The organism is Mannheimia haemolytica (assembly GCF_004342115.1).
GTDB lineage: Bacteria > Pseudomonadota > Gammaproteobacteria > Enterobacterales > Pasteurellaceae > Mannheimia > Mannheimia haemolytica.
The window spans coordinates 1-115,343 of the sequence record NZ_SMAC01000002.1 but is presented as its reverse complement, the minus strand read 5'-3'; the positions used below and the strand labels follow the sequence as shown (position 1 = coordinate 115,343).

Genomic DNA, 115,343 nt, shown 5'->3' with positions numbered 1-115,343 from the left:
TTCGTTTAATAATTCAACTAATGTATGTGAACCGATGTAGCCTGCACCACCTGTAACTAAAATTGCCATTTTATGTTCCTCTATAAAATTAATACGAACCAAGGTTATTGTTGCTATTTTACCCGATTTAATCAGGCTTGCTAATATTTATTCAGTTTATAATGCCACTCCGGCTTCCGGCAGTAATTCCGGAATGCCGTTTTTAATCGGGTAAGCAATATTGAGCTTAGGGTTAATTAATCGGTTGTTCTCTTTGTCCCATTCTAATTTTTCATTAGAGACAGGGCAGACGAGGTTATTGAGTAGTGTTTCGTTCATCTTCTTTTCCTAGTTTTTGTAGAATCGGGGCTAACAAACAAGCGGTCGATTTTTCTGAAAATGTTGCAGAAACCGGTACATACCACCAATTTGGCTGTGCAAAATCGTGGCATTTTACCGCATCTTTCTCGGTCATTAATAACGGCGTTTGGCTATCAGCAAATTGAGCCAGCTGAGCCTTATCAAAGGCTTGATGATCGGCAAAGCCTTGAGTTTTGGCAAGCGGAATGCCTAATTTTTCTAACATCGTAAAAAAGCGTGGTGGGTGACCGATACCGGCAATCGCCACACAGGGTTGGGTAAATTCGCTTAATGGCTTGCGTTGATTGGTGACTAAATTAATTGCATCAGACGGTTCAAGCGTCATTAAATGCTCGTTAGCTTGCGGTGTGCCGCCGTTGCAAATAACCGCTTGCACGGAGTTTAAACGGCTCGGTAATTCACGCAATCCGCCCGCCGGCAGCACAAAACCGTTACCGAAACGCCTTACGCCATCAACCACCACCCATTCCATATCTCGCTGTAGGGCATAGTGTTGCAAGCCATCATCGGTGATGATGATGTCCGGCTCAAACTGACTTAATAGTAATTCAATGCTTTGTTGGCGGTTTGGAGAAATAGCCAAAGGCACATTGGTTCGCTGAACAATCAGAACCGGTTCATCACCCACCATTTCAGCAGAACTTTCTCGGGTAACTAATTGCGGAAACGTTTTCGCTTTACCGCCATAGCCTCGGGAAATCACACCTACTTTCACGCCACGCTGTTGCAATTGCTCTACCAGCCAAACCACCACTGGCGTTTTGCCGTTGCCTCCAACCGAGATATTACCGACTACCAGCACAGGCAAAGGCGAACGGTACGATTGCAAAATATTCAGAGAATATAACCGCTTGCGAGCTTGACTAATCAGCCAAAACAGCAACGAAAGCGGCGAAAGCAGCCAAGTGATAAGGGATTTTGTTTGCCAGATTTTCATATTATTTATTTTTAAGTGTTTCAACTAAATCTCGTAATAAGGCTAATTCACGTTTTTGGTTTTCGATAATTTCTTCTTTATGGGCTAATAATTCATCTTTGTGGGAGATAATAAGTTGTAAACGTTGAATTTCTTCTACTCCATTTCCTAATGAGATAAATGAATTAGTGAGATTATTATCTGTATTATTTATGTAAATTTTTCCTTCTTCCCCATAGGATAATAATTCGCAAATATCCATATTAAATATTTCTGCGATTTGTTCTATTTTCGGTAAATTAGAGATAGTTTCACCACGTTCTATTTTTGCATAACCTTTGGTTGTCATACTTAATTTTTGAGCCATTTCATCTTGTGTCCAATGATTATTTTCTCGCAGTAATTTGATTTTTTCGTGTACTTTCATATAACACCTATAGATTGTGGGAGTTGGGATATAACTTGATGTGGTAAAGGATAAATTTTGTGGATTGTAGCAGTTTATTGAGCAATTTAGAATAGAGTAAATTTTATCTTAAGCTCACAGGAGAAGAAACATTCATGAATAATCAATATAATCCATTATATGGAATGCTAGGTATTTTAGCGTCAGCTGCATCAGTAATTTTGCCTCTTTATGCAGCATATAAAGACTATCAATTTGGGGAGAATATGTTATCTCTTATGGATATAATTATTTTCCCGTTAGGTATTGTTCGTGGACTTATGTATTTATTTGGATAGATTATGAAAAAATATTTATTTTTTGCTTTTATGACATTAAGTAATGTTGCTTATTCTAATTTAGATGAGTGGTACTCAGCTTCAGATAAAGAGCGAAGAGAATTTATCGCAAAACATTTTGCAGAAGAAATAGTAAGAAGTGATAGAAATACACCGTATGATTATGCTATGTGCACTGGTAGAATGTTTGCTAAACAACTGACTCGAGATGAAGTCAAAGACTACCCTTTGGCAAACACTAAGCCGCAATATTTAACCCGTGATAGACGGATTGAGATTATGTCTAATTTACCTCGTGAAATATTACAAAATTGTGCTAAATACATACAGTAATTTTATGAGTAACACCACTTTGGAATTAAGTGGTGTTATTTTAATTTTAATAATGTCTCTAAAATCATCTCCAACATAAACTCAATAAAGCCGGTAGAATCATTTTGGCTGTCTGCGAGAGAAAGCATTTGATAATAACGTTGTTGATTTTCGTAAACCATTGTTTCAATCGGCAACCAAGCGAAAAGTGGGTTCCATTGTGCTAAAAGGACATTTTGCCATAATCGACCCATTCTGCCGTTTCCATCACTAAAGGGGTGAATCATTTCTATTTCATAGTGCATAACCGAGCTTTTAATGAGTGCAGGTGTATCATCTTGTTTAGCCCAAGAGAACAACTCATTAATCAAATTCTCTACGAATTGAGGACGAGCCCCCATATGCACAAGTTGCCCACTGAAATTATAAATGCCGACATCTTTTGAACGAAAAGCCCCTGCGTCATTTACTAAGTCAGCAGTAAGAAACTTATGTGCTTTGAGAAAATCTTTAATCGAGTAAGGATTATAGTGCATCATTTCATCGTAAGCGTCATAGGCATTTTTGACTTCACGAATATCTTTGGGGTGTCCGAGAACCTTTTTGCCCTTAATGATTGCGGTAACTTGCTCAATCGTTAATGAATTTGCCTCAATAGCTAAAGAGGCTTGAATTGATCTCAAGCGGTTATTTTTTCTAAGATGTAAATTACGCTCAAAATCCAATTGTAGCGTTCCCAATTTATGAGAAATTTCTACAACCAGATTCAGCATTTTAGTGGTAACTGTAAAAGGTGGTTTATAAGCCATTTTGCAATAATCCTAAAAAATTAAACCGCTTGTCATTGTTACTCCACCTTCGGCTTATCGCCGTTTTCAACACAGCCTTTGCCGATGGTGACTTTTTTCGCATTGAGGGTTGGGAGATCGTACATTGTGTCAAGTAATAAGTTCTCGACAATAGAACGTAACCCACGAGCCCCGGTTTTGCGGCTAATCGCTTTTTGGGCAATTGAAATTAATGCATCTTTGGTGAAGTGCAATTCAACGCCTTCCATTTCGAATAAGGCTTGATATTGCTTGATGATCGCATTTTTCGGCTCGGTTAAGATTTGAATCAGAGCTTCTTCGTCCAATTCTTGCAGCGGAGTCACCACCGGTAAACGCCCGATTAATTCAGGAATTAAGCCGAATTTGACTAAATCTTCCGGTTCAACTTGTTTGAATAGCTCGGTTAAATCTTGGCGATCTTTATCTTTTTTCAATGCCGCTGCAAAACCGATACCACCTTGAGTGTTGGTACGGGCTTCCACGATTTTATCTAAACCGGCAAAAGCACCGCCGCAAATAAAGAGAATTTTGGAGGTGTCCACCGGAATGGTTTCGCCTTTCGGGTGTTTGCGACCGCCTTGTGGGTTAATGTTCGCCACCGTGCCTTCAAGTAGTTTTAATAAGGCTTGTTGAACACCTTCGCCCGATACATCACGGGTAATGGATGCACTTTCCGATTTACGGGTGATTTTGTCGATTTCATCAATAAAAACAATGCCTCGTTCCGCTTGTTCGGCTTCAAAATCGCATTTCATTAATAATTTTTGAATCACGTTTTCGACATCTTCTCCCACATAGCCTGCTTGGGTAAGGGTAGTAGCATCAGCTACCGCAAAAGGTACGTTTAAACGGCGGGCAAGGGTTTCTGCCAACAAGGTTTTACCGCTACCGGTCGGCCCGATTAATAAAATATTACTTTTACCTAACTCTACGCCATTAGTGGTTTGATGGTTTGACAATGCACTTCTTAAGCGTTTGTAGTGGTTATAAACGGCCACCGAAAGCACTTTTTTCGCGTGTTCTTGACCGATGACATAATCATCTAAATGAGCGTGTAATTCGTGAGGTGTCGGCACATTGGTGAAAAAACTGCCTTCATCGTCTTGGTTTTCATCAATTAACGGCTCTTCTTCACCGTGTAATAAGGCGTAGGATTCCTCGATACATTCATTACAAATATAGCCTTCTGTGCCTTCGACTAATTGATCGACTTCGGTACGTTTTTTACCGCAAAAACTACAGTGGGGTTCTTTTTCAAATGCCATTACGCCACCTCACTGCGAGAAGTTAATACTTTGTCGATTAAGCCATACTCAGCGGCTTCTTCCGCAGACATAAAATTATCACGCTCGGTATCGGCTAACACTTTTTCATAGCTCTGACCGCTGTGTTCTGCCATACGGTGGGTAAGGGTAGCTTTCAAGCGTAAAATTTCTTCCGCTTGAATTTGAATATCGGTTGCTTGACCTCTCGCTCCACCTAAAGGTTGGTGAATCATAATACGAGCGTGCGGCAGAGCAAAGCGTTTACCTTTTGCCCCGGCTGAAAGCAAAAATGCCCCCATTGAAGCCGCTTGCCCTGTGCAAAGGGTTGCTACATCGGGTTTGATGAAGTTCATTGTATCGTAAATTGCCAAGCCTGCTGTTACCACGCCACCCGGTGAGTTAATGTATAAATAGATGTCTTTTTCCGGATCTTCGGCTTCTAAAAACAGAAGTTGTGCCACAATCAGGTTTGCCATATTGTCTTCCACCTGACCGTTTAAAAAAATAATACGTTCTTTTAATAAACGTGAATAAATGTCGTAAGAACGTTCGCCTTTTGAGGTCTGTTCCACCACCATTGGGACTAATGCCATTTTGTTTTCCTCTGTCGTAATACAAAATCTCGCTATTCTAGCAAATTTTCAGAAAATCATTAACAACAAGCGGTCAGATTGTTAAAATCTTTTGCAAATGATGAGGAAATTATGACATTAACAGAAATTTACCAAAAATTTGAACGTTGTAAATCGTGGGAAGAAAGATACCGCTTGTTAATTCAGCTAAGTCGCTTGTTACCAAAACCAAGTGAGCAAGAGTTGGCACAAATAGCGGAAATTGAGGGCTGTGAAAGCCGTTTATGGTTTGAATTTCAAGCTGAGCCACGAAAAGTAGTGGCATATAGCGATGCCCGTTTAATGCAGGGGATTTTATTTATTGTGAGTGTAGCTTTAACTGAAAAAACGGCAGAAGAGCTGAAAGGCTTTGACTTAAAAACGATGTTTGATGAGCTAAAAATTTCACAAAATTTAACCAGCACAAGGTTAAATGGGTTGGGTCAGTTACAGAAACATATAATGATGAATTTGTAATTTACCCTCTCCCACAAGGGGCGAGGGTAAATAAAATCCGCAGGATTTTATTCGGGAGAGGGGAATATAAAAAACCTCTGATTTCTCAGAGGCTTAAATTTGTTGGCGGAACGGACGGGACTCGAACCCGCGACCCCCTGCGTGACAGGCAGGTATTCTAACCAGCTGAACTACCGCTCCGTACTGGTGCTAAAATAATAGTGGTTTCCTCAACATTGAGCAAATAGTTTTTGCAAAATAGTGTTTAATTGGTTGTAAAATAACCACTTTATTTCTGCTTGATCGCCTTGATAAACAGCAACGGCGGACGGTGCTGTAAATCTTTAAATTCATTGTGCCACCGAGGTTGGTCTGCCAGCATTGGTTCTTCCATTTGCACAATCTCAAACCCGCCTTGAATAAGGTTATTCACAATGGTTGCCATTGTGCGGTGGTAGGTTTTAAAGGGTTGTTGAAACCAACTTCTGTCCCGTTCGCCCTCTTCCCGATAATAGTTCAAGCGGTAAGCAACTTGTTGTTTTTCTTGGTTTTTCTCCCAACGATAGCCTTCTCGGTAACAGGTGACAATCGGGTGTTCTTGCGAGAAAATCAGCGTGCCACAAGCAGTCATTTTTTGCGAAATTTTTGCAAGTAGTTCGGAAAAATCAGCAATATAATGAAACGCAAAAGAGCTGGTTACTACATCGAAATCGCCCTCGCTGATCTCATTTAATCGCTCCATCGGCAGGCAGTAAAGGGAAAAATCGTTGCCTTTTTGCCAATGAGCAGAAAGATCGCTTTCTGCCTGTTGTAGCATTAATTCAGATAAATCCAACCCCACCACTTTTTCTGCACCGAGCGTTAAATAATGGGCTAAATGAACTCCTGTGCCACAACCTAAATCCAGCACTTTTTTGCCGGTTAAGTCTGGCAGTAGAGAGAACATTGTTGGCTTTTCCACCACTTCATTCATACTTATTGGATTTTGTCGAAGTTGTTGGTAACGCTCAAAGAAAATCGGAGTGTCGTAAATGCTTTTTTTCACTTAATAGCCTTTAAACAAATATAAAATAAGGCGGGTTAAAACCCGCCACTACGATATGATTAGTAAGTCGATAATTTTCGCAAAGTTTCTAACGCTTTTCCACTCTCAAGCGTTTCTTTTACTTTTTGCACATTGGCTTTTAAATCATCTTCTCCAAAGGTTTTCATTAATAATGCGACATTTGCTGCCACCGCATCAATATGAGCCAGTTTACCTTTTCCTTGTAAAATAGCGGTTGCTTTTTCGGCATTTTCTGCAGGTTCACCGCCTTTGAGATCTTCTAACGAATGGCGTTCAATGCCGAAATCTTCCGGCGTTAAGGTGTAATAGTCGATCTGTCCGTTTTGAATTTCCGCAACCTGCGTTTCGCCGTGAACGGCAACTTCATCTAAACCTGCACCGTGTACCACAATAGTGTGTTCGTAACCTAAGGCTTTTACGGTTTCAGCATAGACTTTCACTAACTCAGGGGAGTACACACCGAGTAATTGGCGTTTAGCGTGAGCCGGGTTTACCAACGGCCCTAAAATATTGAAAATCGTGCGGGTTTTTAAGGCTTGGCGAACAGGAGCGGCATATTTGAATCCGCTGTGGTAGGTTGGGGCAAACAAAAAGCAGATGTTGGTTTCATCTAAAGCAAGGCGTGCCGTTTCAGGTGAAACGTCAACATTAATACCTAAATGGCTTAATACATCGCTTGAGCCGGTTTTACTTGATACGCTACGGTTGCCGTGTTTGGCAATTTTATAGCCCATTGTGGCGGCAACAATCGCACTTGTGGTAGAAATGTTGATGGTATTATGCCCATCGCCACCTGTGCCGACAATATCCGCAAAAGGGTAATCAGGCGTTGAGAACGGATTGGCATTTTCAAGTGCGGCTTTTGCAGCACCTGCAATTTCATCAACGGTTTCGCCACGCAGTTTTAGAGCGATTAAGGCAGCAGCAAGTTGTTCATTTGATACATTGCCTTTAATAACTTCACTAAAAAAACGGTGAGATTCCGCTTGGGCTAAGGCTTGGTTGGCGAATAATTTATCTAAAAGTGCTTGCATAGTCTCTTCCTTTTTAATTAGCGATGTACCTGATATTCCAAATCGGTTGCCTCGTTGCCGGTCATTCCACGAAAGCCCCAGCAATGCTCTGGCTGTTCTTTAATGGTGATTTCAACGTCCATCGGCACAATGCCGACTTTGGTGTGTAAGGCACTAAATAGTCCTTTAATTAAGCGTTTTTTGAGCTGTTCGCTCCGCCCTTGCATCAGGTTTATTTCAATCACAATAAAATCTTGGCTACGGTTAATTGGGGGATAGAAATTTTCCGCATCCAATAAGTCAAAACGCAAAGCGTGGCGTTGTTTTGGTACGCCAAGGCTCATTTGCATACAGTCAAAAATCACGTCTGCAATCAGGGCTCTGCGGTCTGCTAAGGTTTGTTTTAATCCATATACACTAATCATTTTTTTCTCCTAATAACCATTCCACCGACTGCTTAAGTAATTTTGTGCCTTGCACGGTTAAAATGGATTCCGGGTGGAACTGGAAACCGCAAATCGGTAAGGTTTTGTGGCGAATTGCCATCACAATATGTTCAAATTTCGCATTAACGATAAATTCTGCCGGTAATTCATCGCCCATTAATGAGTGATAACGAGCGACAGGCATTGGATTGTTAATGCCTGAAAACATCGCTTGGTTATCGTGTTCAATACGAGAAACTTTGCCGTGCAATACTGTGCCGGTATGCACTACTTTGCCGCCAAAGGCCTCAATTAGAGCTTGATGTCCTAAACAAATGCCAATCATCGGTACTTTGTCTTTCAGACGGCGAATAATTTCCAATAAATTGCCTGCCTCAGCCGGATTACCCGGGCCGGGGGAAAGGGCAACCAAACAATTTTCGGTGGTTTCAGCTTTGGCTAAAAAATCCTCAAGCGGATAATCATTGCGGAAAATCGTTACCTGATGCCCTAATTCACGAAATTGATCGACCAAGTTATAGGTAAAAGAGTCGAAATTATCAATAAAAAGAATATTTGCCATAGTTTGTCCTTATGCTTTTGCATTCACCTGCCCAATCGCTTTTAACACCGCGCGTGCTTTATGGCGTGTTTCATCTGCCTCTAATTGTGGATCGGAATCCAGCACCTCACCACAACCAGCTTGCACATAGGCAATGCCATTTTGAACAAAGGCGGAACGGATCACGATACAGGTATCTAAATTGCCGTCTGAGGTTAAATAGCCCACCGCACCGCCGTAGCTATGGCGTTTTTGTTGCTCGACTTGGTAGATCAGTTGCATTGCCTTAATTTTCGGAGCACCAGTTAGCGTTCCCATATTCATACAAGCTTGATAAGCGTGCAGAGCGTCAAGATCTTTTCTAAGTGTGCCGATCACACGAGAAACTAAGTGCATAATTTGCGAATAGCGGTCAATTTGCATTAAATCAACCACACGGCGAGTGCCGGATTCGCTCACACGAGCCACATCATTGCGGGCAAGATCGACTAACATTAAATGTTCGGCAAGCTCTTTTTGGTCTAAACGCAGTTCTAATTCCAAACGGGAATCTAATTCAGGATCGATATTACCTTGTTCATCAAAACCGCGTGGGCGAGAGCCGGCAATCGGGTAAATTTCCAACTGGCGGTTGGCTTGCGAATATTTCAACGCACTTTCAGGCGACGCCCCAAACAGAGTGAAATTTTCGCCCTGCATATAGAACATATACGGGCTTGGATTGTTGATTTTGAGCTGTTTATAGCTGGCAAGAGTATTCGGGCAAGGCAAGCTGAAACGGCGAGAGGGCACAATTTGGAACACATCACCGATATTAATATGGTGTTTGAGTTTGCGGATAATCGCTTTGAAATCTTCATCTTCAATATTGGCGGTTGCCTCACTCGTTGCGGTTTGGTTCGCTAGAGGCAGTTCAATATGTGACAGATTTGCAAGTTTTTGCGTAAATTCGACCGCTTGTTGGTTCAAATTGGTTTGTTCATTCGGTTCAAAACAGAAGGTGTTTAGCACCGCAGTTTCGGTTTGGTGGTCGATTGTAACCAGTTGCTCTGCTAAATAGAAAGTGTAATCTGGGCAACTTAAGCCATCATCTTGCAGGCTGATATTTTCCATCGGAATAAAATTTGTTACCAAATCGTAGCTAAATAATCCGCCCAAATAGATAGGCGATGTGGAATCAGCAAACAGTTGGCTCACCGTTCTTAGCCCGTCAAACACGGTGGTGGTTTTGAGCTTGCTGTCTTCATCTAACTGGTTGCTGATGGTTGGGAAAATCGCTTGCAAGCGGTCGTTTTTGTCTAAAAATTTGCAAGTCGGAGCAGGGTTTAACAGGCTCAATGCGTTTGCAATCAAAGGTAAAACCGCTTCTCCGTTTGGGGTTAAAGCGTGGAAAGTCACGGTTTGATCTTCACAGAAAATATGCACTGCCGATTTCGCAAACAGCAAACTTTTTACACTGTTTTTACTTTGAATTTCCGCTGAATCTAATAATAGCGTATGTGGGCGTTCGCCGCATAATGCGTAATAAACACGGGTCGTATCGGCAAAATAGGGTAATTCTGTTTGAGTAATCGTTAATTGAGGCATAGCAAATTCCTATTCAATTTTTCGTACTATTAAACTAGTACATTAAAAAGAAGTCAAGCAATTATTCCAGATAATTATGCGAGCTTGGGCGAACTTGGTGTATAATTAGCCCAATTTTTAGAAAGTCGAAGGCTTGAGACTATGACACAATTTTTTTATATCCACCCCGACAACCCACAGCAACGCTTAATTAACCAAGCGGTAGAGATTATTCGAAACGGTGGCGTAATTGTTTACCCTACCGATTCAGGCTATGCTCTCGGTTGTGCAATGGGCGATAAGCACGCAATGGATAGAATTGTAGCAATTCGTAAATTGCCGGAAAATCACAATTTTACCTTAGTTTGTAGTGATTTATCCGAGCTTTCTATCTACGCGTTGGTCAATAATCAAGCCTATCGCTTAATTAAGAATAATACCCCGAATCCTTATACTTTTATTCTGCCGGCAACTAAGGAACTTCCTCGCAGGCTGATGACAAAGCGTAAAACAGTGGGGATTCGTGTGCCGGATAATGCGATCGCATTGGCGTTAATTTCCGCCTTAGGTGAGCCGATTCTTTCTTGCTCGTTAATGTTGCCGGAGACGGAAATGACCGAGTCAGACCCTGATGAAATTCGGGATCATTTGCAAAATCGGGTGGATTTAATTATCCACGGTGGTTATTTAGGGCAGCAGCCTACAACGGTAGTTGACTTAACCGATGACGTGCCGGTTATTATTCGAGAAGGATCGGGCGATCCAACACCGTTTAATTAAATTGATGTTGTATGATTAATATATAGAATTATGCGTAGGGGGGCTGTGCCAGTCCGTATTAATATCGTTATTTGGACAGACACAGGACCTGTCCCTACAATGAAAATCAAATTCAGACGCTTGTGAAAGCGACAAAAGGAACCTTATGACAACTTTTCAAAAAAAATCAACTGCGACTTTCCGTGCAGACAAACGTGGTGAAAGCCGTCCCTCATTTAAAAAAGAAGAGCAAAAATCTGAACGCAAATTTGGTAAAACGTCAGAAAAACCACCACGTCCAACTTCTAAGCCATTAACGCAAAGAATTGCAAAAAAAGTGGAAAAAACGACCGCTAGTGAAGTGGCATCTCAAGAGAAAAAAGCCAAAGTAGTAGGTGAAAAGCTACAAAAAATCTTAGCGCGAGCAGGGCAAGGTTCTCGCCGTGAATTAGAAGAGATTATCGCTGCTGGACGAGTGAGCGTGGACGGTAAAATGGCTACTCTTGGTGATCGTGTGCAGGTTAGCTCATCGACTAAAATCCGCATTGACGGACATTTAGTTAATTTAATGCCGGCACAAAAAGAGATCTGCCGTGTATTAATGTATTACAAACCGGAAGGGGAACTTTGCACCCGTTCCGATCCGGAAGGACGAGCCACCGTATTTGACCGCTTGCCTCGTTTAAGTGGCGCTCGTTGGATTGCGGTCGGGCGGTTAGATATTAACACCTCAGGCTTATTATTGTTCACTACCGATGGCGAATTAGCCAACCGTTTAATGCACCCAAGCCGTGAAGTCGAACGTGAATATTCGGTGCGTGTGTTCGGCAACATTGACGATGCGATGTTACAACGCTTACGCAAAGGCGTTCAGTTGGAAGACGGACCGGCAAACTTTAAACAAATTAAGGTTGTGGGTGGCACAGGCTTGAACCAATGGTTTGATGTGACTTTAACCGAAGGGCGTAACCGTGAGGTTCGCCGCCTGTGGGAATCGCAAGGGGTAGAAGTCAGCCGTTTGATTCGTATCCGTTACGGCAATATCAAATTAGATAAAGGCTTACCTCGTGGCGGCTGGGAAGAAATGGGCTTAGAACAAGTCAATTACTTGCGTGAGCTGGTAGGGTTACCGCCGGAGACTGAAACTAAAGTGGAAGTGGGGGTAAACCGCCGCCGAACCAATATCCGTCAAATTCGTAAAGCGGTAAAACAACATCAAAAATATCGTGGCTAAACACCATCTTTGGGGCTGCATTAGTTCTGCTAATGCAGCTATTTTCTTTCAAAAAGGAGCATTTATGTCTTGGGATATTGTTGCAACATTGGCGGTCACTGGGATTGCCGTATTTTTATTTGCAACTGAAAAAATGCGAATGGACGCAGTTGCGATTTTAGTGCTGTGTTCATTAGTATTATTAGGGCAGGTTGATACCAAATCTGCTCTGAGTGGATTTTCAAACTCAGCTACTGTAACCGTAACTGCAATGTTTGTATTAGCTGCTGGTTTACAAAATAGTGGTGCTTTAGATAGTGTAGGCAGTTTACTTGCTAAGGTAAAATCCCCTTGGTTATTCTTGCTTGTACTCTGTGGCGTAAATGCTGCTGTTTCTCCTTTTGTGAATAATACGGCAGTGGTCGCAGTATTAATTCCGATTGTGATTGTCGCAGCACAGAATATAAAAATGGCTCCTTCCAAAGCCCTTATTCCGTTATCATTTTCTTCTCAAATGGCAGGTGTTTGTACACTGATCGGCACTTCCACTAATCTATTAGTTAATGCAATCGCTCAAAAGCAAGGGCATTCCGGTTTCGGTATGTTTGAATTTGCCCCTTTGGGGATTATTTTTTTAGTGGTTGGGGTTGCCTATTTATTAGTGACCAGCCGTTTCTTATTACCCGAATCACATTTGCAACTTGAAGATGGTGAGGGGTTTGGAAAATATGTTTCTGAACTTAAAGTAAATAAAGACTCTGTATTAATTGGCAAAAGTACATTTGAATCAGGATTAAATGAAGAATTTAATCTATTTACTATTGGTGTTTTGCGTGATGGGGAAAGATTATCGACACCGAGTCATCAAGTATTGCAAAAACATGATATTTTATTGTTGCGGGGTGAATCGGAAAATTTAGCAAAAGTACGAGAAAAATATGGATTGCACCACGTTGTGTATGGACGCCGTGAGAATGATGAAGATAATCTGGATGAAGACTTGATGGTGGCTGAAGTGATGATTTCTCCTATTTCTCGTTGGATAGGAGGGACTATTCCTATTTTACAACAGCGTTGGAATAAAAATGCAACGGTGTTAGGCATTCAACGCCAAAGTAAAGTAATTCGTGAGCGTTTACGCACCACTGCTTTTAAAATGGGGGATATTTTATTACTCACATTACCAAAAGAGGATATGGAGACGTTACGCCAAGATAAAGACTTTATTGTGTTATCTTCTGATTTAGTCAAAACGGAGGAATCGTGGAAAAGTAAATTTGCTTTAGGGGTAATGGTTTTGGTGGTGGCAACAGCAGCCTTAGGCTGGGTTCCTATTTCAGTGAGTGCCTTAATTGGTGCAGTTGCGATGTGTGTTGCTGGTTGTTTAACGGCTGAAGAAGCCTATCAATCTATTGACTGGAAAATCATTTTAGTCTTAGCTGGATTACTGCCATTAGGTGAAGCGATGGCAAATAGTGGGGCGGCGCAATTTATTGTTGATAACACGCTTGGTAAAGTAGGGGAGTTCGGGCCTTTAGTGGTGTTAGCTGTATTATATTTACTGACAATGGTGTTAACCGAATTTATGAGTAATGCAGGGACTGCCGTGTTGCTTACGCCTATTGCGGTTTCTACCGCTAAAATGTTAGGGGTAGATGCTTCCCCATTCATTATTGCCGTAATGTTTGCGGCTGCGACCAGCTTTATGACCCCTGTTGGCTATCAAACCAACACGATGGTATACGGTGCAGGTGGCTATAAATTCACAGATTTTATTAAAATTGGTTTACCGCTAAATGTAATCTATTGGATTTTAGGGATAGTATTAATTCCGATTTTCTTCCCTTTTAATCCATAATTGATAGATAATTATAGAAAAAAGGTTTACAGATCAGAAACTCTGTAAACCTTTTTTATTCAGCAATAAATCAATTTTCTATTGGAAAATTACCATTGATAACCCATGCTAATACTACCACCAAAGTCGCCTCTGGTATTGCTGTTCCCAGTTAATTTATAGATAACCTTCCCGTTATCTGAAATCCGAGAATAACCTACTGCGATTGCAGCTTCATTACGGTATGTATCTCCAGCCGTTGCTAACATACTTTTACCTGGTAGATATGCTTGCGGTAAACCTGCGGTTGCAGTTGCACCAGCAATACCAGCGCGTAAACGTTTATCAACTTTGTTTACTTTTGAATCAATATTATTGATCTTATTATTGATATTTTTTTCTGTTGCTTTTAATTGGCTAAAGTTAACTGCATCAGTATCTTCAGTTCCTGCTTTTACGTTAGTCACTTTTGTTCCTGCTGCATTAATACCTGTTTTAGTTATACTCGGTCCCCCTACAATAGTTAATCCATTAGTATCAATGGTTGTATCACCAGTCTTAACAGTATCGGCTACAGCAATGTTAGCTGTTACTGTTTGAGCTGTGACAGAATTAACTTTAATATCTTTAGCTAATTTAACCGTTAATGAACCATTACCATTTGAAATAACCCCGATATTATTATCAGTTAGTTGTGATTCGTTAGATACCCCACCTTTTACTGTAACAGTAGAACCTAATTTACGTTGAGATGGCGTGCCGGTATCACCTGCAAATGTTAGTGGGCTGGTTACTGCATCATTTAACGCAGTAATTGCAGAGCCTACATTATTGACCGTTTTACTAACTTCATTTGTAGGAGCGCCATCAACCACAGTATAGCTTGGGGCTGAAACAGCACCATTTGCATTTACACTTGAATTACCACCTAAAGCGGTAGCAATAGTATTTGCCGTATCGTAAAGTTGGCTACCATTAACTGCATCTGCTGAGATAGGTGAAATATCACCATCAGCTACATTAGTTATTTTTAATTTGCCAGCATCGACACCTGTCATTGTGACACTTGGGCCATTATTAATGGTTAAGCCGTTGTTATTTAGTTTTGAATTACCAACAGCTACGGAGCCGGCAGGAGTTAAATCAATGTCTTTCGCTAATTTAACTGTTAATGTGTTAGCATCTGTTGCCACTACACCGATATTATTATCAGTCAATATGGTTGCATCGGCCCCACCTTTAACATTCAGAGAAGTACCTAATTTACGAACAATTTCAGTACCAGCATCATCTACAAAAGTAAGTGCTCCATTACTTAACTCATTCACTTTCGTGTTTAAACCATCAATTTCGGTATAAGCAGCATAAAGTTGTGAACCGTTGATAGCATCCGTTGATGAGTCCGAAATACGACCTGCTGCAACATTCGTTAAAGTACGTTCATTGCCTACAGAACCAATACTTACAGTTGAGCTTGGCGTAGTACCTGCAAATGTGTATGTATTGCCATTTAGCGTTGCACTTTTTGTTGCAACTGTGGCTACTGTTGCAGAGTTAGTACCTAATGCAACAGAACCTTGGTGTGTTGCTTTTGCATTTTGGCCAAGAGCCACTGCAGCAGTTGTTGTTGCTTGTGATGAAACACCTAATGCAATAGAAGCTACACCGGCTGCATTTGCACTGTTACCTAAAGCAATCGCAGAGCTACCTGCAGCATTGGCATTTCTACCCACAGAAGTTGACCATATTCCACCTGCATTAGCAGAGTTACCTAAAGCGGTTGACTGTGTACCCGAAGCATTTGCGTTATAGCCTGCAGCAAGAGAATCTGCACCGATTGAACTTGCTTCATAACCTACAGCGGTTGAATTTTCACCGGTAGCTTCAGATTTAGAGCCTAATGCAGTTGCACGGGTAGCTGTCGCTGTTGAAGCTGTACCAATAGCTGTTGAGGTATCAGCATTTGCATTGGCTGCAGAACCAACCGCGAGGGCATTTGTTGCATTTGCATTCGCATTGTAGCCTATAGAAGTTGCATTCATACCATCAGCTGTTGCGCGAGGACCAACTGCAGTTGTACGTTCACCGTTTGCTTCTGCTTCAGAGCCTAATGCGGTTGCCAGCTCACCATTAGCTCTTGTTGCAACGCCGATAGCCATTGAATTAACACCGCTAGAGCCTGAATTATCATAGTTAGCACGTTGAATGCCATCATCTGAAATACTAACATAATGAGTTGCAAATTTGCTGATAGCTTGTTTGAGTTGACTGACATTGACCGCATCAGTATCTACATCGCCTGCGGCAACATTGGCGATTTTATTACCGCCATTATCTAAGCCAGATTTAGTAAGACTTACCGGTTTGTCTGCAACGCCGTTAGCGATGGTGATACCTGTATTGTTAACAACGGTATCACCTGTTGTTAATGAACCATTAGCGCCTAAGTTAACTTTTTCTGCTAATTTTATGGTTAAAGTACTATTGCCATCAGCTACAACACCAATATTATTCTCGGTTAATATGCCTGTAGATCCGCCTTTGATCTTGACTGTTGAACCTAGATGGCGCTCAAAATTAGTTCCTGTATCACCGGCAAAGGTTAACGGACTGATCACCGCTGTGTTTAATGCGCTTAGTGCTGCAGAAACAGTAGTGTATCTCCCTTGTTTGCCTTCTTTATCTGCATCTGGTGTGCCATTCACTAAAGCGTAGGTTGGGAAAGTGATATTTCCATTTTCAGTAACAGCTGCCCCACCACCTAAGATATTTGCGGTTGTTGCAGCAACATTACCTATAGCTTGTTGTGTTAAATATAATTGTGAACCGTTTATGGCATCTGTAGAGCTTAAAGATATACGTCCTGCAGCAACATTGGTGATAGTTCTCTCTTTGCCTTCCGCCCCAATACTTACTGTAGCAATTGGATTTGTTCCAGCAAAGTCACTATATGTAATACCATTTACAGTTGCATTTGTAGTTGGTATGGCTATAGCTGTAACTGAGTTGCTACCTAGCGTTATCGAATCGGTATGTTCAGCAGTGGCATTTCGACCTATAGCGGTTGCATTAAAGGCGGAAGCATTTGATGATTCTCCGATTGCAATTGTGCGTTGATTTGTTGCTTTAGCGCTTACCCCTAGTGCAACAGAAGCCGCGCCTGATGCAGTAGCACGATTGCCTAAAGCGGTTGCAGAACCTCCACTTGCATTGGCTTCACGACCAAATGCAGAAGCATAATCGCTGGTTGCACCCGCATGAGTACCAACAGCAGTAGTTAAATTTGCTGTTGCATTTGCATAATAACCTAATGAGGTTGCACCGTGGCCTGAAGTCTTCGCTTCATAACCAATTGCTGTTGAGTTATCGCCATTTGCTTGAGATTTTGCACCAATTGCTGTGGAGTGAATAGCTGTTGCGTTAGCTTCAGCACCATAGGCGGAGCTAACAATACCAGTTGCATTGGCATGACTACCTACAGCAGTTGCTTTTCCTATTACCGTTTCTCCTGTTGCTGCTGTAGTTTTGTAATTATTAACACCATTTGCAAGAGCGGAATTACCGATGGCGATATTATCATCACTGGTTACATTTGTAGTAGGTCCTGCTAGTTTTGCATTAGCATAAGTACCAATTGCAATATTGTGGCTACCACTAGTACCGTCTCCAGCAGTATTACCAATAGAAATCGTATTGTTTCCTGTTACATTAGAGCTAGCCGAATAACCAATACCAATATTGTATTCTGTGCTGTTAGAGTGATTTAATCCGGCATGATCGCCAATAAAAACTTCACGTAAGCCCATTGCGGTTGCATTGTACCCTACTGCTACGGAACGTTTATCGGCAGTGGCTTGCCCACCAACAGCTGTTGAAGCAAAACTAGCGTTAGCAAAGCCTCCTAATGCAGTTGAAAAATCGGCTGTCGCGGTTGTGTTATACCCTAATGCTGTAGAAACTTTACCGCTATTTCCTTCTAAGCCTGTTATTGTGCTTACTAGTGTTGAGTTAACTTTAGATCCATCACCAATTGCGATAGATGTTTGTGGGTTATTATCTGGTATGGTCCCATAGGTTGGTGAATAGGTTGCAGCACTTGCAAAACCTGCAGAAAGCGCAAGACTTAGTGTGCTGAGTTTAATAATATTAGTGGTTAGTGATGTATTTGTTGCATTAGATTTATTAGCACTTCTTGATAATTTAGAAGCAACAATCCAAGTTCGTTTTGCATGGTTCCAAACAATGCGATAAATTTTATTCATAGAACTACTCCTGTTCTTATTTTTTAATAATTTTAATAATTTTAATGATTTGAGTATTGCCTAGCCAAATATATACAATAGGCTGAAAAATTATATAGGTGAGGTTTTATGGTGTAAATAGTGGCTTTTTAGGAATAAATATAGCAATTTTTTGATATAAATGTATTATTTTAAATTTTATGTTTTGTACTAATATTGAGGTGGAGTGCAGAGTTTTATTTGGTTTTTGGTATGTTTTTTAGTTTTAAAAAACACTGATTTAGTTAAATGCCAATTAAATATAGGTTTATTAATATAATAAATGTTTCGTATATTTATCAAAAGGTACTCTGTATTTTGATTTCTTAATTTAAATAACTTAGAATTTGAAAAGAATACTTCACTTTATATGGAGGAAATATGGGCTGTTCATCTTTTTCAACTAAGTTAAAACAAGAGTTTTTTAGTGGTTGGACCACTTTTGAGGCAAGTTGGTTGATTGTTTTTTTAGCGATTCAAATCGGTATTTTTATTTATCAACCCGATACTTGGATTGCAACTATTGCGGCAATAACAGGTATTTTATGCGTGGTATTTGTCGGTAAAGGAAAAATCAGTAACTATCTATTCGGCTTAATTTCCGTTTCGCTTTATGCTTATATCTCTTATACCTTTCAGTTATATGGTGAAATGATGCTGAATTTACTTGTATATGTGCCGGTGCAGTTTATCGGTTTCTATTTCTGGCGTAAAAATATGACCAGCGAAAACACGGTAAATAATGCTGGTGTGGAAGAGGTAATTGCTAAAGCTTTAACCGCAAAACAGTGGGTGATTGTCGCCATTACCACCATTATCGGCACATTTCTTTATATTGAATTGCTTAAATATTTAGGCAGTGCGTTAGCTATATTAGATGGTGCAACAGTGGTTATTTCGATTGTGGCACAAATTTTGATGGTACTTCGCTACCGTGAGCAATGGGCATTATGGATAATTGTGAATATGATGACCATTGCATTATGGACGGCAATGTACTTCCAAAACGGCGAAACCAGCTTGCCGCTGTTGGTGATGTATGTGATGTATTTATGTAACTCTATTTACGGTTATTACAACTGGATTAAACTTCACAGAAAACATCAGCAATAGAGCGAATAAATACAAATTACAAGCGGTCATTTTTTGTAAAAATTTACCTAAAAATGACCGCTTGTTATTATCCTTTACGAATTTCGTTTATATCTTTTAGCAGTTGTTGAATATCTTTATTTGCAAAAATCTGCTCGGTGGTTGCGGATAATTTTCTTCTCCAGTTAGGGTATTCGGTGCTGGTTCCCGGAATGTTCACCGGCTCTAACATATTGAGCCAATCTTCGGGCTGTGTACCGAATAATGCACTGTGAGTGTGAGCCACATAGCGTTGTAGCTGATGGGTAAATTTCATTGTGACCCCCACTTCATTTGGCTCGAGTTCCATCACTTTTTCCACCGCATTACGGATATTCAAGCGGTCATACGAACGCTCTTCTTTCAGCTTTCTCAATACGGCTTTGCTTGGGTAAGTGTTAAATTTTTCGCCTAGCTCAAAATCATAGCCTTTCCAATAGCCTTGAATGGTTGGTAAGTCGTGGGTGCTTAGGGTTGTCATTGCTTGGTAAGGATAATCTTCCAGCGGTTTAAACGCGTTTTCTGCCTTTTCAAAATAAAAAACATTGTAGGCAAAAATGCCTTTTTGCTCGAGAGAATCCAAAATACCTTCAGGCACAATGCCAAGAGCCTCTGCAATCACTAAACATTGGTGACGTTGGCTTTCTAATGCCAAAATAGAGAGCAAATCTTCGAGCGGATAACGGACATAAATCCCTTCTTTTGCCGATTCACCGTTCGCCACCCACCACATACGAGCAAAGCCGAGAATATGGTCGATTCGCAATGCCCCACAATGTTTCATATTAGCACGCACTAAATCAATAAACGGCTGATAACCTCGGCTTTGTAAAATATGCGGGTGCATTGGAGAAAGCCCCCAGCTTTGCCCGTTCGGGGCGAGCATATCAGGTGGTGCACCGATTGACGCCTCTTGCACAAATAAGGCTTTATCCGCCCACGTTTCTGCTCCGCTTTGGGTAACACCAACGGCTAAATCGCGGTAAAAACCAATCGGCATTGAAAGTGATTGAGCAAATTGGTTGCATTCTGCTAATTGCTGGTTTGCCACAAATTGCAACCACATATAAAAACGTATCTGCGTTGCCTGTGAGGTTTGAAATTCTGCTACTTTAGGAGAATGGTAACTTTGGTATTCCTCCGCCCAGTTTGTCCAGCCGCCTTTTTCGCCAAATTCAGATGAAATCCATTGGTGCAAGGCATCAAACGTCGCTTGGATTTTTAATGGCTCGCCCGCTTGCTCAATAAAGGCATTGAACTCGGTTTGCGATTGTTGTTGAGATGGCTGTGAAAAATGCTCAAAAGCAAACTGCAGAGCCTTTAATTTCAGTTGCGCTACTTGGCTGTAATCGACATAATCTTTCGCTCGCAATTCAGCAAGCTGCCGTTGAGTTTCTTCACTGTTAAACCATTGTTGAGCCTGTTCAGATTGTTGAAAGGCTTCTACTGCACAAACATCAATATAAATAATATTTTGCCAAAGTCGAGAGGACGGGCTGTAAGGGCTTGCCGCATCAGGATCTGCCGGAAAAAGGGCGTGAATAGGGTTTAAGCCCACAAAATCTGCACCATAATCAGAAATGTTGGCAAGGAATTGTTTGAGATCGCCAAAATCGCCAATTCCCCAGTTGTTATCGGAACGCAAAGTATAAAGCTGTAAAAATGCACCCCAGAGCTTTTTCCTTTCTTCCAATGGCTTAGGCTGGAAAGCTTTCGGCGGTGTTACAATCAGCGAGCAAGATTCTTCATCATTTTCAGTTGAAATAGAAAGCTGATGATAGCCTAAAGGCAAATCGGCAGGCAGGGTTAGAACTGATTGCTCTGCCTTAATTTCACCGTTCCGAACCTCACCATTTTCAAGCACAATTTGCCACTTTGCTACATTTGTAAAATTCAGCGAAATTTCGACCGCTTGTTGCTCGGCATTTGGCTGAGTAATCACTTTAACAAGCGGTAGAATTTGATTATTTTTTTGCAAATCGTTATCGGTATTTAAAAGCCGCTCTATTTTCTCAAAAGCAGAGGGGCTGGCATACTCTTTAATATTTGGGGAGTAAAAATAGTGAGCTGTATTTTGTTTGTTTGACATTATGACTTTTTTCCTTTACTGTATTTGTTAAAATAACGATCTTGTGAAGATTAATATGAGTAAGAAGAGTAGGCAACAGGTTTGTCTTTGTGATATGATTTTAAAAAAATTTAATTTAACTCTAAAGGGTTATGTTTTATTATTAAATATACCATTTTTGTTTTTATTAATATCCTGTGCTGTGCTTTTTTCTGATTTGCGTAGCTTTGAGGCCTGGAATTCAAATACATTTTTCATTTATTTTATAACTCTATTATATTTGCTGGTTAATTTATTTTTATATCCTTTTGTAGCTCAGGCTCTTAGGATTAAACTTAAAAAAAAGTATGAGTTAATTATGTACTCTGGACCTATCTCAATAATTTTATTTTTATTTGCAATATTTTTTTTTGTTTTTTTGGTTAATAGAGCTGATGTATGATAGTTCAATAGCCTATAGGTAGTATAGTAGGCTATTGAGTATAACAAAGACTATCTAACGGGAAGCTAGTGAAATAATATATCCCCCTATAGAAATAAATGCAGCACTAATAATAATACTCCCAATTGTCGTTGGGCCTGTTATCATTGAGGCTACTAACATACTCATTAAAGCTGAAGCACCTATCTGAGCAGATGTCTTTAAAAAAGGTTCCCAATCATTAGACTTTATGCCATTTCTAAACCCTTCTGCTAGATCGTAATAATCCTTAATACTGCTAATAATACCAGTAAATTTTGCTGCTTTTTTTAAATTCTCATTAATTTTTTTTAAGTTGGATATGTTATCGAGATCTTTTAGTGCCTGAGGATTCTTTTGGTTGACTTTTTCGACATATTTTTGCACCCTCTGCTGTGCTTTTTTAGCATCATATCTTAGACTTTTATTATAATTCTTTTTAAATTCTTTTTCTGCATTTTTAATACCTTCTTCAATGTTTTCAGAGTACTTATTAGCAAAATAGTTACTGAATTCAATACTGGCTGATATAATCCTCTCTGATTCATCTTTCAATGATGTTTTATCCCAGTAGTTATATATTTCTTTATAAATAAGATCATTTAATGGTACTTTCTCCATACCTAAATGAAAGTTAATTGCTGCACTTGTCCAATTATCTGATTTGATGTCATTAATAAAGTTATCATATTTGCCATGATATTCTTTAGTCCATTCGGCAAGTACTAAAGCACTTTTTAAACTATCAGGATAATTCTTTAATAATGCTTTATCATTAAAATGATTTTTATCTTGCTCTAAACTTAAATGACTAGCTAAATTTGTATAAGAATGAAATAATTCTTTAGCTAGTTTTAGATCATATATACTTTCTTGAGAGTGGATTTTGTCCTTTAAATCCTCTTCAAATTTTCTGTATTCTTTATAAGCGTTAATTAAATTTTTCTCAATAGAAATTGGAGATGGATTCTTCACAAGAACTTTATCTCCCTTACCTTGATTTTCTTTTCTATTTAAAGATCTTTTTAGTCTTTGCCAATATTGACAGTTTTTTCCACATATAGGGCACGCAGAGTCATTTAGAAAAGAGTTTACTGCATCGTTTAATGATAGTGATTTAATTTCGGGGCCTGCATCGAGTTCAGTGATATTAATTTCATTAAGTGTTGTACTCATAATAAATTTTTCCTTGTTTTAAGAGTTTATAAATTATTTCGCTTGTTTTCTTGCCACTGCTCGGTAGCCAATATCTCGGCGATAGAATTTGCCTTGCCATTGAATTTGTTCGGCAAGTTGTAAGGCTTGTTGTTGAGCTTCAAATACACTGTTGCCAAGTGCGGTGGCACAAAGTACACGTCCACCGTTGGTGAGCAGTTTTCCTTCTTTTTGCTCAACCCCTGCTAAGAAAACTTTTTGATTGGAGGTAGAGGTCGGAATGCCTATGATTTCATCGCCTTTACGGTAATCGCCCGGGTAGCCTGCGGCAGCTAAAACAATGCCTAATGCGGCTTGTTCACACCATTTTGATTGCACGCTATCCAATTTGCCTTCGCACGCTTTTAAGCACAATTCAACGAGGTCTGATTCCAAACGCATCATAATCGGCTGAGTTTCAGGGTCTCCAAAACGGCAGTTAAATTCAATCACTTTCGGCTGACCGTTTGGCATAATCATTAAGCCGGCATAGAGAAAACCGGTGTAAGGGGTATTTTCGCTTGCCATTCCTTGCACGGTCGGGTAAATAATTTCGTCCATTACACGTTGGTGGATTGCCTTTGTTACCACCGGAGCAGGGGAGTAAGCCCCCATTCCGCCGGTATTTAAGCCGCTATCGCCCTCGCCAACACGTTTGTGGTCTTGTGAGGTTGCCATTGGTTCGACATTTTTGCCGTCCACCATCACAATAAAACTGGCCTCTTCTCCGTCTAAAAATTCCTCGATCACCACACGGCTGCCGGCTTCACCAAAGGCGTTGCCTGACAGCATATCACGCACTGCATCTTCCGCCTCTTGTAAAGTCATTGCAACAATTACGCCTTTGCCTGCGGCTAAACCGTCTGCTTTGATTACAATCGGTGCACCTTTTTGTTTTAAGTAGGCAAGTGCCGGTTCAATTTCGGTGAAGTTTTGGTATTCTGCGGTTGGAATCTGATGGCGAGCCAAGAAATCTTTGGTAAATGCTTTAGAACCTTCTAATTGAGCAGCGGCTTGGGTCGGGCCGAAAATGGTTAAACCGTGGGCTCGAAAAGCATCAACCACGCCAACTACTAACGGTGCTTCAGGGCCGACAATCGTCAAACCTACGCTATTTTGTTTAGCGAATGTAACTAAGGCAGGCACGTCAGTGGCGGAAATAGCTACATTTTCAATGCCGTTTTCCATCGCTGTGCCGGCATTGCCGGGGGCGACAAAGACTTTGTCTGCGAGCGGCGATTGACGAACTTTCCAAGCAAGAGCGTGTTCACGCCCACCGTTGCCGATAATTAAAATATTCATTGGGATTCCTTGCAAAAATGATAAAGCAAACGTTTGCGTATTGTACTTGATTTGTTTATCTGCTGACAAGCGGTCGTTTTTCTCGGATTTTTTGCAAAATACGAAATTGTTGCTTGCAAAATAGGCTTTTTTCAGTATAATCCTGCCGTTCAGTCACATTCGTTTTTTAATCCTTGCTTCCACAAGTTGGTGACTGGCTAAAGTTGGAGGCTGCTAACCCGTAAGGATAGTCAATGCGTCACTACGAAATCGTTTTTATGGTTCACCCGGACCAAAGCGAACAAGTACCAGCAATGATTGAGCGCTACACAGCGTCTGTAAAAGAAGCTGGCGGTCAAGTTCATCGCTTAGAAGATTGGGGTCGTCGTCAATTAGCATACCCAATCAACAAACTTCACAAAGCACACTATGTGTTAATGAATGTAGAAGCACCTCAAAGTGTAATCGACGAGTTAGAAACTAACTTCCGTTATAACGATGCAGTTCTTCGTAACTTAATCGTTCACACTAAAGCGGCAGTAACTGAAGCGTCACCAATGGTGAAAGCGAAAGAAAGCAAAGTTGCTGAAGCGGTAGCTGAAGTTGAATCAGAGGAAGCAGGCGAGTAATTTGCCGATTGATAATTGTTTAATCTTAAGCGGAACGGTTTCCAGCTTGGTTAAACAAAGCCTAAACCCCCTTGGTGTGCCTCATTACAGTTTTTGGTTAGAACATCGTTCAATCCAAACCGAAGTGAATTTAGAACGCCAAGCGTGGTGCAAAATCCAAGTGGTTTTGGCAGGCAATCAATTTAGTTATTTAACCCAACAAATTAAGCTCGGTGAGAGCGTGAGAATTAAAGGTTTTATCCATACTCACAAAGACTTTAACGGTTTAAATCAGTTAGTCTTACACACCGAACAAATTGAATTTATAGATCAGGAGAAGCCAAATGGCACGTTATTTCCGTCGTCGTAAGTTCTGCCGTTTCACAGCGGAAAATGTTGTTGAAATCGATTACAAAGATATCGCTACATTAAAGAACTACATTTCTGAAAGCGGCAAGATTGTTCCTAGCCGTATTACTGGTACTCGTGCGAAGTATCAACGTCAATTAGCTCGTGCAATTAAACGCGCTCGCTACCTTGCGTTACTTCCATATACTGATAACCACCAATAATCAGGAGAGAGTACAATGCAAGTTATTTTATTAGACAAAGTTGCTCACTTAGGTTCTGTGGGCGACCAAGTAACCGTTAAATCTGGTTTTGCTCGTAACTTCTTAATCCCACAAGGTAAAGCGGTTATGGCAACTGCGGCAAACATTGCTCACTTTGAAGCACGTCGTGCAGAATTAGAAGCAAAAGCTGCAGCAGCATTAGCAACTGCACAAGAACGTGCAGCGAAAATTGCAGCATTAGCAGCAGTATCAGTATCTGCAACTGCAGGTGATGATGGTCGTTTATTCGGTTCTGTATCAGCTAAAGACATCGCTGAAGCATTAACTGCAGCAGGTGTTGGAGTTGCTAAATCTGAAGTTCGTTTAGGTGAAGGTCCACTTCGTACAACCGGCGAACACCAAGTTAAAATTCACTTACACCCTGAAGTGAATGCAACTGTAGCAGTAAACGTTGTTGCTGAATAATCAGTAGAAATAGAAAACCCAGCGAAAGCTGGGTTTTTTGTTTGCTTTATTTATTGGTTAGAATCAGTGAGATATTTCTGCTGTGTCGGTTAATGCTTTTGTCCATAGGCAATTTCCTTTGGATTTTTTCTCAATCAGTTTCAGAAGTGCTAAATGCGACTCTTCCTCTTCATCGTTTGCTTTAAGAATAATTGCCTCATCGGCATTTAACACAATTGCAGAAAATTCTTCTTCAATATCAATAACTTCACTTACCACTTCAGTTTCTTCTTCGCCTAATAATGAAATCTGACCGCCGGTCATCATTAGGAATACATCAGCTAAGATCTCCGCATCCAGTAACGCCCCGTGTAGTACACGCTTGCTATTATCAATGCCGAGCCTGTCGCAAAGTGCATCTAAATTATTCCGTTTGCCGGGGTACATTCTTCGTGCCATTTGCAGGCTATCGGTTACGGTACACATTTCTGCGGTTTTTGCCGGTGGATTAGGCAGATAAGAAAATTCTTGATCCATAAACGCCACATCGAAGGGGGCATTATGAATAATTAATTCCGCACCTTTGATGAAATCCAAAAACTCCTCGGCAATTTCAGCAAAAACAGGTTTATCTTGCAAAAATTCATTGGTGATGCCGTGAACTGCAATCGCCTCTTCATCTACCTCACGCGGTGGCTTGATATAAACGTGATAAGTTCTGCCGGTTAAACGGCGGTTAATGACTTCAACCGCACCGATCTCAATAATATTATGCCCAATCTGTGGCGGGCCACCTGCCATATTCATTCCTGTGGTTTCAGTATCCAGCACTACTTGGCGGATAATTTTTTCTTCTGTCATATTCAATTTAAAATTGTAGGGGTGAAATATTTTTATCCCTTAATTCTGCATTTGATTAGGGGCGAAACATATTTCGCCCCTACATTGTTACTTCGCAATCCGTTTATATTTCACTCGGTGCGGTTGGGTGGCGGCTTCACCGAAGGTTTTCTTCTTCCACTCTTCATAGTCGGAGAAGTTACCCTCGTAGAACGTCACTTTGCCTTCATCGCCGTAGTCTAAAATATGGGTGGCGATACGGTCTAAGAACCAACGGTCGTGCGAAATTACCATTGCACAGCCCGGGAACTCTAAGAGCGCATTTTCCAACGCACGCAGGGTTTCTACGTCTAAGTCGTTGGTCGGCTCGTCCAGTAACAACACGTTACCGCCACGTTGTAGTAGCTTCGCCAAGTGTAAACGACCACGTTCACCGCCTGAAAGCTCGCCCACACGTTTTTGCTGATCTACGCCTTTGAAGTTGAAACGCCCCACATAAGCACGGCTTGGGATTTCAAAGTTACCAATCGTGAGAATATCCTGCCCGTTCGACACCTCTTCCCACACGGTTTTCTTATCGTCCATCGCATCACGGAACTGATCGACCGATGCCATTACCACCGTTTCACCAAGCACGATTGAACCAGAATCCGGCTGTTCTTTACCAGAAAGCATACGGAACAAGGTTGATTTACCCGCACCATTTGCCCCGATAATCCCGACAATCGCCCCCTTCGGAATAGCGAACGACAAGTCGTCAATCAAAGTGCGATCGCCGTAAGATTTAGTCAGGTTTTGTACCTCGATCACTTTATCACCTAAGCGTGGACCCGGTGGAATAAAGAGTTCGTTAGTCTCGTTACGTTTTTGATATTCGCCTGAGTTAAGCTCTTCAAAGCGTGCCATACGAGCCTTACTTTTCGCTTGGCGACCTTTTGGATTTTGGCGTACCCATTCCAACTCTTTCTCAATCGATTTTTGACGAGCCGATTCCGCCGCTTGCTCTTGTGCCAAGCGTTTTTCTTTCTGCTCCAACCAAGAAGAGTAGTTACCTTCCCAAGGAATGCCTTCACCACGGTCAAGCTCTAAGATCCAGCCCGCAACGTTGTCTAAGAAGTAACGGTCGTGGGTAATTGCCACTACGGTGCCTTCGTAGTCGTGGAGGAAACGCTCCAACCACGCCACCGATTCCGCATCTAAGTGGTTGGTCGGCTCATCTAACAATAACATATCCGGTTTTTCCAGCAACAGACGGCAAAGTGCCACACGGCGGCGTTCACCCCCTGATAAATGCTCGATTTTTGCGTCCCAATCCGGCAGACGTAACGCATCGGCAGCACGCTCTAACTGGTTTTGAAGGTTATGGCCATCGTGGGCTTGAATAATCGCCTCTAATTCCGCCTGTTTTGCCGCTAATTTGTCGAAATCGGCATTCTCATCAGCATACATCGCATAGACTTCATCAAGCTGGGTTAAGGCGTTTTTTACTTCCGCAACCGCTTCTTCCACCGCTTCACGCACGGTTTGCTGTGGGGCAAGTTTCGGTTCTTGTGGAAGATAGCCGATTTTAATTCCCGGTTGTGGACGAGCCTCGCCCTCGAACTCTTTATCTACGCCCGCCATAATGCGTAAAAGCGTTGATTTACCCGCCCCGTTTAAGCCGAGCACCCCGATTTTCGCCCCCGGGAAAAAGCTCAGGGAAATATCTTTAAGAATGTGACGCTTCGGCGGCACGACTTTGCCGACACGGTGCATCGTATATACAAATTGAGTTGACATTGGTTGTATTCCTCACAAAAAAATTCGCCTTATTTTACTTGAATTTACAGCCAAAATATAGGGTGGTTTTGGCTTTTGGTAAAGTAACCTTTTCCAATAGAGATGTTATTTGAGGCTGCATAGTACTATGCATTTCTCTTACCTTGACAGGTAAGAGAAACAAATCCTGAAGGAAAAAAATTTTAAGGAAGTTATTCTATGCAATATGTATGTCCAAAAACACTCAAATTATTCAACAGCATTGTTGGTTGTTATAAGGGAGAAGATTAATTCTCTACCTCATCAAGGCTTGATTTTAGATTTAATATCCATTTCTAAAGATGATTTAGATGATATTTTGGAGGGTAATACTGATATGAATATTCATCAATTATTAAGCCTGATTTATAAGGCTGGATTTTTTGATGTATTAAACATCACAAATAATCTATGTATAAAACTCAGTCAATTTGGTTTTTATTTCCAAAATGGCAATTTGAGCCAAAAAGATGATGAGCTTTTGAGTTTATATAGAGAATTCTATAAACATAACGAGTTTATCACTCATCTCAAGTCCCATAGTCTTTATGGATGTATTGAGCAACCTACTTCGGCATTTTTTCATTATTGTACTAATGAAAACTTTAGAAATGCGTTTAATGAAGAGAGCCTCTATGATTTTCAAATGTGGAATGTGTTTAGATAGGAGTTTTTTATGTCATCTCAAAATAGTTTCTTAACAAAATATTCAAAAAGTAATTCTCATAGTCAGGATTCTCAAAAAATAAATGAGTCATTAGAATGGCTGAATGAAAAAAATTATGGTGAATTATATAGTTCCTTTCTGATTGCAGTGGGAGTGAAAGAGTTTTTAGATAAAGGATTTATACCTAATGATAATTATAGAGATATTATTGCTCTACTCCCAGTAGCGTTATATGTCTTTCACTTAAGATCTTTGAAACATATCAAAAATCTAGAATCTAACAGTTATTTAGATGAAGAAGGAAGAGATACGGTAAATAAATACAAGGCATTTTTCTCTATTTTTGAAGCAGAGATTCGAGATGCAACATGTATTTGTGACAATAAAATTGTAACAATTAATGGTGAGGTGTGCTGTGATATTAAGGAGGTAGCAAGGAAAATTGTTATAGAATTTCTAAATGAAGTGGATATTGGTAATAAAGTTAAGTTTTATTACCCAGATGAAAGACATGAGCTTTTTGTAGAGCTGCTCATTGTTCTAGCAACATTAAGAATATATCGTAATAGAAATATATTCTTCTTTGAAAAGGGGTTTTTTAACTTTTTTCCCGAATTTATCACTATTCTCGGGACTGGTGCGTTTAATGGATTTTTAGACTTCCCTAGTTTGGTAGGAAAGGTTTTTCCAGAAATTATTGATACGATAAATGAGGGTTTAGATTTAGATATTGCGATTGAGAACTTTGAAGTGTTGAGTCAGGAAGAAATGACTGAATGTATGGGTTTATATGAGCAGGCTCTCATTAAGAAAGCTGAAGAAGGCGAAATTGGTTTATTAAATGTTGATGAAATAAATAGCTTTTATGAAGATAATAGTGAGCTAATCTTACTTGCTAAACAACCTATGGTTGAAGAGATAATCCCTAAACCAGATAGCAAAGCCTCCTCTGCAATTCTAAAATTCTTTGATTCAAACTCAAATACCTTAATTGCTAAATTAAAAGAAAGTGGTTTGCAATTAAGTGCTGTGGCATTACAAAACGACCAAAATATCGCACGAGTAGCAAATGTCGTTTATAACTTATTGCCGGGCATGGTAAGAATTTTCGTAAGTTACGATACCGTAGAAAATTTCTTATTAAATAACCGCCAATGGTTGATTAATAAATTAGTTTAATTTGGAGGGGAAGAACTATGGATAAACAATATAATTTCACTATTCACTATTCACTATTCACTATTCACTATACAGATACCAGATATAATAAGAATGGGCAAGGTGCTGTTTCTGAAAGAAATATTATAGATGCTAAAAATCGTTTTAAAGCGAGCCATCCATACGCAAAAATTATTTCTTGTGTTAGAGGGTCTGAGACATATGTAGCACGTCCAGCAAAAGCTAATGCTACAACAAAATCTGTCAAGGAAAAGCAATCTCAACCACAAGAAAGTTCATCGCTCAGTTCAATGTTACTTGGTGCGGCTGTAACTGCTGGGGTTGGTTTTGTAGCCAATAAATGGTTTAGCAAAAAAGATAACACTTAATTTATCTCTAACCAATGTGGAGTAAAAATGGCTGGATTATTACCACCTTATTTCAAAAAGAAAAATAGTGATCACTATAAAGATGCTGTAAAACAATTTGGGAAAGAACAAGTTGATGAGGTTATAGCACAGTGTGATGAACTTGAATCTTGGGTAAAAGAAATGCCAACAAAACAACTTATTATGTATGTTGGTTGTTTCCATACTTTTAACAAATTATCTCAATCTAAAGCTTATGTTCAAGAGAACTTTCCAAACGTACTGGAAAACCCGTTTCTTTTCCAAACACTTTCGGCAGCGTCTCATAATGAACTTAAAATAAATCGAGGATATAAATTCAAAGAAAAAATGCTTGATGAATTCTATAATCTTATAGAGTTGTCTGAAAAGGATGATGAAGAATATTCTGAAGAAGAGGTAAAACTCCCTTTATGGAAAAAGATTTATTATGTTTTCATTATATTTGGGATTATTATGTTTATTTATCGAGTAATTAATTGGTTGTTATTCTAATATCCTCTATATCAAAGGAGTGAGACTTTTTAGGATTAACTTAGAAAATCAAGCTCCTTTCACCTTTCATGCTGTATAGCTTAGTCCCCACATTCTCCATTCTACCAGAGATAGAAACAAAGGTAACAAGATCATATTTGATATGGTATGTTTACTAGAAGTACCTCTGATTTCTTATTGTGAATGAGCCGAAAACAAGAGATAATATAACGTTTATTTTTAATGAGATGCTTTAACAAACGGTCAGATTTTCTCTGTTTTTTGCAAAATAAAATGCGTTTTTGACCGCTTGTATATTTAATTTTGTGGAATTTATGGTCGATTATATTCTGTTGGTCATCAGCACCGCCCTTATTAATAACTTTGTCTTAGTTAAATTTCTAGGGCTTTGTCCGTTTATGGGAGTGTCGAAAAAGGTGGAAACTGCTATTGGTATGGGGTTGGCGACAACCTTTGTGCTGACGGTTGCCTCGCTCTCTGCTTATTTGATGGAAACCTATTTGCTTGAGCCGTTAAACGCTCAATTTTTGCGTACCTTGGTGTTTATTTTAGTGATTGCGGTGATCGTGCAATTAACGGAAATGATTGTGCATAAAACCAGCCCGACACTTTATCGCTTGCTTGGGATCTATTTACCGCTGATTACCACCAACTGTGCCGTATTAGGGGTGGCATTATTAAACGTGAATTTAGCCAATAACTTGGTGGAATCTGTTCTTTATGGTTTTGGAGCCGCTGCCGGTTTCTCGCTGGTGTTAGTTTTATTTGCGGCTCTGCGTGAGCGTTTGGCTGCCGCTGATGTGCCTCGTCCGTTCCAAGGAGCATCAATTGCTCTGATTACCGCAGGCTTGATGTCGCTTGCCTTTATGGGCTTTACAGGATTGGTGAAACTCTAATGCTTGATTTGCCAATTATCGCTTATATTCTTATCGCTATTGCTGTGATCGCACTGATTTTCGGGGCGGTTTTAGGCTATTCCTCGATTAAACTGAAAGTTGAATCCGACCCGATTGTCGATCAAATTGATGCCCTTTTACCACAAAGCCAATGCGGTCAATGTGGCTACCCGGGCTGTAAGCCTTATGCTGAGGCGATTGCTAATGGTGATGTAATCACTAAATGTGTGCCGGGTGGACAACCTTTAGTGGTGAATCTTGCCGAATTGCTTGGGGTAGAAGTGCCGCCAATGGAAGGTATGGTAGAGCCTGAGATGAAAGTGGCTTTTGTGATTGAAGATCTCTGCATTGGCTGTACTAAGTGCATTCAGGCTTGCCCGGTTGATGCGATTATCGGCACGAATAAAGCAATGCACACCATTATTCCGGATCTTTGCACCGGCTGTGAACTTTGTGTCGCCCCTTGCCCGACCAACTGTATTGAAATGCGACCAATTAAACCGACAACCCAATCTTGGAACTGGAAATTTGACCAAGATTTAATTATTCCGATTGTGAATACCACTGAATTGCAGAGAAAATTAGTTACCGGCGGAGGCAAAAATGAGCAATCCTAATTTAGTGATTGAGCGAATCCGCCAAAATAAAGAAACGGGTAAACTGTGGGATTTCCCGGGCGGTATTCACCCGATGGAAAATAAATCCCAATCAAACAGCAAGCCAATTCGCACCTTAAATTTACCGAAGTTTTTCTATGTGCCACTGGTTCAACATTCTGGCTGGGCAGGGGAATTATTAGTCAAAGTCGGCGATGTGGTATTGAAAGGGCAGCCGCTCACGAAAGGCGATCACTTCCGTCAACTGCCCGTACACAGCCCAACCTCCGGGCGGGTGATTGGGATTGAGCCTTATGTTTCCGCTCACGCCTCAGGTTTGCCCGAAATAACGGTGATTATTGAAACCGATGGTAAAGATAAATGGGTGGAACGCCAGCCGATTGAGGATTTTTTAAGCCTAACAAGCGATCAAATTATCCAAAAAGTTTACCAATATGGCATTGCCGGTTTAGGCGGTGCGGTATTCCCAACCGCAACAAAATTAAGTTTGGCGGATAAACGCTGTAAATTACTGGTGATTAACGGGGCAGAATGTGAGCCTTACATCACCTGTGACGATCGCTTAATGCAAGATTTCACTGCGGATCTTATCGAAGGTATTCGCATTCTGCGTTATGTGCTTCGCCCGGAAGAAGTGGTGATTGCGATTGAAGACAACAAACCGCACGCTATTCAAGCTTTAGAAACCGCTTTAAAAGGCTCGAACGATATGTTTGTGCGGGCGATCCCGACTAAATATCCCTCCGGAGCTTCTGATCAGCTGATTCAAGTGTTGACCGGACTTGAGATTCCGGCTGGCAAACGCACTATTGAAATGGGCATTGTGATGCACAATGTCGGCACGGCGTTTGCGGTTAAACGGGCAATTATTGATGATGAACCTTTGATTGAACGGGTAGTGACGCTGACAGGCGATAAAATTCGCAACAAGGGGAACGTGTGGGCAAGATTAGGCACGCCAATTCAGCACTTGTTGGAGCAGGTAGATTATCAAGCCGATAAACGCTTTCCGGTGTTTTTAGGCGGACCGATGATGGGCTTTATTTTGCCTGCATTGCAAGCCCCGATTACCAAAACTGCGAACTGCTTGATTGCCCCTGATCATTTTGAATATGCACCACCTGAACCGGAGCGTAGTTGTATCCGCTGTTCAAGCTGTTCCGATGCTTGCCCGGTGGGGTTATTGCCACAGCAACTTTATTGGTTTGCCCGTGCAGAAGATCACGATAAATCGAAAGAATACCATTTAGATGCCTGCATTGAGTGTGGCGTTTGTGCTTACGTTTGCCCAAGCTACATTCCGTTAATCCAATATTTCCGCCAAGAAAAAGCAAAAATCGAGGAAATTGAGGAAAAAGCCCGCAAAGCGGAAGAGGCTAAAATCCGCTTTGAGGCGAGAGAAGCTCGCTTACAAAAAGAACGAGATGCCAGAACTGCTCGCATTAGCCAAGCGGCGGAAAAACGCCGTGAAGAAGTGGCAAATGCAGGTGGTGTTGATCCTGTAAAAGCGGCTCTTGAACGCCTGAAAGCGAAAAAAGCGGTTGAAACAGTCCAAGAAATACCGGCAGAAGTACAGGTAAAACCTAACGGCGAGCCTGATAACAGCGATTTAATGGCACAACGCAGAGCCAGACGTTTAGCCAAACAGGCAGAACAAGCGGTCGAAAAATCGGAAAATGTTACAAATGCCTTGATTGGGGCAAATAATGATTTGCCCCTACAATCAATGAACGAAACTGCATCGGATAAATCTGTAGGGGCGAATAACTATTCGCCCGAAGCAGAAAGCGAAGACCCACGCAAAGCCGCCGTTGCAGCAGCTATCGCTAGAGCTAAAGCGAAAAAACAAGCTCAACAAGCGGTCGAAAAACCGGAAGATATTGCCAATGCTGTGATTGGGGTAAATAATGATTTGCCCCTACAATCAATGAACGAAACTACATCGGATAAATCTGTAGGGGCGAATAACCATTCGCCCAAAACGGAAAGCGAAGACCCACGCAAAGCCGCCGTTGCGGCCGCCATCGCCAGAGCTAAAGCGAAAAAAGCCGCTCAGCAGGAGAAAAGCAACAATGTTTAGCGAGCTAATTCCGGCATTGCCGTGGTCGTTCCTGTTTATTCAGGACTTAATCGGCACTATCGTGTTTGCGATTTCGGGGGCAATTGCTGCCCGCCAGCACAAAATGGACATTTTCGGTATGTTTATTTTAGCGTTTGTGACCGGGGTCGGGGGCGGTACGCTAAGGGATATGATGATTGGCTCCACGCCGGTGTTTTGGATGAAACAACCGATCTATGTGCTGATGATTACCCTTGCAGTGGTGATTACCGCTATTTTCCGCAACCAAATTTCCCGCAAAAGTTGGCAAACCGGCTTGCTGGTGTTTGATGCCATCGGGCTTGGCGTATTTACCGTGATTGGCGTGCAAAAAGGCTTGGATTTCGGCTTGCACCCACTGATCTGTGTGGCTCTGGGCGGTGTGACAGGCTGTTTTGGTGGCTTAATCCGTGATATTTTACGCAACGAAGTGCCGATCATTTTGCAAAAAGAAGTGTATGTGACCGCCAGCCTTATCGGTGGTGTGATTTTTGTGGCTGCAAACTCAGTTGGGCTCGAAAGCGATTGGGTTTACCTTGCCACCGTGTTCACCGTAATTATTATCCGCCTGCTGGCAATACGCTTTAATTTGAATTTGCCGAGACTTTAATAAGCGGTCATTTTTTTGCAATTTTTTACTAAAAAGGTTTTATAGATGTTTAAAATGGTCAGTTCCCCCCACACTCATTCGAGCAATCTCACTGCGAATTTTATGCTGTGGGTGATTGCGATGATCTTACCTGCTTTTGGGGTTCAGCTTTATTATTTCGGCTATGGTGTGCTGATTCAAACGTTGCTTGCCGTTAGCCTTGCGATTGTGATTGAAATCGGGATTGCAAAATTACGCAAAAAAACAACCGCTTTCTATTTGGCTGACTTATCAGGTATTTTAACCGCCTTGATTTTGGCGATGTCGATTCCGCCTTATGCTCCTTATTGGCTTGTGTTGATTGGCGTGATTGTGGCGTTATTATTGGCAAAACACAGTTATGGTGGCTTGGGGCAGAATCTATTTAACCCGGCAATGGTTGGCTATGCGTTGTTGTTGGTTTCTTTCCCGGTGCAAATGACGGCGTGGATAGTGCCGATTGAGTTATTAAGTGAACCACCGACATTTCGTGATGCGATTTCGTTGATTTTTTACGGGGTAACTAGCGATGGTTTTAGTATTCATCAGCTAGTTAATAGTGTTGATGGCATTGCACAAGCTACCCCGCTTGATAGTATGAAAAGCAGCCTTGCAAAATCAGGTTTTGACGCGGTAATGAATACGCCGATTTTCAACGGGCTGTTTGCGACCGGTTGGCTACAACTGAACCTTGCGTTCTTATTCGGCGGTTTGGTGTTGATTTATAAACGGATTATCCATTGGCAAATTCCGGTAGCAATGTTGGCAACTTTTGCCTTTTTTAGTGGATTCACCGAGCTGTTTAGCCAACAATCGCACTTGCATTTTGTGAGCCATTTCTTTAGCGGTGCGATGATGTTCGGGGCATTTTTTATTGCGACCGACCCGGTAACAGCCTCCATTACCCCAAGAGGAAAACTGATTTTCGGTGGCTTGGTGGGATTATTGGTTTATCTAATCCGCTACTACGGAAATTACCCTGATGCGATTGCATTTTCAGTGTTATTGGCAAACATTTGCGTACCGTTAATCGACCATTATACGCAGCCGAGATTATACGGCACAAAATTGGATAACAGATAATGAACACCTCAAAAATTACCTTAAATTACGCCTTAATTTTAGGCTTTATTGCCTTGCTTTGCACCGCTGTTTCAACCGGTGTGTACCTGCTTACCAAAGGCAAGATTGATGATGTAACCGCAATGCAACAACGCAAATTATTGGAAGAGGTTGTGCCGAAAAGCCATTTTGATAATGATGTGTTGGCGACTTGCAAACTGGTTCAGCTCGAAAATGCCCCTTATTTGAACCGTATTTATGTTGCAAAAAAATCGGAAAATCTGACCGCTTACCTAGTTCAAGGAACGGCTCCGGACGGCTATTCCGGCGATATTGTGCTATTGATGGGGATTGAGCCGAACGGCAACATTTTAGGCGTTCGCACCCTTGAGCATAAAGAAACTCCGGGGCTGGGAGATAAAATTGAGACCCGAGTGTCGGATTGGATCTTATCTTTTACCAATCAACTTTTTAGTTTAGAAAACGAAGCGGATTGGAATGTAAAAAAAGATGGCGGCAAGTTCGACCAATTTACCGGTGCAACTATTACACCTCGTGCGGTGGTCAATCATATCCGCCAAAGTGCGAAATGGGTGGTGACAGAGCTGGCTCAAAACCCGACAATGTTTAATCAATTTAAAGCGTGCAAATAGGGGGAGAAATGGAAAGAGAACAACAAATCCCTGTGACGAATATTGACGTTGCCCCGAAACAATCCAGCGTTTGGAAAACGATTTTCGCTGATGGTGTGTGGAAAAATAATGGTGCTTTGGTGCAATTATTAGGGCTTTGCCCACTACTGGCGGTTTCAAACAGCGTAACCAATGCACTTGGACTAGGCTTGGCAACAATGTTTGTGCTAATTTGCACCAATATCACGGTTTCCCTGTTTCGGAAAATCACTCCACACGATATTCGGATTCCGATTTATGTGATGGTAATTGCAACGGTGGTAACGGCAGTACAGCTTTTAATGAATGCTTTTGCTTTCCCTGTTTACCAATCGCTCGGGATTTTTATTCCGCTGATTGTAACCAACTGTATCGTGATTGGACGAGCAGAAGCCTATGCCTCAAAAAATGAGGTCAAATTCTCGGCTTTTGACGGCTTTTCAATGGGGCTGGGAATGACTTTTAGCCTTGTGGTGCTAGGCGCGTTGCGTGAAATTATTGGCAACGGCACGCTGTTTTCAGGCTTAGATCTACTCCTTGGCGATTGGGCAAAAGCCCTACGCATTGATGTATTGCATATTGATTCAGGTTTACTACTGGCAATTTTACCCCCGGGGGCTTTTATTGGGCTTGGGGTGATATTGGCGGTGAAGAATATTATTGATAAGAGATGATGTGTTATGTCACTTTTCTTTGCTTGTGCAAAGAAAAGTAACCAAAAGAAAGCACACCCTGCTTTGTTGCTATCCTCACTTGGTTGAAATTTTCTTAACGAAAAATAACCCTGATGTTCGCTTCGCTCTCGCTCGAGTTATTTTCCTAAAAATTTCAAGTCGTTCGGGCAACTCAGAAAGGAACCCGATCCGACCATACAAGCGGTGATTTTTTTGAAAAATTTTGCAAAATGATGCTCTGCCGGGTTCCCTTCTGAACCGCCTGAGCGACTTTGAATTTGTAGGAAAAATTCCTTGTTTGAGCAGCGAAGCGGCGAGTTTGGAATTTTTTCGTTAAGCAAATTCAAATCAAGCGAAGATAGCGGTGAAGTAGGGTTGCCTTTCTTTGGTTACTTTCTTTGGCGAAGCAAAGAAAGTGACAAATAATGAGGAATTATAGAATGACACGAATTACCGCCCAAGACGGCTATACGCACAAATTCCTATGGTCTTTTCTACACCCGAAATATTGGGGCGTATGGTTAGGTGTATTAGGATTAGTGATTTTAGCCTATGTGCCGGTGCGAATTAGGGATAAATTATCCGCTTTTGTGGGTAAGATGGCGTATCGCTATCTCAAGCAGAAAAATAAAAAAGGCTACCACCGTGCTAAAGTGAATTTGCGTTACTGTTTTCCCGATTGGAGTGAGAAAAAGCGTGAAGAAGTGGTCGAGAAAATGTTTATCACGGTAGCACAAACCATGTTGGCGATTGGCGAAACTGCAATCCGCCCGGCCTCTTATTTACAAAAACGGTGTGAATTTACCGGATTTGAAAATGTGGTGAAAGCCAAAGAGAGCGGTAAAAACGTGATTATGTTAGTGCCACATACTTGGTCGATTGATATGGCGGGGGTGGCGATGTTCTCGCTCGGTTATCCGATGACATCAATGTACAATCCACACCGTAATGCGTTGGTGGACTGGCTGTGGAATATTACCCGTGAGCGTTTAGGTGGGCGAATGCACACTCGTCAAAATGGGATTAAAGCGTTTTTAGCCGATGTGCGTAAAGGTGATGTCGGTTATTTTCTGCCCGATGAAGATTTCGGCGAAGAGCTAAGTGTGTATGCCGACTTTTTTGCCACCGAAAAAGCCACTTTGCCGGGCTTAAATAAAATGGCAAGAGTGGCAAATGCGGAAGTGATCCCAATGTTCTCGATTTATAATGCGGAAAAAGCAAAATATGAAATGGAAATTTTGCCACCGCTTGAATTTTCAGGAGACCCAATTCAATCCGCCCGAGAAATGAACCGAGTAATTGAATATTTTGTGGAGAAAAACCCCGAGCAGTATGTTTGGATTTTACGTTTGCTTAAAACCAGACGAAACAGGGAAGATATTTATCTATAATATAGGGAAAAGGAAACTGAAAAGTAAGCTGTACTATCAAACGTAAGGTTATCAATTTCTCCTTGAAATTTCTGCTGTTTTTCTATAGAGTTTTCCAGTTATTTTTTTATTACACGTAGGTCAAACAATGAACCAATTAGATTTAATTAAATCTTCTATCAAATCCATTCCAGATTATCCGAAAGCAGGGATTATCTTCCGTGATATCACTTCACTTTTAGAAGTGCCAACTGCATTCCAAGCCACCATTGATGCCATCGTTGCAGAATTTAAAGACAAAGGTATTACTAAAATTGTCGGCACAGAATCTCGCGGGTTTATTTTTGGTGCCCCTGTTGCATTAGCGTTAGGCGTGCCTTTTGTGTTGGTTCGTAAACCGAAAAAATTACCACGTGAAGTGATTTCGCAATCTTACACGCTTGAATATGGTGAAGACACGCTAGAAATTCATAAAGACGCAGTGAGTGCTAATGATAATGTATTGGTCATCGACGATTTACTCGCAACCGGTGGTACTATTGATGCAACTGCAAAACTAATTCGTCGCTTAGGTGGTAACGTAGAACACGCTGCCTTTGTGATTTGGCTGCCTGAGTTAGGTGGTAAAGAGCGTTTGGAAAAAGAAGGGATTAAATCCTTTAGCCTAGTCAGCTTTGAAGGTCATTAATGGGGAACAAGCGGTGGCTTTTTGCTAAAATTTTGCAAAATTTTTCGGAAAGATGACCGCTTGTGATTTCCAAATTGAATAGAAAAATCAATGAGTTATCAAGTTTTAGCCCGTAAATGGAGACCGCAACGCTTCTCGGAAGTAGTTGGTCAGCAACACGTTTTATCTGCTCTTGAAAACAGCTTAAGAGAAGATAGACTGCACCACGCTTACCTGTTTTCAGGCACTCGTGGTGTGGGTAAAACCTCTATTGCCCGTTTATTCGCCAAAGGCTTAAACTGTGTAAACGGGATCACCGCCGAGCCTTGCGGTGAATGTGCGAATTGTAAAGCGATTGAAGAAGGGCATTTTATCGATCTCATTGAAATTGATGCTGCTTCTCGTACTAAAGTGGAAGACACCCGTGAGCTACTTGATAACGTTCAATACAAACCCACCGTTGGGCGTTTTAAGGTTTATTTAATTGACGAAGTGCATATGCTCTCTCGTCATAGTTTCAACGCCTTACTAAAAACCCTTGAAGAGCCGCCTGAATATGTCAAATTCTTGCTGGCTACCACTGATCCGCAAAAACTGCCGATTACGATCCTCTCTCGCTGTATGCAATTTCATCTGCGGGCATTAGAGCAATCGCAAATTGCCCGTCATCTTGAATTTATTCTAAATGCAGAGAACATTCCGTTTGAGCCTTTGGCACTAGAAAAGTTGGCAAAAGCAGCACAAGGTAGTATCCGAGACTCTCTCAGCCTCACCGATCAAGCCATTGCAATGAGTAATGCCAATATTACGCTTGCGATAGTCAGCCAAATGCTAGGGTTGATTGACGATAATCAACCACTAGAATTAGTGCAAGCAACCGCCCAAGCCGACGGTGAAAAAGCAATGGCGATCATCGAGCAAATTGCAGCGAAAGGCGTTGATTGGCAACAATTATTAAGCGATGTGGCAGAAGTGTTACACAAAATTGCAATGTTGCAATTAGTGAAAACACCTACAACCGAAGAAACATTAGTGCATTTTCTGGCAAAACAAATTCCGCCCGAAGACGTGCAATTTTTCTATCAATTAATCCTCAACAGTAAAAAAGAGTTGCCTTTTGCACCGGAGCAACGTGCCGGTGTTGAAATGGCGATTTTGCGTGCGTTGGCTTTCCACCCTAAACAGGCAGAAAAAATAGCAACAGTTGCAGTGGAAAAGGTTACACAACCAAACCATTCGGTTTCAGCGGTTACGACAGCAAAACCACAAAATCAAATTAGCCAGCTAAGAGAAAATTTTGAGCAAAATCAGCAAAAAACGGTTACTGTTGCCAATACTACCACAGCGGTTGAAAGCATTGCTCAACCGCCACAGGCAGTAGATACCGCTATTTCGCCGTCTGCTCCTGCGACTCTTTCACCGGCAATGGCAGCCCTCGAAGCCCGCAAAAAGCTACAAGCACAGCAGGCAAATTTAGCTCAAACCGAAAAAAAAAAGCCTGAGCTAAAAGCCCCTCAAGTTATTGCAAAAAAATCGGCAAATCAGACCGCTTCATTGCAAGAGCGGTTTATCAGCTTGGCGGAAAATCAGCACAAAGCCGTACTGCAAGTTTCAAAGAAAACCGAATCCGCCCCTAAAAGTGTGGAAGATGAAGATTATCGCTGGACGTGGCTCAATCCTGAATTAGAAAATCAAGCAGACAGTGCCAAACCTTCTGATATTAAACAAGCGATTTTGCAAGAACGCACCCCTGAATTAGTGGCAAAAACCATTCATTTATCTTGTCAGCAGGATAAATGGTGTGACATCGCCAACTCACTCAATTTAGGCGGATTTTCCCGTCAGATCGCCTTAAATAGCTATTTAGCGGAACAAAATGAACAGCACCTCGCATTGGTGTTAAAGCCGAATATGGCTCACTTAGATAATCCGGAATCACGTAAAAATTTAGAAGCTGCCCTTGCCAAAAAAGGCTATTCATACGAATTGACCATTGGTGACAATAGCGAACAGCAAACTCCGCTTGAAATTCGGCGAGCCATTTTCAAACAATTAACTGAGGCAGCAAAATCAGCTCTGCTTAACGATGAAAAATTAATGTTACTTCGCAACGCTTTTGATGCACAAATTGATGAATCGACCATTCGAGCGGTGGCGGAAACTGAGTAAAACAAATGAAAGCATTAGAATTAATTGATTTGGTAAAAACCTACCCAACAGGTGTAAAAGCCGTTAAAGGCATTAATCTTGTGGTCGAGCAAGGTGATTTCTATGCCCTACTTGGGCATAACGGGGCAGGTAAATCTACTACTATTGGCATTATCAGCTCACTGGTAAATAAAACCAGCGGCAGCGTGAAAGTGTTTGGCTATGATTTAGACACCCAAAAAGTCGAATTAAAGCATCAAATCGGCTTAGTGCCACAAGAGTTTAATTTCAATCAGTTTGAAAAAGTGATTGATGTGCTAGTGCAACAAGCCGGGTTTTACGGCATTCCTCGCAGTGAAGCCTTAGTACGTGCCGAAAAGTGGCTGAAATTGCTCGACCTATGGGAAAAACGCACCCACCTCACCCGTGAGCTTTCTGGTGGAATGAAACGTCGGGTGATGATTGCCCGAGCCTTAATGCACAATCCAAAACTACTGATTTTAGATGAACCTACCGCAGGGGTGGATATTGAACTCCGCCGCTCATTGTGGGATTTCTTGCGGGATCTAAACAATCAAGGCACAACTATTATTCTCACTACCCACTATTTAGAAGAGGCGGAAACCCTATGCCGTCACATCGGCATTATTCAACACGGCGAATTAATTGAAAACACCTCAATGAAAGCCTTGCTTGCCAAATTGGAAAGTGAGGTATTTGTGTTAGATTTGCAAAATTCTGAGCAAAATCAACCGCTTGTGATTCAAAATTACCCGCATAAATGGCTTGATGAAAACACCCTTGAAGTGAATGTAAAACGCCAGCAAGGGCTAACCAATCTGTTTTCGCAAATTTCCGCCCAAGGGGCTGAGGTGCTAAGTATGCGAAACAAATCAAACCGCTTGGAAGAACTATTTATCAATATGGCTCAGTAAAATGAATTTAATCGGATTTTATACCTTAGCTTACAAAGAGTGCCGCCGCATTTTGCGGATTTGGCGACAAACTTTAGTGCCACCGGTGATTACTACCACGCTCTATTTTTTAATCTTCGGCACGCTGATTGGTGGGCGAATCGGGGAAATGAATGGCGTGGGTTACACCCAATTTATTGCACCCGGCTTAATTATGATGACCGCCATCACCGCCTCTTATGTGAATACCGCCTCTTCATTTTTCTTGAGTAAATTTACCCGAGATTTTGAAGAGATGCTGATTTCGCCACTCTCTACCCATAATATTATTTGGGGTTATGTCACCGGCAGTATTTTGCGTGCAGGTTTAGCCGCAACCTTAGTAATGTGCGTGGCAATGGTGTTTGTCTCGTTTGAAATCTACTCGGTTGCGATTATCGTCTTAACCCTGTTGCTGACAATCATTGCCTTTGCGTTAGGTGGCGTAATTAATGCGGTGTTCGCCCGCTCCTTTGATGATGTGGGGCTGATTCCAACCTTTGTGCTTACTCCCTTAACTTACTTAGGCGGCGTATTTTACTCTATTTCATTACTGCCTGAATTTTGGCAAACGGTGTCTAAATTCAACCCGATCGTTTATATGATTAACGGCTTAAGATATGGCTTTCTCGGTATCAGCGATGTGCCGTTAGGTTATACTTTTGCAGTGCTTACTTCACTTTGCATCGGCTTGTATATTATTGCCTATTCCTTAATTCAACGAGGGGTTGGGCTGCGTTCTTAACTAATTGTGAGGTTATGAAAATGAAAGCATTAAAAAAACTAGCAATTACAATGGCATTAACGTTATCAGGCACAGCCTTTTCACAAGAGATTACCGTGTTTGCTGCCGCTTCAATGACAAATGTGTTACAAGATATTCAGCAGGATTTTGAAAAAGCCTATCCACAGGATAAAATCACGTTCTCCTTCGCTTCATCATCGGTATTAGCAAAGCAGATTGAGCAAGATGCACCGGCAGATATTTTTATTTCCGCCGACCAAAAGTGGATGGATTATGTTGCCGAAAAACAACCTGAGAAGGTTAAATATCGCCGCAATTTAGTCAGAAACGAGTTAGTATTAATTGCACCAACCGAGAGCAACATCGAGCCAAAAGCGATACAAGCGGTCGATTTTGCCAAAGAATTAGCAAACAGCTATTTATCGGTGGGAGACCCAAACCACGTTCCTGCCGGCAAATATGCCAAAAAAGCTCTTAGCCATTACCAATTATGGGGAAGTGTTGAACCTCGTTTAGCGAGGGCAAAAAATGTACGAGATGCCCTTTCTTTTGTCGAGCGAGGCGAATCCCCGCTTGGGATTGTCTATTCCACCGACGCCAAAGTGTCGAATAAAGTCAAAGTGGTTTCCGTTTTCCCACCGGAAAGCTACGGCGAAATTGTTTACCCTGCTGCGGCAGTAAGTGAAAAAGCCTCTGCCGCCACATTTTTAGATTTCCTCAAAACTCCGAAAGCAAAAGCGAAATTTGAAGCAGCAGGGTTTTATCCTGTAAATTAAATTTACTCTCTCCCCTTGTGGGACAAACGCTTGCGTTTGAACGTTGGCTTTTCCAACGGCTCTGTAGGAGCGAGCGAAGCGAGTATCGAGACAGAAAAATATGTCGTTCAGACATATTTTTCAGAGAGAGGGCAAATAGCGTTTAAGATATTCCCCCTCTCCCTGATTTTTCTTCTGAACGAAGAAAAATCTATCCCTCTCCCACAAGGGGCGAGGGTAAGCTTATAACCGAATAGTTTTAGATTATGCTTAATTTCACCCCACAAGAACTCAATGCGATTGTTTTAAGCCTAAAAGTTGCCTCCATTGCCGTAGTGCTTGCATTACCGCTTGCGGTGTGGGTGGCGTGGCTGCTTGCCCGCAAACAGTTTTGGGGCAAAAATCTACTCAATGGTATTGTGCATCTCCCTCTGGTTTTACCGCCGGTTGTCATTGGCTATTTGTTACTGATCTCGATGGCAAAACGAGGGGTAATCGGGCAATATTTGTGGGAATGGTTTCATTTCAGCTTGAGTTTTTCGTGGAAAGGGGCTGTGCTTGCCTCAATGGTGATGGCGTTTCCGCTGATGGTGCGTTCTATCCGTTTAGCTTTTGAAGCCGTCGATCCTAAATTGGAGCAAGCCGCCAGAACGCTTGGGGCGACACCGTTAAAAGTATTTTTCACGCTCACCTTACCGCTCTCTTTTTCAGGCATTATTGCCGGTGGCGTGCTGGGTTTTGCCCGCTCTTTGGGGGAGTTTGGGGCAACCATCACCTTTGTCTCCAACATTCCCAACCAAACCCAAACCATTCCTGCCGCCCTTTTCACCTTTATTGAAACCCCCGATGGCGAAATGGCTGCCGCCCGTTTGTGCTTGGTGGCGATTCTGATTTCACTCATTGCCCTATTCTGTTCGGAATGGCTGGCAGAAAGGCAAAAACGCTATGCTCAAACTTAAACTTCTTCAGCAACTCGGCAATCTGACGCTCAATGTCAATCTCGATTTGCCGAATAAAGGAATCACCGCTATTTTCGGGCGTTCCGGTGCCGGTAAATCCAGCCTGATTAATTTAATTGCGGGGCTTTCAACCGCTCAAGCCGGCTTTATCGAATTAAACGGTCAGGTGCTGTTTGACAGCCAAAACGGCATCAATTTACCACCTGAAAAACGCAACATTGGCTATGTGTTTCAAGAGCATCGCCTTTTCCCTCATTATTCGGTGGAAAAAAACTTAAAATATGGCTACAAGCGGTCGGATTCTGCGGATTTTTTGCAAATTGTGGAACTGTTAGGCATTGCCCCTTTGCTTAATCGCTATCCGGCAAGCCTTTCCGGTGGCGAAAAACAACGTGTGGCGATTGGGCGGGCGTTATTAAGCTCACCGAATATTTTGCTGATGGACGAACCATTATCTGCCCTCGATCTCCCTCGTAAGCAAGAGCTACTGGACTATTTAGATAAATTATCCGCTCGGCTTGAAATACCGATTCTGTATGTCAGCCACAGTTTAGAGGAAGTAGTTCGATTGGCAGATCATCTTGTGCTGTTGGAAAACGGCAAAGTAACCGCATTTGATACCCTTTCAGCGGTTTGGCACAGCTCGGCATTTTCCGCTTGGCAGCCAAATCATCAGCGAATTAGCCTGCTTGAATTACCGGTGGAAGAAACACTTCCCCACTATAATATGCTTGGCTTGAGCTTGAACGCACAGCGATTATGGGTGAAGCAATTCCCTCGCCATCAAATAGGCGAGAAGCTAAGGGTGACTATTGCCAGCAAAGAGGTTTCGATCAGCTTACAAAAACCGACTCAAAGCTCAATTCGTAATGTGTTAAAAGGCAATGTTTGGAAAATTGAAACGCATTTGGAGCGGGTTGATTTAGCAATTCAAGTCGAAAATCAGCAAATTTGGAGTACGATCAGCCTTTGGTCTTTTAATGAATTAGCAATCCAACCGGGGCAAGAGGTCTATCTTCAAATCAAAAGTGTTTCTTTATAGGCTTGCAAATTTACGCTAAAATATGACCGCTTGTTAATTTCCAAAAGAGACATTATGCCAATCGTTAATCAATCTGCCCTCGTGCCTTATAGTGCCGAGCAAATGTATCAACTTGTTAATCAGTATGAAAAATACCCCGAATTTTTATCCGGCTGCGTGAGTACCAAAACCCTTAGCACCGGCGAAAATGAATTAAAGGCAGAGTTACATATTCAGAAATTAGGCATTAGCCAAACCTTCAGTACCCACAATAAAATGACGCCGCCCTATAAAATCGAGATGGCATTAATTGAAGGGCCTTTCCGCCATTTACACGGAGCTTGGACATTCACCCCCTTTGATGAGCAAAGTTGCAAAATTGCCCTGCAATTAAATTTTGAATTTTCCAGCCCAATTGTAGCAATGGTGTTCGGCAAGGTGTTCAACGAATTAACTTTAAAAATGGTAAATGCTTTCAAACAACGTGCAAAAGAGGTGTATGGTGTCTGAACAACGTCAAAATCCAGAAGAACAAAAAAGTGAAGAACAGAAAATTAATGTTGAGGTGCTTTATGCTTACCCTGATAAATATTTTCTGAAAAAACTGCAAGTACCGCAAAACGCGACCATTCAAACTATTATTTTGCTCTCCGGCGTGTTGGAAAAATATACCGAAATTGACTTGCGTGAAAACAAAGTCGGTATTTTTAGCCGCCCGGCAAAACTGAATGAAACGGTGGAAGAAGGCGACAGAATTGAGATCTATCGCCCGTTAATTGCTGATCCGAAAGAAATCAGACGCAAAAGAGCGGCTGAGCAAGCGGAGAAGAAATAGCTTTCTCCTATTCAATCTAGGGGTGAATAATTATTCGCCCTATCTATTTTCTCCCTCGCCATTCCTGCTATAAATTCCCTCCTTTGATTAAATATGAAAATCTTTCATAAATTTTATGTAAATTTTGAGTTTGATTATATTTAATCAACTTTCTATAGTTCACTCTAAATAAAATTTTATCAATTTTGATGCAGAGGGAGCTTATGGATATTCGTCAAAAAATTGCTCATAACAAAATGACTTCATTCCAATGGTTAGTGGTTGGGCTTACGGTGTTACTTAATATGCTGGACGGCTTTGATTTAATGGCACTCGCCTTTACCGCCAAAAGCATCCGAGAAGAATTGCAGTTAGACGGTGCAGCCATCGGCAGCTTAATGAGTGCCGGTTTATTCGGTATGGCGATAGGCTCACTCTTTCTTTCACCACTTGCTGATAAATTTGGTCGCCGCCCGTTGCTTTTAATCGGCACAGGCTTAGCCACGTTAGGAATGCTCCTAACTTATTTCGCTACTTCTGCGTTTGAAATTGGTGTATGGCGTGTTTTAACCGGTTTAGGCGTAGCCGCCATTTTAACCGGCACTAATGTGCTAGTGAGTGAATACTCCAGCCAAAAATGGCGTGGCTTAGCGATTGCAATTTATGCCTCAGGCTTTGGGATTGGTGCAATGCTGGGCGGAATGTCTGCGGTGTTATTGCAAGGAGAATATGGCTGGCGTGCGGTTTTCCTCGTTGGGTCGATTTTAACCGGTGCGGTATTCGTTTTATTATTCTTTGTATTGCCCGAATCGGTGGAATTTTTAATTTCAAAACACCCGGTGAATGCTAAAGCTCGTTTAAATCAAATTGCCGTTAAATTAGGCTTAGGAAACGGCTGGGAACTTCCTGAAATTGAGGCAAAAAGTAAAAGCAAAGTGGCAATTACCCGTTTATTCGAGCCTGAATATCGCCGCAATACGTTGCTAATTTGGCTTGCCTTTATTGCAATTTCAGCCTCATTTTACTTTATCAGCTCTTGGACTCCGGCACTATTAGAAGAAGCCGGAATGCCTAAAACCCAAAGCCAAACTGTGGGAATGGCAATTTCAGTTGGTGGTACAATCGGCTCGTTAATTTTCGGCTTTTTAGTCAGTCGCTGGGCGGCAAAACATATTTTGCAGGCATTCAGTATTCTGGCTGCATCTGCTGTGGTTGCCTTTGTGTTTGCCGGCAATTTAGGGCTTGCGATAACACTAGCCATTTTGGTTGGCGGATTAATTAACGGCTGCATTACCGGGCTTTATACCATTAACCCAACCCTATACGCACCGGATTTCCGCAGCACGGGCGTAGGCACCGCCATCGGTGTAGGGCGTTTAGTCTCAATTGTTTCCCCAACTCTTGCAGGTATTTTATTAGACGCCGGCTGGAAAAAGAACGAGCTTTATTTAGGTGCAGCAGTTGTCTTATTAATTGCTGCTTTCACGGTACATTTTTTAAAACAGAGAAAATAAGAGCTACCCCGTAATTAATTAAGGTTTTATTCAATTAATTACGGGGCAAGATTATATAATTTTTTTGATTAAATTTATTTCTCAGGTGCTTGTTCAAGTAGTTTGGTTAGGAGTTTCCAATAAATCTCCACTGCCGGAATATGCACTTTTTCGTCCGGAGAATGGGCGTTGAGAATAGTTGGTCCAATCGAGACAAAATCCATATTCGGGTAGATTTTGTTGATTAAGCCACATTCTAGCCCTGCGTGAATCACTTTAATTTGAGATTCATAACCTAAAATTTCATCATAAATCGCTTTGGTTAATGGCGTGATTTTGGAATTTGGGTTTGGCTCCCAGCCCGGGTAGTTGCCCGAAAATTCCACTTCTGCTCCCACTAATGCGGTTAATGAGCGGATTTTACTGCGAATTTCCTCTTTTCCGCCCTCAATTAATGAGCGGGCAAGAATGGTCGCTTTCACCTCACTCGCTTCGGTGTTAAGCACACCAATACTGAGTGAGGTTTCCACCACATTTTCCACCACATCGCTATTACGCACCACACCATTTGGCATCACATTTAAGAAATGGATTACTCGAGCAGTGCTGGCAAGGTCAAAGGCTTGCTCAGGCAGTTGAGCTTCTTCAATTAAAAATTGGAAGTTTGGCTCGGCAATTTTGAGTTCTGCTTTTACTTGTTCGGCGGTTTGGCTTAAACAAGCGGTTAATTTTTGCTGATTTTTTGCAGAGAAAACCAAGGTTGCGTGGGCTTCTCGTGGAATGGCATTCCGCACCGAACCGCCTTGAATTTCTGCAATTTGGAATTCCACTTCGTTGTGGGCTTGTTCCAAAATGCGGGCGAACACTTTAATCGCATTCGCTCGGGTGGTGTGAATATCACAGCCCGAATGCCCGCCGTTTAGGCCTTTAAGCGTAACGGTTACTGCACTATCTTGCTGATGAGGCACCAAGAAAATTGGCAGTGTCACATTCACATTTTCCCCACCTGCACAGCCGATGTAAATTTCCCCGTTTTCTTCGGTGTCGGTGTTAATCATAATATCGGCGGTTAGCCAGTTCGGGCGTAAACCAATCGCCCCTTCCATACCGGCTTCTTCGGTCATTGTGAGCAACACTTCAATGGTTGGGTGGGCTAAATCATCGCTATCCAACACCGCCAAGCACGAAGCCAATCCAATGCCGTTATCTGCCCCCAATGTTGTGCCTTTGGCTTTTACCCATTCGCCGTCAATATAAGGCTGAATCGGATCTTTAGTGAAATCGTGAACCGTGCCGGTATTGGCTTGTGGCACCATATCAAGATGGGCTTGCAGAGCGACAGTTTGGCGGTTTTCCATACCTTTAGTTGCCGGTTTACGGATTAACACATTACCCACTTCATCACGTTCAACAAAGAAATTTTTCGATTTTGCCCAATTCACAATAAATTCAGCCAGTTCATTTTCGTGGTAAGACGGGTGCGGAATAGCACAGGCTTTATCAAACCACTGCCAAAGTAGCTGCGGTGCGAGCGTTGAGATTTCAGACATAATAAGCCCCTTTTGTAAAATTTTAAGAAAAAATAACCGCTTGTATTCAAGCTGATATAGACCTCTGACATTGTAGAATATTTAGGAGAAATTTAACAAAAAAATCTTAAAAAGTACTTGATGACGAGTTGTTTTTTTTTTGTACAATATGCGTGTGTTTTATACACATCTATTTTTGTTTATCTTACAAAAGGAACATTTTATGTCTATCAAAAAAGTAACTTTAGCCAGTTTGATTTTATTGGGTTTAACGGCGTGTAGTAGTGGTGGTTCGGGCAGTAGCTCAAACAATGTGGCAAAACCGAATACTAAACCGCAAACTACTCAGCAACAAACCGATAAAGCGGCAGCAGAAAAAGCAGCAAAAGACAAGGCAGCGAAAGAGAAAGCAGAAGCAGAACGTTTAGCGGCGGAAAAAGCGGCGAAAGAGAAAGCGGAAGCGGAGCGTTTAGCAGCAGAAAAAGAAGTAGATCCTATAGCTATTATTAAAGCAAAAGGTATTGATGATACAAATTACGGCTTAAAACTTGGTAATAGTAAAGAAACTATTGAGGGTAAAGTCACAGTCAGAACACAGAGTTATTTATATAATCAGCCATATTCTGTAGTAACAGCACAAGCAGTTCAAAGAAATGGCTGGGAAAACGGTAATTATATTGATAAAGTTGATGGAACAGTTACAGTTAAAGGATTGAAAACAGAGAAATTACCAACAGAGGGTACTGCAACATATTCAGGAAAAGCATTTAACCACGATGGAGCTAAAGGTTTTAATGGTGGTGATCTAACCTATAATGTTAATTTCTCTAAGCGTACCGGTTCAGGTAGAGTTGAGGGAGAATTTGGAAACTTAATCGTATTAGAAGAGGGGACGATTAATAATACTCAGATTTCTTCAACAGTACATGGCAATAATCCTTTAAACCTTTCTGGAAAATATACAGTCGAATTTTTCGGTAAAAATGCAGAGGAAATTGCCGGTGAAATTCAGACAAAAGCAAATCTTACTGGGGAAGTGAGTAATTTTGGACTTGCCGGCACTCGTGGCGATATCCAAAAATAACCTTTTCTAACGTTCAATGCCGTTTAACGAAAAATTAAACGGCATTTGTCTTGATATTGCTTGTAGATACCATAAGACACAATAGTTTAGATTTCAATTTACAGCTTCTAATAACCCTCTCCCACAAGGGGAGAGAGTGATAAATCCCGTAGAGGCGAACATATAGGTCCGCCCCTACCAATTTTCTTTGTCTTTATGAAAAAATATCCCCTTTTATTTTCGCTGTTCAGCCCCGTTGTATGGGCAGAAAAGGTGATTGAACACAACACTGACCCGATTTCCTTTGAGCGTCAGCCGCAAGCGGTTAAATTTGAGCAAAATGTTGTAAAAAATTTACAAAAACCGACCGCTTATCAGCCTGCGTATTCAGTCAATCAGAATGTTGAACAGCAAATTAACCAAGCGATTCTCAGCCAAGATTGGGCAACGCTTGAACCGCTTTTAAGCCGTTATCCGCAAACTGAAAATTTTGACCCGTTGTTGTGGCACTATGCGCAAGCCGCACTTGCCTATGCGAAAAAAGATCATCAAACCGCAGTTTTTCACTATCGCCAACTGTTAGCTAAGCCCCCGAGTTTGGTTTACCCTCGTTTTGATTTGGCGTTGATTTTGGCAGAAGATCAGCAATTTCGTGCGGCAGAGCAGGAATTTAAGGCTATTCAAGCCCATTTACCGCCGGAACTTGCTAAAATTGCCCGCAATACTCAAGTCCAAATTGCTGAAAATGAGGCGTGGCAGCCCGATTTTTATCTGCAATATACCCAAACAGATAACGTGAATAATGCCTCATCTTCGCCGATTGTGAATGTAAATGGGCGGATTTTCCGCAAAAATGCAGACAGTTTGCCACAATCAGCAAAAGGCGTGCGTTATGGCTTAGGGTTGAGTAAATTGCACAACGTGAAAGGCAATCATTTTGTCGGTTTAACGCTCAATTATAGCGGGATTTACTATTGGGATAACCGAGATTACCGTGAGCAATCCATATCCGTTTCGCCGAATTATAGCTACCGCACCGTCGCTTATCGGCTGACTTTTTCGCCTTTTATTGAGCAAAATTGGCTGGGGAGTAGCCGTTATAATGTTCAATTTGGGGCAACACTCAACGGTTTGCGTTACCTTAATTCGCAATGGTTGGTGTCGGGGAGTTTTACCCATTTGCAAAAACGGTATTTTGAGGAGCTAACCGCAAGCCGTTATAACAGCTATCAGCACCAACTCAGTGGCGGTGTGCAGTGGCAAGCGGTCAAAAATGGGCGGTTTTTTGCAAATTTAGACGGCGTGCGTGAAATTGCACGGGAAAAAGCACAAAGCTCGAATAAGTGGCTGGCTCGAGTGGGGGCGGTTTTTCAAGGCGAACGCTGGGCAACGCAGGCAAGTATCGGCTTTGGCAAGCGATATTTTGCCGACAAGCACTATTTGTTTGGCTATAAGCGGTTAGACACGGAATATCAAGCCAATTTAGCGGTTTGGAACCGCACTTGGCATTGGCAGGGCATTGTGCCGAAGCTGAATTTCCGTTATCAAAAAATTGACAGCAATATTGCTGATTTTTACCCTCGCCAAAACAAGGAAGTCTTTTTCACTTTAGAAAAGCTATTTTAGTGTTGGTTTTTTGTGCTAAGCATACGATTGCGTAGCTGCCGGCACAAAAAATAAATGAAATGATGGCGAAAAAAGCATTTTCGGGTTATCCTAGTGCGATTTTTTATATCGGGGTAGCCCCCAATTTTATATTAGGTTGTTTCTATGAGTGAAAAATACACAAATGAAAAATATGTCGTGACGTGGGATATGTTCCATATGCACGCTCGCAAGTTGGCAGAAAATTTATTACCTGCCACACAGTGGAAAGGGATTATTGCGGTGAGCCGTGGCGGCTTGTTTCCGGCAGCCGTTTTAGCACGTGAGTTGGGTATTCGCCACGTAGAAACAGTGTGCATTGCCAGCTACGATCACGATAGCCAAGGTGAGTTAAATGTGTTACACGCAGCCGATACCGATGGCGAAGGCTTTATTGTGGTAGATGATTTAGTGGATACTGGCAACACGGCAAAAGAAATTCGCAGAATGTACCCGAAAGCTCGTTTTGTAACCGTGTTTGCGAAACCGCACGGTGCACCGTTGGTTGATGATTATGTGATTGATATTCCACAAGAAACGTGGATTGAGCAGCCTTGGGATTTAGGCATTACCTTCGTTCAGCCTTTGGCACGTAGATAATTTTGTGTAATGGACAATGAAAGTTGTCCATTATTTTTTATTTATTCCTATGAAATGTAGGGGCGAATCATCATTCGCCCTATTCCCAAAATCAAATAGGTATATACAAATAATGAGTTTAGGCAATCTTTATATTATTTCTGCCCCAAGTGGAGCAGGAAAATCTTCCTTAATTAACGCCTTGTTGGCGGATTTACCCCGTTCGGAAGTACAGCTTTCGATTTCACACACTACCCGTCAGCCTCGTCCGGCAGAACAGGACGGCGTGCATTATTATTTCACTTCGCACGATGAGTTTAAGCAGCTGATTGAGCAAGGGCATTTTTTAGAATGGGCGGAGGTGTTTGGCAATTATTACGGCACATCATTGCCGATGATTGAACGTAGCCTAGAGCAGGGCATTGATGTCTTTTTGGATATTGACTGGCAAGGGGCTAGACAAATTCGGGAAAAAGTGCCGAATGTGAAAACCGTTTTTATTTTGCCACCGTCAAAAACAGAATTGGAAAAACGTTTAATCGGGCGTGGGCAAGATTCCGCTGAAACCATTGCCAAACGTATGGCAGAGGCGGTGTCGGAAATGAACCATTACAATGAGTTCGATTATGTGATTATTAATGATGATTTCCAACAGGCATTGGCAGAGCTAAAAGCGATTTTAATTGCCGAGCGTTTGAGCTTAGGTTCGCAACAAATTCGTCATCAGCATTTGATTACTGATTTGTTAAATAATTAAATGAACAGTTGTTCATTTAACTGGAAAGGCAATCTGTTTTTGGGTAGAATACGCCCATTTTCCCCTCTTTATTTTCAAAAGGAAATGTAATGAAACTTTCAAAATTAGCATTTTATGTGGCGTTGGCTCTAACCGTAACGGCTTGTACCACAGGGAATATGAGCAATGACGGGACTTTGCAACAAGCACAGCAAACCTATCAAAGCTATGATGAAATTACCAAACAATATCAAATTAACGAGCAATGGTGGCAAGGCTATACGGATGCGGAATTAAACCGTGTGGTTGATTTAGCCATCAAAAATAACCTTGATTTAGCCAAAAGCGGAATTGCAGTCAATAAAGCCTTGTATAACGCTAATTTAGTAGGGGCAAATTTAGTGCCAACCTTTAGTGGTTCAGGTTCTGTTTCTGCGGCTAAAGGTTTAGGTTCGGCTTCTTCAAATAATGTTTCGACCGGTGTTTCAACAACCGCAGCTCAAGCTGCATTTAATTTAAGTTATACTGTGGATTTATGGCGACGTTTAGCCGATACCGCCAGTGCGGCAGAATGGACGCATAAAGCCACCATTGAAGACTTAAAAGCTACCCGTTTATCTATTATTAATGCGGTTGTGACTACTTACTACCAGTTAGCTTACTATCGTGATGCGATTCGTATTACCGAAGAGAGCATTCGCCATTATGAGCAAATCAGCCGTATTTTAACTAACAAAATGAATGCCGGTGCGATTGATAGTTTAGCGGTTGATCAGGCTCAACAAGCGGTCTTAAACGCCAGAAATAGTGTAATTGATCTGAAAACCAACCAAAAAATTGCCGAGCAAACATTACGCAATTTGTTAAATGTTCAGCCAAATACTCCGCTTAACATTCGTTACCCGAATATTATGAGCGTGAAATTGCAAGGGGTAGATTTAAATGTGCCAGTGTCAGCCATTGCTAATCGCCCTGATGTAGTAGGCTCGTTACAACGCTTACAAAGTGCATTTAAAACCTTAACCGCAACCGAGAAAAGCTGGTTCCCAACCTTAACCATCGGTGGTTCTATTACCGGTAGTGCAACCAATATCGGCAATGTGGCAGATAACCCTGTGGGTAACGGCTTAATTAAATTGGATTTACCGTTCTTAGATTGGAATCGGGTTAAAAATAACGTAAAAATTTCTGAAACGGATTATGTGACTGCCCGTTTAAACTATGAGCAAAAAATTACCTCAGCCTTAAATGAAATTGACCGTTATTATTACAGTTATACGCAGTCGAGAAGCTCGTTAAAAATCCTTCAAGATACCAATGCGAAAAATAAACGTATCAGTTCATACTATAAAAACCGTTATGAACAAGGGGTGTCGGAGTTCCGTGAGTGGATTACCGCACTGAATACCGAGCTTAATTCTCAGTTGGCGATTTTAAATGCAAAATATGCGATTTTGACCAACGAGAATGCGGTTTACCAAGCAATGGCAGGTAAATACAGAAGATAATTATATCTAAAACTATATACTATGGTTGGTAAAAGTGGGTTAAGGCTTGATGGCTTAACCCGCTTCGCTATTTATTGCTACTTAAACCATTTTGGTAATGTTAGTTTAGCTACTAGAACTTAATCACATCACCGTTTTTCGGCACAGTTACACGATTTAATCCCTCTTTTTGTACATAATCACGCATCTGATCACTGCTGATTGAGGTTTGTGGCAGGGCGTCCATATGCACAGTTAAGATTTTCGCTTGTGGAGCGATTTTGTGTGCTTTGGAAACATCTTCGGTACACATAATCGGGCTGCCTTCAAAGTTTGGTAGTTTGGCACAGCCGGCATTCAGCACCACAAAGTCTGGTTTGTAAGTGTTGAACGAATGTTCGATTTCGTGGTTCCAAATGGTATCTCCCACCAAATAGACGGTCGGTTTGCCTTCCGCTTTCATCACTACGTCCATCGCATCGCCGACCATTTCGGCAATTTTCGGGTTCGCATACATCGCATCGGTGCCGTGCTGGCCACGAGTTCGGGTTAAGGTTACGCCTTCAAACGGGGTATCTTTGCCGACCACACGCACATCGGTAAAGCCTTGTGAACGGATTAAACGGGCATCACCGGCATTCTGCACAAAAATCGGCAGATTTTTCGGCACACGTTGTTGTGCTACATCGTCCCAGTGAGCGTGGTGAGTGTGAGTTACGATCACCGCATCCACGCCATTTAACACTTCATCAATGCTCACAGTCATATCCAAGGTCGGATTACGTTTTTTCGCATTCGGCGGTAAGTAGCGATCTTTCTCCGCTAAATACGGATCAACCAAAAACGTCTTGCCGGCATATTCAATTTTCGCCGTTGCATTACGAATATGTTGGTATTGGCTCTGCTCAGCGGCAAAACTTGATGTAGCGAAAAGTGCCGTTGCAATCAGGCTCAGTGCTGTTTTTTTGACAAAAGTCATAGGTTCTCCAAAATAAATTAAAATGCAGAGTATGATTTTTTACGCTCTGCAATGCTGGTTTGCATAAGGAACAGTGTCCCTTACATCAATAAAAGCGGTCGATTTTGCACATTTTTCTGCAAAACCAACCGCTTGTTCGGCTAGGCTAATTTCTCTACCTTCGCCGGAATGCCATTTCTCACCGCTGAGCCACAGACCCAATCTACCCACGGGGATTTGACCGCTTTGGTGTGGTCGATAATGCCGAGGTCGTTGAGGTTAATCCCTTTGGCGATCATCGGGTTGGCTGGAATTTCCACGCCGTCAATGGTGTAGGAACTTGCCCCAATCTGTTTATGACCGTAGCCGTGTTCGATGCCGATTGTGCCTCGGGCGATACCGTCCAACACCACAATCTGCACCGTCAAGCCGGCGGTTGGGGTGCTGAGTTTCACCACATCGCCGTGTTTAATGCCTTTTTCTTCCGCATCTAAACGGTTCATCGCCACTAAGCCCTCAGGCTTGATCGAGAGCAGACGCAACAGTGGGGCGGTAATACTGCTCATAATGTTCGATTTAAACGAAATCAGTTTAAAGCCCCATTCCGACTGCGGATAGTGCTGCTCCAGCGTGGAGCCGTCCGCAAAACGTGGCGACATATAACGAGGGCAGCCCCAATAGTGTTCACCGTTGCTGTGGTGCTGGGCTTTATACACGTTTTCGTTCCAAATTTGCAGGCAGTTTTTCCACTGGAACTCCATATTCTCCTCTTTCCACGCACTTTCGTGTGGGGCAAAACGTCCGCCTTTGCAATACACATTCGCCACTTTTAATCGCTCTTCGGCTTTTAGCGTTTGTTCAATTTTCGGCATAATCCGTTGCACGCCGGTGAGCAGCAGATCTTGCTCGCTGGCGTCCGGTGCAGGTTTCTCACCGGCAAAGGCAATGTTCGCTGCCGCCCGTAGGAAGTAATCTTCGGTACGGTGGAGCGGATAGCGGTTGCCTTCTAAATCGGCAATCGCATTTTCGCCAAAGCCCGGCAAGCCCATTTTTTTCGCCACCGCAATCACGAAATTCTCCATACAGATGGTGTCGCCTTCGGCAGTTTTGGCGTTTTTGGACGGCACAATCGGGTGGCGTGCGGTGCTGGTGCGTTGAGGCACACCGCCCCACGCCGTTGAAAAGCCCCAGCTCTCAAAGTTGTGGGTGTCCGGCACGATGTAGTCCGCCAGTGCAGTGGTTTCGTTCATAAAAGCATCAATAGAGACAAAGAGCGGTAGAATTTTCGGATCTTTTAATTTCTCCAACGCAATCGGGTTCATAGCGGTTAAGCCGTAAACGGGGTTCGCCATATGGTTGATCCACGCTTTCGCAAAGTATGGATAGCCCTGCACCATTGAGGTAAACATCTCGGTAGTTTGCCCGCCGGTGAACGGATACCACGCCCCTTGTGCCGGATACGGATTTTCGCCCTTCGTCACTTTCTGCTTAAATTCGCTTGAATTTTGGTACGCCTTTTTACTGCGGGCAAGGTTCGTGCCTTTTGGCTTCACTTCATTCGGGAAGTTCGCTAAATTGTAGCGAGGCCCGTCCCCGAAATCTTTGAATTTGCCTGCGGCTACTGCCATTCCGCCTTTTTTGTTGAGGTTACCGACCATTGCATTCAGCAACAAAATCGCCCAACTGGTATAAAAACCGGTGCTGTGCATCGTGCCGCCGTGAGTGATGGCATTGGCTTTATGACCGTGCGAAGTGAATTTTTTCGCTAAGTTTTCAATGGTTTGCACCGGCACGCCACAAATGTCGCTATATTCGGCAAGGGTTTTCTCTTGTGTCGCCTCTTTCAGCAACTGCATTGAGGATTTCACCAACACTTCCGAGCCATCAAGCAGTTTTGCAATTTGTTCGACAAAAATGACCGCTTGTAAGCAATCTTTTGCTGAAATGAGTTCGCCGCTTGCCTGATCTTTTACCACAATCAGGTTTTCTTCCACTTTCTCTTCGGGGTCGAGTTGCACATCTTGCAGATCGCTAATCCGCAACGCCTGCCCGAATTTCGGGTGGTTCGGTTCGCAAATAATCAGATGTGACGCATTGGCATAGCTGACGTGGCCGGCATTTTCCATCGCTGCCAGACTTGGGCGGGAGAGGTAGTCAGCATTGAAACGCTCGTTTTCGATAATCCAACGCAACATTCCCATTACCAACGCCAAATCGCCCTCGGGCTTAATCGGCACCCAATGGTTGTTTTGGGTGGCGAGGGAGGAGGTCATCTCCAAACGAGGGGAAACCACCACATAGCTGAAATTGTCATCAGGGCGGCGTTTGGCAAGCTGGCGAGCCTGACGCTTAAACGGATTGCCCGACTGTGCCGGAGACGTGCCGATAAACAGAATAAATTCAGCGTGATCCCAGTCCGGCTTGGCGTGTTGTTGGTTGTCAAAATCTTTCATAAAGGCACCCGAACCGGCACGGTACGAAGCGCCACAATAAGCCCCGTGGTTGGAAAAGTTGATCGTGCCGAAGCTCTTTTGGGCAAAGCGTTGCAAAATCGGCTGACGACCTTCGGGGCCGGCAAAAGTAACTAAAAGCTGGTTTGCTTTCATTCCCAAATCAGGCTGTTTCGGGTTAATCGGATCGACCAGATTGCGGATCGTCTTCAAGCCCTCCACTTCGCCTTCACCAAATAGGTTGCCACCATTGACGATTTCCTCCACCAACTGCTCAAAGCTGATGGTCTGCCACTTGCCTTCGCCCCGTTTTCCGACCCGTTTCAACGGTTGGGTAATCCGATACGGGCTGTTCACCCCCTCCAAGAACGCCGCCCCTCTAGCACAGGCGGTGGAGCGATTTTCAATGCCACTTTCGCCCGCCAGCAACAGTTCCGCCTTGGCAATCGGCATACCGAACGGCAGGGTTTTGTCGGAGGAAAGCGGGTGATACGGATTGCCCGAAATGCGAATCACTTGGTTGGTGTTCAAATCTACCCTCGCCCGAATGCCACACTGCGTCCAACAGCCCATACACTGTGTATTGCACACAATTTGCTCAGGATTGCTGAGCAGTTTGCCGTCTTTTACCTGATACTCCGGCGTGAGCGAATTACCGTGAATTGCATCACGGGTTTTCTCGCCCGATGTGCCGTGCATCACCCCTTTGGCAATCTCCGACACCTTCGGCGAATACCCGGCCCCAAACGCCGCCGCCCCACCAAGTGCCAGCCCGCCTTTCAACAGATTTCTGCGTTTATTGTTCACCTTTTCTTCCCCCACAAATTATTAAAATCAGTTGCCATACCACGATACTTACTAGCACCGTTAGCCCAAAAATCGAGACAATCCCCAAACCACCATCAACGGCTGTCCAATCGAAATGATATGGATTTTGCAAGGCATTGGTTTTGGCAATGGTTTGGACTTGGATCACCAGTACCCAGCGGAGTAGCCAGCCGAAAGCGATGAGGGCAAGCACGCCGAGCCATTGCAAGCGGTGGTTTTTGGCAGAAAAATTGCAAATGAGGGCAATTAGCCAGAAAATGCCGACAAGGTAAGCGGTGATTGAGCCATTGAAGAGCTGGGCAAAATCTTGTGTGGCTTGTGGACTACTGAATGCTAGTCCGACAAGCGAAAGTGCGGTTAAAATCAGGCAGAGTTTTGTCCATAGCCCCGTGTTGGTTTGGGTGTGGAACAGCATTTTGCAGACCGCTTGGGTAAGCCCCAATGCCACCGCCCACGCAGAAAAGAGCATAATCGGCAGCAGCCACGCACTATGCCATAAGGTTCTTGTGCCGGTTTGGTAGGTTTCAAGCACGGTGTAGCCGATAATGCCGATAGCGGTGAGTGTGGCAAACAGGCGGAATGCCCAAAGCAAGCCTTGATTTTGCAGTATCGGCAACTGTAGCCACGCTAACCATTTCGGCAGGTTCGGCCGGGTATGATGAGCCAATGCCAGCACAAAATAACCTGCTACCGCCACGCTGAACAGGGGCAGGATAATCGCTCCCCACGCCATTGGAGACCACCACGCAAAATCGGTGTAGAAATGCAGAATACGGCTCGGTTGGTGCAGGTCGGCAGTCAATGCCACAGGGGCGACAATCGAGCCAATCAAGGCTACCGTCACCGCCGCCAGCTCGCAAGCGGTCGGTTTCAGTGATTTTTTTGCAAACAGCACGGCGGTAAACACTGCCGTTGCCGCCACGCCTACGAAGAAGAAATAATGCACAATCCACGGCAACCAGACGATATGTTGCGGTTCCACTAATACTTCACGAATCATTTTACGCCTCCCCCGTCCAGAGCATTGGTTGCCCGTCAATTTTGCTCACAAAGGCATCATCGTCTAGCCCCACATAGAAAACGTGTGGCACGGTGCCGGCCTCCGGTTTCAGGACTTTCAAATCATCTTTGTGGGCTTGATAAAGTTGGGAAATTTGACTTTTCGGGTCGTTCAAATCGCCAATCACCCTTGCCCCGCCCACGCAACTTTCCACGCACGCCGGCAGCAGACCTACCTCCAAACGGTGAGTGCAGAAGGTGCATTTATCGGCGGTTTTGGTCTCTTCATTGATAAAACGGGCATCATACGGGCAGGCTTGCACGCAGTAACCACAGCCGATGCACTGCTCATTGTTAATCACCACCACACCGTCTTTACGTTGAAAGGTTGCCTGCACCGGGCAGACCGGCACACACGGCGGTTGATCGCAATGGTTACACAAACGAGGCAACACCACATTGTTCACCACCTGCGTGCCGTTGGTGATTTCATATTGACGCACCGTGGTGCGGAAACTGTGCAACGGCGTGGCGTTCTCCACCGAACAGCTCACGGTACACGCTTGACAGCCGATACATTTACGCAAATCAATCAGCATCGCATAGCGTTTGTTCTCATCGCCCTCACGCCAAGCCGGCATAAACGCCTGGGCCGATTGCAACGGCACAAAACTCGCCCCCACCGTCAAGGCGGAAAGCTCTTTCAAAAAGGAACGTTTGCTTAAATCCATATTTTCCCCACAAATTTAAAAATAACAAAGGTATTCTAAGGCGGAGAGGGAACGGCAAGGTATTGTGGTTTTCCACATATCAAGGGGAAAGTTGATTTGGGTCAAGGATGAAGGGAAATGCCCTATACAAGTAGATAATAGGGCATTGATACTAATTAAAAAGCAATAAGATGGTTTAGTTTAGATCTAAAGTTTTTATACGCATTAATATCACTCGGGGTACTAGGTATCGCTAATCTCCTAGAATTTGGGGCAATTAATATATTATGTTTCTTTCCTTTTCTAATTTTCCATCCTGCTTTTAATTTAGATATAACAATACTATTTATAAGAGAATCATTACTGTATTTCTTCATATATCCCCCTACAAATCGTAGCATAATCTAAATCCTATTTTGGTATATTTATATTTTCCTGAACAATCCAATGGTGGAACGGCCCTTATAACAGACTTGTCGCCATAAAAGCTGGTTAATGTTTTAGAGCGAACACAAGCCTTTTCAAGAATCCATTCCGCAAATCTGTCAGATTCTATGAAGTTTATGTGGTTGTGCATCATTATTTTTATATCTTTTGAAAACCTCATTATTATTTTTTGAAATTTTTCTTCCTCCATATAAGGAGGTGGTTCTGTAGATATTTTCTCATCATATATAAATTCTATATCTTCATGCTTCCATTCATTTCTATCTGTTTGTTCAAACGGAGAAATAAACTTATATTCATCAAAATTTAATAGCCTTACATTTGCATTATGTTTTTGATTAAACCAATTTATATATTTTAATACATCATAAAAAGTCAATGAAACAGGCATGTTATCATTATCTGTATTAATGGATTTTAAATCATCCATACCCTTTCTGTTTTTAATATAATCTTGATTTTCCTTACAAAATATACTCCAATCATTAATGGTGATTAGATTTGATACCATAATGCTTTTACAATTACTAATTTTAATTTTATTAAACCCACTTAATTCTTCATTGTTCTTCTTTTGAGGGGATGTGTACATCCCTTTATTAGTTAAATATTTCTTAATTAAATCAAACTCTCTCGTAGGATAGTTTTGGACATCTCCTCCATTTTTATAAAAGTGAATTTCTGATAAGTGTGATAGCTCTCTTCTAAATCCTTGATATTCAAAATAAAACCATCTTTTAAAATGATATTCATCATCAAAGTATGGTATGTCAGAGCGTTTTAAAAATGGGGAATATATTTGGTGTTCAAAAAGTTCACTTCTCTGATTTTTATATACAAAATCATATTCACCATTTTCTCCTTTAAGAAAGACCAAATTATCATTATAGGGTATTACATCTACCCATCCTTTATCTAAAAATTAAATTCTTGATACAAAAAAATCTAAAAATTTCTTATGTAGAGCTAAGTCATTGTTAATATCCCCTTGATAACCTTGAGGGTAATAACATTGTATTTCATATTTATCCAATCTAGGCTGGACTAACTGATCACCTATCAAGTTAAAATAATAAAACAATACTTTATCAAGATATCTACCTATGACTACATCTGCCATACTTCTGATTGTGCCATCACGGCAATCAATTTTTATTGATGGATTTTTTAATGCTTCATTTATGTCTTCACATATACCTATGTCAGAATATGGGGTTTTTAAGGAATTTCCGATACGAAAACCATTAGCTAAATGCATATCATATCGGAAATTAAATCCAGTAAATATTCTCTTAGGGATTTCCTTTCCGCTAAAGAAAATTCTTTCAGATATATCTTGCTTTTTCAGAGCTAAGCTCCTTGTCATGCACATATCATTTACTGGATATTTTTGTTTTGTTAAATCTACAAGATATAAGAGCCCATGTTTTTCCATGAATTGCGTCAAATTAGATAAATAATCTTCTTGAAACCCTGCAAAGTCTCCAGAAAATCCTAAAGCTTTTGAGCAAGCATTTAACAAAGTACAGTGAGAAATTTTTTCTCTATCTCTAGAACAATCTTTAACAGATTTTTTAATTAATTCTGGGGAAATACCATAAATTGGTAGAATATGGTATTTTTGTAAAGGTAAATAGCTATGGGTGTTTTTTGACATATATTAAATCCTCTTTGTTAATTAAGTTAGAAAAATGCCTCTGTGAAAATCACAGCCATACTAGGAAATAAAAGGATTTAATTTATAAATGAATTGACTATAAGCAATATAATCTATCGAATTATCTCTTTTGTTCAAGGCAAGTATGGATACCTGACCGCAGGCCTGGAGATAGAACCTACATATAATATGCCCTACTACATTAAGCCATAAAAAATAGAAAATCAAGTGTTTGTTCAAGTTTTTATGTTATTGAATTTACAATAACTACAAAAATTTATCTTAATTGGCTCGATTGATTTTTACACAAAACATAGCTAACATATCCAAAATCACTCACATTAGGAGCTTAAAAATGACAGCGATTACTATCCCTCAATTTGAAGAGGTGACTTCTAAGCAATTTCAATCTGAGTTCGGCAGAATTGTTGATATCGTAAAAGGCAAAACCCCTGTGGCGATTACCCAATATGGCAGACCGACAATGGTGCTTTTTCCTTACGATCAAGCGGTTGAAGCTCGGCGATTATTAGCAAAACAGCGTTTGCTTGAAATGCTTGCAGAGCGAGATAAGAATCCGCCGGCAGCTCTTGCAGAAATCACGCTTGAAGAGTTGGATAAAATGATTGATGAGGAACGTAATGCACTCTGATTATTTAGTGATTGATACGAATATTTTGATTAGTGGTTTATTGTTCCCAAAATCAAATCCCAATTTAGCAGTGAAAAAAGCCTTATTAGGCTATACCATTTGTGTCTCGCAAGCGACTTTTGACGAATTTTTAGAAGTCTCCGCTAGACCGAAATTTGCTAAATATTTCAGTATTCAGGAAAGGGAAGAATTTATTGCCAATTTGTTGGATGCAGTAAAGTTTGTGGAAATTAAAGAAACGATTACAGATTGCCAAGATCCCAAAGATAATAAATTTTTAGAAGTGGCGATCAGTGCAAAAGCGAAGTATTTAGTGACGGGCGATAAAAAAGAGCTCCTCAGTATGAACCCTTATCGGAATGTTGAAATTATTTCTGTCAGCGAATTTTTAGCGGAAACTCGCTAATGAAACGGTTTCTCACTCTTTTTCTTCTCCTTTTTTCATCTTTTTCATTAGCCGAAACCCACCAAATCGGCATTCTCGCTCAGCGTGGGGAAGCCTACACCCGCACCCATTGGCAGCCTTGGGTGGATTGGTTAAATTCGCAGTTTCCCAACGAGCGGTTTGAGCTGGTTCCATTGGGGATTAACGAGGCGAGCCGCCGGGCGGAGTTGGATTTTCTGCTGACCAATCAAGCTCAGTTTTTCTATTTGAGTAACCAAAATGTGCGATGGCTTGCCACGCTCAACAGTCCGTTTTCGGCAAATGGTGAGCAAGGGGCGGTGGGCAGTAGCATTTGGGTGCGTGCCGACAGCCATTATCAGCAGTTAAGCGATCTGAAAAATCAGACTATCAGTGCGGTGGATAACGATGCTTTCGGCGGTTTTTTGCTTGGGTTGTATCAGTTTCATCAAGCAGGAATGCGGCAAAATCGGGATTTTTCGGTGCAGTTTAGCGGTTTTCCGGTGGAAAATGCGTTGGCTTTGCTGGCGGAAAAACAGGTGGAAGCGGCGATTGTACCGGTCTGTTTGCTGGAAGAGTTGGAGAAAGAGGGCAAGTTCAAGCGGTCGGATTTTCGCTTAATTTTGCAAAACCCACAGGCGCAGGGTTGCCTTGCCAGCACGCCGTTGTTGCCGAACTGGTCGCTGGCGGCAATGGAAAATGTGCCAAACGAGCTGGCGGTACAGCTTGCCACACGCTTGCTAAACAGCCACAATCCCGACCTACCCCGCTGGACGTTGCCGTTTTCTTCCGCCCAAGCCGATCACATTCTGCGTGAACTGTATCGCCACCCGCAACAAAAAAGCCTGTGGGCAACGGTGCTGGATTGGGTTCGTCTCAATAAATTCGGCTTGTTGGCGGTGGTGTTGTTCATTTTGCTCAACCTTGTCGCCCTGCGTTATCAGGTCTATCGCAAAAGCAAGGCGTTACAGCAGGCACACCGCAAAATGCAGCAGTATCAGCAGGAACTGACCCGAGCCGACCGCCTTGCTTTGTTGGGCGAGATGACAACCGGTTTTGCTCACGAACTGAAACAACCGTTGTCGGCGGTGCGAATGTACGCCGAGGGGCTGAAAAGCCAAAACAGCGATCCTTATCAACAGCGGATTTTGGATAAGCTGATTGCGCAGGTAGATCGGGCAGTGAAAACGATGCAGAGCATTCGGGACTGGGCGCAAAACCGCCCGAGTGGTGAACCGCAAGCGGTCATTTTGAACCAATTGATTACTAATGTGATCGAGTTTGTGGCGGTGGAAAATCGCCAGAATGCACAAATCTCGCTGATTGCCGACCGCACTTTTCGGCTTAATTTACACGCCACGGTACTGGAACAAGTACTGACGAACTGCCTGCTCAACGCCCTGCAAGCCGGTGCAAGCGAGATATCGGTGCGGTTACAAGCGGTCGAAAACGGGCTGGAAATTGCAATCGAAGACAACGGCGGCGGTTTTTCCCCTGCCCAGCTTGAATTTCCGTTTGTGCCATTTCGCACCGACAAACCACACGGCTTAGGGCTAGGCTTGGTGCTATGCCAACGGCTGATGCAATCGCTCAACGGACGGATTGTATTGGCGAACGGGGAGAACGGGGCGAAGGTAGTGCTTTTACTCCCTCAAATATAAATGTAGGGGCAGGTCCTGTGCCTGCCCGTAAATCCTATCAAATTCAGGGCGGGCACAGGACCCGCCCCTACGGAAAAAAGAAAAAATGATTATTCACATTCTTGATGACGAAGAAAGCATTTTAGACGCTATGTCGTTCCTGCTTGCCCCGCTTGGGGTGGAAATCCAAACGTGGCAATCCAGCCTAGATTTTTTGGCACAGGCGGATTTACACCGGCAAGGCGTGCTGTTACTAGATATTCGAATGCCGCTGCCAGACGGGCAACAGGTTCATCAACAACTGCGAGAGGCACAATCGACCCTGGCGGTGGTGATTATGACCGCCCACGGTGATGTGCCGATGGCAGTCGCTGAATTGAAAAAAGGCGCAGTGGATTTTCTGCAAAAGCCGGCAAGTTTTGAACAGCTAAAACAGGCGATTGCACAGGCGGAAAAAGTAAGTGAAAAAGCGGTGAAAATTCGTGAAATTTCGCAAAATTACGCCAAATTGACGGAAAAAGAGCGTAACCTTGTGCCACTGATTATGCAAGGTTTCACCAATAAACAGATCGCAGATAAATTAGCGATTTCAGTGCGTACGGTGGAAGTACATCGAGCCAATGTGATGGAAAAAATGCAGGCGGAGAGTTTGGCGGGGCTGGTGCAGATGATCGGGGAGTTACAATATTAAAGGTAGCGGAAATTGCTCTGCTACCTTTAGTTTCGACTTTTGCCGTATTAATTTACTTCTTTAAACTGAATCATTCCCGCTTCGGCAAAATTGTTATCGTCATCTTCGTCTAAGAAGGTTTTGGCTTCAATTTTGACATCATCAAAAGCGGTGTCGCCTTCTATGCCTTCAATGGTTTGACCGTGTTTAATCCCTTTAAAATCAAACAATTTCGGATCGCATAAGTGGGATGGCACGATATCTTGCAAAGCACTGAACATTGTTTCTAAACGCCCCGGGTATTGGCGATCCCAAGTATTCAGCATTTCTTTCACCACTTGGCGTTGTAAATTAGGCTGAGAACCACACAGATTACACGGAATAATCGGGAACTGCTTGGCTTCGGCATATTTGATAATGTCTTTTTCTTTACAATAGGCGAGTGGGCGGATCACAATTTGCTTGCCGTCATCAGAGATCAGTTTAGGTGGCATACTTTTCATTTTGCCGCCGTAGAACATATTTAAGAATAAAGTCGCCAGCATATCGTCACGGTGATGCCCTAATGCAATTTTGGTTGCACCCAATTCGGTGGCGGTGCGGTATAAAATCCCACGGCGAAGTCGTGAGCAAAGTGAACAGGTGGTTTTGCCCTCCGGAATTTTCTCTTTTACGATGCCGTAGGTGTTTTCTTCCACAATTTTGTATTCCACGCCAATGCTTTCTAAATAGCGAGGCAATACCTCTTCCGGAAATCCCGGTTGCTTTTGGTCTAAATTGACCGCTACCACACTAAAATTCACCGGTGCACTTTGCTGTAAATTGAGCAAAATATCTAACAGCGTATAGCTGTCTTTACCGCCGGAAAGGCAGACCATTACACGGTCGCCCTCTTCAATCATACCAAAATCGGCAATGGCATTACCGACATTACGGCGTAAACGTTTTTGTAACTTGTTGAAATTATAAGTAATTTTTTTATCAGATTTTTGAATATCGTCTGTCATAATAGTTGTACTAGGCTTAGAAATTAGCGGTGTATAGTAAAGATTTCGCACTATTTTGCAAGTTAATTATTCGGCTTCAGCGTAGCGATATAGTTACAACTCACATCATTATTGAGCCAAAATTTTTCGGTTAATGGGTTGAAATGGTAGCCTCTCATCTCTTGGCAACGTAAATCAGCCTGATCGCACCAAGCTAACAATTCGGCAGGCTTGATGAATTTTTCAAATTCGTGCGTGCCTTTTGGCAACATTTTCAGCACATATTCCGCCCCGATAATTACTAACATATAGGCTTTAAAAGTACGGTTGATGGTAGAGAAAAACAGCACGCCGTCAGGTTTGAGCAGGGCTTTACAGCTTTGAATGATAGAAAGCGGATCGGGAACGTGTTCCAGCATTTCCATACAAGTAATCACATCGAATTTTTCTTGATTACAAGCGGTCATTTTTGCTAAAAAATTTTCAATCGTGGTTTGTTGGTAATCAATCTCTAACCCACTTTCTTTGGCGTGCTGCTTTGCCACTTCAAGCGGTTGAGAGGTCATATCGATGCCGGTAACAATCGCTCCCTGTTTTGCCATTGCCTCACTTAAAATACCGCCACCACAGCCGACATCTAACACCTTTTTGCCAAATAAACCGTTCGATTTTTCTAAAATATAGGCTAAACGCAGTGGATTAAGCAGATGAATCGGCTTGAAACTGCCGTTTGGATCCCACCAGGTTTTAGCCATATTTTCAAATTTTGTGATTTCTTGCTGATCGACGTTTTGCATAAACTGTTCCTATGGTAAATTTAGGGCATTACTATAACGCATTTAGCCTAAAAGGAAAATCAGAATGACCCGAATTAACCTTGTTCCGCCAACGGAATTATGCGATCAACATCTGCTTGCCGAACATCGTGAACTTACTCGGATTCCGAATGCGGTAGCGAAAGGCAAATTTAGCCTAAAAGGACAGCCAGAAGATTACAAACTGGGCGAGGGACACGTTCGGTTTTTCTTCAATAAACTCACGTTTTTGAAAAAGCGTTACGATGCGTTACACGAGGAATGTTTAGCAAGAGGTTTTAAGGTGCAATATTTCTGGGCGGAACATTTACCACAAGATCCCTCTCTCTGGCTAGATTATCAGCCGACTGAAACCGCTCTGACTGTAAATCGGGAGCGAATTGCATTAAGAATGCCGGCAAATCCACGTTTTAGCGAAAGAAAATGACCGCTTGTACGCCTTTTTGTTGCTTTTTATGCTATAATCTCGCCAATTTTTTCGCCTTATTTAAGGCTCTTTTACTAATAAAATTAGGAAATTTCAATGAGCGAATTAGCCAAAGATATTATTCCCGTAAGTATTGAGGACGAATTAAAAACCTCTTACCTTGACTATGCGATGTCGGTGATTGTTGGGCGTGCCTTGCCTGATGTACGAGACGGTTTAAAGCCGGTACACCGCCGAGTGCTTTTTTCAATGGATCAAAACAGCAACACCTATAATAAGCCGCACGTTAAATCTGCCCGTGTGGTCGGTGATGTGATCGGTAAATATCACCCACACGGTGACTCTGCGGTGTATGACACTATTGTGCGTATGGCTCAACCGTTCTCACTACGTTATATGTTGGTGGACGGGCAAGGTAACTTTGGTTCTATTGATGGCGATGCACCGGCAGCAATGCGTTATACCGAAGTGCGTATGCAGAAAATTACGCAGGAATTATTAACCGATCTCGATAAAGAAACGGTGGATTTCTCACCGAACTATGACGGCAAAGAGATGATTCCTGATGTATTGCCAACCAAAATTCCGGCTCTGTTAGTCAATGGTTCTTCAGGGATTGCGGTCGGTATGGCAACCAATATTCCACCTCATAATTTAGGCGAAGTATTAGATGGTTGCTTGGCGTATATTGAAAATGAACAGATTAGTGTTGAAGAGCTAATGCGTTATATCCCGGGGCCGGATTTCCCGACCGGGGCGATTATCAACGGTCGTAAAGGGATTGAAGAGGCTTACCGCACCGGTCGTGGCAAGGTGTATGTGCGCGCGAAAGCCAGCGTGGAAACAACTGATAAAGGGCGTGAGCAAATTGTTGTAACCGAACTGCCATACCAAGTGAATAAGGCAAAATTAATTGAAAAAATTGCCGAGCTGGTTAAAGAGAAGAAAATCGAAGGCATCAGCAAAATTGATGACTATTCCGATAAAAAAGGGATTTCGATTGTTATTGAAGTCAAGCGTGATGCAGTGGGTGAAGTGGTGTTAAACCACCTTTATTCTTTAACCCAAATGCAGGTCACGTTTGGTATCAATATGGTGGCGTTAGATAATGGGCAGCCAAAAGTGCTGAACTTACGCCAGATCATCGAAGCCTTTGTTAAACACCGTCGTGAAGTGGTCACACGCCGTACGATTTTTGAATTGCGTAAAGCCCGTGAACGTGCCCATATTTTAGAAGGTTTGGCGATTGCGTTAGCGAATATCGACCCGGTAATTGAATTAATTCGAGCCTCAAAAACCGCAGAAGAAGCCCGTGAAGGCTTATTGGCTCGCCCTTGGGCATTAGGCAATGTTGCACCAATGTTAGAGGCTGCTGGTGTTGGTGCTTCCCGACCGGAAGATTTACCTGAACACTTAGGAGTGCGTGATGGTGAATACTATTTATCTGAAGCTCAAGCCAGAGCGATTTTAGAGCTACGCTTACACCGCTTAACCGGTTTAGAACACGAGAAAATCGTTGAAGAATACAAAGAACTCTTAACTGAAATTGGCGAATTAATCCACATTTTAACCAGCCCAGAACGCTTAATGGAAGTGATCCGTGAAGAGTTAGAACGTGTAAAAACCGATTTTAATGATGAACGCCGTACTGAAATTACCGCAGCCTCTGGCGACATCAACATTGAAGACTTAATCGCACAAGAAGATGTGGTGGTTACGCTTTCTCACGCCGGCTATGTGAAATATCAGCCGTTATCCGACTACGAAGCACAACGCCGTGGCGGTAAAGGTAAGTCGGCAACCAAGATGAAAGAAGATGATTTCATCGAAAAACTCTTGGTGGCAAACACCCACGACACCATTCTTTGCTTCTCAAGCCGTGGGCGTTTATATCAATTAAAAGTGTATCAATTACCGCAAGCAAGCCGTGGGGCAAGAGGCACGCCGATTGTGAATATTCTGCCGTTAGTGAAAGAAGAAAACGAACGTATTACCGCGATTCTACCGATTCCAAACGGTGAATTTAGTGCCGATAAGTTTATCTTTATGGCAACAGCTAGCGGTGTAGTGAAAAAAGTTTCCCTTGATGCCTTTAGCAACGTGCGTGCAAGCGGTCTGATTGCGTTAAAACTTCGTGAAGGCGATGAGCTGATCGGGGTAGATATTACTGATGGTAACAGCGAAATTATGTTGTTCTCGGCACAAGGGCGAGTAGTTCGCTTTGCCGAAACAGCAGTTCGTGCGATGGGACGTACCGCCACCGGCGTACGAGGTATTAAACTTTCTACCACCGAAATTTCAAGCGAAGAAATTGAAGAAGCTGAAATTATTGAAACTGACAATGAAGAGGCAGAAGATTCCTCCAGCGTCAGCCTTGATAAAGACCGTGTGGTTTCTTTAGTGATTCCTCGCACCGAAGGTGATATTTTAACCGTCACCCAAAACGGCTACGGTAAACGTACGGTGATTAGCGAATATCCGGTGAAATCCCGAGCAACCAAAGGGGTCGTTTCGATTAAAGTGAATGAACGAAACGGCAAAGTGGTTGCGGCAGTTCAAGTAGAGGAAACCGACCAAATTATGTTGATTACCGATGCCGGCACGCTGGTTCGCACCCGAGTGGCAGAAGTCAGCCTCGTTGGACGAAACACCCAAGGCGTACGTATTATTCGCACCGCAGAAGACGAACAAGTTGTTAGCCTTGAACGAGTCTGCGAGCCTGAAGACGATGAAAATGAAAGCCTAGACGCATTAGAAAATGCCGAAACAGTAGAAACATCAACTGAAGAATAATCTTAACTAAACAAGCGGTCGAATTTTCACAATTTTTTGCAAAAATAGAAGGAAATTCGACCGCTTTAATATATGAGCAATATTAGGAATACAAAATGGCAGCTATTCAACAAAGAGCAGAACTCCATCGTCAAATTTGGCAAATTGCAAACGAAGTGCGTGGTGCGGTGGACGGCTGGGATTTTAAACAATATGTATTAGGTTCGCTGTTTTATCGTTTTATTAGCGAAAATTTTTCCGCCTATATCGAACAAGGCGATGAAAGTATTGATTACGCAGCATATTCCGACGAAGAGATTGATGCATTCGGTATTAAAGAAGATGCGATTAAGAGCAAAGGCTACTTTATTTACCCAAGCCAGTTGTTTAAAAATGTCGTGAAAAATGCCAATACCAATAACAATTTGAATATTGAACTCGCCGATATTTTTGCCGACATTGAAGCTTCTGCGGTAGGGTTTGATTCGGAAAAGGATATTAAAGGCTTGTTTGCCGATTTTGATACCAAAAGTAACCGCTTGGGTAATACCGTTGAAGATAAAAACAAGCGATTAGCGGCGGTATTGAAAGGGGTAGAGTCGCTTAATTTTGGTGATTTTGCCGAGAACCAGATCGACCTGTTCGGCGATGCCTATGAATATCTAATTTCTAATTATGCGTCTAACGCAGGTAAATCGGGCGGTGAATTTTTCACGCCACAAAATGTGTCTAAACTCATTGCACAACTTGCTTTATACGGGCAAAGTGCGGTCAATAAAATCTATGATCCGGCTTGTGGTTCCGGCTCACTGTTATTGCAAGCGAAAAAGCAGTTTGACGATCATTTGATTGAAGAAGGCTTTTTCGGGCAGGAAATCAACCACACGACTTACAACCTCGCCCGAATGAATATGTTCTTGCATAATATTAACTATGACAAATTCCATATTGAGCTGGGCGACACACTGATTAATCCAAAACTCAAAGATGACAAACCTTTTGATGCGATTGTCTCTAACCCACCTTATTCAATTAAATGGATTGGCTCGGACGACCCTACACTCATCAACGATGAGCGTTTTGCTCCTGCCGGCATTCTTGCTCCGAAATCCAAAGCCGATTTTGCCTTTATTCTGCACGCCCTGAACTACCTTTCAGCAAAAGGACGGGCGGCGATTGTTACTTTCCCCGGCATTTTCTACCGTAGTGGTGCGGAGCAAAAAATCCGTCAGTATTTAATTGAACAGAATGTGGTAGAAAGTGTGATCGCCTTGTCAGCAAATCTCTTTTACGGCACCAGCATTGCGACTAATATTTTAGTGCTATCTAAACACAAAACTGACACCAAAACCCAATTTATTGATGCAAGCGATCTGTTTAAGAAAGAAACTAACAATAATGTGCTGACCGATGAACATATCGCTCAAATTCTCAAATTATTTGCCGATAAAGCCGATGTGGAGCATTTCGCCAAATCGGTAGATAACCGCCAAATTGCGGAGAATGAGTACAATCTTGCGGTTAGCTCTTATGTGGAAGCAAAAGATACCCGAGAAGTGATCAATATCACCGAACTCAATAAAGAAATTCGCAAAACAGTCGCAAAAATTGACCGCTTGCGGGCAGATATTGATGCGATTGTGGCGGAGATTGAACAACAGTGATCGTGGATAATAAAAAGGGCGGATCACATTCGCCCAAATAAAACAAGCGGTATAAAATCAAGGAAAATTTGCAAAATGAGTAATAGTATTATTGAGAAATTATTAAATGGGGCTGAGGTCGAGTGGAAGCCGTTAGGAGAGGTCGCAGAGTTAAAACGCGGAAAAACAATTACAGCGAAAGATAAAACAGAAGGGAACATTCCTGTAATTAGTGGTGGTCAGAAGCCAGCATACTATACTGGCGAATATAATAGAGAGGGTGAAACAATTACTATTGCAGGAAGTGGGGCATATGCTGGTTTCTTAATGTATTGGAATGAACCAATTTTTCTTGGAGATGCTTTTTCCGTAAAACCAGATTTAGATATTCTTATCACAAAATATGTATATCATTTTTTGTTATCTAAACAGCAGTGGATTTTTAATTTAAAAAAAGGGTCAGGTGTTCCACATGTTTATCCAAAAGATTTAGCTATATTGGAAATCCCCATTCCTCCACTCGAAATTCAACAAAAAATTGTAAAAACACTTGACAAATTCACGGAGCTGGAAGCTACGCTGGAAGCTACGCTGGAAGCTACGCTGGAAGCTGAATTAGCTCTGCGGAAAAAACAATATCAATATTACCGAGAAACCCTATTGACATTCCCACAAGATTTAGATAGGGGGGGGGTATAACGACATCACCAAAGCCATCGGGCAAGTGGTGGGCAAGAATGCCCACCCTACGGTGGTTTGGAAGAGTTTGGGGGAGATCGGTGAAGCTAGAATGTGTAAAAGAATTTTGAAAGAGCAAACTAGCAATGTTGGAGATATTCCGTTTTACAAAATTGGAACGTTTGGAAAAAAACCGAATGCTTATATTTCAAGAGAATTATTTGAAGATTACAAACAGAAATATAGTTACCCTAGAAAAGGGAATATCTTAATTTCTGCATCTGGAACAATAGGGAGAACAGTAATTTTTGATGGCGAAGATTCTTATTTTCAAGATAGTAATATTGTTTGGATTGAAAATGATGAAAGTCAGGTCTTAGATAAGTTTTTATTTTATCTTTATCAAATTGCTGATTGGAATATAGCAGAAGGCGGAACAATTCAGAGGTTGTATAATGATAATTTAAAAAAATTAAAAATTCCTGTTCCTCCTCTTTCCGAACAACAAAAAATCGTCAATATTTTAGATAAATTCGACAGCTTAACCAATTCAATCACCGAGGGTTTACCAAAGGAAATTAAATTAAGGCGAGAACAGTATGGGTATTATCGTGAGCAGTTATTAAATTTTCCTAAGCCATAAGGATAACATATGAGTAAAATTTTAGATGATATTGCTCTAGAACTAAGAAATAATAAGAAAAAAGTACAGCTCATTTATGCTTTTAATGGGACTGGGAAAACAAGGATATCTCGAAAGTTTAAAGAGCTTATTTCTCCTAAATTAGAGGATGATACTGAGTATAGTGGAGAATTAAAGCATAAGAAAATTCTATACTATTCCTCTTTTACGGAAGATTTATTTTATTGGGATAATGATTTAGAGTATGATTCTAAAATTAAATTAAAAATACATAAAAACTCCTTCACTGATTGGGTTTTTATAGAGCAGGGGCTAGAAGATACAGTAACTAGGATTTTTCAGCATTATACTAATGAAAAACTAACCCCTAATTTTAACGAAGAATATACTTTCCAAAATGAGTATGGAGATAATATTACTATCCCAGCCTATTCAGAAATAGTTTTCTCCTACGCTAGAGGCGATGATGCTTTTCAGGAAAATATTAAAATTTCTAAAGGGGAGGAAAGTAATTTTGTTTGGAGTGTTTTTTATTCGCTGTTTGAGCAAGTTATATCAGAGTTAAATATTGCTGAAATAAAAAATCGTTCAACAGATAAATTTAATAATTTAGAATATGTTTTTATTGATGATCCAGTTAGCTCACTAGATGAAAATCATTTTATTGAATTGGCAATTGATATTGCCCAATTAATACAATCAAGCGAATCAAATCTTAAATTTATTATTACAACACACAATCCACTTTTTTATAATGTGTTACATAATGAATTCAGAAGGGAAAATAGTATTTCTTATAGGTTAGAAAAGATAAATTATGATGACTTTATTCTTTCTAAACAAGAAAGTGATTCTCCATTTGCATATCAGGTATATCTCAAAAACCAATTGGAAGATCTATTTAAAGAAGAAGTTTTAGCAGAAAAATTAAAAGAATTGATTAAGAAGGTCATCTCAAAAGATAAAGAAGAAAAAATAGAAAGATTATTTACTAATGGATTAACACAAGAAGAATTAGAAGAGTTTCATAAAGAATTTCCAGAGTTTAATGATTTATATGTAATTAAAACATATTTTAAGAAAGAAAATAAAAAAGTTTTTTATAAGGTGAAATTTTTTAAGGACAAAGAGATAGATGATTGTAAAGTGGAAAAATATCACTTTAATTTTATTAGGAATATTTTGGAAAAGGTATCTACATTCTTAGGGTATTATGAATTTAAAGAATTGCTACCTAAAAGTAATGAAAATAATCCAGAGTTATATAATAAGAGGATTGAATCATATACAAATAGAAGAGTTAATTTTGGAAGTCATTCAAAGCATTCTGGAGAAGAAATGCCATTTGTAAATTCTAATGACAAAAGAGTTTTAAAATTTCTTGTTACTTATTTAAGTGAAAGTAAAGATGTAAATAAAATTTTCAAATTTAAACCGAGATATATTAAGTTTGCATTTTTAAATATAAATGAGGGCTAATGATTATGATAAATACTCTCCCTATCACCGAAACTAACAATTTTATCGTATTAGATAAATATGAAAAAATCATTCAGCCAACCGCTTATCAAACTGAAACGGATTTAGAGCGTGAATTAATTACTGATTTACAATTTCAGGGCTATGAATATCGTCCTGATTTAAATAACCAAGAAAAATTATTGGCAAATTTGCGTGAACAGTTGGAAAAATTAAATAATGTGCGGTTTTTAGATTCAGAGTGGAAACGATTATTAGAAGAATATATTGATAAACCGTCTGAAAATATTATTGAGAAAACCAGAAAGATCCATCACGACCATATTTATGATTTTGTGTTTGATAATGGGCGGATTCAAAATATCTATTTGTTGGATAAAAAAGAAATTGCTCGTAATAAAGTACAGGTTATCAATCAATTTGAGCAAAAAGGTTCTCATCTTAATCGCTATGATGTAACGATTTTGGTCAATGGCTTGCCATTAATACAAATTGAATTGAAAAAGCGAGGCGTGGCAATTCGGGAAGCTTTTAATCAAATTCATCGTTATAGTAAAGAGAGTTTTAATAAAGAAAATTCTCTGTTTAAGTTTTTGCAGATTTTTGTCATTTCTAACGGCACAGATACCCGTTATTTTGCCAATACGACCAAGCGGGATAAAAACAGCTTTGATTTTACAATGAGTTGGGCAAAATCGGATAATGGCTTAATTAAAGATCTAAAAGATTTTACCGCTACCTTTTTACAGAAAAATACCTTATTAAATGTGCTAGTGAATTATTCGGTATTTGATGTAAATGACACGTTATTATTGATGCGACCTTATCAAATTGCGGCAACCGAGCGTATTTTATGGAAAATAAAACATACGCATTTTACCAATACTTGGAATAAACCGGAGAGTGGTGGTTATATTTGGCATACTACCGGTTCGGGTAAAACGCTGACCAGTTTTAAAGCGGCTCGATTGGCAACCGAATTAGATTGTATTGAGAAAGTCTTTTTTGTGGTGGACAGAAAAGATCTCGATTATCAAACAATGAAAGAGTATCAACGTTTTTCACCGGATAGCGTAAACGGTTCGGAAAGTACAGCCGGTTTGAAGCGTAATCTTGAAAAGCAAGATAATAAAATTATTGTTACCACTATTCAAAAATTAAATAATTTAATGAAGAGTGAAGATAATTTACCAATATATCAACAGCCGGTAGTGTTTATTTTTGATGAGTGTCATCGTAGCCAATTTGGTGAAGCTCAACGTAATTTAAAACGAAAATTTAAAAAATTTTGTCAATTCGGTTTTACCGGCACCCCTATTTTCCCTGAAAATGCATTAGGGGCAGAAACAACCGCATTGGTATTTGGTACACAGCTACACTCTTATGTGATTACCGATGCGATTCGTGATGAAAAAGTGCTGAAATTTAAGGTCGATTATAATGATGTTCGCCCACAATTTAGGACAATGGAAATTGAAAAAAGTCCTGAAAAACTCACCGCACTTGAGAATAAAAAAGCCTTATTGCACCCTGAGCGGATTAAAGAAATTACCCAATATATTTTGGCACATTTTAAACAAAAAACGCACCGTTTGAATGCCACAGGCAAAGGCTTTAATGCAATGTTTGCCGTCAGTTCTGTGGAAGCGGCAAAACTCTATTATGAGCAGTTTAAAATTCAGCAGCAAGCGGTGCAAAATCCGTTAAAAGTTGCAACGATTTTTTCTTTTGCTGCCAATGAAGAGCAAAATGCGATTGGTGAAATTGCCGATGAAACCTTTGAACCTACCGCAATGAATAGTTCGGCAAAAGAATTTTTGAGTTTGGCGATTGATGATTATAACGAGCAATTTAAAACAAATTATGGTGTAGAAAGTAAAGAATTTCAAAATTATTACCGTGATTTAGCAATGCGGGTGAAAAATCAGGAAATTGATTTATTGATTGTAGTAGGAATGTTTTTAACAGGCTTTGATGCTCCAACGTTAAATACCTTATTTGTGGATAAAAATCTGCGTTATCACGGGTTGATGCAAGCCTTTTCCCGCACTAACCGCATTTATGACTCTACTAAAACTTTCGGCAATATCGTGACTTTCCGAGATTTGGAACAGGATACGATTGATGCGATTACGCTATTTGGCGATAAAAATACCCGTAATGTGGTGTTAGAACGTAGTTTCGATGAATATATGCAGGGCTATGAAAAGAGCAGTGGTGAATATCAACGTGGTTATTTGGTGGTAGTTAAAGAATTACAAACTAAATTTCCTGATCCAACGAATCTTGAAAAAGAGGAGGATAAGAAAGCTTTTACTGCATTATTTGGTGAATATTTACGTTTGGAAAATGTATTACAGAATTATGATGAGTTTCACGAACTGAAAAATCCTGAAAATATAGAGAATATAGTTTGTGAGCCGACTGCAAATTATCTTAATCACACTCAGATTATTTTGCCTGAACGAAAATTGCAAGATTATCGTTCAACCTATAACGATATTCGGGAATGGCAACGCCAACAACGACAAGGGAATAATACTCAAACTTCAACAATTGATTGGAGTGATGTGGTGTTTGAAGTGGATTTACTAAAATCCCAAGAGATCAATTTAGATTATATTTTAGAGCTTATTTTTGAACACAATAAGAAAATCAAAAATAAGCCTGCGTTAATTGAAGAAATTCGCCGTACTATTCGTTCAAGCATTGATAATCGAGCGAAAGAAAGTTTGGTAGTGGATTTTATTCACCAAACCGATTTGGATACTATTCCTGATAAAGCCGGTGTCATTGAGGCATTCTTCCAATTCGCCCAGCAAGAACAGAAAAAAGAGGCAGAAACCTTAATTGAAACCGAAAATTTAAATGTAGAGGCTGCAAAACGTTATATCACCACTTCACTAAAAAGGGAATATGCCAGCGAAAACGGCACGGATTTAAATGACATTCTGCCGAAAATGAGCCCACTTAATCCGCAATATAAAACTAAAAAACAGACGGTTTTCCAAAAAATCGTGGCGTTTGTGGAGAAGTTTAAGGGAGTTGGTGGGTATTTATCTTAACAAGAATAAAAACGAGTAGAACAGAACGCTTTCATACAAGCGGTTAGAGAATTGCTAAAATTTACAATTTTAACGAGAATACTATGGCACTTATCAATCTTTCCAACGCCTATTTAGGCTTTGGCGATCATCCTTTATTGGATCATACTGAATTACATATCGAACCCGGCGAGCGGGTTTGTTTGGTGGGGCGTAACGGGGCGGGTAAATCGACCCTGATGAAAATTCTGGCGGGCGAAGTTCAGCTTGATGACGGCAAGTTGGTATTTGAAAAAGACATTGTCGTTACACGCCTTGAACAAGATCCGCCCCGCCATATTGAAGAAACGGTGTTCGATTATGTGGCAGAAGGCATTGCCCATCTTGCCGACTTATTGAAGCAATATCACCACATTTCCCTGCAAATGCAGACCGATTACAGCGATGAACTGCTCGCCAAACTTTCAGCGGTGCAGTCGCAATTAGAACACGCTAACGGTTGGCAGTTTGAAAACCGCATTCAAGACACCTTGAAACTGTTGGAACTCGACCCCGACAAACGCCTGTGCGAACTCTCGGGTGGTTGGGTACGCCGTGCGGCATTGGCTCGGGCGTTGGTTGCCGATCCTGATGTATTGCTGTTGGACGAGCCGACCAACCACCTCGACATCGAGGCGATTGCGTGGCTGGAAAATCTGTTGTTGGATTTCAAAGGCAGCATTATTTTTATCTCGCACGACCGTGCCTTTATCCGCAAAATGGCGACTCGGATTGTGGACTTGGATCGAGGCAAACTGGTTTCCTACCCAAGCAATTACGATAAATACTTGGAAGAAAAAGCCGAAGATCTGCGAGTGGAAGCGTTGCAAAATGAGCTGTTCGACAAAAAACTCGCCCAAGAAGAGGTCTGGATCCGTCAAGGGATTAAGGCAAGACGCACCCGAAACGAAGGGCGTGTGCGGGCGTTGAAAGCGTTGCGTGAAGAGCGTAGAAACCGCCGAGAGGTGCAAGGCACGGCGAAAATTCAGATCGACAATACTGCACGCAGCGGCAAAATTGTGTTTGAAGTGGAAAATGCCAGCCATGAAATCGGCGGCAGAACCCTGCTGAAAAATTTCAGCACCACCATTTTGCGTGGCGATAAAATTGCCTTGATTGGGGCGAATGGGATCGGCAAAACCACGCTGATTAAGCTGTTACTTGGCGAAATTCAGCCGACATCAGGTTCGGTGCGTTGTGGCACAAAATTGGAAGTGGCGTACTTTGACCAATACCGAGCCGATCTTGACACTGAAAAAACCGTGATGGACAACGTGGCAGATGGCAAGCAAGATGTAGAAGTAAACGGGGTGAAACGCCACGTTCTTGGCTATCTGCAAGACTTCTTGTTCCCGCCCAAACGGGCAATGACACCGGTGAAAGCCCTTTCGGGTGGTGAACGCAACCGCTTGTTGCTGGCAAAACTGTTACTCAAACCGAACAACTTGCTGATTTTGGACGAACCGACCAACGATTTGGACGTGGAAACCCTCGAACTGCTGGAAGAGATGCTCACCGACTATCAAGGCACCTTGATTATTGTCAGCCACGACCGTCAATTTGTGGATAATACCGTAACCGAATGCTACTTCTTCGAGGGCGAAGGCGTGGTGAATAAATATGTCGGCGGCTATTTCGATGCCAAACAACAGCAGGAAAATTACTTTGCCTCCCAAAAGCAGAGCGTAGAGACGCCACGCTTGGCGTCCGAAAAATCGCCTGTAAAGACTACTGAATCGGACACGAAGCATCGTGTCCCTACGGAAGATGCGAAGAAAAAAGTTAAACTTTCCTACAAAGAACAGCGTGAACTGGACGAGTTACCGGCTAAAATGGAACAGCTCGAAGCCGATATTGAAGCCTTGCAAGCCGAAGTAAACAGTGCCGAATTCTTCGCCAAAGATCCAAGCTACACCAATGCCCAGCTACAAAAACTTGCCGACACCGAAGCCGCGTTAGAACAAGCCTTTGAACGGTGGGAAGCGTTGGAAAATATTAAAAATGGGAATGTGTAAGCGGTCATTTTTACGGAAAATTTTACAAAATGGAACGAATTGATAACTACGAACAGCGTTTTGGTGGCATTGGTCGCCTTTATACGCCGGAAGGATTGGAGAAACTACGCCGTTCGCATATTTGCGTGATTGGGATTGGCGGGGTTGGCTCGTGGGCAGTGGAGGCATTGGCTCGCTCAGGTATCGGTAAGATCACGATGATCGATATGGACGATATTTGCGTGACCAATATCAACCGCCAAATTCACGCAATGAGTGGCACGGTGGCTCAACTGAAAACCGAAGCGATGAAAGAGCGGATTGAGCGGATCAACCCTGAATGTGTGGTGGAAATTATTGATGATTTCTTAACGCAGGATAATCTCGCAGACTACCTCAATCGAGGATATGACTATGTGATCGATGCGATTGACAGTTTGCGGGTAAAAGCGGCGATGATTGCGTTTTGTAAACGCAATAAGATCAAAATTATCACCACCGGCGGGGCGGGCGGGCAGACCGATCCGACCAAAATTCAAATTACCGATTTAAGCAAAACGGTGCAAGATCCGTTGGCGGCAAGGGTTCGTAGCCTGTTGCGTAAAGAGTACGGTTTCAGCAATAAAAACAAATTCGGCGTGGAGTGCGTTTCTTCGACTCAGCAACTGATTTTCCCACAAATGGGTGAGGCCTGTGAGGTGTCGGCAACAATGAACTGTGCCAACGGCTTTGGAGCGGTGACAATGGTGACGGCAACGTTCGGCTTTTTTGCGGTGAGTCGGGTGATTGATAAACTATTAAAATAACAAGCGGTCATATTAAATGAATTTTTTGCAAATCAAGGAGTAAATAATGGCAATACATCGAGTCAACCCGAAAGGGAGTATGGAACAGCTTTCCCATTTGGAAATGGAGTTGTTGGCAAAGAATACGCAGGGTAATTTGCATCAACTTTATCGTAATTGCTCTTTGGCGGTGCTAAATTCCGGTGTGCATACCGATGACAGCCGAGCGTTGTTAAGCCAATACCCTGATTTTGAAATCCGCTTATTAACCCGTGAAAAAGGCGTGTCGCTTGAATTGCATAATCCACCCGAAACTGCGTTTGTTGACGGCAAGATGATTTTGAATATTCAATATCACCTTTTTGCGGTGCTGCGGGATATTGTGTTTGTGAATGCGTTAAAAAATGCGATTAGACCGCTTGAAGAGACTTCTTTAGAAGCCTTAACCACGAATACCGTATTTTCGATTTTGCGGAATGCGAAAGCGATTGAAATGAATACCGACCCAAATTTGGTGGTGTGCTGGGGAGGGCATTCGATTAATGAAACCGAATACCAATATTGCCGTGCCGTCGGGCAAGAGTTTGGCTTGCGTGAGCTGAATATTGTGACCGGTTGCGGAGCCGGTGTGATGGAAGCCCCGATGAAAGGAGCGGCTATCGGACACGCCAATCAACGTTATAAAAACGGGCGTTTTATCGGCATTACCGAGCCGTCTATTATTGCCTCCGAGCCGCCAAACCCGATTGTGAATGAATTGGTAATTATGCCGGATATTGAAAAACGGTTGGAAGCCTTTGTGCGTTTAGGGCACGCCATTGTGGTTTTCCCGGGCGGGCCGGGAACGCTGGAAGAGTTGCTGTATATTATCGGTATTAAGTTAAACCCGGCTAACCATGCTCAGCAATTACCACTGATTTTAACCGCCCCGAAAGAATCGGCAGACTATTTCTATGCCATCGATCAATTTATTGGCGAAACTTTAGGCGAAGAAGCTCGCAGTTTGTATGAAATTATTATTGATGACCCGGTGTTGGTGGCTCGTAAAGTCAAGCAAGCGATGATTGAGGTAAAAAGCAGCCGTTATGAAAGTGGTGATGCTTATAATTTCAACTGGTCGTTAAAAATTGAGGAAGATTTTATTACGCCATTTATTCCAACCCACGAAAATATGGCAAACCTGAATTTAAGTTTAGCACAGCCAAAAGAGCAGCTGGCTGCGAATTTAAGACGGGCATTTTCAGGGATTGTTGCAGGTAATATTAAGCCGGAGACCTCCGATTTAATTGAGAAATATGGGGTGTTTAAATTACACGGCGATCGTAAATTAATGGAGCATATAGATAAACTGTTGGAGCGTTTTGTGGTTCAACACCGTATGAAAATTCCAACGGGTGAGGCGTACCAACCTTGCTATGAAATTGTAAAAGGGTAATGCTAACAAGGGGTAAGGTATGTATTTAAAGCATATTGAAATCAGTGGCTTTCGTGGTATTAACCATTTATCGCTCCAGCTACGACCAAATATGGTATTGATTGGCGAAAATGCGTGGGGGAAATCCAGTCTGATTGATGCATTAAGCCTGATTTTTAACCTTGAGCAGGCGTTGTATCAATTTCAGTTCAAAGATTTCCATATTCAATACACCGATACCCCCAACCAAGTGCGGGACATTCAACTGGTGTTTACCTTTTGTGAAGAGCATCAGCACGATTTAGCGGTGCAATTTCCCGCTTATTTGGCACAAGCCGCGTTTTATATTGATAATCACCGCTGTGTTTCGCTTGCCGTAACCGGAAAATTACACGGAGAGCAGATTAGCACCGACTATCAATTTGTGGATCAAAGCCTAAAACCGATCCAGATAGAACAAGCGGAAAACGCCATTCGGCAGTTTATTTACCATCACCCTGTTTATCGCCTGCGTGATGCAAGGCTCAATAACAGGGTGCATAATGAATTATTACTTAAAGGATCGTCTCAACTTGAAGACGATTTTCAACGTGAATTAAACGCCCTCTCTTCGCTACTGAAATACTATTTTCTAACCAGCCAAAGTCGCTATTTGATCAAAACCAGTATGCAAGACACCGCATTGTGGTGGGAAAAAGTAAAATCCCTCTGTTTACGCCTAAAACAGCAGCCGGAATTGGTCGAATCTGCTCAGCAGCATATTTCTACTCTATTTTTGTTTAATCCTAGATCTACAGTAATAGAAAAGCCGATTATTTTATTTGAAGATCTGAATGCTCAACTACACCCTCGAATGATTGCGATTTTTTGGGAACTGCTCGGTTTTTTACCCAGCCAACGGATCACCACTACTAATTCTATTGAATTGTTATCGCAAGTGCCTCTGCGTGAAATCTGCCGTTTGGTGCGTCATCACGATCATACCCAAGCCTATTGGCTTGAACGCCACAGTTTAGGCAAGGAAGATTTGCGAAAATTAACCTTTCATATTCACCATAATCGTGGCTTGGCACTGTTTGCTAAAGCGTGGATTTTGGTTGAGGGGGAAACGGAGGTTTGGATTTTGCAAGAGCTGGCGAGATTATTAGATATTCATTTGGAAATGGAAGGGATCAAAATCGTTGAATTTGCTCAGTGTGGCTTACGTCCGTTAATTAAATACGCCAGAGCAATGGGGATCGAATGGTATGTGCTGACTGACGGTGACGATTCCGGCAAACGTTATGCAGATACGGTAAAAAGTATGGAAGAGGATTTTGCTCACCGGCTCACGATGTTGCCACAAAAAGATATCGAACATTTTTTCTACAAAGCAGGCTTGCGGAATGTGTTTATACAGCTTGCAAATTGGCGTTCACAAGAAAAATATCCGGTGTCCTACATCATTAAACGAGCGATTCAACGAAGCTCAAAGCCTGATTTAGCCATTGCATTAGCCAATGAGATGGAGCAACGGGGAGAGCATTCAATTCCAACTTTATTTAAACAATTATTTGCAGATGTGCTGGCATTGATAAACAAAGTATAGAATACAAGCGGTTAAATTTGACAAAAAATTGCCAATTTTGACCGCTTGTTTGCTTGTGATGAAAACCAATCATACAAAACTCTAATTTATTTCAAGTGCAAGCTATTATTTTATGCGTTATGCTTATTTGGAATAAAAAAATCGGGTTAGTTGATTGACATAGCATTCTAGACGTCTAAAATAACCAAAAATAATAGTTAATTGAATGTGGATAAATAGAAAATGATTCAGCTGAAAAATATCAGCAAACAATTTGAGGTAAAGGGCAAAAAAATTACCGCTCTGGATAATGTAAACCTAGAAGTACCAAGAGGCACTATTTATGGTGTCATTGGGGCATCAGGGGCAGGAAAAAGTACCTTAATTCGCTGTGTAAATTTATTAGAACGCCCAACAATCGGGCAAGTGATTGTCGATGGGCAAGATTTAACGGCAATGTCGGATAAAGAGTTGATTCACGCTCGCCGTAATATTGCAATGATTTTCCAACATTTTAATTTGCTTTCATCACAAACTGTATTTGAAAACGTGGCGTTATCGTTGCGTTTAAGCAATACGCCAAAAGAGCAAGTTGAGAAGAAAGTCAATGAGCTGTTGGATTTAGTGGGGTTAACAGATCGTAAAGATGTTTACCCTGCAAATCTTTCCGGTGGGCAGAAACAGCGTGTAGCGATTGCTCGTGCGTTAGCCAGCGATCCACACGTTTTGTTGTGTGATGAAGCGACCAGTGCGTTAGATCCGGCGACTACGCAATCCATTTTGCAGCTATTAAAAGATATTAATAAACGTCTTGGTTTGACGATTTTATTAATCACTCACGAAATGGAAGTGGTAAAACGCATTTGTGACCGAGTAGCAGTGATTGATAAAGGGCAGTTGATTGAATCTGGCTCGGTAAGTGAAATTTTCTCGAATCCGAAAACCGAATTAGCTCAGAAATTTATTCAATCGACTTTCCATTTTGAATTACCGCAAGAATATACCGAGCAGCTTTCAAGTTCGCCGACTGAACATAGTAAGCCGATTATTAAATTTGAGTTTACCGGACGTTCGGTGGATGCACCTTTGCTTTCAATGGCATCGAAGAAATTCGGCATTGATTTTAGTATTTTGATGTCGCAAATTGATTATGCAGGCGGGGTCAAATTTGGATTTGTAATTGCAGAAGTGAGTGGTAATCCGGATTCCATTGCAGAAGCAAAATTTTATTTAATTGATAACAATGTAAAAGTAGAGGTGTTAGGCTATGTGGGCTGATTTTATGCAGGAGATGACGCCACAGATGTGGAGCTTAGTATGGGAATCTACTTTTGAAACCGTTTATATGGGCTTTGTGGCAACGGCATTGGCGGTAGTCATCGGTTTACCGATTGGTTTCTTGGCGTTTTTAACCGGTAAAGGCGAAATTTTAGAAAATCCGAGATTACACCAAGTGTTAGATGTCGTTATTAACATCGGGCGTTCGATTCCGTTCATTATTTTATTGATTATTTTGTTGCCATTTACTCGCTTAATTGTGGGCACAACATTAGGCACAACGGCAGCGATTGTTCCTTTAAGTGTTTCGGCCATTCCGTTTTTTGCCCGTTTAACTTCAAATGCGTTGCTTGAAATTCCGTCCGGTTTAACAGAAGCGGCAAAATCAATGGGAGCAACAAATTGGCAGGTAGTGACAAAATTTTATTTACCGGAGTCATTACCGATTTTGATTAATGGCATTACGCTAACGCTGGTTGCTTTAATTGGCTACTCAGCAATGGCGGGGGCTGTTGGTGGCGGCGGTTTAGGCAATTTAGCGATTAGCTATGGCGAACACCGTAATATGGTGTATGTGAAATGGATTGCTACCATTATTATTGTTGCGATTGTGATGATTAGCCAAAAATTGGGTGATCATTTAGCAAAACGTTACGATCATCGTTAATTTTATTTAAAAAGAGGTTTCTATGAGTTTCAAGAAAATTTTAGGCGTTGCATTGGTTTCTGCATTAGCATTAACCGCTTGTAAAGAAGAGAAAAAGGCAGAATCTACCGCTGCTCCGGCAGCTCAAGCTCCGGCTAAAATCAAAGTAGGGGTAATGTCAGGCCCTGAGCATACCGTTGCAGAACGTGCAGCACAGATTGCAAAAGAAAAATATGGTTTAGAAGTTGAGTTCGTTTTATTTAACGACTACGCTTTACCGAATACTGCAGTAAGTAAAGGTGATTTAGATGCAAACGCATTCCAACACAAACCATATTTAGATAAAGACAGCCAATCAAAAGGTTTAAACAACTTAGTGATTGTGGGTAACACCTTTGTTTATCCGTTAGCGGGCTACTCTAAAAAAGTGAAAAATGTGTCTGAGTTAGCAGAAGGTGCGGTAATTGCAGTACCAAATGATCCTTCAAACTTAGCTCGTGCTTTGATTTTATTAGAAAAACAGGGGTTAATTAAATTAAAAGATAATACCAATTTATTCTCAACTTCAGTGGATATTATCGAAAATCCGAAAAACTTAAAAATTAAAGAAGTGGATACTTCAATTGCCGCAAAAGCGTTAGATGACGTAGATTTAGCGGTGGTAAATAACACTTATGCCGGGCAGGTAGGCTTAAATACCCAAGATCACGGTGTATTTGTTGAGTCTAAAGATTCACCGTATGTGAATATTATTGTGGCTCGCCAAGACAATAAAGATGCAGCTAATGTACAAAACTTTATTAAATCTTACCAAACCGAAGAAGTGTACCAAGAAGCACAAAAACACTTTAAAGATGGTGTAGTAAAAGGTTGGTAATTTAGCTGATTTTTACTTAAATGGCGATTAAGCGCTAGGTTAATCGCCATTTTCATCTTTAAAATATAGGAAGGAGCAAACAATGAACTTTAAAAAATTATTAGGTGTGGCGTTAGTATCTGCCTTAGCACTTACTGCGTGTAAAGATGAAAAAGCACAAGCACCTGCTACAACAGCTAAAACTGAAAACAAAGCCCCATTAAAAGTGGGTGTGATGACCGGCCCTGAAGCCCAAATGACCGAAGTGGTAGTGAAAATTGCAAAAGAGAAATATGGCTTAGATGTAGAGTTAGTGCAGTTTACTGAATACACTCAACCAAATGCCGCACTTCATTCTAAAGATTTAGATGCTAACGCGTTCCAAACGGTGCCTTATTTAGAGCAAGAAGTGAAAGATCGTGGTTATAAATTAGCGATTATCGGCAATACGCTAGTATGGCCAATCGCGGCTTATTCTAAAAAAATTAAAAACATTTCCGAGTTAAAAGACGGAGCGACTGTTGCGATTCCAAACAATGCAAGTAATACTGCTCGTGCGTTATTATTGCTTCAAGCTCACGGTTTATTGAAATTAAAAGATCCGAAAAATGTGTTTGCTACCGAAAACGATATTATCGAAAACCCGAAAAATATCAAAATCGTACAGGCGGATACCTCACTTTTAACCCGTATGTTAGATGATGTAGAACTTGCGGTAATCAACAACACTTACGCAGGTCAAGCTGGGTTAAGTCCGGATAAAGACGGTATTATTGTGGAATCTAAAGATTCACCGTATGTGAATTTAGTGGTAAGTCGTGAAGATAATAAAGATGACCCACGCTTACAAACTTTTGTGAAGTCATTCCAAACCGAAGAAGTATTCCAAGAAGCGTTAAAATTATTTAACGGTGGTGTGGTGAAAGGTTGGTAATCAGTTGGACGGCATATTCTGCCGTCCTTTTCTTAAAAGGAGAAACAGATAATGAAAATAATGAAATTAGCCGGTGCAGTTGCAATTTTCTCGCTTTTTTTAACCGCTTGTAATGATAAAGCCGAAAAGTTGAAAGTCGGTGTGATTTCCGGCCCTGAACATAAGGTAATGGAAGTGGCGGCAAAAATTGCAAAGGAAAAATATAACCGTGATGTTGAATTAGTGGTATTTACCGATTATGCCACGCCTAATGCAGCTTTAGATAAAGGCGATCTTGATTTGAATGCTTTCCAGCATAAACCTTATTTAGATAACCAAATTCAGGAAAAAGGCTATAAATTAGTGCCGGTCGGCAATACTTTTGTTTATCCGATTGCGGCTTATTCCAAAAAAATTAAATCGCTGGCAGAGTTGAAAGATGGTGATACTATTGCAGTGCCTAATGATCCGACTAATTTAGCCCGTGCTTTAATTTTATTGGAAAAACAAGGTTTAATTAAGCTGCGAGCAGATGCAGGCTTAAAAGCAACCAGTGTGGATATTATTGAAAACCCTCGTAAATTGGTGATCCAAGAAATTGAAGCACCATTATTGCCTCGAACGTTGGACGATGTTGCCTTTTCGATTATTAATACTACCTACGCAGGGCAAAACGGTTTAACGCCAACCAAAGACGGAATATTCGTTGAAGACAAGGATTCGCCTTATGTGAATTTAATTGTTGCCCGTGAAAATAACCAACATTCTGAAGCCGTAAAAGATTTGGTGAAAGCCTACCAAACAGAAGAGGTGTATAACAAAGCGAATGAAGAGTTTAAAGGGGCGATGATAAAAGGCTGGTAATTGAAGATAAATAAGGCATAGATTCCTATGCCTTACTTTTTTGTTACAGACCTGCTCCGGCTCTTAATGCTTCGGCTTTGTCAGTTTTTTCCCAAGGAAAATGTTTACGACCGAAGTGTCCGTAGGCAGCGGTTTCACGGTAGATTGGTTTGATTAAATCTAACATTTTGATTAAGCCATACGGGCGTAAGTCAAAGTTTTGGTAGATTAATTTCACAAGTATTTCGTTGCTCACTTTACCTGTGCCGAAGGTTTCGACCATAATTGATGTTGGGGCAGCCACCCCGATAGCATAAGAAAGTTGGATCTCACAGCGATCGGCTAAGCCTGCGGCAACGATATTTTTTGCGACATAACGAGCAGCATAAGCAGCAGAGCGATCCACTTTTGACGGGTCTTTACCAGAGAATGCACCACCACCGTGGCGAGCCGCACCACCGTAGGTATCTACAATGATTTTACGCCCGGTTAAACCACAGTCACCCATTGGACCGCCAATCACAAAACGACCGGTTGGGTTGATGAAATATTTGGTGTTTTGGCTGAGCCATTCGCTTGGTAGTACCGGTTTGATGATCTCTTCCATCACCCCTTCAATTAACTCTTTTTGCGAAATATGCTCTGCGTGTTGTGTAGAAAGCACTACGGCATCAATGCCGATAATTTTATTGTTCTCATAAGCAAATGTTAATTGGCTTTTAGCGTCAGGGCGTAACCAGTCGAGTTTGCCCGATTTACGCACTTTTGACTGCTGTTCCATTAAGCGGTGTGCGTAAGTAATTGGAGCCGGCATTAACACCTCGGTTTCATTGGTAGCGTAGCCAAACATAATCCCTTGGTCGCCCGCACCTTGCTCTAACGGATCGGCACGGTCAACGCCCTGGTTGATGTCCGGAGATTGTTTACCAATCGCATTTAATACCGCACAAGAGTGAGCATCAAAGCCCATATCAGAGTGAGTATAGCCGATGTCGCAAATCACTTGGCGGGTTAAGTTTTCAATATCCACCCACGCAGAGGTAGTGATTTCGCCCCCTACTAATGCCATACCGGTTTTCACATAAGTTTCACAAGCAACGCGTGCTTTAGGGTCTTGTTTTAAAATTTCATCTAATACCGCGTCTGAAATTTGGTCTGCGATTTTATCCGGATGCCCTTCTGAAACCGATTCAGAAGTAAATAAATTAATTGCCATTTGTATTCCTCTCTATCTTAAATATGGATTATTAATAGTAGGGGCGGGTCCAGTGCCCGCCCATAAATTATATAAAATGTTTGGACAGGCACAGGACCGGTCCCTATAAAATTTGTTTGGAAGTGTTTCCGTCTAGACGTCTATAATATATTTTTTGAACGTTTTAGGCAAATAGAATTTGTTTATTTGGCTAAATATGCCCTTAAACCAGCCAACGCATTTTTGGCATCTTCTACCCCTAAATCGTACATTGCTTGTATTTTATTTACATCCGTTTCAAGGCGACTGATTTTGACTGTTCTGCTTGGACGAATCACAAAAATCTGTTGTTTTTCATTGAGTTGAATAATCTGCTCAACGGCTTGATTATATTCCGCATAGCGGTTTTCCCAGCGTTGCACTAATTTCGGATATTTTTTATAAAAACGTTTAAACAGCCACATCGAGCTTGGTTTCTTACGGTATTCAAGTGGGCGAGTAAGCACCACGATAATTTTGTCATATCCCATTTCAATAAATTTCTGCACCGGAATACTGTCTGACACACCACCGTCTAAATATTTTTTACCCTCAATTTCGACTATTTTGGATACAATCGGCATTGAGGAAGTAGCTCGAAAGGCTTCCATTTGCTCGAACATATTGTCAATTTTGATGTATTCGGGCTCACCGGTTTCGACATTGGTTACAGTAACCCAAAAGTCCATACCGGAATCCTCAAAGGCTTGTTGGTCAAACGGCTCCAGTTTGGAAGGGAGTTCATAGTAAGCAAAATCCCGATTAACGATATTGCCGGTGGTAAGCAAGCTGTGTAACCCCATATACCGCTTATCTTTAGCGTATTTTTTGTTGTATCGCAACGCCCTACCTTTTTGTTTTGAAGGCAAATTCACGCCAAATAACGCACCGGCTGAAACACCGATTGCTCCATCTATATGAATATGTTCATCTAAAAATACATCCAACACGCCGGCAGTAAAAATACCTCGCAAACCACCGCCTTCCAGCACTAATCCAACTTTCATATCATTCTCCCTGTAATTTGTGTATTATAACCCGAATTATCTTGCTAGGAGAAATCACAATGGCTGATGCAGAATTTATGGATTTCCTGTTAGATCAACTAAGCCCGATTTCCGGTTTGCGTTCGAAAAAAATGTTTGGTGAATATTGCTTGTTTTTTGATAATAAAATTGTCGCTATTATCAGCAAAGATTATCGCATTTTTGTCAAAGCTAATCCGCAAACCTTGCCGTTATTCTTAGCTGAAAATGCCGAACAATTTCACTATTTTGCTAAAGGAAAAGTGCAAAAAATGCACTACTGGAGCATTCCGGAATTAGCGATTGAAGAAGCCGATGAACTGGTCAAATGGATTCGGCTAGGCTTACAAGCGGTGTAATTTAGCGAAAATTTTGTAAAAAAACGCTAAAATATGCCCGCTTGTTAGGGGGGGGACCTAATATTTCTATACTTTAAGATTTTATATTTATGAACCAAAAAAAATTAGTTTCTTTGATTGTCGTTATTGTGTTGGCAATCATTTCTCAAATTTTTAGCTTTTTTGATAAAAAAGAGCCTTCAAAAGCACAAGAAAAATCGACCCAGAGTAGTCAGTCTCATCAAGTTTCAACTTCATCACTAGGGAACTATGATGTGCAGATGAAAAACGACCGTTTGAAACAGCATATTGTAGATACCGATTATTACACCTTAGCGTTGTCGTGGTCGCCGGCGTTTTGCCAAAAACAAAAGCGAAATAATCACGGTAAAATTCCGTCTCATTTGGAATATCAATGTGGTGGCTCAGCGGATTTTGGTTGGGTTATTCACGGCTTATGGCCGCAAAGTGGCAAGGCAAGAAGTGTTGATGAACACCCTCGTTATTGCCAAGGCGATTTGCCGATGGTGGCAGAGCAGACGATTAAGCAATATTTACCTGAATCGCCGGGGGCAACTTTGTTGCAAGGCGAATGGGAAAAACACGGTGCTTGTGCCTTTAACCAAGCGGATGATTACTTCGCCAAACAAAAAGAGCTATTTAATCAGCTCAAATTACCGGATACCGAAATGTCTAAATTAGCACTGTTTAACTGGATGCGAGCCAATAACCCTCATTTGCAAAATGTCTATTTAGGGGGTAGCAAAGATGAGCTGTATATTTGCTATGATAAGGCATTTCAACCAATGGATTGCCCACGCTAATGGCAGATCTTCGCCAACTGAAAATGCAGGTTCAGCGCCAATTAAAGCGTGATCTTGAACGTGCAAATCACTATTTTAATACCACTTTTACGCCACCAAGTATTAGCTATGCGGTGCGTGGCGTAAAAGCCGGTGTGGCTTATCTTGAACGCAACGAAGTACGGTTTAATCCTGTGTTATTGCAAGAAAATGAACAGGCATTTATCCGCCAAGTTGTGCCGCACGAACTGGCTCATATCTTGGTTTATCAACATTTTGGGCGGGTACAATCTCATGGTAAAGAGTGGAAAATGATGATGGAAACCGTACTGGGTGTGCCGGCGGAAATTTACCATTGTTTTGATACCCAAAGTGTGCAACAGCAATTTAGTTACCAATGTGCCTGCCAGACTCACCAGCTTTCGATTCGCCGACACAATGCCGTGATGCGAGATAAAAAAAGCTATATTTGCCGTTTATGTAAAACTCAACTCCATTTTGTAGAAAAAAGTTAATGTGGAGAAAAGTTAAGAGAATGTTACGATTTAGCTAGACATTCCTGTTTAAACGCCTACAATTTGCCGTAGTTTTTATTTTTAATTTTATTTCCGGAGTATTTATGGAAACAATTGTAATTGTAGGTGGCGGTGCAGGCGGTTTGGAGCTTGCAACCTATCTAGGCAACAAATTAGGGCGTAAACAAAAGGCAAAAGTGGTGCTAATTGACCGCAATGCAACGCATTTATGGAAACCACTGTTGCACGAGGTGGCAACCGGTACTATTGATGAGGGAACTGATGCGTTAAGCTATCGGGCTCACGCTAAAAATCATAGTTTTGAATTTCAGCAAGGTACGCTGGTGGCGGTAGATAGAGAGAAGAAAACGGTTTCACTCGCCCCGATTTATAATGATCAAAACCAACTTCTCGTTAAAGAACGCCATATCAGTTATGACAAATTAGTGATCGCGATCGGCAGTAAATCCAATGATTTTGGCACCAAAGGGGTTGCAGAAAATTGCATTTTCTTAGATGGCTCAGAGCAAGCAAAAGATTTCCAAAAACGAATGATGGAGCTGTTTTTACGTTTTTCACATAGTGAAAATAAAGATGTAAAAATTGCGATTGTGGGGGGGGGAGCAACAGGTATTGAGCTTTCAGCGGAGCTTTACCACGTGGTGAAAAATTTAAATTCTTACGGCTTTGGTAAATTAAACCGTGCCAGCTTGAAAGTCACTTTAATTGAGGCAGGCCCTCGTTTGATTCCGGCATTACCGGAGAAAGTGTCGGTTTCTGCTTTCCACGAACTGAAAAAAGCCGGTGTTTCGGTGCGTTTAGGCACGATGATTACCGAGGCTCGCCCAGACGGATTAATGACCCGCTTAGGTGAGAAAATTGAGGCGGATATTATGGTTTGGGCTGCCGGAGTAAAAGCACCCGAAATCACCCGTGAATTTGGTTTTGAAACTAACCGCTTGAACCAAATTGAGATTAAAGATACGTTACAAACCACCGTTGATGATTCGGTATTTGTCATTGGTGATTGTGCATCGTTAATCCAAGATGGCAAACCAATTCCACCAAGAGCGCAAGCGGCTCACCAAATGGCAACCCGTTGTGGTAAAAATATTGTGGCGCTGATTGATGGGAAGGAAATGAAACCGTTTCGATTTAAAGATAAAGGCTCGTTGCTTTCATTCTCAAAATTCGGCACGGTGGGCAACCTAATGGGGAATTTAGTGAGCGGTGATATGTTTATTGAGGGTAAAATTGCGCGATTGGCGTATCTCTCGCTTTATCGAATGCACCAAGTGGCATTACACGGCTGTGTCAAAACCGGCTTGATTGTGTTGGTAGGGCAAATTAACCGTTTCTTAAGACCAACAATGAAACTACATTAAACAAAAATCCGCATCAAATGATGCGGATTTTTTATGGCAAAATAACAAGCGGTTATTTTCTTGCCTATTTTTGCAAATACTCACGCCTAGTTTGCTAATTTAATTTCCGCCAACCATTTATCAATTAAGCGTTTGCCCTCTTCGCTGGAACCTGCTTTTTGGTAATCAATTTCCACAAAGTCTAACGCATCGGCTTTGGTTGATTGTGGAGCAACTTCGGCGTTGATGTTTGTTGGGGTTTGGTAAACACCGTGTTTTTTCCAAGGAATTTCCTGTGCTTCTTTTGAAAGCACCCAATCCATAAAGAGTTTGGCGTTATCTAAATTACGGGCATTTTTGATAATGCTGACACCGCCTAACGCATAGCCCACTTTACCTTCCGGAATAATGGCTTCAATAGGCGCACCTTTTTCTTTTTCAGTGGCATAACTATGTACAAAGCCTACCGTAACCGCACTTTCACCACGAGCAAGATTGCTGGTGACTAGGGTGCTTTTCACATATTGCGAGACGTTATTGTTGAGTTTTTTCAGATAATCAAAGGTTTTCTCTTCGCCCCATAAGGTTGAAAGAGTGGTCATAAACGTATAAGTCGTGCCGGAGCTATGAGGATCAGGCAGTTGTACTTCACCTTTTAAGCGAGGATCTGATAAATCTTCCCATTTTTTCGGTGCCTCAATGCCTAGTTTGGCGAGTTTTTCGGTATTCACGCCTAACCCTAATACAAGCATATAAACGATAGAGGTAAATTTACCTTGTTCACTTTCAACTAAGGATTTAAATTGTGGCAGAATTTCAGCTTGTTTTGGTGAACGGTAGGCTTCCAGTAAGCCTAATTCGCCTGCTTGAAAGTGAGGTTCAATCGTGCCGCCATACCAAATATCTGCCTGAGGGTTCGATGCTTCCGCTTTTACTTTTCCGAAAATTGTACCGGTTCCGCCGTGAATGAATTTAGTTTCGACATTATATTTGTGTGAAAATTGCTTGGTCATTTCTTCACAAACATTATTTTGTACCGAGCAATAAACAGTTAAACGACCTTCTGCTTGTGCTGCTTGAGCTGATAAGAAAATGCCAGAGGCGATTAAGATCGATTTTAATGAGATTAATTTGAGTACGTTCATCACTTTCCTGAAAACATAAAATAAAAGGTAGTGAAGTCTAGCATTTCAAAGCGCTGGTTGAAAATAGTTAATCGCAATGAAGTAGGGCAATTGTGCCTATTACTTTAATATTTACCAACTATTTGCAAGTTTTAGCAAAAAATAACCGCTTGTAGTAGCTCTTGCTATTTTGTCAAAATTCAGAATAATAAATGCCTTTAGTCTAATGTTAAATTTTAGTTATGGAAAATAGTTGGAAATATGCTTTTAAATTAACCACGCCGATTTTTATGGGCTATTTTGCGGCAGGGGTTGCTTACGGAATGCTTGCCACCAATGCCGGAATGCCTGCGTGGTTTACGATTGTAATGAGTTTTACCGTGGTATCGGGGACGGCACAATATGCAGCGATTCCATTTTTTGTCTCCGGTGTTGGGGCGGTGTCGGTCTTTCTCAGTACGCTTTTAATGAGCCTACGTTTTAGTTTTTACACCTTAAATATGATGGAGCATAAGCCGATATCCAAAGCGAAAAGTCTGGTCGCTATTGCAGGTTTAACTGATGAAGGCTTTGCGGTTATCTTCATTACCGAAAGAGCAAAAGCAAGCATCATTCTTTAAAATCGCTGTGCTATGTGTGGCTTATTGGACATTTTCCACGATTGTCGGTGTGTTGTTAGGCGATTCAGTGGCGAACTATATTCCGCATTTGGATTTTGCTCTGCCTTGTTTGTTTGCAATTTTAGCCTATGAGCAATACAAAAACCAAAAACAATGGAAACCGATTGTGATTGCGTTAATCGGATTTTTACTTGCTCGTCAGATTACCGAAACCAGCGTGTTATTGGTGGCAATTTTAGTAGCGATTGTCATTGTGGCTTTATTACCTCAATCTTCTTCAATCAAACTAGAGAAAGGAGTAGAAAATGAGCACAAATGATATTTTGATAATGTTTGCAGCATTAGTGCTCGGCTCGCAAATTTGTCGTTTTTTGCCGGAATTTTTACCGAAAAAGGTGTTATCTTCGCCCATTTTGCAAAAATTAAACAAAATGTTACCGCTTGTGATTATGCTTTTATTGCTTTTAACGAGCCTAAACTTTCCTAAAAACGGGGAAGGCTTTAACTTAATATTGGCACAAATTCTGGCTTTAATAGGCGTATTAGGTAGCTATGTTTGGCTTAAAAATACCGTTTTAAGCGTAGCGTTGGGGATTTTCGGTGTGAATGTATTTTTATCCCTGTTAGGATAAATACCAAAGGTCATTTTATAGGAGCGAAACACCTTCGCTCAATCATTAACAGATGTGGGGCGAAAAATTTTTCGCCCCTTATTTATCACAAGCGGTCTTTTTCTTTCAATTTTTTGCAAATTAAATCGCTAAATCAAACGCATAGAAGGCAACTAAAATAATCGCAATGATTACTGTACCTAGGTTTAATTTATTGGCTTCGCCTGAAATTAAGCGACCAATCACAAGGGTGGCGAAACCTAGCATAATGCCTGTCACAATGTTGGCGGTTAATACGATGAACACCGCACAGACTAAACCTGACATTGCACCTACAAAATCGCTGAAATCTAATTTAGAGACATTACTTAGCATTAATAAGCCCACATACATTAATGCCGGTGCGGTGGCATAGCTTGGTACTAAGAATGCAAGAGGTTGGAAGAACAGCATAAATAAGAAACCGATACCAACCACTACAGCGGTTAAACCTGTTTTACCGCCAACGGCTGTACCTGCTGCCGATTCAATATACACTGCCGCTGGTGCTGTACCAAATAAGCCCGATAAAATTGAGCCGAATGAGTCAGAAGTTAGGGCTTTATCGCCATTGATAATTTGTCCGTCTTTATCTAATAAACCGGCTTGCCCTGCAACCGCACGGATAGTACCTGTTGCATCAAAAATAGCGGTCATTACTAACGCAAACACTACCGGTAAAATGGCGGTATTTAATGCTCCCATAATATCAAGATTTAGGAATTGCGAATTTTCACCAAAACTCGGCATTTTGAAAAAGCCTGTGTATTTTACGTTAGGGTCAAAAATTAAACTTACGATGGTAATAGCAATAATGACCCATAAAATACTGCCTTTTACTTTCAGCTTTTCTAACCCGATAATGGCGGCTAAACCGATTAATGACACTAAAACCGGAAATGAAGTGAAGTCCCCTAATTTAACCGGAATATCCATACCGCTATTGACCACTAATTTAACGTTAGTGGCGGCAATAATCAGTAAGAATAAACCAATACCAATTCCAGCACCGTGGGCAATGCTGCTTGGCAAATTACGTAAAATCCAAGTACGAATACCGGTAGCAGAAATCAAGGTAAATACTACGCCCATTAAGAAAATCGCCCCGAGTGCAACAGGAATAGAAACTTGTTGCCCTAATACTAAGCTAAAGGCAGTAAAAGCAGTAAGTGAAATCGCACAACCGATTGCCATTGGGGCATTTGCCCATAAACCGATTAAGATAGAGCCGAGACCTGAAACTAAACAGGTGGCAATAAATACCGATTCGGCAGGAAAGCCTGCTTGGCTTAGCATTCCCGGCACAACGATGACGGAATAAACCATGGCTAAAAAGGTAGTTAAACCGGCGATGATTTCTTGACGAGCGTTTGAACCACGCTCCTCAAATTTAAATAACGACATAAGAACCTCAAAAGAAGAAAATGAAAGGGGAAATTTTAGGATGCGGAATTTTACAGAAATTTAAAATAATTAGCAAACGTTTGCGTAAGAAGTGAAAGAAAAGCAGGAATAAATCCTGCTTTTGTTTGATGGTTAGTAATCGATGAAAGCGTCTTGATCTGCCCCTTCCTTTTCAACTTTAGGCTGAACCATATGTTCACGTTTTAGCCCAAGTTGTAGTGCCACACCAATTGCAATGTAGATGGATGAATAAGTACCGAAACCGATACCGATCAATAATGCAAGTGAGAAACTATGAAGCGTTGGACCACCTAGATAGAATAAGGCTAGTACCACAAAGAGGGTGGTTACTGATGTCATTAAAGTACGCGAAAGTGTTTGGCTCAAGGAAATATCGATAATTTCAATTGAGCTGGAGCGACGAACTTTAGAAAAGTTTTCACGTACACGGTCAAACACCACAATTGAGTCATTTAACGAGTAACCGACAACAGATAAAATCGCTGCTACAAAGGTCAAGTCAATTTCAATCTGTAAGAAAGAGAAGATTCCGATCGTCACTAATACATCGTGAAATAAAGCCACAATACCGCCTACCGCTAAACGCCACTCAAAACGTGTTCCCACGTAAATAAGTAGCATAGCAAGTGTTGCCAAAGTGGCATAAATAGCCCCTTGGGTTAGCTCTTCCCCCACGTTTGGGCCAACGAACTCAATGCTCTTGATAGTCGCATTCGGATCTAATTTTTGATGGATCATCTCCATCACTTTATTCCCAACAGACATATTACCGGCACTGGCGGCAAGTCGGATCATTAAATCTTTTTGACTGCCTGTGGTTTGCACTAAGGCATTGCCGTAGCCGCTATTTTCAAGCTCCGTACGCAGTTTTGCTAAATCAGCAGGTTGTGAAAATTGAGTTTCGATTACTGTCCCGCCGGTAAAATCTAACCCCCAGTTAAAGCCTTTTGTCGCAATAGTAAAAATGCATAAAGCAGTTACAATCAGCGAAAAAATGAATCCGACATAGCGGTATTTCATAAAGGGGATTAATTTATAAGGCAGTTTAATTTCTGCTACATCTTGTTGTACATTTTCAATAGCCATTTTTCCACCTTAAATCCAAAGTTTCTTCACGCGTTTGCCACCGTAAACCCAGTTTACAAGCATTCGAGTACCTGTAATTGCGGTAAACATAGAAATAATTACCCCTAATGCAAGCGTTACCGCAAAGCCTTTTACCGGACCTGTACCTACACCATAAAGCACAAGAGAAGTTAAAATTGTGGTGAGGTTAGAGTCAAAAATACTTGAGAATGCGCCATTATAACCTTCGTGGATTGCTTGTTGAATTGGGCGACCGTTACGAATCTCTTCTTTGATCCGCTCGTAGATTAGTACGTTGGCATCAACTGACATACCCACAGCAAGTACGATACCGGCAATTCCCGGCATAGTAAGGGTTGCACCGATTAATGACATTAAACCAATCGTTAAGATCATATTCACAATCAAGGCAAGAGAGGCAAATATACCAAATACTTTATAAAAAGCTAGACAGAACAGGATCGTTAAGCCTAAGCCTAAAATACTAGCTTCCATACCTTGTTTAACATTATCTGCCCCAAGAGAAGCACCGATAGTACGCTCTTCCACAATCACGATTGGAGCAATCAACGCACCTGAACGTAATAATACCGCAAGGTTTTGAGCTTCCGCTGGTGAATTAATCCCTGTAATCTGGAATTGATTACCTAAACGGGTTTGAATGGTTGCAACGTTAATTACCTCTTGGTGTTTTTCTAAAATGACTTTACCGTTAGCATCTTTACGACCTGAATCTTTAAATTCGGTATAAAGTGTTGCCATCGGTTTTTGGATTGCCATTTTAGTAATTTCACCCATCATCTCGCCGCCTTCGGTATCGAGTCGGATACTCACTTGCGGCAAGCCACGCTCATCAGTGCCTGAGGTTGCATCAATAATATGTTCACCCCCTAACGAAGGTTTACGGCGTAATACAACTGGCTCGCCATCACGGGTGTTTTGCAGTTCTGAATCAGCCGGCACAATGCCTTTCGCCGCAGAGGCCACATTGGCTTCGGTATTGACTAACCGGAACTCAAGGGTTGCAGTTGCCCCTAAAAGCTCTTTGGCACGAGCGGTATCTTGCACACCCGGTAATTCAACTACGATACGATCTGCACCTTGACGCTGAATGGTCGGCTCAGAAACGCCCAATTCCTCAACACGTTTACGCAAAATAGAAAGGTTTTGTTCGATTGCCATCGTGCGAGATTCAGAAAGAGCTTGTGCTGATGGCGTTAAGGTGACTTTATTATCATTTACCAAAATATCAAGCGTTGGGTGAGAGAGACGCACTAAACGCACTGCTTTTTCGGCGGTATCGTTATCGGCAAATTCAACCTCAGTTGCAAAATTTTCGCCTTTTTTGACCGCTTGATATTGCAATTTTTCTTTACGGAAATCACTACGCAGGCTGTCTTGCAAAGTGTCTTGTTGTTTTGCAAGCGCCGTGTTCATATCCACTTCCATTAAGAAACGAACACCGCCAAGCAAGTCCAAGCCTCGCTTCATCGGGCTACCGCCAATGTCAGACAACCACTGTGGCGTTGCTGGTGCAAGGTTTAAGGCAACAGAGTAGTTATTCCCCAATGCTTCTGAGATTTTTTCTTTGGCAGGCAATTGCTGTTCGCTGCTTTCGAGACGAACCAAAATCGAGCCATTTTCTAACACGGCAGATTTCGGCTGAATATTCATTGCTGAAAGTGTGGATTGCACTTGAGACAGTGTCTCAGGTGTGGCTTGTTGCCCACGAGTACCGGAAATTTGTACCGAAGGATCATCGCCATATAAATTTGGAAGGGCATATAAAGCACCAATGGCGATCACGAAGATCACCATTAAATTCTTCCATAGAGGGAAACGGTTTAACACAATAACTCCCCGAATGTTAAAGTTGGATAAGAGGGTTGATTAAAGTGATTTTAATGAACCTTTTGGTAACACCGCAACAACGAAATCACGTTTGATGGTCACTTCAGTTGTGTCATTTAATGCAATCACGATGTTATCGTTATCAGCGGTCACTTTGGTAATTTTACCGATTAAACCACCGCTGGTTAATACTTCATCGCCTTTTGTCAAGCTTGCCAGTAAATCACGTTGTTGTTTTTGGCGTTTTGCCTGAGGACGATAAATCATAAAATAGAAAATTGCACCGAAAATAATCAGGATAAAGATCATTTCCATTCCGCCACCTTGTTGCATAAAAACTCCTTAAATGTTTGAGTGGTATAAAAATAAGTGTTATAAAAAACGCCTGTTAAAATACCATAAATTCAATGAATTAACGAGTAGAAAAATTCATCGAACGCTTTTCTTTTAAACAAAAATTTGAGTAGAATCAGCACTTTTAGTTTAGGATTAGGTTCTTGGCGTGTTCTTGCGCTGACACAATAGGAGAAAAAATGAAAAAATTATTCGCTCAAGCGGTTATTTTTGGGGCTTTTTTTGCAAGTTCCGCTTTTGCTCACAATGTGCAATTAAATCAAGCATTACCTGCTGTTTCGGTTGCAAAAGACGGGGAATTGGCAGTGGCAGGTGGAAAGGTTAGCTATAAAAATTGGCATTCATCATCTCTGGCAGGTAAAGTCCGTGTTATTCATCATTTTGCCGGTAGAAGTTCGGTGAAAGAAAAAAATGAAGATTTGATGACAGCAATTAAAAATGCCGGTTTTGATCGCTCGAAATACCAAACGGTGACGATTGTAAATGCTGATGATGCGATTGTCGGCACAGGGGTATTTGTGAAAAATAGTGTGGAAAACGGCAAACTTGACAATCCTCACAGCCAAGTAGTGTTAGACCAGCAAGGCAGTGTGAAAAAAGCGTGGGGCTTAAAAGAGAAAGAGAGCTTTATTGCAGTGCTGGATAAATCGGGTAAGGTACAATTTACCTCTGAGGGCAAACTCTCTGCAAAACAGATTCAAGAAGTGATTGGGTTGGTGAAAACATTAACGCAATAACCAGTGTTTTTATGGGCGGATTTTGTATCCGCCCATCATTCTAGATAATAAATCGATAACTTATCGTGTGATGATACTCTTCTCCTGCTTTTGTTATCCCGCCAAATTGGAGTAATTCAGGCTGGTTTAGTGAATTTGGGAAAAACTCAGGCTCTAATGCTACACCAGCGTAATCTTCATATTCGCCTTTAGTCAAATTAGGTTGTCCTTTTAGCCAGTTGCCGGTGTAAAGTTGTAATGCTGGCATGGAGGTGCGGAGTTCCATTTTTAAGTCTTCCACGGCTAAACAAGCGGTCGGATTTTCACTATTTTTTGCAAGATGAAAGGAGTGATCGTAACCTTTTACCGCTTTTTGGTCGTCATCAGCCAATAAATCTTGCCCAATTTTTTTAGCATTGCGGAAGTCAAAACTGGTACTCTCCACTTTTTTCAGTGGAGCATTAGGAATACCGCTGGCATCAACCGGTAAGTATCCGTCTGCATTAATTATCAGCTCGTGATCTAAAATCGTCTCTGAACCTTGCAAATTAAAATAGGCGTGATTAGTTAAGCAAAGCGGTGTATCTTGGTTAGCAACGGCATCAAAGCTGATTTGAAGCTCATTCTCTGTTAAGCGATACTCCACAAAAGCTTTCACTTCGCCGCCAAATCCTTCCTCGCCATCTGCAAAAAAATAACTAAATTTGACCGCTTGTTCGCTTTGGCTTTCAAGTTGCCACACTATTTTATCTGCCCCAAGCTCGCCACCGTGGAGATTATGTTCACCGTTATTTTTAGCGAGCTGGTAGGTTTTGCCGTTTAAGCGATATTCGGCATTGGCAATGCGGTTAGCGTAACGCCCAATGGTCGCTCCAAAGAAAGCGGTCTGTTTTTGCCAATTTTTTGCAGACGTGGTGACTAATACTTCCCGTTCCTCGTTCGGCATTTTGACAATGCACGAAAGCCAAGAAGCCCCAACATCAGAAAGGGTAATGCGTAAAAACGCATTTTCAAGGGTGAATAATTTCATCGGTTGACCTTAATTACCTAGCACGGCATAGCCGTACTAGGTTAAGCATAATTCAGCCCTGCTAGGGCTGAGGTTATTTATTTTAGAGTAGCGGAGCTACTTCCTTATGCTTAACCCGGTACGCTTTAGCGTGCCGGGCATTCTCGCACCCCATCGGAGGCAGTACAAACGTGGAAGGTTTCTTTAATGCCGGTTTGCTTTTCGTAATTGTTAGCAACGGCTTGGCGGAGATCTTCCACTTTGTCATTTGGCACTAGGCACACGACACAACCGCCAAAGCCGCCGCCAGTCATTCTGGCTCCGCCGTTTTTACCGATAGCTTGTTGGGCGATTTCGGCTAAGCAATCCACTTCAGGGCAGGTGATTTCAAAATCATCACGCATTGAGTCGTGAGATTGAGCCATCAACTCCCCGAGTTTGACCATATCATTCGCTTTTAAGGCCTCTACTGCTTCCAGAACTCGTTGATTTTCGCTGATGATATGTTTTGCTCGTTTATACGCCAGCTCATTCTCTTCACTAAGTTCTGAGGCTCGTTCAATAAATTGTTCCGCTGTGACATCACGCAATTTTGCTTTGCCGAAGAAGTGGGCGGCAAATTCGCACTGTTCACGGCGACTGTTGTATTCGCCGGTAACCAAGTCGTGTTTTACGTTGGAGTTAATAATCGCAATCGAATAGCCTTGTGGCACAGGGGTTGGGGTGATTTCTAAACTACGGCAGTCGATCATCACTAAATGATCTTGTTGCCCGAGAGCGGAGGTGAGCTGATCCATATTGCCGCAGTTGCAGCCGACAAATTTATTCTCAGCCTCTTGCCCGATTAATGCGATTTGCGGTAAAGAAAGCGGTAAATCGCCGAGTAATTGAGCGGTTTTACCAATCGACACTTCCAATGCGGCGGAAGAACTTAAACCTGATGACATCGGCACATCGCTGGTAATGGCTAAATCTGCTCCTTGTTTGAATTCGGGGTGTTTGGCTTGAATAAATTTCACTACGCCACGCACATAATTCGCCCATTTTTGCTCGCTTGGCTCAATCGCCTGGCTTAAATCAAATTCATCTTGTTGGTTGAGATCAATGGCGAACACCCGCCATTTGTTGTCACTACGTTTGGCAAAGCTAACCGCTGTGCCGTAATTGATGGCACAAGGCATTACAAACCCATCGTTGTAATCAGTATGTTCGCCGATAATATTCACTCTGCCCGGGGCAAATACCGTGCGTTCTGCTTTATAACCAAAATGTTGTTCAAATTGTTGCAAAGCGATTTCTTGTGGTTTCATTTCAATTCCTTATTTATCTTTATAGTGTTTGGTATCACTTACTGCATTTAAACGTTCGGCAGCTTGTTCCGGGGTTAAATCACGTTGGCTTTCTGCCATCATTTCATAACCGACCATAAATTTACGCACTGTTGCCGAACGCAAGAGCGGCGGATAGAAGTGAGCGTGTAATTGCCAGTGAGCATTTTCCTTGCCGTTAAACGGAGCGAAGTGAAAGCCCATTGAATAAGGAAAGCTGATGTTAAACAGATTGTCGTAACGGGTGGTGAGCTTTTTCAATGCAAGGGCTAAATCGGCTTTTTCCGCTTCGTTTAAATCGGTAATGGATTTGAACTGCTTGGCTTTCGGCAACAGCAAGGTTTCAAACGGCCAAGCCGCCCAGTAAGGCACAACCGCAATCCAATCTTCGGTTTCTGCCACAATTCGCTCTTGTTTGTCTAATTCACGTTGTGCGTAGTCAAGCAACAGTGGCGAGCCATATTGAGCAAAATATTTCGCTTGGCATTCGTCTTCAATCGCAATTTCATTAGGTAGAAAATTACTTGCCCAAATTTGCCCGTGTGGGTGAGGGTTAGAACACCCCATCATTGAGCCTTTGTTCTCAAAAATTTGCACCCACTGATAATGCTCTTTCAGCTCATTCGCTTGCTCTTGCCAAACTGTTACCACATCAGTAATTTCCTCGATGGAAAGTTGCGGTAAGGTTTTACTATGATCAGGCGAAAAACAGATCACACGGCTTTCGCCTTGTGTATGAGAAATCTGAAACAGCGGATCATCATTCGGTATTGGTGCCGGTGTGTCTGGTAGCAGGGCAGAGAAGTCGTTTTTAAACACAAACGGCTTGGTGTAATTCGGGTTTTGTTCGCCGGTAATCCGCTTATTGCCGGGGCAGAGGTAACAACTTGGGTCGTAGCTCGGTTTTTCATCTTGCACGATTTCTTCTTGTTGCCCTTGCCACGGGCGTTTTGCCCGATGCGGAGAGACTAAAATCCATTGATTTTTTAATGGATTAAAACGACGATGTGGGTGATCGTTGAGGACAAATTCGCTCATATAAAACTCCTCGAAATTAGTTATGTAAAGAGTATAGCGAAAGTCAGACAAAATGACTGTGACATAGCTCACAAAATAATGATGTCAAGCGGTCAAATTTCAGAAAAATTTTGCAAGTTTTCCTCCATTTTGCGATTTAAGGTAGCTTACGTGGAATTGAATGTGGCTTTTGGTAGAATAGATGAATATGCAAGATATTAAGACAAAAATAGATGGAAAGACTGAATAAATTTGATGCTTGGTTAATGAATCATAAACCTAATGCTAGGTTAAGCGGAGCGAGTCGTTTGTTGACAGAGTTTTGGTTCTTTGGGTTAAAAGAAGCTAGAGCCTGTTTATTTGCGGGATTATTTTTTATTGCGATGTTTTCGGTACCAAAAACGGGATTATGGGGCTTACCTCGTTATGATATTTTGCTGATTTTTGCCATAGTGGTGCAAATTGCAATGGTGAAACTGGGGCTGGAAACGTGGGATGAGCTAAAAGCAATAAGCCTATTTCATTTGGTTGGTTTTGTGTTAGAAGTCTTTAAAACATCGAGTAATATTCAATCTTGGGCATATCCGGATTTTGCCTATACTAAATTGTTCAATGTGCCATTATTTACTGGTTTTATGTATGCAGCAGTTGGTTCTTACATTATCCAAGCGTGGCGGTTGTTTGATTTGAAAATTAAAAGCCACCTGCCCTATTGGTTAGCCACTTTAACGGCACTGATGATTTACCTGAATTTCTTTACGCATCATTACATTGGGGATTACCGTTGGTATATTGCCGCTTTTGCATTAGGGCTGTATGCACGTACTTTTGTATTTTTCACCCCTTATGACATTACACGAAAAATGCCACTGCTGCTTTCTTTCTTCCTGATAGGTTTTTTCATTTGGTTGGCGGAAAATATCGGTACGTTTGCCGGAATTTGGCGCTACCCGAATCAGTTTGGGGCTTGGTCTATGGTGCATATGAGCAAGTGGAGTGCTTGGGCGTTATTGGTGATGATGACTTTTACCATCATTGTGCATTTAAAGCATATCAAGCAAACAGTCAGAGTCTCGAGCGATTAACAAGCTGTGGGTTTTGGCGAAAATTTTACTCATCAGTTATTTTCAGTGGAATTAGGGGCAAATAATAATTTGCCCCTATATCAAATTATGGATTTTCCCCTTCCACATCAATAATCATCACTTCCGACTGTGAGCCTAACCGCATCGGCACGCCCCAGAATCCGTAGCCGGAGGTGACAAAATAATGCCCGAAGCCGATTTTTTCATAGCCGTAATGTAATCGATAGATCAGTTTGGTAATAATACTTGCAGGGAACACTTGCCCTTTGTGAGCGTGTCCTGAAACTTGAATATCAATCGGCAATTTAGCATGTTGCTCAATTTCAGTCGGGCGGTGGTCAAGCAAAATTACCGGTAGTTTAGTGTTCACGTTTTGTAAAAGCTGTTCGGCAGAAGGACGATTTTTGACTAAATCATCATTACGCCCAATAAGGGTAAATTTTCCGTTAATTTCGGCCGTTTGATCCCATAAAACAGTAATACCGGCGTCGGTAATTTCTTTTGCAATCGTTTCTTGAGCCCCAAAAAAGTCGTGATTGCCAAGGGTAGCATACACGCCAAGAGGAGCTTTTAATTTGGCTAAATGAGGCTGCATTTTATCGGCAACATAAACTTCGGTATTGTCGTCCATAATATCGCCCGGCAATAAAATCAGATCGACTTTTTGCTGGTTGAAAATCTCTGCCAGTTGGTCAAGTTGCTTGGTTCCGAACAGTTTTCCTAAATGCAGATCGCTTGCCATACCAATGCGAAGCGGTTTCTCTAATGGTTTATCCAATTTCACCGAATAATGTACTACTGTTGGGGTATAAGCGTTGTAATAGCCAAGCCCAAGTAAGCCAAAGAATGCAAATGGGTAGGCGATTTTCAGCCAGCGATTGACGGTAGTATTGCCGTTGAATATTTTGTAAATACAAGCGGTGAAAAAACTGATAAAAAATGCAAAAAGTAACAATACCAATATGAATGCCATTATTCTAAATAGCGCAAAAGTACGAGTAAGATGCAAAATCACTAATCCGTTTGCGACTAAGAAAGTGAGAATACCAACTGTTTTACGGTTTTTACTTGATAAATTAAATAACCAGCTGACAGTCTTTGCAAAGTTGAATAAAAAGAGTTGTAACACCGCAATCACAAGGGCGGTGGTAATGTAGTAACGATATTCCATATTTTTCCTTCAATAAATTGGCTAAACCCAGCCGATTTGTCTTAATAAAAATAAGCCGATGCTGGCACTAAACATTGAGCCGAGAGTCGTAATGCCGATCAGATTTGCGGCTGCCTCGCCGTCTCCGCCATAGTTGCGTGTCATTGCGTAGGTGGCTGAAGCAACGGGAGCAGAAGCAGCCACAAAGACAATGCCTAGTTCCATCGGCGGAAGTTGAAACACAAATTTCCCGAGTAGTAGCAAGAAAATTGGAGCAAAAATCAGCCGAATCGAGGCAGAAAACAGCACAATTTTATTGATGGTGCTTTCCACTCCTTGATTAAATTGTTTCAACTGTTTGAAATTAATGCTTGCTCCGGTGCAGATAAGTGCTAATGGTAGTGTCAGGCTCGCCATTAATTTACCAGCAGACTCAAGCGGGGTTGGAATTTGGTGGCTTAATTCAAAATAGTTAAAAGTTAAGCCTGCAATGACGGCTAGAATCAGCGGATTTCTCAATATCGACAATATTAATCTGCCAAAATTCACTTTTTTCTCGCTTAACGATGAAGTGAGGGTAATCACTGCAAGCACATTAAAGGTAATCACCAAGCACGAAATATAAACTGAAGCGGCAGCGAGAGCTTTATCGCCATAAGCATTGAGAATTAAGGCAATGCCTAAAATCGCCGCATTGGTACGGAAAGTGCCTTGAGTGAAAATACAACGATAACGGCGGTTTTCAATATGTCGAGCCGCCCACCATTCCGCCCATAAATAGATCAAAATCGAACCGCCGACTCCGGTCGAGATCAGGTTGATTTGGCTGGAGAAATCTAACGGGCTTTTTAGCATATTCAAGAAAATCATCGGTGGCAGGGTAAAATTAAATACCACCTTTGATGCCATATTGCAAAAGGTATCGTCAATAAATTTTCGTCTGCGTGGAAAAATACCGAACAGCATTAACAAAATGGTTGGTAAGGTAACGCCAATGCTAAATTGGATAGAGTCGAAAAGCATAATGTTTGCCTTAAATGATGGCACGAGTGTCTTTTGCTTGTACCGTAGATTATCAATAAAGTACCAGCGTGGACGCTGGTACTATCATCAATGGAAATGAAATTACAATCCTGCCTTTAAGCTTGCTTCGACAAATTTATCCAAATCACCGTCCAGCACTTGTTGGGTGGTGCGATGTTCCACACCGGTACGGTGGTCTTTAATCCGTGAATCGTCTAGCACATAAGAGCGGATCTGGCTGCCCCAGCCGATGTCGGATTTGTTGTCTTCCATCGCCTGTTTTTCCGCATTTTTCTTGCTCATTTCCAGCTCATATAGCTTCGCTTTAAGCTGTTTCATCGCCTGATCTTTATTTTGATGTTGTGAACGACCGTTCTGGCACTGCACCACAATGCCGCTCGGTATATGGGTAATTCGCACCGCCGATTCGGTTTTATTGACGTGCTGACCACCCGCCCCTGAGGCACGATACACATCAATCCGCAAATCCGCAGGGTTGATTTCAATATCAATATCGTCATCGACTTCCGGATAAACGAAAGCCGCCGAGAACGAGGTATGACGACCGTTATTGGCATCAAACGGGCTTTTACGCACCAAGCGGTGAATACCCGTTTCGGTTCTGAACCAGCCGTAAGCATAGTCGCCGGAAATTTTCACGGTGGCGGATTTAATCCCTGCCACATCACCGTCTGAGGCTTCCATTAGTTCGGCTTTAAACCCTTTGCTCTCTGCCCAACGCAAATACATACGCAGTAACATTTCTGTCCAGTCCTGAGCTTCCGTTCCACCCGAACCGGCTTGCAAATCCAAATAGCAATCGGCACTGTCGTGTGGGCCGCTGAACATCCGCTTAAATTCTAAATCGGCAAGTTTTTTCTCTAATTCGTCTGCTTCCACTTGGGCTTCATTGAAGGTATCCTGATCTTCTGCTTCCACCGCCAGCTCAATCAACCCTTCAACATCTTCAATCCCTTGCTCTAAGGCTTTAATCGTATTGACGATCTGCTCCAACATTGCCCGCTCTTTACCAAGCGCTTGTGCTTTTTCCGGCTTGTTCCATACATCGGGTTGTTCCAGCTCGGCATTGACCTCTTCTAAGCGTTCGACTTTATGCTCAAAGTCAAAGATACCCCCTGATCACCGCGGTGCGCTCGCTTAAATCAGTTAGTTGGTTTTTAATTGGGTTTAATTCAAACATTGTCGTTCCTGTTTTTGCTTATTTTAAAAAGATGAATTATAGCTGAAGTTAAGCAAGCGGTCGAATTTTGCAAGAAATGGAGCAATGATCGTTTCTAGTAATGAGATTTGGTTCATAAAAGTTGCAACTGTTTCTGCTATTTGGCTTTGATAGCTAAAAATCTTTAAAAAAACAAGCGGTCGTTTTACCACATTTTTTGCAAAACGACCGTAGCTTCTTGCTATAATCGCTGAAAAAATGCTGCAAGGAGATTTTATGGCAAAGCGCCCAAGTGATATTGATGCAACCCTATTGCAACTGGAAATCCTACGCCGTATCCCCAAATTACCCGCTAAAATTGATGCTAAAAGTTTGCACCAACAGCTATTAGATGCCGGCTTTGAACGGGATATTCGCACTGTTCAGCGTTCGCTCAAAATGTTATGCGAGCATTTTGATATTGAATGCGATGAGCGGAGCAAACCCTTTGGTTATAGCTGGAAAATCCGCTCAGAGGGGCTGGCATTGCCGATTCTCAACGAACAACAATCATTACTGCTAAAACTTGCCGAGCAACAGCTGAAATATCTGTTACCCGCAAATTTAATGGCATCAATGAAACCCTTTTTTGAGCAGGCAGACAGAATGGTTTCCGGGGCGAAAGACAAGCCCGAATACCAATGGCTAAATAAAGTTTGCTCCACGCCAACCAGCCTACCGCTGATCCCTGCAAAAATTAAAGAAGAGATTTTTAATTCCGTAAGCCAAGCCTTATTTCAAAATAAGTTGTTAAAGATCGAATATCAGAACCAGCACGGCAAAAAACACCAAGCGACAATTATGCCGTTGGCGATTTCACAACAAGGTGCGAGCATTTATTTGGTCTGCCGTTACGAAGGGTTTGACGACAACCGCCTGTTGGCTCTTCACCGCATTCGTAAAGCGGAGATTTCTACTTTTAGTTTTGAACGCCCGAAAGATTTTAATTTGCAAGCCTACCAAGATGCCGGACACCTCGGTTTTGGCAATGGCGAAAAAGCTAGCCTTACCTTTTCGATTAGCAGAGACGCCGGTTTCCATTTAACCGAAACACCGCTTGCCAAAGATCAAAAAATTCTCGAGGAGAGTGAAACTCACTACCGTATTCAAGCCATAGTCGCTGATAATGATATGCTAACCTGGTGGCTACGCAAATTTGGCGAAGATATTTGGGATATCGAGAAAGAAGCGCTAAAATAAGCTAAACAAGCGGTCGGTTTTGTGGGAATTTTTGCTAAATAGTATCGACCGCTCCTCCCTAAACAGACCTTTATCATAAATACAACTCTTTCAATCAGATATTCTTACTGTCTATTGATGAACGATTCGAATTTTTCTAGTGGTTGAAATTTAAACTAATTTTCTTGCTTTTTGGCATTTTTCAGACTTTTAATTCTCTCCATTAGCCTGTTTTTTTACGCTCTTTTTCATAAACAGGAATAACCAATGCCTTTTCAACTTACTTTCTGCCAACAAGCCGGCAATCAGCACCAGAAAAATCAAGATGCACTGTTTAACGGCAAAGCGGTGTACCAATGGCAACTTAAAAATGCCGAGAGTTATCTGCTGGATAACGACAAAGTAATTTTTGGGGTTGCGGACGGCGTTTCCAGCCACCCTCGAAATCATCTTGCCTCACATTATTTAATGGCGTTACTCAGCCAATGCCAATCCCTTGATAGCCAATGGTTGCGACAGGCTCACGGCGATTTTTGCGAAAAATTAGCGAAAGATTATTTTGGTGCTTCTTGCACTTTTGTTGCTTGTGAATTACACCATAACGGCAGAGGGCGTATGGTTAATGTGGGCGACAGTCGAGCCTATAAAATTACGGCAAACGGGGAGTGGCAACAACTGAGTTTTGATCACACCATACTGGCTGAAATGAAACAGAAAGGCTTGGTTAAGGAAGGGAGCAACTATGCCTCAATGTATAACGGCTTAACCGATTGTATTGTTGCCGATTTTGACGCCGATGATTTCCGCATTCATATAGCCGAATTTCAACTGGAAAAAGGCGAGAGCATTTTGCTCTGTTCTGACGGTTTGCACGAACAACTCGCCCCAGAAGCTATTCAGGCGATTTAGGACGGATACGAAAGCCCGTCTCATCGTCTGCAAATTTGCAGAAAAATGGTAAAAATGCACCGCTTGTATGACGATTTTTCTGCGGTGATTTGTGAAATTGTGTAATTAAAACGACATTATTTGTCGCATTGGTGCTTAAAATCCGCATAAAACAGAGGAGAAAAAAATGAAAAACGATTTCCATTATGCCGCTGAATTAATCCGCAATGCAGACGGCATTTTAATTACCGCAGGGGCTGGAATGTCGGTGGACAGTGGCTTGCCCGATTTCCGTAGCGTGGGAGGGTTATGGAATTCCTACCCACCGCTCAAAAAATTTAATTTGCAATTTATGCAGATTGCCACACCGCTTGCCTATCAGGAACGCCCTGAGTTGGCAAAATGGTTCTATGCCCATCGCCTAAATCAATACCGCCAAGCCGAACCGCACCAAGGCTATGCCATTCTCAAACGCTGGGCGGAAAGCAAACAACACGGCTATTTCGTCTTCACCAGCAATGTGGACGGGCATTTCCGCAAAGCCGGTTTTTCGGAGGATCGGATTTACGAATGCCACGGCACGCTAGACCATTTGCAATGTTTGGCAAATTGCAAAAATAAATCGTGGTGGGCGTACGACTATCAACCTGTAACTGACGATGAACATTGCCTTGTATTGAGCGAACCACCAACTTGCCCTGACTGCGGAGGATTAGCCCGCCAAAATGTACTGATGTTTAATGATTGGAGTTATGCCGAAGGCTACCAACTTACTAAAGAGACACTGTTAGATGAATGGCTACGCAAAGCCCAACGCCCTGTGGTGATTGAAATTGGTGCAGGCAAAGTCGTACCAACTGTGCGTAATTTTTCCGAACGCACCGCCAAGCAGAAAAAAGGTGGTTTAATCCGCATCAACCCAATAGATGCCGGCGTACCCAAAATGCACTTTTTAAGTTTGGAAATGGGGGGATTAGAGGCGTTGCAGGGGATTGAGGAATGCTTATAAGCGGTCTAAATTCACCAAGACTTTGCAAATTTTGCTACAATAAAAACATTGAAATATTGTAATAAAGGATCTGAAATGAGCCAAAATAATACAGAAAAAGAAATTGCGGAAATTAGAAAAATTGAAGATGTTGTAAGAACGAAATTATCTATTCCTGATTATCAGCGCCCTTATAAGTGGTCGGTAAAACATATTACCCAATTATTAAACGATCTCTATTTTCATTTTGAAAATGGTAAGAAAGTTTATCGAGTAGGTTCGGTTGTTATCCATACATATACAGGTAAAGATGAGAATAGTGAGTCTAAAACAAAATTCGATATAGTTGATGGACAACAACGTTTAATTAGCCTTTCTTTAATTTTATTTTTATTGAGCAATGATAACACTTTTCCACTTTTATCTGAAAAGCTCTCACATAGTATTAGTGCGGATAATCTTATAAAAAATAAGGTTGCAGTAGAACAATTTATTCGAGATAGAGTACAAGATAAACAGGAATTTGCTACCTATATTTTAGAAACTTGCGAGTTTGTTTATATTGAATTAGGGGATATTGACGAGGCTTTCCAATTTTTTGATGCTCAAAATGCAAGAGGAAAATCGCTTGCACCTTACGATCTATTAAAAGCGTATCATTTAAGAGAACTTAAAGCAGATAAAGAGACGATTTATCAATGTGTAGAGAATTGGGAGCAAGCAGTAGAAGCTGAGATTGCTGATTTAAAAGAAATCATCAGTGAGACGTTATTTAGATTACGCCGTTGGCAAAAATATCAAACAGCAGAAAAATTCACGAATAAAGAACTCGATACATTCAAAGGTGCTAGCTCGGATAAAAATTATCTGTAGAAGATCAGACTTGATCTGACAATTCACTCTAAAAAGTGAGAGTTTCCCGTTTAGAATATGAGTGTCAAAAATCAATCTAAACAAAAAAGAAACTCTCATGTTTTATTCTAACAATCCCCTTATTAAACACAAGACCGGTTTATTAAATTTAGCAGAAGAACTGGGCAATATCTCTCAAGCCTGTAAGGTGATGGGGATGAGTCGAGATACATTCTATCGTTATCAACAAGCGGTTGAGCAAGGTGGTGTTGAAGCATTGCTGAATCAAAATAGACGCGTTCCCAACTTAAAAAATCG

Annotated in this window: 111 protein-coding genes, 1 tRNA gene and 1 pseudogene (1 of these 113 running past the window's edge); 72 read left to right on the top strand and 41 right to left on the bottom strand. The window is 41.7% G+C overall.

What is annotated here, in order from left to right; all coding sequences use genetic code 11:
* The 4 genes from galE to EDC41_RS01295 all read right to left on the bottom strand — a co-directional run.
* On the bottom strand, positions 1–69 hold the start of the coding sequence (galE, locus tag EDC41_RS01310) for a UDP-glucose 4-epimerase GalE (RefSeq protein WP_020831141.1). 948 nt of this gene lie to the left of the window's left edge; the window shows 69 of its 1,017 coding nt (coding positions 1–69); it begins with the start codon at positions 67–69; the stop codon falls past the left edge of the window.
* Positions 70–156: 87 nt separating this feature from the next.
* Positions 157–318: a Trm112 family protein gene (locus tag EDC41_RS01305; protein ID WP_006249047.1), complete on the bottom strand. Its 162-nt coding sequence runs from the start codon at positions 316–318 to the stop codon at positions 157–159.
* Positions 296–1,297 (bottom strand): tetraacyldisaccharide 4'-kinase, encoded by a 1,002-nt coding sequence (gene lpxK / locus EDC41_RS01300; RefSeq protein WP_006251881.1) that lies wholly within the window; start codon positions 1,295–1,297, stop codon positions 296–298. The genes EDC41_RS01305 and lpxK overlap by 23 nt, the downstream gene beginning before the upstream one ends.
* 1 nt (position 1,298) lies before the next feature.
* Entirely contained in the window at positions 1,299–1,703 is a 405-nt protein-coding gene (locus tag EDC41_RS01295; protein ID WP_006251882.1) for a helix-turn-helix domain-containing protein, read from the bottom strand.
* A 134-nt stretch (positions 1,704–1,837) separates the two neighbouring features.
* Between EDC41_RS01295 and EDC41_RS01290 the strand changes: the two genes are divergently transcribed.
* Together EDC41_RS01290 and EDC41_RS01285 are read left to right on the top strand one after the other, a co-directional pair.
* Positions 1,838–2,020, top strand: coding sequence for a hypothetical protein (locus EDC41_RS01290; protein ID WP_006249050.1), 183 nt, complete (start codon positions 1,838–1,840; stop codon positions 2,018–2,020).
* 3 nt (positions 2,021–2,023) lie between these two features.
* A complete protein-coding gene (locus EDC41_RS01285) occupies positions 2,024–2,353 on the top strand; it encodes a hypothetical protein (protein WP_006251883.1) in 330 nt (109 codons plus the stop codon).
* A 35-nt stretch (positions 2,354–2,388) separates the two neighbouring features.
* On the opposite strand, the gene EDC41_RS01280 is transcribed toward EDC41_RS01285, so the two are convergent.
* Genes EDC41_RS01280 through clpP form a run of 3 tightly spaced genes read right to left on the bottom strand, consistent with a single transcriptional unit; the run spans position 2,389 to position 5,020 of the window.
* Positions 2,389–3,141 (bottom strand): Fic family protein, encoded by a 753-nt coding sequence (locus EDC41_RS01280; protein ID WP_006249052.1) that lies wholly within the window; start codon positions 3,139–3,141, stop codon positions 2,389–2,391.
* Positions 3,142–3,179: 38 nt separating this feature from the next.
* Complete coding sequence (gene clpX, locus EDC41_RS01275) at positions 3,180–4,427, bottom strand: ATP-dependent protease ATP-binding subunit ClpX (protein ID WP_006251884.1); 1,248 nt, start codon at positions 4,425–4,427, stop codon at positions 3,180–3,182.
* Positions 4,427–5,020 carry an ATP-dependent Clp endopeptidase proteolytic subunit ClpP gene (clpP, locus tag EDC41_RS01270; protein WP_006251885.1) on the bottom strand — a complete coding sequence of 198 codons (594 nt, stop codon included), beginning with the start codon at positions 5,018–5,020 and terminating at the stop codon, positions 4,427–4,429. The genes clpX and clpP overlap by 1 nt, the downstream gene beginning before the upstream one ends.
* A gap of 111 nt (positions 5,021–5,131) precedes the next feature.
* Between clpP and EDC41_RS01265 the strand changes: the two genes are divergently transcribed.
* Positions 5,132–5,515: a SufE family protein gene (locus EDC41_RS01265; protein ID WP_006249055.1), complete on the top strand. Its 384-nt coding sequence runs from the start codon at positions 5,132–5,134 to the stop codon at positions 5,513–5,515.
* 103 nt (positions 5,516–5,618) lie between these two features.
* Here the strand turns inward: EDC41_RS01265 and EDC41_RS01260 are convergent.
* From EDC41_RS01260 to trpE, 6 genes are all read right to left on the bottom strand, one after another.
* Positions 5,619–5,695: transfer RNA gene (locus tag EDC41_RS01260), tRNA-Asp, on the bottom strand.
* A gap of 88 nt (positions 5,696–5,783) precedes the next feature.
* Positions 5,784–6,539, bottom strand: coding sequence for a class I SAM-dependent methyltransferase (locus EDC41_RS01255; RefSeq protein WP_006251887.1), 756 nt, complete (start codon positions 6,537–6,539; stop codon positions 5,784–5,786).
* Positions 6,540–6,598: 59 nt separating this feature from the next.
* Positions 6,599–7,594 (bottom strand): anthranilate phosphoribosyltransferase, encoded by a 996-nt coding sequence (trpD, locus tag EDC41_RS01250; RefSeq protein WP_006251888.1) that lies wholly within the window; start codon positions 7,592–7,594, stop codon positions 6,599–6,601.
* Positions 7,595–7,611: 17 nt separating this feature from the next.
* Positions 7,612–7,998 carry a tautomerase family protein gene (locus tag EDC41_RS01245; RefSeq protein ID WP_006251889.1) on the bottom strand — a complete coding sequence of 129 codons (387 nt, stop codon included), beginning with the start codon at positions 7,996–7,998 and terminating at the stop codon, positions 7,612–7,614.
* Positions 7,991–8,581 carry an aminodeoxychorismate/anthranilate synthase component II gene (locus EDC41_RS01240; RefSeq protein WP_006251890.1) on the bottom strand — a complete coding sequence of 197 codons (591 nt, stop codon included), beginning with the start codon at positions 8,579–8,581 and terminating at the stop codon, positions 7,991–7,993. The genes EDC41_RS01245 and EDC41_RS01240 overlap by 8 nt, the downstream gene beginning before the upstream one ends.
* 9 nt (positions 8,582–8,590) lie before the next feature.
* The gene (gene trpE / locus EDC41_RS01235; RefSeq protein ID WP_006251891.1) at positions 8,591–10,147 is read right to left on the bottom strand and encodes an anthranilate synthase component I; all 1,557 of its coding nucleotides are present in this window, start codon (positions 10,145–10,147) and stop codon (positions 8,591–8,593) included.
* A 141-nt stretch (positions 10,148–10,288) separates the two neighbouring features.
* On the opposite strand from trpE, the gene EDC41_RS01230 reads away from it, so the two are divergent.
* From EDC41_RS01230 to EDC41_RS01220, 3 genes are all read left to right on the top strand, one after another.
* On the top strand, positions 10,289–10,906 hold the full coding sequence (locus EDC41_RS01230) for an L-threonylcarbamoyladenylate synthase (protein WP_006251892.1): 618 nt from the start codon (positions 10,289–10,291) through the stop codon (positions 10,904–10,906).
* Between the two features lie 145 nt (positions 10,907–11,051).
* Complete coding sequence (gene rluB / locus EDC41_RS01225; RefSeq protein ID WP_006251893.1) at positions 11,052–12,119, top strand: 23S rRNA pseudouridine(2605) synthase RluB; 1,068 nt, start codon at positions 11,052–11,054, stop codon at positions 12,117–12,119.
* Positions 12,120–12,183: 64 nt separating this feature from the next.
* Positions 12,184–13,956, top strand: coding sequence for an SLC13 family permease (locus EDC41_RS01220; RefSeq protein ID WP_020831144.1), 1,773 nt, complete (start codon positions 12,184–12,186; stop codon positions 13,954–13,956).
* Positions 13,957–14,045: 89 nt separating this feature from the next.
* Here the strand turns inward: EDC41_RS01220 and EDC41_RS01215 are convergent, their stop codons facing one another.
* Positions 14,046–18,197: a YadA-like family protein gene (locus EDC41_RS01215; protein ID WP_115262450.1), complete on the bottom strand. Its 4,152-nt coding sequence runs from the start codon at positions 18,195–18,197 to the stop codon at positions 14,046–14,048.
* Positions 18,198–18,596: 399 nt separating this feature from the next.
* On the opposite strand from EDC41_RS01215, the gene pnuC reads away from it, so the two are divergent.
* Positions 18,597–19,328, top strand: coding sequence for a nicotinamide riboside transporter PnuC (gene pnuC / locus EDC41_RS01210; protein WP_006251898.1), 732 nt, complete (start codon positions 18,597–18,599; stop codon positions 19,326–19,328).
* Positions 19,329–19,395: 67 nt separating this feature from the next.
* On the opposite strand, the gene malQ is transcribed toward pnuC, so the two are convergent.
* The 3 genes from malQ to purD all read right to left on the bottom strand — a co-directional run bounded on the left by malQ (position 19,396) and on the right by purD (position 24,370).
* Positions 19,396–21,435, bottom strand: coding sequence for a 4-alpha-glucanotransferase (gene malQ / locus EDC41_RS01205; protein ID WP_006251899.1), 2,040 nt, complete (start codon positions 21,433–21,435; stop codon positions 19,396–19,398).
* Positions 21,436–21,910: 475 nt separating this feature from the next.
* The gene (locus EDC41_RS01195; protein WP_006251901.1) at positions 21,911–23,050 is read right to left on the bottom strand and encodes a hypothetical protein; all 1,140 of its coding nucleotides are present in this window, start codon (positions 23,048–23,050) and stop codon (positions 21,911–21,913) included.
* A 33-nt stretch (positions 23,051–23,083) separates the two neighbouring features.
* Positions 23,084–24,370 (bottom strand): phosphoribosylamine--glycine ligase, encoded by a 1,287-nt coding sequence (gene purD, locus EDC41_RS01190; protein ID WP_006249069.1) that lies wholly within the window; start codon positions 24,368–24,370, stop codon positions 23,084–23,086.
* Between the two features lie 233 nt (positions 24,371–24,603).
* On the opposite strand from purD, the gene rpsF reads away from it, so the two are divergent.
* From rpsF to rplI, 4 genes are read left to right on the top strand one after another with little or no spacing between them, the layout of a single operon-like run.
* Positions 24,604–24,978: a 30S ribosomal protein S6 gene (gene rpsF, locus EDC41_RS01185; protein ID WP_005598107.1), complete on the top strand. Its 375-nt coding sequence runs from the start codon at positions 24,604–24,606 to the stop codon at positions 24,976–24,978.
* A complete protein-coding gene (priB, locus tag EDC41_RS01180; protein ID WP_006249071.1) occupies positions 24,953–25,327 on the top strand; it encodes a primosomal replication protein N in 375 nt (124 codons plus the stop codon). The genes rpsF and priB overlap by 26 nt, the downstream gene beginning before the upstream one ends.
* On the top strand, positions 25,302–25,529 hold the full coding sequence (rpsR, locus tag EDC41_RS01175) for a 30S ribosomal protein S18 (RefSeq protein WP_005598105.1): 228 nt from the start codon (positions 25,302–25,304) through the stop codon (positions 25,527–25,529). Before priB ends, rpsR begins: the two co-directional genes overlap by 26 nt.
* A gap of 15 nt (positions 25,530–25,544) precedes the next feature.
* Positions 25,545–25,994, top strand: a complete 450-nt coding sequence (gene rplI, locus EDC41_RS01170; RefSeq protein ID WP_006249072.1) for a 50S ribosomal protein L9 — start codon at positions 25,545–25,547, stop codon at positions 25,992–25,994.
* A 63-nt stretch (positions 25,995–26,057) separates the two neighbouring features.
* Here the strand turns inward: rplI and dnaQ are convergent, their stop codons facing one another.
* A complete protein-coding gene (gene dnaQ, locus EDC41_RS01165) occupies positions 26,058–26,834 on the bottom strand; it encodes a DNA polymerase III subunit epsilon (RefSeq protein ID WP_006249073.1) in 777 nt (258 codons plus the stop codon).
* An 87-nt stretch (positions 26,835–26,921) separates the two neighbouring features.
* On the bottom strand, positions 26,922–28,592 hold the full coding sequence (gene ettA, locus EDC41_RS01160; protein WP_020831146.1) for an energy-dependent translational throttle protein EttA: 1,671 nt from the start codon (positions 28,590–28,592) through the stop codon (positions 26,922–26,924).
* A 205-nt stretch (positions 28,593–28,797) separates the two neighbouring features.
* On the opposite strand from ettA, the gene EDC41_RS01155 reads away from it, so the two are divergent.
* The 22 genes from EDC41_RS01155 (at position 28,798) to EDC41_RS01040 (ending at position 48,929) form a co-directional block, all read left to right on the top strand.
* On the top strand, positions 28,798–29,277 hold the full coding sequence (locus tag EDC41_RS01155; protein ID WP_006249075.1) for a hypothetical protein: 480 nt from the start codon (positions 28,798–28,800) through the stop codon (positions 29,275–29,277).
* A gap of 9 nt (positions 29,278–29,286) precedes the next feature.
* A complete protein-coding gene (locus EDC41_RS01150; protein ID WP_006251906.1) occupies positions 29,287–30,456 on the top strand; it encodes a hypothetical protein in 1,170 nt (389 codons plus the stop codon).
* Between the two features lie 17 nt (positions 30,457–30,473).
* Complete coding sequence (locus tag EDC41_RS01145; RefSeq protein WP_115262449.1) at positions 30,474–30,824, top strand: hypothetical protein; 351 nt, start codon at positions 30,474–30,476, stop codon at positions 30,822–30,824.
* A gap of 27 nt (positions 30,825–30,851) precedes the next feature.
* Positions 30,852–31,337 carry a hypothetical protein gene (locus EDC41_RS01140; RefSeq protein ID WP_006249078.1) on the top strand — a complete coding sequence of 162 codons (486 nt, stop codon included), beginning with the start codon at positions 30,852–30,854 and terminating at the stop codon, positions 31,335–31,337.
* Positions 31,338–31,651: 314 nt separating this feature from the next.
* Positions 31,652–32,233: an electron transport complex subunit RsxA gene (gene rsxA / locus EDC41_RS01135; protein WP_006249079.1), complete on the top strand. Its 582-nt coding sequence runs from the start codon at positions 31,652–31,654 to the stop codon at positions 32,231–32,233.
* Positions 32,233–32,850: an electron transport complex subunit RsxB gene (gene rsxB, locus EDC41_RS01130; RefSeq protein WP_006251908.1), complete on the top strand. Its 618-nt coding sequence runs from the start codon at positions 32,233–32,235 to the stop codon at positions 32,848–32,850. Before rsxA ends, rsxB begins: the two co-directional genes overlap by 1 nt.
* Complete coding sequence (gene rsxC / locus EDC41_RS01125; protein ID WP_115262448.1) at positions 32,837–34,930, top strand: electron transport complex subunit RsxC; 2,094 nt, start codon at positions 32,837–32,839, stop codon at positions 34,928–34,930. Before rsxB ends, rsxC begins: the two co-directional genes overlap by 14 nt.
* A complete protein-coding gene (locus tag EDC41_RS01120) occupies positions 34,923–35,558 on the top strand; it encodes a trimeric intracellular cation channel family protein (protein ID WP_006249082.1) in 636 nt (211 codons plus the stop codon). The genes rsxC and EDC41_RS01120 overlap by 8 nt, the downstream gene beginning before the upstream one ends.
* Positions 35,559–35,603: 45 nt before the next feature.
* Positions 35,604–36,659, top strand: a complete 1,056-nt coding sequence (rsxD, locus tag EDC41_RS01115) for an electron transport complex subunit RsxD (protein ID WP_006251909.1) — start codon at positions 35,604–35,606, stop codon at positions 36,657–36,659.
* Complete coding sequence (gene rsxG, locus EDC41_RS01110; RefSeq protein WP_006249084.1) at positions 36,659–37,291, top strand: electron transport complex subunit RsxG; 633 nt, start codon at positions 36,659–36,661, stop codon at positions 37,289–37,291. The genes rsxD and rsxG overlap by 1 nt, the downstream gene beginning before the upstream one ends.
* An 8-nt stretch (positions 37,292–37,299) precedes the next feature.
* Positions 37,300–37,983: an electron transport complex subunit E gene (locus EDC41_RS01105; protein ID WP_006249085.1), complete on the top strand. Its 684-nt coding sequence runs from the start codon at positions 37,300–37,302 to the stop codon at positions 37,981–37,983.
* A 440-nt stretch (positions 37,984–38,423) separates the two neighbouring features.
* On the top strand, positions 38,424–39,374 hold the full coding sequence (gene lpxM, locus EDC41_RS01095) for a lauroyl-Kdo(2)-lipid IV(A) myristoyltransferase (RefSeq protein ID WP_006249087.1): 951 nt from the start codon (positions 38,424–38,426) through the stop codon (positions 39,372–39,374).
* A 127-nt stretch (positions 39,375–39,501) separates the two neighbouring features.
* Entirely contained in the window at positions 39,502–40,041 is a 540-nt protein-coding gene (apt, locus tag EDC41_RS01090; RefSeq protein ID WP_006250994.1) for an adenine phosphoribosyltransferase, read from the top strand.
* Between the two features lie 90 nt (positions 40,042–40,131).
* Positions 40,132–42,189 (top strand): DNA polymerase III subunit gamma/tau, encoded by a 2,058-nt coding sequence (dnaX, locus tag EDC41_RS01085; RefSeq protein ID WP_061888590.1) that lies wholly within the window; start codon positions 40,132–40,134, stop codon positions 42,187–42,189.
* 5 nt (positions 42,190–42,194) lie between these two features.
* Positions 42,195–43,103, top strand: a complete 909-nt coding sequence (locus EDC41_RS01080) for an ABC transporter ATP-binding protein (protein ID WP_006249090.1) — start codon at positions 42,195–42,197, stop codon at positions 43,101–43,103.
* Between the two features lies 1 nt (position 43,104).
* Entirely contained in the window at positions 43,105–43,866 is a 762-nt protein-coding gene (locus tag EDC41_RS01075; protein WP_006249091.1) for an ABC transporter permease, read from the top strand.
* A gap of 20 nt (positions 43,867–43,886) precedes the next feature.
* Positions 43,887–44,642 (top strand): molybdate ABC transporter substrate-binding protein, encoded by a 756-nt coding sequence (modA, locus tag EDC41_RS01070; RefSeq protein WP_020831148.1) that lies wholly within the window; start codon positions 43,887–43,889, stop codon positions 44,640–44,642.
* 245 nt (positions 44,643–44,887) lie between these two features.
* Positions 44,888–45,580, top strand: coding sequence for a molybdate ABC transporter permease subunit (modB, locus tag EDC41_RS01060; RefSeq protein WP_006250997.1), 693 nt, complete (start codon positions 44,888–44,890; stop codon positions 45,578–45,580).
* On the top strand, positions 45,567–46,622 hold the full coding sequence (modC, locus tag EDC41_RS01055) for a molybdenum ABC transporter ATP-binding protein ModC (protein ID WP_006250998.1): 1,056 nt from the start codon (positions 45,567–45,569) through the stop codon (positions 46,620–46,622). The genes modB and modC overlap by 14 nt, the downstream gene beginning before the upstream one ends.
* Positions 46,623–46,676: 54 nt before the next feature.
* On the top strand, positions 46,677–47,111 hold the full coding sequence (locus tag EDC41_RS01050) for a type II toxin-antitoxin system RatA family toxin (protein WP_006249095.1): 435 nt from the start codon (positions 46,677–46,679) through the stop codon (positions 47,109–47,111).
* A complete protein-coding gene (locus EDC41_RS01045; protein ID WP_006249096.1) occupies positions 47,101–47,436 on the top strand; it encodes an RnfH family protein in 336 nt (111 codons plus the stop codon). The genes EDC41_RS01050 and EDC41_RS01045 overlap by 11 nt, the downstream gene beginning before the upstream one ends.
* A 203-nt stretch (positions 47,437–47,639) precedes the next feature.
* Positions 47,640–48,929 carry an MFS transporter gene (locus tag EDC41_RS01040; protein WP_020831149.1) on the top strand — a complete coding sequence of 430 codons (1,290 nt, stop codon included), beginning with the start codon at positions 47,640–47,642 and terminating at the stop codon, positions 48,927–48,929.
* A 74-nt stretch (positions 48,930–49,003) separates the two neighbouring features.
* Here EDC41_RS01040 and EDC41_RS01035 read toward each other — a convergent pair whose 3' ends face one another.
* Entirely contained in the window at positions 49,004–50,458 is a 1,455-nt protein-coding gene (locus EDC41_RS01035) for an aminoacyl-histidine dipeptidase (protein WP_006249099.1), read from the bottom strand.
* 202 nt (positions 50,459–50,660) lie between these two features.
* On the opposite strand from EDC41_RS01035, the gene EDC41_RS01030 reads away from it, so the two are divergent.
* The 5 genes from EDC41_RS01030 (at position 50,661) to tdeA (ending at position 55,967) form a co-directional block, all read left to right on the top strand.
* Entirely contained in the window at positions 50,661–51,521 is an 861-nt protein-coding gene (locus EDC41_RS01030; protein ID WP_020831150.1) for a factor H binding protein domain-containing protein, read from the top strand.
* 195 nt (positions 51,522–51,716) lie between these two features.
* Complete coding sequence (locus EDC41_RS01025) at positions 51,717–53,126, top strand: surface lipoprotein assembly modifier (RefSeq protein WP_115262447.1); 1,410 nt, start codon at positions 51,717–51,719, stop codon at positions 53,124–53,126.
* Positions 53,127–53,270: 144 nt separating this feature from the next.
* Positions 53,271–53,744: a xanthine phosphoribosyltransferase gene (gene gpt, locus EDC41_RS01020; RefSeq protein ID WP_006251004.1), complete on the top strand. Its 474-nt coding sequence runs from the start codon at positions 53,271–53,273 to the stop codon at positions 53,742–53,744.
* A gap of 112 nt (positions 53,745–53,856) precedes the next feature.
* Positions 53,857–54,480 carry a guanylate kinase gene (gene gmk, locus EDC41_RS01015; protein WP_006251005.1) on the top strand — a complete coding sequence of 208 codons (624 nt, stop codon included), beginning with the start codon at positions 53,857–53,859 and terminating at the stop codon, positions 54,478–54,480.
* Between the two features lie 89 nt (positions 54,481–54,569).
* The gene (tdeA, locus tag EDC41_RS01010) at positions 54,570–55,967 is read left to right on the top strand and encodes a toxin/drug exporter TdeA (RefSeq protein WP_006251006.1); all 1,398 of its coding nucleotides are present in this window, start codon (positions 54,570–54,572) and stop codon (positions 55,965–55,967) included.
* Positions 55,968–56,079: 112 nt separating this feature from the next.
* Here tdeA and EDC41_RS01005 read toward each other — a convergent pair whose 3' ends face one another.
* The 6 genes from EDC41_RS01005 to EDC41_RS13760 form a co-directional block, all read right to left on the bottom strand.
* Complete coding sequence (locus EDC41_RS01005; protein WP_006249106.1) at positions 56,080–56,925, bottom strand: MBL fold metallo-hydrolase; 846 nt, start codon at positions 56,923–56,925, stop codon at positions 56,080–56,082.
* A 140-nt stretch (positions 56,926–57,065) separates the two neighbouring features.
* Entirely contained in the window at positions 57,066–60,161 is a 3,096-nt protein-coding gene (locus EDC41_RS01000; protein ID WP_040080653.1) for a tetrathionate reductase subunit A, read from the bottom strand.
* Positions 60,151–61,182: an NrfD/PsrC family molybdoenzyme membrane anchor subunit gene (gene nrfD, locus EDC41_RS00995; protein ID WP_006251008.1), complete on the bottom strand. Its 1,032-nt coding sequence runs from the start codon at positions 61,180–61,182 to the stop codon at positions 60,151–60,153. The genes EDC41_RS01000 and nrfD overlap by 11 nt, the downstream gene beginning before the upstream one ends.
* Before the next feature lies 1 nt (position 61,183).
* Positions 61,184–61,912: a tetrathionate reductase subunit TtrB gene (ttrB, locus tag EDC41_RS00990; RefSeq protein WP_006249109.1), complete on the bottom strand. Its 729-nt coding sequence runs from the start codon at positions 61,910–61,912 to the stop codon at positions 61,184–61,186.
* 364 nt (positions 61,913–62,276) lie between these two features.
* Positions 62,277–63,215, bottom strand: a complete 939-nt coding sequence (locus EDC41_RS13765) for a hypothetical protein (RefSeq protein ID WP_006251009.1) — start codon at positions 63,213–63,215, stop codon at positions 62,277–62,279.
* 45 nt (positions 63,216–63,260) lie between these two features.
* Positions 63,261–63,995 (bottom strand): hypothetical protein, encoded by a 735-nt coding sequence (locus EDC41_RS13760; protein WP_006251010.1) that lies wholly within the window; start codon positions 63,993–63,995, stop codon positions 63,261–63,263.
* A gap of 355 nt (positions 63,996–64,350) precedes the next feature.
* On the opposite strand from EDC41_RS13760, the gene EDC41_RS00975 reads away from it, so the two are divergent.
* The 4 genes from EDC41_RS00975 (at position 64,351) to EDC41_RS00960 (ending at position 67,381) form a co-directional block, all read left to right on the top strand.
* Positions 64,351–64,647 (top strand): type II toxin-antitoxin system Phd/YefM family antitoxin, encoded by a 297-nt coding sequence (locus EDC41_RS00975; protein WP_006249112.1) that lies wholly within the window; start codon positions 64,351–64,353, stop codon positions 64,645–64,647.
* Entirely contained in the window at positions 64,637–65,053 is a 417-nt protein-coding gene (locus EDC41_RS00970) for a putative toxin-antitoxin system toxin component, PIN family (protein ID WP_006251011.1), read from the top strand. The genes EDC41_RS00975 and EDC41_RS00970 overlap by 11 nt, the downstream gene beginning before the upstream one ends.
* Positions 65,053–66,711 carry a sensor histidine kinase gene (locus EDC41_RS00965; RefSeq protein WP_006251012.1) on the top strand — a complete coding sequence of 553 codons (1,659 nt, stop codon included), beginning with the start codon at positions 65,053–65,055 and terminating at the stop codon, positions 66,709–66,711. Before EDC41_RS00970 ends, EDC41_RS00965 begins: the two co-directional genes overlap by 1 nt.
* A gap of 85 nt (positions 66,712–66,796) precedes the next feature.
* Positions 66,797–67,381 (top strand): response regulator, encoded by a 585-nt coding sequence (locus EDC41_RS00960; protein ID WP_006251013.1) that lies wholly within the window; start codon positions 66,797–66,799, stop codon positions 67,379–67,381.
* 47 nt (positions 67,382–67,428) lie between these two features.
* Here EDC41_RS00960 and ttcA read toward each other — a convergent pair whose 3' ends face one another.
* The gene (gene ttcA, locus EDC41_RS00955; protein WP_006251014.1) at positions 67,429–68,367 is read right to left on the bottom strand and encodes a tRNA 2-thiocytidine(32) synthetase TtcA; all 939 of its coding nucleotides are present in this window, start codon (positions 68,365–68,367) and stop codon (positions 67,429–67,431) included.
* 62 nt (positions 68,368–68,429) lie between these two features.
* Positions 68,430–69,143 (bottom strand): bifunctional 2-polyprenyl-6-hydroxyphenol methylase/3-demethylubiquinol 3-O-methyltransferase UbiG, encoded by a 714-nt coding sequence (gene ubiG, locus EDC41_RS00950; protein WP_006249117.1) that lies wholly within the window; start codon positions 69,141–69,143, stop codon positions 68,430–68,432.
* Between the two features lie 64 nt (positions 69,144–69,207).
* Here ubiG and EDC41_RS00945 point away from each other — a divergent pair, with 64 nt between their 5' ends.
* From EDC41_RS00945 to metQ, 16 genes and pseudogenes are all read left to right on the top strand, one after another.
* The gene (locus EDC41_RS00945) at positions 69,208–69,588 is read left to right on the top strand and encodes a pyrimidine dimer DNA glycosylase/endonuclease V (protein WP_006249118.1); all 381 of its coding nucleotides are present in this window, start codon (positions 69,208–69,210) and stop codon (positions 69,586–69,588) included.
* Between the two features lie 96 nt (positions 69,589–69,684).
* Positions 69,685–72,381: a DNA topoisomerase (ATP-hydrolyzing) subunit A gene (gene gyrA, locus EDC41_RS00940; protein ID WP_006251015.1), complete on the top strand. Its 2,697-nt coding sequence runs from the start codon at positions 69,685–69,687 to the stop codon at positions 72,379–72,381.
* Between the two features lie 95 nt (positions 72,382–72,476).
* Positions 72,477–74,024 (top strand): type I restriction-modification system subunit M, encoded by a 1,548-nt coding sequence (locus EDC41_RS00935; protein ID WP_006251016.1) that lies wholly within the window; start codon positions 72,477–72,479, stop codon positions 74,022–74,024.
* Between the two features lie 75 nt (positions 74,025–74,099).
* Positions 74,100–74,687: pseudogene (locus EDC41_RS14155) on the top strand (restriction endonuclease subunit S); the annotation flags it as partial.
* A gap of 106 nt (positions 74,688–74,793) precedes the next feature.
* Positions 74,794–75,324 (top strand): restriction endonuclease subunit S, encoded by a 531-nt coding sequence (locus EDC41_RS14150; protein ID WP_050412810.1) that lies wholly within the window; start codon positions 74,794–74,796, stop codon positions 75,322–75,324.
* A 9-nt stretch (positions 75,325–75,333) separates the two neighbouring features.
* Positions 75,334–76,803, top strand: coding sequence for a hypothetical protein (locus EDC41_RS00920; protein ID WP_006251019.1), 1,470 nt, complete (start codon positions 75,334–75,336; stop codon positions 76,801–76,803).
* Positions 76,804–76,808: 5 nt separating this feature from the next.
* A complete protein-coding gene (locus EDC41_RS00915) occupies positions 76,809–79,868 on the top strand; it encodes an HsdR family type I site-specific deoxyribonuclease (RefSeq protein WP_100067201.1) in 3,060 nt (1,019 codons plus the stop codon).
* An 83-nt stretch (positions 79,869–79,951) separates the two neighbouring features.
* Positions 79,952–81,901 (top strand): ABC transporter ATP-binding protein, encoded by a 1,950-nt coding sequence (locus tag EDC41_RS00910; RefSeq protein WP_006251021.1) that lies wholly within the window; start codon positions 79,952–79,954, stop codon positions 81,899–81,901.
* Positions 81,902–81,930: 29 nt separating this feature from the next.
* Entirely contained in the window at positions 81,931–82,686 is a 756-nt protein-coding gene (gene tcdA / locus EDC41_RS00905) for a tRNA cyclic N6-threonylcarbamoyladenosine(37) synthase TcdA (RefSeq protein WP_006251022.1), read from the top strand.
* 46 nt (positions 82,687–82,732) lie between these two features.
* Positions 82,733–84,100, top strand: coding sequence for a nucleotide 5'-monophosphate nucleosidase PpnN (ppnN, locus tag EDC41_RS00900; protein WP_006251023.1), 1,368 nt, complete (start codon positions 82,733–82,735; stop codon positions 84,098–84,100).
* Between the two features lie 19 nt (positions 84,101–84,119).
* Positions 84,120–85,667 (top strand): ATP-dependent nuclease, encoded by a 1,548-nt coding sequence (locus tag EDC41_RS00895; RefSeq protein ID WP_006251024.1) that lies wholly within the window; start codon positions 84,120–84,122, stop codon positions 85,665–85,667.
* A gap of 222 nt (positions 85,668–85,889) precedes the next feature.
* Positions 85,890–86,924 carry a methionine ABC transporter ATP-binding protein MetN gene (metN, locus tag EDC41_RS00890; protein WP_006249125.1) on the top strand — a complete coding sequence of 345 codons (1,035 nt, stop codon included), beginning with the start codon at positions 85,890–85,892 and terminating at the stop codon, positions 86,922–86,924.
* On the top strand, positions 86,914–87,591 hold the full coding sequence (locus EDC41_RS00885) for a methionine ABC transporter permease (RefSeq protein WP_006251025.1): 678 nt from the start codon (positions 86,914–86,916) through the stop codon (positions 87,589–87,591). Before metN ends, EDC41_RS00885 begins: the two co-directional genes overlap by 11 nt.
* A gap of 22 nt (positions 87,592–87,613) precedes the next feature.
* A complete protein-coding gene (locus EDC41_RS00880) occupies positions 87,614–88,447 on the top strand; it encodes a MetQ/NlpA family lipoprotein (protein ID WP_006249127.1) in 834 nt (277 codons plus the stop codon).
* A gap of 82 nt (positions 88,448–88,529) precedes the next feature.
* Positions 88,530–89,360 (top strand): MetQ/NlpA family ABC transporter substrate-binding protein, encoded by an 831-nt coding sequence (locus EDC41_RS00875; RefSeq protein WP_006251026.1) that lies wholly within the window; start codon positions 88,530–88,532, stop codon positions 89,358–89,360.
* A 51-nt stretch (positions 89,361–89,411) separates the two neighbouring features.
* Complete coding sequence (gene metQ / locus EDC41_RS00870; RefSeq protein ID WP_006251027.1) at positions 89,412–90,203, top strand: methionine ABC transporter substrate-binding lipoprotein MetQ; 792 nt, start codon at positions 89,412–89,414, stop codon at positions 90,201–90,203.
* Between the two features lie 43 nt (positions 90,204–90,246).
* On the opposite strand, the gene metK is transcribed toward metQ, so the two are convergent.
* Positions 90,247–91,398, bottom strand: a complete 1,152-nt coding sequence (gene metK, locus EDC41_RS00865) for a methionine adenosyltransferase (protein WP_006251028.1) — start codon at positions 91,396–91,398, stop codon at positions 90,247–90,249.
* A gap of 182 nt (positions 91,399–91,580) precedes the next feature.
* Complete coding sequence (locus EDC41_RS00860) at positions 91,581–92,423, bottom strand: patatin-like phospholipase family protein (protein ID WP_006251029.1); 843 nt, start codon at positions 92,421–92,423, stop codon at positions 91,581–91,583.
* 59 nt (positions 92,424–92,482) lie between these two features.
* On the opposite strand from EDC41_RS00860, the gene EDC41_RS00855 reads away from it, so the two are divergent.
* The 4 genes from EDC41_RS00855 (at position 92,483) to EDC41_RS00840 (ending at position 95,482) form a co-directional block, all read left to right on the top strand.
* A complete protein-coding gene (locus tag EDC41_RS00855; RefSeq protein ID WP_006249132.1) occupies positions 92,483–92,800 on the top strand; it encodes a TfoX/Sxy family protein in 318 nt (105 codons plus the stop codon).
* Between the two features lie 89 nt (positions 92,801–92,889).
* Complete coding sequence (locus tag EDC41_RS00850; RefSeq protein WP_006249133.1) at positions 92,890–93,603, top strand: ribonuclease T2 family protein; 714 nt, start codon at positions 92,890–92,892, stop codon at positions 93,601–93,603.
* On the top strand, positions 93,603–94,097 hold the full coding sequence (locus EDC41_RS00845; RefSeq protein WP_006249134.1) for a SprT family zinc-dependent metalloprotease: 495 nt from the start codon (positions 93,603–93,605) through the stop codon (positions 94,095–94,097). Before EDC41_RS00850 ends, EDC41_RS00845 begins: the two co-directional genes overlap by 1 nt.
* 104 nt (positions 94,098–94,201) lie before the next feature.
* On the top strand, positions 94,202–95,482 hold the full coding sequence (locus tag EDC41_RS00840) for an NAD(P)/FAD-dependent oxidoreductase (protein ID WP_006251030.1): 1,281 nt from the start codon (positions 94,202–94,204) through the stop codon (positions 95,480–95,482).
* A gap of 86 nt (positions 95,483–95,568) precedes the next feature.
* Here the strand turns inward: EDC41_RS00840 and EDC41_RS00835 are convergent, their stop codons facing one another.
* Entirely contained in the window at positions 95,569–96,606 is a 1,038-nt protein-coding gene (locus EDC41_RS00835) for an ABC transporter substrate-binding protein (protein WP_006251031.1), read from the bottom strand.
* Positions 96,607–96,827: 221 nt separating this feature from the next.
* Here EDC41_RS00835 and EDC41_RS13755 point away from each other — a divergent pair, with 221 nt between their 5' ends.
* The 3 genes from EDC41_RS13755 to EDC41_RS00825 are packed head-to-tail and all read left to right on the top strand — an operon-like array spanning position 96,828 to position 97,837.
* Positions 96,828–97,205 carry an AzlC family ABC transporter permease gene (locus tag EDC41_RS13755; RefSeq protein WP_006251032.1) on the top strand — a complete coding sequence of 126 codons (378 nt, stop codon included), beginning with the start codon at positions 96,828–96,830 and terminating at the stop codon, positions 97,203–97,205.
* Positions 97,147–97,524, top strand: coding sequence for a hypothetical protein (locus EDC41_RS13750; protein WP_235658941.1), 378 nt, complete (start codon positions 97,147–97,149; stop codon positions 97,522–97,524). The genes EDC41_RS13755 and EDC41_RS13750 overlap by 59 nt, the downstream gene beginning before the upstream one ends.
* The gene (locus tag EDC41_RS00825) at positions 97,511–97,837 is read left to right on the top strand and encodes an AzlD domain-containing protein (protein WP_020831156.1); all 327 of its coding nucleotides are present in this window, start codon (positions 97,511–97,513) and stop codon (positions 97,835–97,837) included. The genes EDC41_RS13750 and EDC41_RS00825 overlap by 14 nt, the downstream gene beginning before the upstream one ends.
* A gap of 120 nt (positions 97,838–97,957) precedes the next feature.
* On the opposite strand, the gene EDC41_RS00820 is transcribed toward EDC41_RS00825, so the two are convergent.
* The 4 genes from EDC41_RS00820 to yajC form a co-directional block, all read right to left on the bottom strand.
* Positions 97,958–99,259, bottom strand: coding sequence for an NCS2 family permease (locus EDC41_RS00820; RefSeq protein ID WP_006251035.1), 1,302 nt, complete (start codon positions 99,257–99,259; stop codon positions 97,958–97,960).
* A gap of 132 nt (positions 99,260–99,391) precedes the next feature.
* A complete protein-coding gene (secF, locus tag EDC41_RS00815) occupies positions 99,392–100,366 on the bottom strand; it encodes a protein translocase subunit SecF (protein ID WP_006251036.1) in 975 nt (324 codons plus the stop codon).
* A 9-nt stretch (positions 100,367–100,375) separates the two neighbouring features.
* Positions 100,376–102,217: a protein translocase subunit SecD gene (gene secD, locus EDC41_RS00810; protein WP_075271762.1), complete on the bottom strand. Its 1,842-nt coding sequence runs from the start codon at positions 102,215–102,217 to the stop codon at positions 100,376–100,378.
* A 39-nt stretch (positions 102,218–102,256) separates the two neighbouring features.
* Positions 102,257–102,550, bottom strand: coding sequence for a preprotein translocase subunit YajC (yajC, locus tag EDC41_RS00805; RefSeq protein WP_006249142.1), 294 nt, complete (start codon positions 102,548–102,550; stop codon positions 102,257–102,259).
* Between the two features lie 200 nt (positions 102,551–102,750).
* On the opposite strand from yajC, the gene EDC41_RS00800 reads away from it, so the two are divergent.
* Positions 102,751–103,308 (top strand): YtfJ family protein, encoded by a 558-nt coding sequence (locus EDC41_RS00800; RefSeq protein WP_006249144.1) that lies wholly within the window; start codon positions 102,751–102,753, stop codon positions 103,306–103,308.
* Between the two features lie 40 nt (positions 103,309–103,348).
* On the opposite strand, the gene EDC41_RS00795 is transcribed toward EDC41_RS00800, so the two are convergent.
* From EDC41_RS00795 to galT, 3 genes are all read right to left on the bottom strand, one after another.
* Positions 103,349–104,317, bottom strand: a complete 969-nt coding sequence (locus EDC41_RS00795) for a galactose-1-epimerase (protein WP_006249145.1) — start codon at positions 104,315–104,317, stop codon at positions 103,349–103,351.
* A 125-nt stretch (positions 104,318–104,442) separates the two neighbouring features.
* Entirely contained in the window at positions 104,443–105,606 is a 1,164-nt protein-coding gene (galK, locus tag EDC41_RS00790; protein WP_006249146.1) for a galactokinase, read from the bottom strand.
* A gap of 9 nt (positions 105,607–105,615) precedes the next feature.
* Entirely contained in the window at positions 105,616–106,662 is a 1,047-nt protein-coding gene (gene galT / locus EDC41_RS00785) for a galactose-1-phosphate uridylyltransferase (RefSeq protein ID WP_006251038.1), read from the bottom strand.
* Between the two features lie 212 nt (positions 106,663–106,874).
* Between galT and EDC41_RS00780 the strand changes: the two genes are divergently transcribed.
* On the top strand, positions 106,875–107,726 hold the full coding sequence (locus EDC41_RS00780) for a DUF817 domain-containing protein (RefSeq protein ID WP_006251039.1): 852 nt from the start codon (positions 106,875–106,877) through the stop codon (positions 107,724–107,726).
* A gap of 85 nt (positions 107,727–107,811) precedes the next feature.
* Here the strand turns inward: EDC41_RS00780 and EDC41_RS00775 are convergent, their stop codons facing one another.
* The 3 genes from EDC41_RS00775 to prfB form a co-directional block, all read right to left on the bottom strand.
* On the bottom strand, positions 107,812–108,897 hold the full coding sequence (locus EDC41_RS00775; RefSeq protein ID WP_006248773.1) for a metallophosphoesterase: 1,086 nt from the start codon (positions 108,895–108,897) through the stop codon (positions 107,812–107,814).
* Positions 108,898–108,918: 21 nt separating this feature from the next.
* Complete coding sequence (locus EDC41_RS00770; RefSeq protein ID WP_006248774.1) at positions 108,919–109,899, bottom strand: AEC family transporter; 981 nt, start codon at positions 109,897–109,899, stop codon at positions 108,919–108,921.
* 102 nt (positions 109,900–110,001) lie between these two features.
* A protein-coding gene (prfB, locus tag EDC41_RS00765; protein WP_096000823.1) for a peptide chain release factor 2 occupies positions 110,002–111,100 on the bottom strand; the annotation gives its coding sequence in 2 pieces (ribosomal slippage) (positions 110,002–111,024 and positions 111,026–111,100; 1,098 coding nt in all).
* A 255-nt stretch (positions 111,101–111,355) separates the two neighbouring features.
* Here prfB and EDC41_RS00755 point away from each other — a divergent pair.
* The 5 genes from EDC41_RS00755 to EDC41_RS00725 form a co-directional block, all read left to right on the top strand.
* Positions 111,356–112,318, top strand: coding sequence for a helix-turn-helix transcriptional regulator (locus EDC41_RS00755; RefSeq protein ID WP_020831165.1), 963 nt, complete (start codon positions 111,356–111,358; stop codon positions 112,316–112,318).
* A gap of 246 nt (positions 112,319–112,564) precedes the next feature.
* On the top strand, positions 112,565–113,206 hold the full coding sequence (locus tag EDC41_RS00750; protein ID WP_006251045.1) for a PP2C family protein-serine/threonine phosphatase: 642 nt from the start codon (positions 112,565–112,567) through the stop codon (positions 113,204–113,206).
* Positions 113,207–113,372: 166 nt separating this feature from the next.
* Positions 113,373–114,194 carry an SIR2 family NAD-dependent protein deacylase gene (locus tag EDC41_RS00740; RefSeq protein ID WP_020831167.1) on the top strand — a complete coding sequence of 274 codons (822 nt, stop codon included), beginning with the start codon at positions 113,373–113,375 and terminating at the stop codon, positions 114,192–114,194.
* Positions 114,195–114,269: 75 nt separating this feature from the next.
* Complete coding sequence (locus EDC41_RS00735) at positions 114,270–115,046, top strand: DUF262 domain-containing protein (protein ID WP_235658916.1); 777 nt, start codon at positions 114,270–114,272, stop codon at positions 115,044–115,046.
* Between the two features lie 97 nt (positions 115,047–115,143).
* Positions 115,144–115,343 (top strand): helix-turn-helix domain-containing protein (locus EDC41_RS00725; RefSeq protein ID WP_132303635.1); only part of this gene is annotated, 200 nt, incomplete at its 3' end.

Excerpts from the sequence above, each read along its gene's own strand:
- malQ (WP_006251899.1), bottom strand. The coding sequence starts at position 21,435 with ATGTCAAACAAACAAAATACAGCTCACTATTTTTACTCCCCAAATATT.
- EDC41_RS00795 (WP_006249145.1), bottom strand. The coding sequence starts at position 104,317 with ATGAAATTATTCACCCTTGAAAATGCGTTTTTACGCATTACCCTTTCT.
- EDC41_RS01155 (WP_006249075.1), top strand. The coding sequence starts at position 28,798 with ATGTATGTCCAAAAACACTCAAATTATTCAACAGCATTGTTGGTTGTT.
- modA (WP_020831148.1), top strand. The coding sequence starts at position 43,887 with ATGAAAGCATTAAAAAAACTAGCAATTACAATGGCATTAACGTTATCA.
- dnaX (WP_061888590.1), top strand. The coding sequence starts at position 40,132 with ATGAGTTATCAAGTTTTAGCCCGTAAATGGAGACCGCAACGCTTCTCG.
- EDC41_RS00820 (WP_006251035.1), bottom strand. The coding sequence starts at position 99,259 with ATGTCGTTATTTAAATTTGAGGAGCGTGGTTCAAACGCTCGTCAAGAA.
- EDC41_RS00975 (WP_006249112.1), top strand. The coding sequence starts at position 64,351 with ATGACAGCGATTACTATCCCTCAATTTGAAGAGGTGACTTCTAAGCAA.
- EDC41_RS00860 (WP_006251029.1), bottom strand. The coding sequence starts at position 92,423 with ATGAAAGTTGGATTAGTGCTGGAAGGCGGTGGTTTGCGAGGTATTTTT.
- EDC41_RS00825 (WP_020831156.1), top strand. The coding sequence starts at position 97,511 with ATGAGCACAAATGATATTTTGATAATGTTTGCAGCATTAGTGCTCGGC.
- EDC41_RS01080 (WP_006249090.1), top strand. The coding sequence starts at position 42,195 with ATGAAAGCATTAGAATTAATTGATTTGGTAAAAACCTACCCAACAGGT.
- EDC41_RS00960 (WP_006251013.1), top strand. The coding sequence starts at position 66,797 with ATGATTATTCACATTCTTGATGACGAAGAAAGCATTTTAGACGCTATG.
- EDC41_RS01230 (WP_006251892.1), top strand. The coding sequence starts at position 10,289 with ATGACACAATTTTTTTATATCCACCCCGACAACCCACAGCAACGCTTA.
- EDC41_RS01005 (WP_006249106.1), bottom strand. The coding sequence starts at position 56,925 with ATGACTTTTGTCAAAAAAACAGCACTGAGCCTGATTGCAACGGCACTT.
- purD (WP_006249069.1), bottom strand. The coding sequence starts at position 24,370 with ATGAATATTTTAATTATCGGCAACGGTGGGCGTGAACACGCTCTTGCT.
- EDC41_RS01035 (WP_006249099.1), bottom strand. The coding sequence starts at position 50,458 with ATGTCTGAAATCTCAACGCTCGCACCGCAGCTACTTTGGCAGTGGTTT.
- EDC41_RS00885 (WP_006251025.1), top strand. The coding sequence starts at position 86,914 with ATGTGGGCTGATTTTATGCAGGAGATGACGCCACAGATGTGGAGCTTA.
- EDC41_RS01295 (WP_006251882.1), bottom strand. The coding sequence starts at position 1,703 with ATGAAAGTACACGAAAAAATCAAATTACTGCGAGAAAATAATCATTGG.
- galK (WP_006249146.1), bottom strand. The coding sequence starts at position 105,606 with ATGAAACCACAAGAAATCGCTTTGCAACAATTTGAACAACATTTTGGT.
- EDC41_RS01145 (WP_115262449.1), top strand. The coding sequence starts at position 30,474 with ATGGATAAACAATATAATTTCACTATTCACTATTCACTATTCACTATT.
- EDC41_RS01240 (WP_006251890.1), bottom strand. The coding sequence starts at position 8,581 with ATGGCAAATATTCTTTTTATTGATAATTTCGACTCTTTTACCTATAAC.
- tdeA (WP_006251006.1), top strand. The coding sequence starts at position 54,570 with ATGAAACTTTCAAAATTAGCATTTTATGTGGCGTTGGCTCTAACCGTA.
- apt (WP_006250994.1), top strand. The coding sequence starts at position 39,502 with ATGAACCAATTAGATTTAATTAAATCTTCTATCAAATCCATTCCAGAT.
- EDC41_RS00935 (WP_006251016.1), top strand. The coding sequence starts at position 72,477 with ATGGCAGCTATTCAACAAAGAGCAGAACTCCATCGTCAAATTTGGCAA.
- ppnN (WP_006251023.1), top strand. The coding sequence starts at position 82,733 with ATGGCAATACATCGAGTCAACCCGAAAGGGAGTATGGAACAGCTTTCC.
- metK (WP_006251028.1), bottom strand. The coding sequence starts at position 91,398 with ATGGCAATTAATTTATTTACTTCTGAATCGGTTTCAGAAGGGCATCCG.
- EDC41_RS01040 (WP_020831149.1), top strand. The coding sequence starts at position 47,640 with ATGGATATTCGTCAAAAAATTGCTCATAACAAAATGACTTCATTCCAA.
- gmk (WP_006251005.1), top strand. The coding sequence starts at position 53,857 with ATGAGTTTAGGCAATCTTTATATTATTTCTGCCCCAAGTGGAGCAGGA.
- EDC41_RS00740 (WP_020831167.1), top strand. The coding sequence starts at position 113,373 with ATGAAAAACGATTTCCATTATGCCGCTGAATTAATCCGCAATGCAGAC.
- EDC41_RS01120 (WP_006249082.1), top strand. The coding sequence starts at position 34,923 with ATGTTTAGCGAGCTAATTCCGGCATTGCCGTGGTCGTTCCTGTTTATT.
- tcdA (WP_006251022.1), top strand. The coding sequence starts at position 81,931 with ATGGAACGAATTGATAACTACGAACAGCGTTTTGGTGGCATTGGTCGC.
- nrfD (WP_006251008.1), bottom strand. The coding sequence starts at position 61,182 with ATGATTCGTGAAGTATTAGTGGAACCGCAACATATCGTCTGGTTGCCG.
- EDC41_RS00915 (WP_100067201.1), top strand. The coding sequence starts at position 76,809 with ATGATAAATACTCTCCCTATCACCGAAACTAACAATTTTATCGTATTA.
- EDC41_RS00780 (WP_006251039.1), top strand. The coding sequence starts at position 106,875 with ATGGAAAGACTGAATAAATTTGATGCTTGGTTAATGAATCATAAACCT.
- ettA (WP_020831146.1), bottom strand. The coding sequence starts at position 28,592 with ATGTCAACTCAATTTGTATATACGATGCACCGTGTCGGCAAAGTCGTG.
- EDC41_RS01215 (WP_115262450.1), bottom strand. The coding sequence starts at position 18,197 with ATGAATAAAATTTATCGCATTGTTTGGAACCATGCAAAACGAACTTGG.
- EDC41_RS01030 (WP_020831150.1), top strand. The coding sequence starts at position 50,661 with ATGTCTATCAAAAAAGTAACTTTAGCCAGTTTGATTTTATTGGGTTTA.
- EDC41_RS00775 (WP_006248773.1), bottom strand. The coding sequence starts at position 108,897 with ATGGAATATCGTTACTACATTACCACCGCCCTTGTGATTGCGGTGTTA.
- EDC41_RS00800 (WP_006249144.1), top strand. The coding sequence starts at position 102,751 with ATGAAAAAATTATTCGCTCAAGCGGTTATTTTTGGGGCTTTTTTTGCA.
- EDC41_RS00735 (WP_235658916.1), top strand. The coding sequence starts at position 114,270 with ATGAGCCAAAATAATACAGAAAAAGAAATTGCGGAAATTAGAAAAATT.
- rsxG (WP_006249084.1), top strand. The coding sequence starts at position 36,659 with ATGAACACCTCAAAAATTACCTTAAATTACGCCTTAATTTTAGGCTTT.
- clpP (WP_006251885.1), bottom strand. The coding sequence starts at position 5,020 with ATGGCATTAGTCCCAATGGTGGTGGAACAGACCTCAAAAGGCGAACGT.
- ttcA (WP_006251014.1), bottom strand. The coding sequence starts at position 68,367 with ATGACAGACGATATTCAAAAATCTGATAAAAAAATTACTTATAATTTC.
- dnaQ (WP_006249073.1), bottom strand. The coding sequence starts at position 26,834 with ATGACAGAAGAAAAAATTATCCGCCAAGTAGTGCTGGATACTGAAACC.
- rsxA (WP_006249079.1), top strand. The coding sequence starts at position 31,652 with ATGGTCGATTATATTCTGTTGGTCATCAGCACCGCCCTTATTAATAAC.
- pnuC (WP_006251898.1), top strand. The coding sequence starts at position 18,597 with ATGGGCTGTTCATCTTTTTCAACTAAGTTAAAACAAGAGTTTTTTAGT.
- EDC41_RS01195 (WP_006251901.1), bottom strand. The coding sequence starts at position 23,050 with ATGAGTACAACACTTAATGAAATTAATATCACTGAACTCGATGCAGGC.
- EDC41_RS00880 (WP_006249127.1), top strand. The coding sequence starts at position 87,614 with ATGAGTTTCAAGAAAATTTTAGGCGTTGCATTGGTTTCTGCATTAGCA.
- rpsF (WP_005598107.1), top strand. The coding sequence starts at position 24,604 with ATGCGTCACTACGAAATCGTTTTTATGGTTCACCCGGACCAAAGCGAA.
- metQ (WP_006251027.1), top strand. The coding sequence starts at position 89,412 with ATGAAAATAATGAAATTAGCCGGTGCAGTTGCAATTTTCTCGCTTTTT.
- EDC41_RS01280 (WP_006249052.1), bottom strand. The coding sequence starts at position 3,141 with ATGGCTTATAAACCACCTTTTACAGTTACCACTAAAATGCTGAATCTG.
- secF (WP_006251036.1), bottom strand. The coding sequence starts at position 100,366 with ATGGCTATTGAAAATGTACAACAAGATGTAGCAGAAATTAAACTGCCT.
- gpt (WP_006251004.1), top strand. The coding sequence starts at position 53,271 with ATGAGTGAAAAATACACAAATGAAAAATATGTCGTGACGTGGGATATG.
- EDC41_RS00835 (WP_006251031.1), bottom strand. The coding sequence starts at position 96,606 with ATGAACGTACTCAAATTAATCTCATTAAAATCGATCTTAATCGCCTCT.
- EDC41_RS01045 (WP_006249096.1), top strand. The coding sequence starts at position 47,101 with ATGGTGTCTGAACAACGTCAAAATCCAGAAGAACAAAAAAGTGAAGAA.
- metN (WP_006249125.1), top strand. The coding sequence starts at position 85,890 with ATGATTCAGCTGAAAAATATCAGCAAACAATTTGAGGTAAAGGGCAAA.
- EDC41_RS01105 (WP_006249085.1), top strand. The coding sequence starts at position 37,300 with ATGGAAAGAGAACAACAAATCCCTGTGACGAATATTGACGTTGCCCCG.
- EDC41_RS00910 (WP_006251021.1), top strand. The coding sequence starts at position 79,952 with ATGGCACTTATCAATCTTTCCAACGCCTATTTAGGCTTTGGCGATCAT.
- EDC41_RS01285 (WP_006251883.1), top strand. The coding sequence starts at position 2,024 with ATGAAAAAATATTTATTTTTTGCTTTTATGACATTAAGTAATGTTGCT.
- modB (WP_006250997.1), top strand. The coding sequence starts at position 44,888 with ATGCTTAATTTCACCCCACAAGAACTCAATGCGATTGTTTTAAGCCTA.
- EDC41_RS00875 (WP_006251026.1), top strand. The coding sequence starts at position 88,530 with ATGAACTTTAAAAAATTATTAGGTGTGGCGTTAGTATCTGCCTTAGCA.
- rsxB (WP_006251908.1), top strand. The coding sequence starts at position 32,233 with ATGCTTGATTTGCCAATTATCGCTTATATTCTTATCGCTATTGCTGTG.
- EDC41_RS00770 (WP_006248774.1), bottom strand. The coding sequence starts at position 109,899 with ATGCTTTTCGACTCTATCCAATTTAGCATTGGCGTTACCTTACCAACC.
- EDC41_RS01050 (WP_006249095.1), top strand. The coding sequence starts at position 46,677 with ATGCCAATCGTTAATCAATCTGCCCTCGTGCCTTATAGTGCCGAGCAA.
- modC (WP_006250998.1), top strand. The coding sequence starts at position 45,567 with ATGCTCAAACTTAAACTTCTTCAGCAACTCGGCAATCTGACGCTCAAT.
- EDC41_RS00845 (WP_006249134.1), top strand. The coding sequence starts at position 93,603 with ATGGCAGATCTTCGCCAACTGAAAATGCAGGTTCAGCGCCAATTAAAG.
- lpxK (WP_006251881.1), bottom strand. The coding sequence starts at position 1,297 with ATGAAAATCTGGCAAACAAAATCCCTTATCACTTGGCTGCTTTCGCCG.
- EDC41_RS13755 (WP_006251032.1), top strand. The coding sequence starts at position 96,828 with ATGGAAAATAGTTGGAAATATGCTTTTAAATTAACCACGCCGATTTTT.
- lpxM (WP_006249087.1), top strand. The coding sequence starts at position 38,424 with ATGACACGAATTACCGCCCAAGACGGCTATACGCACAAATTCCTATGG.
- trpD (WP_006251888.1), bottom strand. The coding sequence starts at position 7,594 with ATGCAAGCACTTTTAGATAAATTATTCGCCAACCAAGCCTTAGCCCAA.
- ubiG (WP_006249117.1), bottom strand. The coding sequence starts at position 69,143 with ATGCAAAACGTCGATCAGCAAGAAATCACAAAATTTGAAAATATGGCT.
- EDC41_RS13750 (WP_235658941.1), top strand. The coding sequence starts at position 97,147 with ATGAAGGCTTTGCGGTTATCTTCATTACCGAAAGAGCAAAAGCAAGCA.
- trpE (WP_006251891.1), bottom strand. The coding sequence starts at position 10,147 with ATGCCTCAATTAACGATTACTCAAACAGAATTACCCTATTTTGCCGAT.
- rsxC (WP_115262448.1), top strand. The coding sequence starts at position 32,837 with ATGAGCAATCCTAATTTAGTGATTGAGCGAATCCGCCAAAATAAAGAA.
- EDC41_RS00945 (WP_006249118.1), top strand. The coding sequence starts at position 69,208 with ATGACCCGAATTAACCTTGTTCCGCCAACGGAATTATGCGATCAACAT.
- EDC41_RS00895 (WP_006251024.1), top strand. The coding sequence starts at position 84,120 with ATGTATTTAAAGCATATTGAAATCAGTGGCTTTCGTGGTATTAACCAT.
- EDC41_RS01150 (WP_006251906.1), top strand. The coding sequence starts at position 29,287 with ATGTCATCTCAAAATAGTTTCTTAACAAAATATTCAAAAAGTAATTCT.
- galT (WP_006251038.1), bottom strand. The coding sequence starts at position 106,662 with ATGAGCGAATTTGTCCTCAACGATCACCCACATCGTCGTTTTAATCCA.
- gyrA (WP_006251015.1), top strand. The coding sequence starts at position 69,685 with ATGAGCGAATTAGCCAAAGATATTATTCCCGTAAGTATTGAGGACGAA.
- EDC41_RS01075 (WP_006249091.1), top strand. The coding sequence starts at position 43,105 with ATGAATTTAATCGGATTTTATACCTTAGCTTACAAAGAGTGCCGCCGC.
- EDC41_RS00965 (WP_006251012.1), top strand. The coding sequence starts at position 65,053 with ATGAAACGGTTTCTCACTCTTTTTCTTCTCCTTTTTTCATCTTTTTCA.
- ttrB (WP_006249109.1), bottom strand. The coding sequence starts at position 61,912 with ATGGATTTAAGCAAACGTTCCTTTTTGAAAGAGCTTTCCGCCTTGACG.
- EDC41_RS01140 (WP_006249078.1), top strand. The coding sequence starts at position 30,852 with ATGGCTGGATTATTACCACCTTATTTCAAAAAGAAAAATAGTGATCAC.
- EDC41_RS00970 (WP_006251011.1), top strand. The coding sequence starts at position 64,637 with ATGCACTCTGATTATTTAGTGATTGATACGAATATTTTGATTAGTGGT.
- EDC41_RS01220 (WP_020831144.1), top strand. The coding sequence starts at position 12,184 with ATGTCTTGGGATATTGTTGCAACATTGGCGGTCACTGGGATTGCCGTA.
- EDC41_RS00750 (WP_006251045.1), top strand. The coding sequence starts at position 112,565 with ATGCCTTTTCAACTTACTTTCTGCCAACAAGCCGGCAATCAGCACCAG.
- EDC41_RS00855 (WP_006249132.1), top strand. The coding sequence starts at position 92,483 with ATGGCTGATGCAGAATTTATGGATTTCCTGTTAGATCAACTAAGCCCG.
- rpsR (WP_005598105.1), top strand. The coding sequence starts at position 25,302 with ATGGCACGTTATTTCCGTCGTCGTAAGTTCTGCCGTTTCACAGCGGAA.
- clpX (WP_006251884.1), bottom strand. The coding sequence starts at position 4,427 with ATGGCATTTGAAAAAGAACCCCACTGTAGTTTTTGCGGTAAAAAACGT.
- EDC41_RS01265 (WP_006249055.1), top strand. The coding sequence starts at position 5,132 with ATGACATTAACAGAAATTTACCAAAAATTTGAACGTTGTAAATCGTGG.
- EDC41_RS00755 (WP_020831165.1), top strand. The coding sequence starts at position 111,356 with ATGGCAAAGCGCCCAAGTGATATTGATGCAACCCTATTGCAACTGGAA.
- EDC41_RS14150 (WP_050412810.1), top strand. The coding sequence starts at position 74,794 with ATGTGTAAAAGAATTTTGAAAGAGCAAACTAGCAATGTTGGAGATATT.
- yajC (WP_006249142.1), bottom strand. The coding sequence starts at position 102,550 with ATGCAACAAGGTGGCGGAATGGAAATGATCTTTATCCTGATTATTTTC.
- EDC41_RS00840 (WP_006251030.1), top strand. The coding sequence starts at position 94,202 with ATGGAAACAATTGTAATTGTAGGTGGCGGTGCAGGCGGTTTGGAGCTT.
- EDC41_RS00920 (WP_006251019.1), top strand. The coding sequence starts at position 75,334 with ATGAGTAAAATTTTAGATGATATTGCTCTAGAACTAAGAAATAATAAG.
- rluB (WP_006251893.1), top strand. The coding sequence starts at position 11,052 with ATGACAACTTTTCAAAAAAAATCAACTGCGACTTTCCGTGCAGACAAA.
- EDC41_RS01305 (WP_006249047.1), bottom strand. The coding sequence starts at position 318 with ATGAACGAAACACTACTCAATAACCTCGTCTGCCCTGTCTCTAATGAA.
- EDC41_RS01025 (WP_115262447.1), top strand. The coding sequence starts at position 51,717 with ATGAAAAAATATCCCCTTTTATTTTCGCTGTTCAGCCCCGTTGTATGG.
- EDC41_RS13760 (WP_006251010.1), bottom strand. The coding sequence starts at position 63,995 with ATGTCAAAAAACACCCATAGCTATTTACCTTTACAAAAATACCATATT.
- EDC41_RS01245 (WP_006251889.1), bottom strand. The coding sequence starts at position 7,998 with ATGATTAGTGTATATGGATTAAAACAAACCTTAGCAGACCGCAGAGCC.
- EDC41_RS01290 (WP_006249050.1), top strand. The coding sequence starts at position 1,838 with ATGAATAATCAATATAATCCATTATATGGAATGCTAGGTATTTTAGCG.
- rplI (WP_006249072.1), top strand. The coding sequence starts at position 25,545 with ATGCAAGTTATTTTATTAGACAAAGTTGCTCACTTAGGTTCTGTGGGC.
- rsxD (WP_006251909.1), top strand. The coding sequence starts at position 35,604 with ATGTTTAAAATGGTCAGTTCCCCCCACACTCATTCGAGCAATCTCACT.
- EDC41_RS00850 (WP_006249133.1), top strand. The coding sequence starts at position 92,890 with ATGAACCAAAAAAAATTAGTTTCTTTGATTGTCGTTATTGTGTTGGCA.